The following is a 115,343-nucleotide window of genomic DNA, read 5'->3' as shown; positions in this document are numbered from 1 at the left end:
GAACTTGGGCATTTTAGACAATTCAACCAAAGAGAAAGCTGTTGGTGCTGTAGGTACTACAGCGATTACAACAAAAGAGGCGGGTGAAATCTTTATTGAAAGCATTAAAATTGCAGATGCAGATAGTAAAGATTTGACCCTAAATCAAGATATCCAAGTATTTAATGATGCTTATGTTGGCGGTGGTACTACTCTTGGTAAGGCGGCGCATATTCGCATTGTAAGCAATGACACTGGTGCCAAAGACCAATATATTAAAGGTATTCATTTAGGTAGTCGTACTGCTGCTTCTATTGGTGATATGGAAGTTCAAGGACTTCAAACTTACTACAGTACTTCTCAGGGTAGCTACACTAAGGGTGCTGTTATCACCATTTCAGGTCACTAATTTAAAAACTGAAAAAGCGCGTGAATTCACGCGCTTTTTTTTACAAATAAACTCATGAGTTCGCAAAAAAATATAGAAAGACCTTTTTTTTTTCTTTAAAACGAGTATCTTTCTAAATACAAGGAAGTAGAGTGAAAGCTCTAAAAATAAAAATATTAGGCAGGTATTGCCGAGAACTAAAAAGTAAAAATATATGTTAGAGATCGCTTTAGGCTCGGCATTGATCTATTACGCTGCCACACAAGCCTTTGATTTAAAAGAACAGCATCCTGAAACTGTGCGTTACACAGAAACTTTGGATTCTAGAAATAATTCCTTTACCCGTATGCACAGAGAGCCTGTGCAAATTAAACCTGCTTTAGAAGATCAATTTCGCGGAATTGTGCGCCAAGCCTATGACTACAGTTGTGGTTCTGCAGCTTTAACAACCTTGCTGAATGGTTATGTAGGAACACAATTAAACGAGCAACAAACCATGAGTGGCTTGCTGCGTTATGGAGAATACGACCGAATTATTGAACGTCGTAGTTTTTCGCTATTGGATATGAAGCGCTTTGTCGCAGCTTTGGGCATGGAAAGTGGTGGATATCGCGGGGAGTTTTCGGATTTAGTTAAACAAGGACAGCCTGCAATTGTGCCGATTTCCTATGCAGGTTTTAAACATTTTGTGGTGTATAAAGCCTATAAAAATGGGCGGGTTTATGTGGCTGACCCAGCTTTGGGCAATATTAGTTTTGATGAAGAACGATTTAAGGACGTTTGGGAAAATAACACCCTGTTCTTAATTAATGTAGCACCTCAGCATCGACAAAATATGTTGGCATTACATGAAAAAGATTTACGTCATGTGGAAGATGCAACAGTGAATCGTTATGCCTTTGTTGATATTCAATATCCACAATTTGCGATGGAAAAAATAGCTGATAAAGCATCGACGATACGACTAGAACGTAATGTAAATAAAGATTCTGATAATTATGGACAGTACGAGCATCGTTTTTTAAGACTCTACTATAAAAACAAGTAATTAGTTGTTCACGAAATACAAAAATAAAAATGGAAGGGGTAAATCATGGATCGTAAATGGATGAATAAAACCTTATTGGCACTCAGTATTCAAATGGTATTTGGGGTGGCTTATGCCGCAGAGGAGCCGCAATTAGGGGAATATGAAACCACAACTGAACAGGCAGAAGTATCAGATACAGCAGCATCCACTGCAGATACAAGTGCTGAAACAAATAGTGCGGTTGTCGCTGCAAATGGTGCACAAGCAGCATCATCTGCTTTGCAACAGCAAGAGGGCGACGCAACCAAAGAGGCGAATTTAGAGGAAGTGTTTACCTCGAATGAGCGTCAATATTCCCTTATGAGACAAGGTGAAATTTCATCTTATTATGATATTGATTATACCTATCATCGTGATACGCAGCTCGACCTTGAAATGGCTCAAGGTCAGTTGTATCAGCTTCGTGTGCAAGAAAATGCGTCCCACGCATTAACTAACACCTTCACCGCACAATATGGTTTGCGTGACAATTTAACTTTATCTGCTTCTGTACCATTGGTTGCAAAGTCAGACTTGTTAAAAGATGCCACGGCAGCAGGCTTGGGGGATATTTCTTTAGGTGCACGTTGGGAGCCATTCCCATTAAAAGCGGGGCGTTTACCTTTAATTTTATTCGCAAATTTATCGACCAAAACGGGGGATAGTCCTTACGAGATTAATCCTGTTAAAGATTTATCAACAGGTAAGGGTTACTACTCTGCAGGCATCGGTGCAAGTACGCGTAAGTATATTGACCCAGTTGTATTGTTTGCTTCTGCTTCAGCCAACTATGGTTTTAAAGAAAGCGGTCTCAATCAAATTCGCGGTAGCCGTATTATTGAAGAGTTTGAGCCAGGTATTAGTGGTGGTTTTGCTTTTGGTTTTGCTTATTCGTTTAACTACGATGTGTCGATGACCATGTCCTATCAGCAAAGCTTTAATACAGGTTCGGAGTTTACTTATCATACGGGTGAAAGCTATTCACCTGCAGACCAGACCAGTTCGACTTTGGCTATTTCATTAGGCGTTCGCGTTTCACCTGAAACCATTGTGAATGGTACGGTAGGAATCGGTCTGACCGAAGACGCGCCAGACGTATCACTTGGTTTGTCATTCCCACTGGATATTCTCGGTTTCGGTAAAAAAATTCGCTAAGAGGCTAGTCGCATGAAAATGATACGACTTCGCCCGTTAGTGACTGCAATTATACTGTCGGGCTGTTCAGGGGCTGCTTTTGCGCAGCTTGGACAAAACTTATCTGTCGATATTCGTTCTTTGACTATGGGGAATGCGGTCACTGCAGATCCTCCTGGTATTAGTGCGATTCACTTTAACCCTGCTGCACTGACCAAGATTGAAGGTTTGCAAACAGATGTGCAAGGGGTGTTGGCACATTTTGATGTACAGCGTGAGCTTTCTGTTCCAGCAGGTTATGACGTATTTGGTTATTCTGATGACCCTGTGGTGTGTAACGATGGGCCAGAAATTTTGGCCGATTTTTGTACCGATTTTAAAGGTACAGTACAAGCCGATGTCGAATATCCAACGTTGTATGTCCCGATTCTGAAAAAATTTGTCGATTTAGGTAAGGGTATGCCACTGGCAGCGCCAACCAACGGTATTGCCTATAATCCACCTGGTTCCAAAGTAACCTTTGCCACCGCATTATATGCACCGCTGATTGCAGGCTTTGGTGCCGAAAATGGTAACCCTGGTAACTTTATGGGACAACAGGTTGCCTTAGAACGTATCACCTATCTTTCTCCATCTATCGCCTATCAAGTCAATGATGAATTGTCAGTCGGTGCGTCAATAGGGATGTCTTACCAAGCCATCGCCATGAATACCGATTTACGCTTCCCGAATGAACTGATCGGGATGTTACGTATGGTGGATGAAGTGGTCTGTACGCCATTTAAAGAAAACGCCAATATCATCACCGATATTTTGTTGCTCGGGATTTGTAATGCCGAAGAAGGCATGAATCCATTTTCCCGTTTTGGGCAAATGCAACTGGCGGTTGAGCAAAGTTTAAGCCCGAGTTATAACTTGGGTATTTTGTGGGAACCGACAGAAGATTTTAGCTTTGGTATGGTGTATCAGAGTGCAGCTAAAATGCGCTTAAAGGGCAAATATCATATTGATAACTCGAAAGCACCGCGTGAGTTAATTAATGGTTTGATGTCTTCACCAACAGGTCAGATTTTAGCGGCAATTTTAGGTTTCCCAAGTTATATTCCAGCCAGTGAGTCTGGTTTGGTTTCTATGGATTTTGAATATCCTGCGCACTTTCAAGCGGGGATAAAATATAAAGTCATGCCTGATTTACAAGTCAATTTTGATGTGGGCTGGACTGACTATAAAGCATGGGATAAATTCAAATTCGAGTTTGACCGTCAAATCTCGGCATTAAAAATTGCAAAATTGCTTTCGGAGCATGTGTCTGATGACAGTTTAGCTTTGCCATTAGAGTTTAAGTCACCGTGGAACTGGGGTGTTGGCATCGAATATTCAGCCACAGACCGTTTAAAACTGCGTGCGGGTTATGAACCACGTGGTAGTGCGATTCCTGACAATAAACGTAACACTATGGTACCAATTAATAATGCACGTTTATTCGGTCTGGGTGTGGGATATCGTTTTGATGCAGATACAGACCTTGATTTATCCATCGGCTTTTTACAAAGTAAGGATAAAATTCCAGCCAATACCAGTAGCTTAGCCAATAAGGAAGGTGTGAATAACCTGCTGTTAAACCCTTATGCGGGTTTGAATGTGAAAACGGATACAAAAATTACAATTCTTGGATTGAGTTATAGAACACGATGGTAAGTTCAGTACGGAAAATAAAACGGACTTTATTTTCAAAGTCGATACTCACACTGATTTTCAGTATGGGATCGGTGTGTTACGCGAATCAGTTTTACACCATTATTGGACCAGATGGTCGTCCAATTGTGGTGCAGCGTAATGCTGCAGAAAAAAAGCAAACGATACAGGCGTTGGAAACCGCACAACAGCAAAAGCAAGTCCAACAAAAGCAACTACAAGAAAACCAACAACAAGACCAGTTTAAGCAAGACAAGGTGCATCAAGTACAGCAGATAACTGCTCAAACATCCGTTCAGGTATCTAAAAATATTTCTGTTCAGGCGAGCAAGCAACTGAATTTGTCTAAGCCGAATATCTCAGAACAATCCGCTATGTCACAAAATCAGGCTAGTCAAAGCAAAGAGAACTCATCATTGCGTGCATCACACACTGAGCCAAATGCAGTGCAGCAAGATATTTCCAGTGCGGAATCTGTTCATCAAACAGGATTGGCAAAAGAAGCAGCGATCAACAAAGTCGCGGTAAAACCATCTGTACTAGAGGATTTACAACAGCTTCCTCAGCAATTTGCGATTGATCCATCCACAGTGTCTGTTTCTAAAAAAACACCAGATCAAGCATCGCATGCATCTGCCCAACAAACGGGTTTTATGGAGATGGCGGGAGAACAGTATGTTAAAAGTGAGTATTTGGAAGATCAGGAGTTTAATTTAGAAGGAAAAAAACGCTTTTATAGTATGCCAGAAGGCATAATTGACACAAAAAATGGCGGTGGTGCTCGTATGCAAGTGGTCGAACGTGAACGTGGTGTAAGCCGTTCCGTTCTCAATAAATTATTTAAAAAGCAATCGGTTGCTGAGCCTCACGCTATTGTTTTGGCTGCAGACTATTATCGTGTTAATCAAGCTGAAGCAATTGAGGGTTTGGGGCAGCAATGTTTTGCTGAAAGCAAAAAAAATAAAGCTAAAACCTTAAAAGCACAACAAGATTTAAATTTGTGGCCTAGAGCTCCCTTAACCGAAAAATTTGATTATGAATTGGTGAAGTTAGAAGGCAATATTCAAAATATTCAAATCAACTCTTATGCCATGAAGCAAAATCAACCGACCTTTTATTGGCCGTTTGTGGTTTTTCTGGATCAAAAAGGCTGTGTGATTGAAGGTGCAGGTGGTTTTAGAAATCAGGATACTGCAGGCAATGTCTTACGACACGAGGTAATAGAAGGTATGCTGCAACTTCCAAAAAATAGCCACTATGTATTATTAACGCCATTGGCTTCTGCAGTGGATATGGAACATCGCGCGCTCAGTAACCAAGGGCAATTAAAACTTATTGCGATACGCTAACAACAATAAGAGAATTCAGGATGAAAACAAGACATATTTTACCTTTTGCAACGACAGCATTGATGGCGGCATTGAGTGGCTGTGGTGGAGAAAGTGCCAATATTAATCCAGAGCCGAATGCTGTGCCGTATATCAATGGAAGTTGTGCCAGTACAGCAAAAAACTGTGTGGAATTTGCATTGGATTATCCTGTGGATGGTTTGAATTTTACCTGTAGCAGTGATACCAGTAAAACCTACATCACTATGATTGAGCCGAAAAGTAATGCGGCAACAGGTAAATGTAGTGAAGGAGATAAAGTCCACTTCTTTATTCAGGAAAAGACCAATCAATATATAGACTTAGGAACAGTGTCATTGTCTGATATTGGAATGGTCAGTACTGCAGGTGCGGGTTATCCACGTTTAAGTGTGCTTGATATGGCACGTGGATTAACAGGACGCCAAGCAACGAGTTTGAGTAATAGCGACGAAACAATACAGGTCGCGACTGCAATTGTACGTTTGCTACAAGCACTTTCTGTTGAGGGTGGAGGAACGATTGCTGGTGATATTCAGCCTTTAACAATTACGCCCCTTAAAAAAGAACAATTGGCAAGTATTGCTGAGTCCGTTGACGTTGGGGATTATCGTTCAGGGGCTTATGCCAGTATTTTACGCCCATGGGTAGATGTGTCACAGGTGTCTCAAGATGATGCTTATCAAGCATTAAACACCTTGGTTTATATGAATAACTCGGCATCTTATCAAGCCAACTATCCAATTTTAGCCAAAGAAGATTCACAATTGCCACAAGGTTTATATGGCTGTAATTTGGCAGACTGTAAATCTACGGTCGCAGATTTGAAACACCTCATTGGGCAGTATCAACTGATCACAGACCGTTCTGGATATACCTTCGGTTATGGTATGCAATGGAAAGGTACAGTGTCTGCAAACACCACCAACCCAATTTTAACGGTGAGTGGTGAATTGATTCGTAAAGTTCGTCCTGAGCGAATGGTGGCATCAGCACAAACCACATGGGTTAACCCATTGAATAAACGTATTCAGGGGCCATTCCATTTTAGTGTGAATGAAAATGCGTCTGATGATTTTAAAATAATCCAAGGTAAGGTATTTAATGATTATTTAATTGCGGGTACGGAAGGTTTTTATAAATTATTGACAAAATCTACAACAGCAAATCCTGCAGATTATGGTCAATGGCAACAAACCATAGGCACCGATCAGTTCAAAGGATCTTTTGATGCCTATAAATTCTTTTCTGTGAACTTTTTGGATAATCGTGTTTTTAAAACTCAGAAAAATGTACCTTTAGGCAGTCGCTATATTTTCCCAATTTATGCAACCTTGACCTTTAATTTTGATGGTGGAACGACGACAGATACCATCAAATTAGGTATTGTTTTAGATGAGGATGGCAATATTCGTACAGATATAGCACCAAATGCCACAGCAACCGATATGTCTGGTCAATGTGCTTCAATTAGTCAGTCTGCTGCTGAATATGTTGATACAAATGGTGTGCAGCAATACCGTATTGGTGTGTTAGGTGCAACCGATATTGACAATAAAGCAGTCACTTTGCGTATGATTTTAGCCAATCCAAAATTTAATAAACTTGATGGCGCAGTCATTGGTTTGAATACCAAAATTGAAGCGGTTGAAGGTGGGAATGGCCAAGTGGTGGGTGGTGCACGCGCTAATATAGGCAATTTAGTTGCTGCCAACTCTACACGTATTACTTTGTCTGATTTTAATGGCTCAGCAGTGAAGTGGAGCAATATTTATCATGCGCAACTAGCAACTTATGTGGCTCAGAACCCAACTTTAGCAACCGATGCAGATAAAGCTTTGGTGAAAGCCCAAGGTGGAGCTGTAAGTCTAGATGTTGCTGAGTGTTATAACCCAAATAAAGTGCGTATTTAGCATTAATTTTAGGTGACATAGTGATGAAAATAGCCCACTTTAGAGTGGGCTATTTATTATTCGAATTTTAGCTTGATTCAAATGAACATCATGTGGGGTTTTTAACCCGTATGATCGGTACGAGAACCTAAGGTTTCTAAATGTGTGGTGAAATGATTGTTCTTTCGATCTGCAAAGTAGTGTTGTAAAGTACGTTCTACACTTGGGAAAGCCAATTCAGACCACGGAATTTCATCTTCACTAAACAAGCGTGATTCGATGGTTTCTTCACCTGCACCAAATTGACCATTCAACAATTGAGCTTTGAACAGCACATAAATTTGCCCAATCCGTGGAATGTTATACATGCAATAAAGTTGTTCGATTTCAATTTCCGCTTCGGCTTCTTCGCGGGTTTCACGGGCAGAACCTTGCTCCATGGTTTCAAACATTTCCATATAGCCTGCGGGTAAAGTCCACAAACCATAGCGTGGTTCAATTGCACGACGACACAACAATACTTTATTTTCCCAAACAACCAATGCACCACAAATGACTTTTGGATTGACATAGTGAATATTGCCACATGCGCTACACACTTGACGTAATTGCTGATCGCCAAGCGGAATTTTCGTTGTTGTTTTTTGTCCACAATTTCCACAAAAGTTCATAGTGATCGTCATTGTTGAAGGGAGTTCTCAGAATAACTGAAAATTTCAACTTTGGCATCCTCTCTATCTATTGCCCACCTATTTCAGCTATGATGAAAACTTAGACAAGGAGAATTATAAGGCATGATTGATCATTCGCTCACGCATCTATTACAGCAACGTTTGCGCTTTTCTAAAACGTTCATGGAAGCGCATGCAGCGGTATTGATTGCCATTACCGACGAGTCTGATCCAAAGGTATTGCTAACCCGCCGTTCTACCTTACTCAATAATCACGCGGGTGAGGTGTCTTTCCCTGGTGGCAAACGCGATCCGCAAGATACCAGTAATATTGTGGTGGCATTGCGTGAAGCGCAGGAAGAAACCGCATTAAATCCATTTGAAGTGCAGTTGATTGGTGACTTGCCAATGCAAAAAGCCCGTAATGGAATGTTGGTTAAGCCTGTGGTGGGGCTGATTCCTCCAAAAGTAGAATTAATTCCACAACCTTCAGAAATTGATCGGATCTTTTTTGCCTCTTTGCAGCATTTAATGGAAGCGCCACCAACGCCGTATGAAGTGAGCTTTGCACAACAAAAATTATATTTTCCGAGTATGCAGGTTGAAGATGAAGTGGTTTGGGGCTTAACAGCGCGGATGTTGGTGTCTTTATTTGAATATGGTTTGGATTATCGTAAAGAATGGCCGTTTTTGTTAAATTCACCAACATTTAAGAAATAGAAAAATTTTGATGTGAAGATAGGAAGGAACCATGTTGTATAAATTTAAAGGATATGCCCCGAAAGCAATGCAGCAACCGTGGGATGGTTGGGTGGCGGATAATGCCACGGTCATTGGTCAGGTTGAGTTGGGACAGAAAGTTAGTATTTGGTTTGGGGCTGTGGTACGTGCCGATAACAGTAAAATCAAATTGGGTAATTTTAGTAATGTTCAGGAAAATGCTGTTTTGCACACCGATGCAGGTATTGAAATGCAGATTGGTGATTATGTGACTATTGGACATCTGGCGATGTTACATGGTTGTACCGTGGGCGATAACACCCTGATTGGTATTAATGCAGTGGTGCTGAATCATGCGGTGATTGGTAAAAACTGTATTATTGGTGCCAATGCTTTAATTCCTGAAGGGAAAGTGATTCCCGATAATTCTGTGGTGATGGGTTCTCCCGGTAAAGTGGTTAAGACTTTGGATGAGTCTGCAGAAGCACGTTTAAAAATGAGTGCGCTGCACTATGCTGAACATTTTCAGCATTTTGTAAACCTAGAGCCTGCAACACTCTAAAATAGAATTTGCATCGTTTAGTCAAACGCATTTTTTAGCTGTAATGACTTAGAGTTTTATACGCAGGAATTGCAATCTGGTACGTGTAAAACCTCGCTTGAATTTCAGGAGTGGAGTATCATAACGCCAATTTTTGATATTTAATTCTTGAAGGTTGTGCATGAAATTGCTGGCATTGGAAACTGCCAATGAGCAGTGTTCCGTTTCGATTGTAGATGAAACACAGGAACTCTTTTTTCAATTAGATGCGCGAGCAAAAGCACAAACGCAAACCATCTTACCGATGATTGAGCAAGGCTTTGCTGAAACTCAAATCAGTACGGCCGAGCTAACTGCAATTGCCTTTAGCCGTGGTCCGGGTTCTTTTAGCGGTGTGCGAATTAATGCGGCAGTGACGCAAGCTTTGGCGTGGTCACATGATGTGCCTGTAATTCCTGTATCGACTTTGCAGGCATTGGCGCAAACGGCTTATCGTCTTGAAGGATTAACTGCAGTTACTGCTGTGTTGGATGCACGCATGAATGAAGTGTATATCGCTAGTTACGAGTTAAACGCACAGGGAATTATGCAGGCGGTTGATCAGGAACAATTATTGAATTATAGCGATGCTGCACAGGTGGTACGCTTTCAATTGGTTGGTTCTGGTGCAGGTCTAATTGATCAAGAACAAATACAATACAAAGGCTTAAGTGCAAGCGCACAAGATATTGCTACTATTGCACGCGTCTGTGCACAGCAACAGCAATGGGTCAGCGCAGAACAAGCATTGCCTGTTTATTTACGTGACAATGCTTGGAAAAAAATTCCAGAACAAGGCAAGGCATAATTAGGGTTATTTATGGATCTTTTACTGCTGCTCAAAGCAGCAATTATGGGTATTGTAGAAGGGATTACCGAATTTCTACCCATTTCTAGCACAGGACATTTGATTCTAGCTGCAGAGTTAATGGACTTTTGGACCAAAGAAAAAAGTGATGTATTTGTAATTGCCATTCAAATGGGGGCAATTGCAGCGGTCATATATGAGTATTGGGCACGTCTATGGGGCGCAGCCACAGGTATGTTTACAGGCGAAGAAAAAGGTCGTCGCTTGGGCTTTGGTCTGATCATGGCATCTATTCCAATTATTTTGATTGGATTGATCTTTGGGCAGACTGTAAAAGAATTACTCTTTAATGATGTTGCCGTGGCGATAGGTTTGATTATTGGTGGCTTTATCATTATGTGGATTGAAAAACATCCACCGCAAGTACGTGCCCATGAGGTTGAAGACCTAACTTATCGAGATGCGATTTGGATTGGTCTAATTCAGGTATTGTCGCTGATTCCGGGGACTTCGCGTTCAGGTGCAACCATCATTGGTGCGATGTTCTTGGGTGTATCGCGAAAAGCAGCAACTGAGTTTTCCTTCTTTTTGGGAATTCCTGTCATTATTGGCGCAGGCTTGCTCGACTTATATCAAAGCTATGATGTATTCCAAACTACTGAAGATTGGACCGTACTCAGCTTCGGGATCATCGTCTCTTTTGTTTCCGCACTTTTGCTGATCCGTGCATTGGTGGCTTATGTGGCGAAACGTGATTTTATGATTTTTGCTTGGTATCGTATTGCTTCAGGTTTAATCATTTTATTGTTCGCATTCACAGGCTGGAAACTATGGTAAGCGAACTTCGCTTATACACCGAAGCCGAGTGGCTCACTCAAGCACAGCATTATTCTGCTGTGCTTTTGTCTAGAGGCGTGCAAACGTGCATTGAAACAGTAGAAAAACTCAATGCGCGTTTTTTGCGTTTGAACCCTGAATTGGCATTGTGTGTAGATGCTGAAGGGTTGTGGTTGTGTGCCAATGGCATGAAAATGCAACCCGATTGGAAAGCTGAAGTTGGGCGATTGAAACGTGCCTCTTTAAAATCGGAAATGATTGCTCGTGCCTGTAATTTGTCGGAAAAACCAAGCCTAATTGATGCTACGGCAGGATTAGGACACGACAGCTTACTCATGGCACACTTGGGTGCTCAGGTCACGTTGTTGGAGCGTCATCCTATTCTTTTTACTTTGTTGGAGGATGCTAAACGCCAAGCCGCAGATGATCCTTTTTTAGCAAGTGTTGTTGCCCGTATCCAGTTGGTTTTTACAGATTCAGCAGATTATTTACGCAACTGCGCAGCGCAGGGCAAAGTGGTTGATGTGGTGTATTTAGACCCGATGTTTCCGCAGCGAGATCAACATCAACAGGCGCAGAAAAAGCAGGCACAAGTCAAAAAACAAATGCAGTTATTACATTTGCTGTTACCTGAAGATGGCGAAATGGATTTAGGTGATCATTTACTGGGTTTGGCACAGCAAATTGCCAAACGTGTTGTGGTGAAGCGCCCACGTTTGGCTGTATTTTTGGCGGGGCAGGAAACCACACATCAATGGCAGGGTGATGCTTGCCGATTTGATGCCTATTTCCAAGCAAATTTGAACAATGGGTAGATTTCTACCACTAAAGCAGTGGCAAGGCGTTCAATGCTTCTATAATGCGCAAAGATTTGTTATATAGTTAAAATTGACAATTGATAATTACGACGACAAGCATAAACTTGGAGTGTGGAAACGCGAGCTGCGATTAACAGAATCCTATGATTGACTTCAAACCCTCCATTAATTTTTGGCACGATTTTAAAAGCAACCAAGCCGCAGGCGTTTGGTTATTTTTGGGTTCGCGACGCTCTTTGCAAATTATTCGTCCTTCTATCTTACAACTGATTTTTTGGGGGATTTTAGGTGGTCTTGCCAATACCTTATTCAGTTGGTTGGTCGCGGGAGAAGTGGGTGAATTTAACCCACAAGGTTTGGTCAGTTATGCCTTGTGGCCCTTTATTGCCTTAATTGTCGGAATCATTCTTTCTCAGCGTGTCAATAACCCGCGTTTATTGTTAGTACCTGCTTTGTTGTGGTTGGTATTAGATACTCACGTTGCTTTATTGCAAAGCTTGATTCAATACATGGGCATGATGGATGTCTTGCCGTATGTGTTATATGACTATTTACCTACCATTTTTATGGTGCTGTTTGTTTGGCAAAGTTTGGCAGTAGTGTGGGTGTTTTCACGTGAGCTGCATTGGCCGTGGTGGGAACGTGCGCTGATTGTTTTAGCGACCTTATTCACTTTGGTGGTTTGGCAAATGTCAGTGATAAGTCAGCCCATTTGGAAGGTAGAAGAAGTTCCACCAAGTCTAAGCGAAGAAGCTTTTTATGCACAAAGTCGTGTACTCAATAAAGCTTTAGACAGTATTCAATATGGGGAATTTGCTCAATCGCATTGGTACTTTTTAGGGGTTGCAGGGGCGAGTTATCAAGACGTATTTATGTCTGAAATAGAACGGATTCGTGAACAGTTTGATACTCGTTTTGGTACTTTTGGGCGTTCGATGGTGTTAATTAATAACCCAATGACCCGCAATGTAATTCCAATTGCTTCACAAACTAGTATTGAATTAGCGCTGCGCCGTATTGGACAACGCATGAACCGTGAAAGTGATGTGCTGTTTTTATATATGACCTCACACGGTTTAAAAGATCATTTTGAAATTGAAAATGCACCACTTGACTTAAATCAGGTCGATCCGAAATGGTTACGCGATACTTTGGATAAATCGGGTATTCGTTGGCGTGTGATCGTCATTTCAGCCTGTTATTCAGGTGGCTTTGTATCCGCCTTGCAAGATGATAATACCTTGGTGATTACTGCATCGGCAGCAGATCGTGAGTCGTTTGGTTGTTCAAACGAAGCTGATTATACTTATTTTGGTCGTGCCTTTTTTGATCAGGCTATGCGTGAACAAAACTCTTTTGCTAATGCTTTTAATGAAGCCAAAGTGACTGTGGCGAAATGGGAGCAAGCGCAAGGTTTTAAACCTTCAGAGCCACAATGGGCGATGGGTAAAAATATGGAATTGATGTTGCCACAATTAGAGCAGCGTTTGTTTCCTCAAAAAAGTGTTGCAACATCGGCTGAAATTCAATTGAGTGCACAATCTGTTCAATAAGCCAAAGAGGAGAGGGTGATGGAGTTAATTCAGAACAACCGCTGTTTTGAGGGTGAGCAACGAATTTATCGTTTTCATTCCAATGCTTTACAGACTGAAACTCAGTTTGGCATTTTTTTACCAGAACAAGCTTTGGCGGGGCAGGCTTGTCCTGCGGTATTTTATTTGGCAGGTTTAACCTGTAACGAAGAAACCTTTGCGATTAAAGCACATGCGCAGCACATGGCAGCGCAATTGGGACTGATTTTGATTAGTCCAGATACTTCACCGCGTGGCGAAGCTGTTGCCAAAGGCGACCATTGGGATATTGGACAGGGTGCAGGTTTCTATATCAATGCGACACAAGCACCGTGGGCGGCACATTATCAAATGGAAACTTTTGTCACCGATGAGCTTTATCAATTGGTGCTGCAACAGTTCCCAATTCAGGCACAGCACGTTGGCATCATGGGGCACAGTATGGGCGGTCATGGTGCATTGACCCTCGCGTTTAAATATCCTGAAAAATTTAAATCCGTGTCTGCTTTTGCTCCGATTTGTGCGCCAAGCCAATGCCCGTGGGGTGAAAAAGCATTTTCTAATTATTTAGGTACAGATCAGCAAGTATGGTTACAGCACGATGCGACTGCTTTGGTGCAGGTCAAAGGTGCATTGTTCAGTGAAATTTTGATTGATCAGGGATTGAAAGATCAATTTTATAGTCAGCTCAATCCTGCATTATTTCAGCAAGCTTGCGATGCGGTTGGGCAAAAATTGAGTTTGCGGGAACATGCAGGCTATGATCATGGCTATTATTTCATTCAAAGCTTTATAGATCAGCATTTGCAATTCCATGCGGTACAATTGCAAGCGGACTAAGCCAAGTACTCAATTTTACGCATTGATTTTTAAACTTTTCTAGGCAAGTTGTTCACTTTTTATTAGAATGGTGAACACTTGCTTTTTTACCATTTGGAAACATTGCTCATTTGGGTTTGAGTGTCTGGGTAAAATAACGACCGCACAATAAAATAAATAAGGCATCACATGCACAATTCAGAATGGGATTCACCACAACAAGCAACGCCATCTTCCCCGTTTTTTCCAGTGGAACCGACAACGCCACCCGCACGGAATCCATTACTTGGACGGATTCATCATTTTCAGTTTCATGGTAGCGCCTCAGAGTATTTTGGTATTTGGATTGTCAATATTTTGTTGATGATCGTGACCTTTGGGCTGTATGCACCGTGGGCAAAAGTACGTCGTTTGCGCTACTTTTATGGCAATACCGAATTAATCAAACGTCGTTTTGATTTCACGGGCATCCCACATAAAATTTTATTGGGACGTTTAATTGCTATTGGAATTTATGTTGCGATCTCGGTGATTTCCAATTATTCAGTCAAAGCAATGGTCATTGGCGTGGTGGCTTTATATTTGGCTGTGCCGTGGTTGATTCGAGCAACCATTCGTTTTAAGGCGCGAAATAGTAAATTTGGCAATGCCCGTTTTTATTTTTCAGGCAGTAACAAAGAAGCCTATTGGGTATTTCTAAAATGTATCGTAATTAATTTGTTTACTTTGGGCTTATTTTTTCCTGTGTTGGTGTGGATGTATAAGCGTTATTGCCTAGACCATTTATATGCAGGACAGCTTAAATTTAAACTAAAAGCAGACTGGCCAGCATATATGCGCGCAATGTATATGCCTATTTTTTTGTTCTTTGGCATTTTGCTTGCTGTCGGGATAATGTTGGCTTTGGCAGGACAGTTGAGTCGTAATCCTGCGCAGTTGGTTTGGTTATTTTTAGCGGTTTATCTGTTGGGGATATTTTTAATTTGGCCACTAATGTCGGCGCGAATTTTTATCACCACATGGAACAATACCAGTATCAGTCGTAGTGAATTTCAGACCGATTGCGGACAGTGGCACTATACTTGGATTGTGGTGACCAATTGGATTGTGAAAGTTCTGAGTTTGGGTTTAATGACCCCATGGGCAGCCATTCGTTTATATCGTTATCAGGTTGAGTCTTTGAGTCTACATTTAAAAAATGATCCAGATTTGATGATCAATAAACTGCAGGCTGAATATAGCGCACTTGCAGAAGAAATCAGTGATATTTTTGATATTGATGTATCGCTGTAAACTAGGAGAGGAATATGGCGGCACAGGTCGTGGATGTAGTGTTTTATGATGGTGTAGTGTCTAAACCATGGGCTGCCAAAATCTCTCCTGTAGATGCTCAGTCGGTACTCATCCGCTACGGTGAAAATTTACAGCAACAACGACACTATCATTATCAAGACATGATGTTGGTGGGCGCACTGGGTAAAATTCAACCTGTCATTGAACTTAAAGACGATGCACGTATTGAATTTTCCCAAGCCTTGCCTGAATGGTTTCAACTGCGAAATAAACAGGTGCAGCATTCTATTTGGAAATTGGAACGTACGCCAAGTCTGATTGTATTTAGTCTGGTTTTTGTGTTGTTGCTGGTATTTGCCACAGTGCAATGGGGCATCCCAAGTGCATCCAAATATGTTGCCTTTCAATTGCCTGCGAATACCTTAAAGCAAATTGGTGATGAAGCAGAGCGTTATATCTTAGACATGACAGCGCCAAGCCAATTGCCTGCAGCGCGTCAGCAGAAAATTTTGACAGATTATCGACAGCTCATTGCAGGAGAGACACCTGCCAAAGTGTTGTTTCGACAAGGTCATGGCTTAGGCGCCAATGCTTTGGCAATTCCGAATAACACCATTATTTTGACCGATGAATTGGTGGAATTGGCACAGAATGATCAGGAAATCATTGGCGTGTTGGCACATGAGCAAGGACATTTGGTAGAACGACACAGCTTGCAACAGGCTTTATCGAGCTTAGGGTTTAGTATTATTTTGCTCGCGATTACAGGAGATGGTACAGATTTAGTTTCGACCTTGCCTGTTGCGCTCGTAGGGGCAAATTATTCACGTAATTTTGAATCTGAAGCAGATCATTATGCTTTAAATACGATGCACGCTCAGGGCATTCCAACCATTCATTTTGCACATTTTTTGGAGCGTTTGGCAGAAGATGCAGGTGAAGACACCGCCAAAAGCCCTTTGGATTTTTTACAAAGCCATCCTGCAACACAAAAACGTATTCAAGCGGTTAAGGATTTTGAACAAACGCAGCGTTTAGCGCCTTAACATGAAACAGTTAGTACCGTTGCCAAATCGCGCTCAATTCTGTTTGTCCCATACGACTTAAATGATCAAGCACGACTTGTTCGAGGTAACTTAAATCTGTTTCAGTATTTTTTACCTGAATTTCAACTACAAGCTCATGTGTTTGGGGTATAAGTAGAATTGTGGCACTTGGCATCATAATTTGGTATTGGGTTGCGCTTTCTGCAACGTCAAATTTATGTTTCCAGTGGTTGAGTAGACGCTTGGCAATACGGCTTGCTTGCGTTGTTTGAATATGGGCAGAACTGTTCATCATCTGTTGAAACCAGCATTTTGTTCAAATGAGTAAAGACCTTTACTATAACAAAGCCAGACTGAAAGAACAGTGGAGTGCTGCAACAGAGCGTTGCGGAGATAGAACTATCAAATTGGCTGATCGACCTGAATCATCGAACTGAATGATCCAATCGTAACAGAATCCACCACACCAAGCAGTCTTTGCTATAATGCGCCACAATCCCAATATTTAGCTAGGTTCTCCCATGTCCAAGCCTTATTTAATTGCGCCGTCTATCTTATCTGCAGATTTTGCTCGTCTAGGCGAAGAAGTGGAAAATGTACTTCAGGCGGGTGCCGATGTGGTGCATTTTGATGTGATGGATAATCACTATGTACCGAATTTAACTTTCGGTGCAGGTGTATGTAAGGCATTGAAAAACTATGGTATTACTGCACCAATTGATGTGCACTTAATGGTAAAACCTGTAGACCGCATGATTGGTGATTTTCTAGAAGCGGGCGCAGACATTATCACGTTCCATCCTGAAGCTTCAGAGCATATTGACCGTTCATTGCAACTGATTAAATCGGGTGGGGCAAAAGCGGGTTTGGTCTTTAACCCTGCTACACCGCTGCATTATTTAGATTATGTACTTGATAAAGTTGATCAGATTTTACTCATGAGTGTGAACCCTGGTTTTGGTGGGCAAAAATTCATTCCAATGACTTTAGAGAAATTACGTCAGGCACGTCAAATCATTGATGCTTCAGGTCGTGATATCCGTTTAGAAGTCGATGGGGGTGTGGGACCTGCCAATATTCGTGAAATTGCAGAAGCGGGCGCAGATATGTTTGTTGCAGGCTCAGCAATTTTTGGCAAGCCAGACTATAAAACGGTGATTGATGAAATGCGTGCTGAATTGGCAAAAGTTGGCGCAGTCGAAGTATAAATTTCTACAATCACAAGTGCTTATGCTGTGGATAACTTTGTAGATAACCGTATGGATATCTATGTTGATAACACTATGGATAAGCCGATTAATTTATAAACATTTGTACATCAATTGTTTATGACTTATACAAAATAAGTATAAAAAGGATTCAGTCGAATCCTTTTTGTTTATTTTAAATACACTGAATTTATTGAGTATTTACTCAGTTAATTATAAAAATAAGTTGCTTAATATATAACTTGATTGTTTTAGTTGGCTTTTAAATCGCACGGATTCACTCTGTTTTTCAATGCAGAAGATATTGTGTATAAGTGGGGCATGAATTATATTGAGTGCATTGCAGATTGTGGATTGTACTTGGCAAAAATGTTCAATTCTTGTGCAAGTTCAGGTCTGCATCTTTCATACTCAGGAATTTATTTAGTGCTGACTCAACCCTACAAACAAATGTGGTTTGTTGTCCTGATGGCATTTGTCATAGGGTGGAGTGGTATTGTTAGTGCTGCGGTAAAACCTGCACATGATTGGATGATGTCAAATCAGGCAGCAGGGTCTGAGATTCGACATTCTGCAACCGCAGTGAGTGAAATGACATCTTTACCAGATTGTCATACCACAGCTTTACAAACGCATCCTGAAACCAAGCAGCATATATCTGGGCATGATGCCAAGGCCAACCATCATCTCAGTCAGCACACATCCGCAACGGATACCGATTTAAATGCGGCAGATTGTTATGGCTCGGCTGATTTTTCTACTGCAAAGATGAATTGTCAGGACTGTGCGCAGTTGCATTGTCAAAGCTTAAACAGTGTGTTGAATGTGCAAGTCCCTGAACTGATTCAACCTGTAGCACTTTCATCTGTCAATATTCTGTTGCCTGCTTATCAAGCTCAACATTTACTTGGGCATTGGCAGCAAATTTTACGTCCACCCAAAGCTTAATCCTGAATTCAAAACACTTTTACGTTTTATTTTAAGGATTAAGTCATGTCTAAATTTTATCAGCCTGCGCTGTTTTTAACAGTCTGTGCATTGTGTTCGAGTTCTGCATTTGCTGCGGTCAAGGAATATCACCTGACCATTGCAGAACAAACGGTCAATATCACGGGAAAACCTGTTCAACGTATTACAGTCAATGGACAATTTCCCGCGCCTGCACTCGAATTTGAAGAAGGCGATGAGGCGGTAATTCACGTTAATAATCAATTAAAAAATCAGGACTCATCTATTCACTGGCATGGTTTATTGTTGCCCGGTTTGATGGATGGTGTGCCTGGATTTAATGGTTTTCAAGGGATTAAGCCACAAGGACATTTTGTTTATCAATTTAAAGTACGTCAAAGTGGTACCTATTGGTATCACGCACATTCCAAAGGTCAGGAACAAGATGGTCTATACGGCTCTTTGGTGATTCATCCTAAAGCCAAGCCAGCCGTAAACGCACATGAATACACAGATCGTGATTATGTGGTGATGCTGTCAGATTTTCATGAAAAATCTAGCAATCAAATTCAGAAAGATTTAAAAATTTCAGCCGAGTTTTATCAAAATCAGCGTGAAACCTTAGGTGATGTTTGGCGTCAAGTACAGCGTGATGGGCTAAAAGCCACATGGTCAGACCGCAAAATGTGGAATCAGATGCGCATGCTGAAAACCGACCTTTCCGATGTCACAGGCTATACTTTTTTAATGAATGGCAAGACACCTGAACAGAACTGGACAGGTGTATTTAAGCCAAATGAAAAAGTGCGTTTACGTTTTATCAATGCCTCTGCCATGTCGTTTTATGATGTGCGGATTCCAAACTTAAAAATGACAGTGGTCAGTGCCGATGGTCAGCCAGTCAAACCTGTTACTGTGGATGAATTTCGTATCGGCACTGCAGAAACCTACGATGTGATTGTTGAACCTCAAGCAGCGCATTATCAAATTGAAGCGGAATCAATAGACCGCTCAGGTTTTGCTGTGGGTAGCTTGCAGAGTGAACTTCATTCTGCAACATCAAATCTACAGCTCCCTGCAGCGCGCCCGCGTGCTTTACTCACCATGCAAGATATGGGGCATGCTACAGAGCATTCAGGCGATGATCATTCCAAGATGAACCATGCAACGATGTCTGAAATGGATCACTCAAAAATGAATCATGCAGCGATGTCTGAAATGGATCATTCCAAAATGAACCATGCAGCGATGTCGGATATGGATCATTCCAAGATGAACCATGCAGCGATGTCGGAAATGGATCATTCCAAGATGAACCATGCAGCAATGTCGGAGATGGATCATTCCAAGATGAATCATGCAGCGATGTCGGAAATGGATCATTCCAAGATGAACCATGTAGCGATGTCAGAAATGGATCATTCCAAGATGAATCATGCGGTAATGTCGGAAATGGATCATTCCAAGATGAACCATGCAACAATGTCTGAAAATACGCATACACAACATGGCATGCCTTCAACAGAACACAAAAATGCGGTGGTATATGGATGGGCAAATGCTTCTACACCCGCGGGGCATAAAGCCTTGCACTATGAAGATTTGAAATCGCTGCAGCCACAAGCAGATACACGTGAACCAAGCAGTGAATTGGTCGTGCGTTTAGGCGGTACGATGGAGCGTTATATCTGGACAATCAACGGTAAGAAATTTAGTGATGCCACACCACTCAAGGTGAAATATGGTGAGCGTATTCGGATTAAATTTATCAATGACAGCATGATGGCACATCCAATGCATTTACATGGCATGTTTATGCAGTTGGAAAATGGTCAAACGGCAGCAGAAATGCCGAATAAACACACCTTAATTGTGCCGCCAGGTCAAACTGTAACTGCACTGCTTACTGCAGATGAATTAGGTGAATGGGCAATACATTGTCATTTGCTCTATCACATGAGCGCGGGAATGATGAATAAATTGATTGTAGCGCAGGTGAGTGAAAATGAACCGCTTTCAACCACAGCAATTCAAGCCACTCAAACCCCTTCAGCGACAGCGCAAAAAGGAGCAGCACATGCACAACATTAATCTTTTTGCGAAAACAGTTTTAAGTATTTCTGTCTGCTGCATCAGTACAGTTGGGCTAGCAGCGACAGAGGTGCATAGTGCACATGCCAGTTCAGCAGAGATTGCAACAATTGCAGCTCAGGCTGATACTCAATCGCATCAATCGCATCAATCGCATCAATCGCATCAATCGCATCAATCGCATCAATCGCATCAATCGCATCAATCGCATCAATCGCATCAATCGCATCAATCCGATTCGTCCGTGCAAGAGTCGCAGTCACACGATCATCGTAAAGAACATGGTGCGCAGGTGTACGCGGTGAGCACTTTAGATACGCAATGGCAAGTGAATGATCATGCCGAGGGAGTACTCAAATCTAAATTACAAACTCGTATCGGAACTGATGAAAACAAGTTGTTTGTGAAAATTCATAGCGATAAGCAAGAGTCACAAGCGACTGAATATGATGCCAAGTTGTTATACAGTCGTATGATTTCAGATTTTTGGGATGTGCAAGCAGGTGTGCGTTATCGACACGAAGTGAATCAGCAAGAGCATCAAACAGACCGAGAAGATAAGTTTGACGCTGTGTTTGGCTTACATGGTTTAGCTCCATATTTTTTTGAAACCGATGCTTATTTTTATTTGGGTGAGGATCAATATGCGGCTTTGAGTTTGGAAACCACACGGGATCTGTTATTGACTCAGAAATTGATCGCACAGCCTTATTTAGATGTAGATGTTATTCTGCAGGATGATGCCAAATATGCGAAAAAAACAGGACTCAACCGCGCAGCTGTGGGTGTGGAAATGCGTTATGAAATCAGCAAGAACATCATGCCGTATATCAGTGCAGGTTATGAGTATACGAAAGGTGATCAACACACTGATTGGCAGTCTGCAACCGATTCCGAGCAGAGCGGCTTATATGCGATAGGCTTGCGTTTCAGGTTTTAATGATTAGGGGTATTTATCAATGATTAAGTCAATGGATCGTTGCTGCTTCTAAATAGAATAGATTGTCCCTAAATACATAGGCTTGGTTTATACTGAGCCTATTGTATTTTTGGGTGTGGCGTATGTCTTCATCAACTCAAGATCCTCAATCGAATCAAGATAAAAACTTAGAAAACCAAAATCTAAACAATACTGGCTGTGGTTGTGATACGCAAAAAAATGTAAACCAGCCTTGTGCAACTGCGCCTACACACTCCAAGTCATGTGGCGATACAGGCTGTGGTTCGTCTTGCGATACAGAAAAAAGCTGTGCTGATCAAAATAGCTGTACATCTGCAACGACTGCCAAGGCAGATAAAGCAACAATTTTGGATTCGGAACTTTTGAGTCCGTGGGTGAGTGCATACCATATTCCTAAAATGGATTGTGGCGCAGAAGAACAAATGGTGCGGATTGCTTTGGCAGATCATAATGATATTGCAGCCTTGTCTTTTGATTCACCTGCACGACTTTTAAAGGTTTATCACAGCAACCAATCTGCCACAGAAATTACCCATAAATTAGAAGCATTGGGTTTGGGTGCTGTGTTGCAACAGACTGAAGCCAATACACAAACTGAACTGCCTGTATCTAACAGCGCTGCACAACAAAAAGTGCTATATGCCTTGCTTGGTATTAATGCCGCTATGTTTTTGGTGGAATTAATTGCAGGTTTAATTGCATCTTCGACTGGGTTAATTGCTGACTCCTTAGATATGTTTGCCGATGCCGCCGTGTATGGTTTGGCTTTATTTGTCGTGGGTCAATCCGCCAAGAAACAGCTCAAAGCTGCACATTTGTCTGGTTGGGTACAACTGGGTTTGGCTGCACTGGTTATCTTTGATGTCCTGCGCCGTTTCTTCTTAGGCAGTGAGCCTGAATCCATGTTGATGATGGTCATTGGTGCTGTGGCATTGCTGGCAAACGTCACCTGTTTATGGCTAATTTCAGGGCATAAAGATGGTGGAACCCACATGCAAGCCAGTTATATTTTTTCCGCCAATGATGTGATTGTGAATTTAGGTGTGATTATCGCGGGCGGTTTGGTGATGCTGACAGGGTCGAATTATCCAGACCTGATTATTGGCTTAGTTGTGGCCATGTTTGTATTGAATGGTGCGCGCAAAATTTTAAGTTTAAAATAGACGGATCATCGCTGCGCGGTGGCTTAAATTGCAACAGGAGGAACGACCTCCCTTGTTTGGGTTTTTAGAAATAGTCAAAGTGACTGAACACTCGACAAGAAAAATCTTCAGGACGGCCTGATTTCATGCTATTGAAGGAGGGCGTTATGGCCTGGATGATGTTGATATTGGCGGGTATTTTTGAAGTGGTTTGGGCATACTCCATGAAGTTGTCTGACGGCTTTAGTAAATTAACGCCCAGTATCGTGACTCTCTTTTTTATGATTTTAAGTTTTGCGCTTTTGGCCTATGCCATGCGTACTTTGCCATTAGGCACGGCTTATACGATTTGGACAGGTATAGGCGCAGTCGGTTCATTTTTAGTCGGTATTTTTGTTTTAGGCGAACCTGCCAGTGCTATGCGTATGTTGGCTGCAGTTCTGATTATTTCAGGTTTGGTGCTTATGAAAATTTCATCCAGCTAACTTGGAATGCAGTCTTTTAGTGTGTGCTCAATAACAGATCGGTTTGAGTTAAAAACAGGATGACCTGATACCCAACCTGCTTGAGGAGAAAAATAATGCAATTGGCATTTACTGAAATGGACACTCCTGTAGGCGTGCTTAAATTGGTGGCTCACGATCACGCATTGGTTGCGGTAATGTGGGATAACGAAGATCATAAACGGGTACGTTTAGCCAGTTTAGTTCGACAAGATGATCATCCAATTTTGCTCAAAACTCAGCAGCAACTCCAAGAGTATTTTGCAGGTCAGCGTCAGCAATTTGATGTGCCTCTTGATTTTGAAGGCACTGAATTTCAGAAGAAAGTCTGGCAGGCGTTATTAAGCATTCCTTTTGGGGAAACTCGTAGTTATAAGCAAATTGCCGAACAAGTTGGTAGTGAGAATGCGATGCGTGCCGTAGGGGCGGCAAATGGCAAAAATCCAATTTCGATTATTGCACCGTGTCATCGGGTGGTGGGTGCAAGTGGAAAATTGGTGGGCTTTGCAGGCGGGTTGGATAATAAAGCGATTTTGTTAAAGTTAGAATCTTCAACTTCAAAAGTTTAAATGACTGAGATTCAACAACAATTTTGATCAAAATAAAATAGAGCAGGGGAAATGTTAAAAACATTATTGTTGCAGTTTTGGTGGCTTATTCTGCTTGTTGCAGGTGTAGGGCTGATCAAAATTTTCAAACCTTTTCTAAAGGGAAAGGTGGGGGAACTCGCAGTAAGTACGCATGTGAAGTTGTATTTAGATGAACGTTATATCTTGTTGAATGATGTAACTTTGCCTGATGAGTTCGCAGGAACAACTCAAATAGATCATATTTTATTGAGTCCTTTTGGGGTTTTTGTGATTGAAACAAAAAACTATAAAGGCTGGATTTTTGGTGGAGAACGCCAAAAAGTATGGACACAAAAAATTTATAAAAAGACCTACAAGTTTCAAAATCCTGTCTATCAGAACTATAAGCATATAAAAGTTTTGGAATCAGTATTGAGCGATATTGTCGAGCCTGAATATCTGCATTCTGTGATTGTATTTATGCCAGACTGTGAGTTTAAGACCTCTTTGCCCAACAATGTTTTTAAAGGCAGTGCATGGGTTGAGTATGTCAAAGGTTTTCGGCATGAAGTCATTTCACCGATGAAACTGAAACGTATTCAGCTGAGAATTGAAAAAGAACTACTTGATAAGTCTTGGAAAACCAATCGTCAACATGTCGAAAATTTGAAACAACGGCACGAACGTTAAAAAGTTGCAATGAAAAACCCTGATACAAGGTGATCAGGGTTTGAAGGAGTTGAACGATAAGCACTAAAACCTTTTCGGAATTTTCTGTCCGTTCGGTACAGGCGTTTCCGCATATTTAAGCACACCAAACAACCAAGTTTCAGCATGTTGTACCGCTTGTTTCAGTTGATCTCCCATTGCCAAGCGCCCTGCAATAAAGCTCGCCAATGAACAGCCTGAACCGTGATATTCACCTTCAAGCCGTGGACAGCGGGTTTCTGAAACCATTTCATTGTTAATATACAGTGCATTACGAATATGATCAGGGGTATCTTCATGCCCACCTTTGACCAAAACGGCCTGCGCGCCCATTGCAAATAATTTAGCTGTTGCGCGTTCTAAATCATCTTCACCCGTTAAGGCACGTAATTCCACAGTATTTGGCGTGATTAAAGTCGCCAGTGGAATCAACTCGACAAATGCCTGAACCAAAGTCGCTTGATTACCTAAAGAACCACCACTATTGGCAACCAAAACAGGGTCAAGCACATATAAATAATCAGGATGTGCACGTAAAAAATCTGCCAGCGCTGCAATATTGTCAGTGGTGCCCAACATGCCCGACTTTACAACTTTAATGGGCAAATCATTCACCACCGCATTGGCTTGCGCCAATAACAATTCTTTAGACGTTGCTTTAAAGCCAAATACTTGCTGAGAGTTTTGAATGGTCAGTGCTGTGCAGGCAATCGCTGCATGTGCACCGCTATTGCCAACGGCTTCAATATCAGCCTGTAAACCAGCGCCACCCGAAGGGTCTAAACCAGAAAAACATAGTACTGTTGGTCGCACACACATATCCTTAATTGCTTCTATTTACGTTAGTATAGGCAACTTTGGAGTAACACTCGATAGTCATTTAGGCACATAGGCTGACATTGTGATAAAGAACCTTTTAATTGATTTAGATGGCACGCTGACCGACCCGAAAGAGGGCATTACCGCTTCTGCGCGTTATGGTTTGGCTAAGGTTGGACATCCTATTGCAGATACGGAAAATATTGATTGGATTATCGGGCCGCCCTTAAAAGCCTCTTTGGCAAAATTACTTCATGTAGATGTGCATGACGTATTGGCAGAGCAAGCCTTAGCAGGCTATCGAGAGCGTTTTGCTGCAACAGGCTTATTTGAAAATCATGTCTTTGAAGATGTTGCTGCAACATTGGCAGATTTAAAACAGCAAGGCTATCGACTGTTTTTAGCAACAGCCAAACCTGAAATTTATGCACGCCAAATTTTAGATTACTTCGATTTATTGCAATATTTTGAATATCCCTACGGTAGCGAACTAAATGGTGAGCGTACCAATAAAGCGGATTTAATTGCCTATATTTTGCAGCAAGAACAATTGCAACCTGAACAATGTTTAATGATTGGAGATCGTGAACACGATATTTTAGGTGCACGAGCCAATGGAGTCGATTGTGTTGCAGTCGAATACGGCTATGGTTCGGCTCAGGAGTTAGACTTGGCTGCACCAAAACATAGAATTCAGTGTTTTGTGCAAATTTTGTCGGTGCTTGAACAGTTATCTGGATGAGCGAGATGCTTACATCTGTTTGCATTTCTAGCGCAGTGTTATTGCAAAGATCGTGCTTCAATATTTAATTTGAATATTTAATTTTAATATTGAAAGAGGGTATGTGATGAAGATATTTAGTCAATCTATTGCAGTAGTAGCGGTTTCAATACTGATGACTGCATGTGCCAATCATGCTGCTACATCCACAACACCTACTGCGCAGGTCGAAATGTACACATCATTGCAACATCGACAGTGTGAGCCAGATTCAGGTTTAACCCTTACGGAAATTGTTCAGCGTTTACAGCAAGCACAGATTCAGGTGAAGCGGGCCAGTGTAGGTTCAGATGGGCGGATGTATGCACAGGTCTGTGGTGGTGCAGATGGAAAAATTGCTATTGTCACGATTCCTCAATCTCAGCAGAAACAAGCAGCGGCATTGGGCTTTCAGCCTTACTCACAAATACGTTGAATTAAAGCATAAGTGCTGTTTTTAGTTGTCACCCATAAAAAAACCTCAGTTCTTTGCACTGAGGTTTTTTTACAACCGAATCAGGTTGAGATGTCAGGATACTTGGCGTTTCAAATTTTAGAACTGTGGTTTTACCACGACTAAAATTACAATCGCTAATAGCAGCACAGTCGGCATTTCATTGAAGAATCGCCAGAACTTGTGTGATTTATAATGCGCATTGCCAATCAGTTTTTGGCGGTAATAGCCACAAACCAAATGGTAAATCACCAATAAACCGACCAATGCTACTTTCAGGTAAAACCATAACGCATCGTGGTAATTGCGGGTCGCATCGCCCCAATCTACCAAAAAGTGTGCCGTGATGAGGGTGGCAATCATAGACGGCCACATAATCCCTCGGTACAACTTGCGCTCCATGATTTCAAAACGCTGATGGCTCAGTGTATCTTCACTCATGGCATGGTAAACATATAAACGTGGTAAGTAGAACAATGCAGCGAACCAGCAAACCACGGCAATAATATGTAATGCTTTTACCCATAAAAAAGCATCAGAAGGTGCATCCATCGACTATCCTATAGGAGATTATTCATCCCACTTCTTGAAAATAAGGCAGGCATTTACACCGCCAAAACCAAAACTGTTACTCATCACAGTATTCAATTTTGTGTCGCGTTTTTCAAGTACGATATCAAATGCTTTCGCGCCTTCATCAAGTTCAGTGACGTTGATGTTTGGTGCAATGAAGTCGTTTTGCATCATCAAGACAGAATAAATTGCTTCTTGAACGCCTGCAGCACCCAAGCTGTGACCAGTCATTGACTTCGTTGAGCTAAGAGCAGGCACTTTACCTTCACCAAACGCACGTTCCATGGCTTTCAATTCAGTCACGTCGCCTGCTGGAGTAGAAGTACCATGTGTGTTCACATAGTCAATTGCGTCTACACCGTGTTGTTTCGCTTCGTCTAAAGCCATCAAGATACAACGTGTTGCACCTTCACCGCTTGGTGCAACCATGTCTGCACCGTCAGAGTTTGCAGCATACGCAACCACTTCAGCTAAAATATTTGCACCACGTGCTTGTGCGTGTTCAAGTGATTCAAGAACCACGAAACCACCACCACCTGCAATGACGAAACCATCACGGTCTGCAGAGTACGGACGAGATGCTGTTTCTGGTGTGTCGTTGTATTTAGAACACAAAGCACCCATCGCATCAAACAATAAGCTTTGTGACCAGTGATCTTCTTCACCGCCACCTGCAAGCATTAAATCTTGTTTACCCAATTGAATTAGGTTGTAGGCATAACCAATTGCATCGGCAGAAGTTGCGCATGCACTGGTAATTGAGTGCGCGATACCTTGTAATTTGAACGCAACACCCAAGTTTGCCGTAATGGTGTTCGACATGTTACGTGGTACGAAGAACGGGCCAATTTTACGTGCGCCTTTTTCTTCAAGTAGCTCAATCATTTCTGCAACAGATGCAGTTGAGTTACCGCCTGAACCACCCGCGATACCGTAACGTGGGTTGCCTGCTAAATCTTCTTGCTTTAAGCCCGCATGTTCAATGGCATCTACTGCAGCGTTGTAAGCGTACATCGCACACACGCCCATAAAGCGTTTTAATTTACGGTCAATGTGGTTAAAGTTTTGTTCTGCTGCTGCACTTACGTGGCTTTTGAAATTAAGTTCAGCATAAGTTGGGTTGGAACGTGTCCCAGAAATACCGTTTTGTAAAGAATGAGTCACAGCTTCTAAAGTATTACCAATGCACGAGTTAATGCCCATGCCGGTGATTACAACACGTTTCATCTACAGATCCCTTTTATGGTGATAATGTTGAGCCGAACACCGTGACTGCCAAGCAATCGCTGATACGGTATGACTCATGTCTTACAATTGCGTTCATAATAGCAGAAAGAATTTTGAATTCTTATGGCAAATATGATGCCACTTTGCAGGGAAGATCAAACCGCAGCGAAGCGGTAAATGAGATGCAGGAAGCCAACCAAAAGATACACAATCATATTGAGATAAACTTAGACTACACCTAGTATCTACCCATAAATCATAGAAATTAAAAATGAGGAGTAAGAATGTCAGATTCCAAGAATAAACAATCAAGCGGATTCTTCTCGAATGCGATTGGGGTGGCTAAAAAGCTCAGCAGTACAGGCATCCATGTATTGCAGCAAGTTGCACCGGGTACTGTAGCGAAGGATGAGCACAGTGCAAAATCAGGGCAAATTATTGAAGGTCAGGCACGTAGTTTTAGTGCTTTTCAAGCGCGTCAGTATGACAATCCTCAACACATGCTCAGACAGCATGTGCCACAAGTTTCACGTCAGCTTTTAGGACGTCACTATAATCGCGTCAATCAGGTAGCGAGTTTTGTGTCGCCCGATTTTTCCGACAAAATTTCAGATTATTTATTTGATCAGCTGAATAGTTTTACCTCCAATATTAGCTCTGTTGATGATGTGCTTGATCAAGCAGGTGTGCGCGATTTAGAAGAATTGACTCAAGATGTAGATCGTTCTAAACGAATTAGTCAGGCACTTGCAGAACAAAATAAATGGATTGCATCACTGCAAGGCGCATTGACAGGTGCAACAGGAGTAATCGGTTCAACCATTGATGTGCCTGCATCTATTGTGATGTCTTTACGTACCATTTATCAGGTTGGGCGTGCCTACGGTTTTGAACTGAATAAAGACACTGAGCAAGAAATTGTTCAGTTTATTTTTAAACAAATTGATTTAGGCGTCATTGCAGAAAAGCAAGCAGTGTTGATGGGGCTAAAAACCTTATCTAATATGCTGCAAACTCATGATGTGCATCAATTACAAAATATGCTCGGTTCAAGCAATGATTATGAGGTATTAAAGAAATACTTCTTAAATGAGCAAGGTCAAGTCAAATGGCCGTGGTTGAATCATGTACCTAAGTTTTCCATGTTGAATAAACTCACGCCTGTAGCAACCGCATCGGTGAGTGCGGTATATAGCTGGAAATTAGTGGAAGATGTGCATCACAAGGCACAGCAAGTATTTTCCAATGCCCGTAGCTATTTAATTCAGCATAAAGACAGCAATTTATCTGCCATTCATGCGTATGAAAAATCGTTGGAATTGCTGGCACAGGCTGCGCCTAAACTCTTAGAGCAGTTGAAGGGCAATGAAGCCAAACATGCAGAGCAAGATGCATTAGTAGAGGGGCAAGAGAGAGCAGAATCTGCGCCGTCAGATGCTTTGCTGCAAACCGTATCAGACCATGAAAGTATCAGAACGGTAAAAGTGCAGAAAAAATCGAACAAAGTGGAAACAACTGCAGCACAGCTCGATGAAAATATTCAGCAAGGTTTAGAAGAATTGGCAGATCAAATGCTAGAGCCACATGCTGAAGTTGCACCGCAAAAACCTGCTGTACCTGCAGAAGAAATTGATGAATATAGGCTGGAAGATGCTTTAGAGCCAGTGGAAGATTCAACCCAAGTGGCTGAAACTGTTTCGGAAAATCCAGTAACATCAAGTACAGAAACTGCAAAGCAGGTTACAAAAAAGCCGAGAACTCGTACAAGTACTCGCAAGCCAAAAGCTGAATAAAAACAAGTGATAAGTAGAAATTTGGTTGGTATTTTAACTGCCTATGAAATATTGACCATTTTTCTATCTTCGCTTACAATTGCATGCCCTCAAAAAGTAGTATGTTTTTGGGGCTTTTTATTAACGGGAGAATTGCCACATGGCAACAACAAATCAGTTGATCCGTAAGGGTCGTACGACTTTGGTTGAAAAATCAAAAGTTCCTGCGTTGAAGGCTTGTCCACAACGTCGTGGTGTTTGTACACGTGTTTACACAACTACACCTAAAAAACCTAACTCAGCAATGCGTAAAGTTTGCCGTGTTCGCTTAACTTCAGGTTTTGAAGTTTCTAGCTACATCGGTGGTGAAGGTCACAACCTACAAGAGCACAGTGTTGTTCTTATCCGTGGTGGTCGTGTTAAAGACTTACCAGGTGTACGTTACCATACCGTTCGTGGTTCTTTAGACTGTGCTGGTGTGAAAGATCGTAACCAGTCACGTTCTAAATACGGTGCTAAACGTCCTAAGAAATAATCTTTTAAAGATTAAGCCCTTAGTTCGTAGAACTGCAATCCTTTATCGTCTCGCTTGTCTGATTTCTGCATTTAATTTTGTGAAATTCAAGCGACGTGTAGTAAGGCCAGCGAAATGCACACGACACTTTGTGCTACGGCTGGATCACCCTGAAGTGTCATATTTATAGGTAGTTTAAAATGCCAAGACGTCGCGTAGTCGCTGCTCGTGAAATCCTTCCGGATCCTAAATTCAGCAGCCAAACAATCGCTAAATTCATGAACCACGTAATGCAAGATGGTAAAAAATCTATTGCTGAAAGTATCGTTTACGGTGCTTTAGACCGCGTTCAAGAAAAATCTAAAGTAGACCCAGTTGAATTTTTTGAAGCTACGCTTGAAAAAGTTCGTCCAATGGTCGAAGTAAAAGCACGCCGTGTTGGTGGTGCTACTTATCAAGTTCCTATGGAAGTACGCCCATCCCGTCGTACTGCTTTAGCGATGCGTTGGTTGGTAGATGCTGCTGCTAAGCGTTCTGAAAAAACTATGGCGTTACGTCTTGCTGGCGAGTTGCTTGATGCATCTGAAGGTAAAGGCGCGGCGATCAAAAAACGTGAAGATGTGCACCGTATGGCTGAAGCCAACAAAGCCTTCTCTCACTACCGTTTCTAAGCGGATAAAACAGGCCCTAATCAGGAGGGTGATGAATCGGTTGTCACTGAATTGTCATCAAATCGCTTTAAGTTGCTAGGCAGCTTAAAGCGTCCTGTTTTAAACAACAAAATTTAGGAATGCTAGAAATCATGGCACGTCAAACCCCAATTTCTCGTTACCGTAACATTGGTATCTCTGCGCACATCGATGCGGGTAAAACAACAACTTCAGAACGTATTTTGTTCTATACAGGTGAAAGTCACAAACTTGGTGAAACTCACGAAGGTTCAGCAACAACTGACTGGATGGAACAAGAGCAAGAACGTGGTATTACTATTACCTCAGCAGCTGTAACATGCTTCTGGAAAGGTATGGGTAACCAGTTTGACCAACACCGTATTAACGTAATTGACACCCCAGGACACGTTGACTTCACAATTGAAGTTGAGCGTTCTATGCGTGTTCTTGACGGTGCATGTATGGTTTACTGTGCTGTAGGTGGTGTACAACCTCAGTCTGAAACTGTATGGCGTCAAGCAAACAAATATAAAGTACCTCGTTTAGCGTTCGTGAACAAAATGGATCGTACAGGTGCAAACTTCTTCCGCGTTGTTGAACAAATGAAAACTCGCTTGGGTGCAAACCCAGTGCCTATCGTTGTTCCAGTGGGCGCAGAAGACACATTCACAGGTGTTGTTGACTTAATCGAAATGAAGTCAATCATCTGGGATGAAGCTTCACAAGGTATGAAATTTGAATATGGTGAGATTCCAGCTGACCTTCAAGCAACTGCTGAAGAATGGCGTACGAACATGGTTGAAGCTGCTGCAGAAGCATCAGAAGAACTCATGGACAAGTACCTAGAAAATGGCGAACTTTCTAAAGAAGAAATCGTTGCTGGTTTACGTCAACGTACATTAGCGGGTGAAATTCAACCTGCAATGTGTGGTTCGGCGTTCAAAAACAAAGGTGTTCAACGTATGTTGGACGCAGTAATTGAATTCTTACCTGCACCAACTGACGTTGAAGCGATCAAAGGTATCTTAGACGACAAAGACGAAACTGAAGGTTCTCGTGAAGCGTCTGACGAAGCTCCTTTCGCAGCGTTAGCGTTCAAAATCATGAACGACAAATTCGTTGGTAACTTAACGTTCGTACGTGTTTACTCTGGTGTTCTTAAAGCGGGTAGCCCGGTTTATAACCCAGTGAAAATGAAGCGTGAGCGTATTGGTCGTATCGTACAGATGCACGCAAATGACCGTCACGACATCGAAGAAATTCGTGCAGGTGACATCGCAGCGTGTGTAGGTCTTAAAGATACAACCACTGGTGATACATTATGTGACGAAAACCACGTAATTACACTAGAGCGTATGGAATTCCCAGAGCCAGTAATTGCATTGGCTGTTGAACCTAAAACTAAAGCTGACCAAGAAAAAATGTCAGTTGCTTTAGGTCGCTTGGCGAAAGAAGATCCATCATTCCGCGTTCGTACAGACGAAGAATCTGGTCAAACGATCATTGCGGGTATGGGCGAGCTTCACCTTGACATCATCGTTGACCGTATGAAGCGTGAATTCAACGTAGAAGCGAACATTGGTAAACCAATGGTTGCATACCGCGAAACGATCAAAAAGACGATTGAGCAAGAAGGTAAATTCGTACGTCAAACTGGTGGTAAAGGTAAATTCGGTCACGTATTCGTACGTTTAGAGCCGCTTGATCCTGAAGCTGGTAAAGACTACGAATTCGCTGAAGAAGTTGTAGGTGGTGTAGTACCTAAAGAGTTCTTCGGTGCAGTAGACAAAGGTATCCAAGAACGTATGAAGAATGGTGTCTTGGCTGGTTACCCAGTTGTAGGCATTAAAGCGACATTATTCGACGGTTCTTACCACGATGTCGACTCTGACGAATTATCGTTCAAAATGGCGGGTTCTTACGCATTCCGTGACGGTTTCATGAAAGCAGATCCTGTTCTTCTTGAGCCAATCATGAAAGTTGAAGTAGAAACTCCAGAAGACTACATGGGCGATATCATGGGTGACTTAAACCGTCGTCGTGGTATGGTTCAAGGTATGGACGACTTACCTGGTGGTACTAAAGCAATTCGTGCAGAAGTTCCACTTGCAGAGATGTTTGGTTACGCAACACACATGCGTTCTATGTCTCAAGGTCGTGCGACTTACTCTATGGAATTTGCTAAATATGCTGAAACTCCACGTAACGTGGCAGATGGCATCATTGCTAAATTCCAGTCTGGTGGTAAAAAAGGTGACGACGAGTAATCTTTCGATTACTATAAGCGCAAACTAATTCATAGTTAAAAAACCTAATGCTCATGGAGTGATCCTCCATGAGTTGTTTTAAAAAGGAAGATCTCATGGCTAAGGCTAAGTTCGAACGTAATAAGCCACACGTTAACGTGGGCACAATCGGTCACGTTGACCATGGTAAAACAACTTTAACAGCTGCGATTGCTACAGTATGTGCACGTAAGTTTGGTGGTGAAGCGAAAGATTACGCTGCTATCGACTCTGCACCAGAAGAAAAAGCACGTGGTATTACAATTAATACTTCTCACGTAGAATACGATTCTCCAACTCGTCACTACGCGCACGTAGACTGCCCAGGCCACGCCGACTATGTTAAAAACATGATCACTGGTGCTGCTCAGATGGACGGTGCGATCCTTGTTTGTTCAGCGACTGATGGTCCAATGCCACAAACTCGTGAACACATCCTTCTTTCTCGTCAGGTAGGTGTACCTTACATCATCGTATTCTTAAACAAATGCGATATCGTAGACGACGAAGAGTTAATTGAATTAGTTGAAATGGAAGTTCGTGAACTTCTTTCTACTTACGACTTCCCAGGCGACGACACTCCAGTAATCCGTGGTTCAGCACTTGCTGCACTTAACGGTGAATCAGGTCAATATGGCGAAGATGCTGTAGTTGCTCTTGTTGAAGCGCTTGATACTTACATCCCAGAGCCAGTACGTGCAATCGATCAAGCATTCTTAATGCCAATCGAAGACGTATTCTCTATTTCTGGTCGTGGTACAGTAGTAACTGGCCGTGTAGAAACTGGTATCGTGAAAGTAGGCGAAGAAGTTGAAATCGTTGGTATCAAAGACACAGTTAAAACAACTGTAACTGGCGTAGAAATGTTCCGTAAACTTCTTGACGAAGGTCGTGCGGGCGAGAACTGTGGTGTTCTTTTACGTGGTACTAAGCGTGAAGACGTACAACGTGGTCAAGTACTTGCTAAGCCAGGTACAATCAAGCCACACACTAAATTCGATGCGGAAGTATACGTACTTTCTAAAGAAGAGGGTGGTCGTCACACTCCATTCCTTAACGGTTACCGTCCACAATTCTATTTCCGTACAACTGACGTAACTGGTGCAATCCAGTTGAAAGAAGGCGTTGAAATGGTAATGCCAGGTGACAACGTTGAAATGTCAGTAGAATTAATCCACCCAATCGCAATGGACCCAGGTCTACGTTTTGCGATCCGTGAAGGTGGTCGTACTGTAGGTGCTGGTGTTGTTGCTAAAGTAACAGCATAATCACTTTATAGTGTGAAAAAGCGCTCCATTTGGGGCGCTTTTTTTATGGCTGTATTTTGTGTGCTAGTTTCCAGATGGATGAAAGCTTGTCCTACTGTATTGATGGATGAAATAGCTGTTCTTTAAACCTTGAATCAATCTAAAACCATTTTATGAACATTCTTTTGCTGCGGTTTAGTTGCTTTTTTTCTCTTACATCATAAAAATAATTTTGCTGTCTAATTATTCTTGCTCTTACGTCATAAAAAATCATCGTCTATTTTTTTACTCTTGCGTCGTAAAAATAATTTCATTGTCTATTTTTTACTCTTGCGTCGTAAAAATAATTTCACTTATCATTATTTTTTATTCCTCATGTCCTGAACTGACAACTCACTGTCCTTAACTGCACTTAAATACCGCACAGAAAACCGTAATATGAACTCATACCGAAAAATAAAAAATATAGCGGGTTACAGGAAATGAATGACTTCATTGTTGTAACCTCAGGAGTGAGCAACATGAATGCTAAAGTGAGTATTAGTGAACGTGCAGGGGCGAGTTTTCCTGTCCGTCGAATGAATTTCAACTTTGATGCTGTACCTGAATATTGGATGAATGGTAATGCAGGTCTAACGCATTTTATGACTGCATTATCTGCGTTATTTCCCGCAGGTGAGAAGTTCTTTATAGACAGTGTGCGTGCTGTGCGTTATCACCCAATGCTGAAAGACAATGCAGATTTACAGAAAGAAATCAGTGCATTTATTGGACAAGAAGCCATGCACACGCATGAGCATGTCGGTTTTAATGCCTCTGCACAGAAATTTGGGCATGATGTTGATACTTTGGATTGTTATACAGATACTGTGATTCAAACTACACGCAAATTTATGGCAAAGTTGGCTAAACCGATTGGCATTACACAGAAAATGGTAGATTTAACTGCGACCACTGCGCTAGAACATTTCACAGCTACGATTGCCTCACAATTATTGACCAATTCACATATTCAAGAATTGATGACCGATGACACCATGAAAACTATGTGGTTGTGGCATGCGATTGAAGAAAACGAACATAAAGCTGTTGCGTATGATGTATTTGAAGGTGTGTTTGGCAAAGGTCTGAAAGCCTATGCACTACGTACAAGTTCTTTGGTTATTTCGATGCTGACTTTATTTTTTGTACAAAACTATTTTTTGTGGCGTTTACTAAAACAAGACAAGCAGTTGAATTTGGAAAATTTACGCATGATTTATCGTTATGCCTATAGTCCATCTAAAGGGATTATTACAGGCATGGGCAAAGAAATGTTGTTCTATTTCAAACCGAATTTTCATCCTAACGATTTTGATACCACAACATTATTAAATACTTGGAAAGCTAAATTAGGCTTTTAAACTTTTCCTTTTGGTCAGGCAACGTAAGTTGCCTTTTTTTTTGCTCGATTTTTTTGTCGTGAAATCTATAATGCCTACATCTTAGAACAGCACAAGATCATTTCTTATGATTCGTTTAATGCAAGCCCATGATGTCGCCGATGTGGTTGCGATTGAAAATTTGGTACAAAGTCATCCGTGGAGTGCCAAACAATTTGCCGAAGCGGTAGAGAGTTATCACAGTACCGTGATTGAACATGCAGGGAGAGTGGTGGGTTTTTGTATTTTGCAACCTGTGTTGGATGAAGCAAATTTGTTGTTGATGGCGGTGCATCCAAGTCAGCAAGGCAAAGGTTTAGGTTATCAACTGCTAGAACATTCTATTGCAGGTTTGAAAAACCAACCTGTGCAGATTTTTTTAGAAGTACGCGAAAGTAATTTAGCTGCGATAGCCCTGTATGAAAAGTCAGGTTTTCATCAAATTGATTTACGTAAAAATTATTATCCTAAAACGGATGGCACACGGGAGCATGCCATTATTATGGTGAAATCTTGTAGCGATGATTTTGCCAGTTTGTTTAAGTGAATCTGATCGATGCAAAAATCAGTATTGCATCATTACATTTTTATTTGATGATGGAGTTATTCCAGCCTAAGGGCAGCGTGGTCATTAAGGAGTTTCCCAATTGCTGCACCTCATCGGTATTTAGGCTGCGGTTAATGCGTCGCCATTGACCATCAAGCAGTAGCTCAAGGGGCACATATTGCGATTTATAGTTCATTTTATTGGAATGTGGTACCCAATAACCTAAGTAAACATATTGCAGTCCCAAATGCTGTGCCTGTTCAATTTGTTTTAATACCGCAAATGTTCCGAGTGAGCGACGACTTTCGTCTGGGTCAAAAAAGGTATAGACCGCAGAAATACCATCATCTAAATAATCACAGGTCGATACTGCAATTAAGCGATCATCTTGCCAAACCTCTAAAAAGAAGCTGCTGGTACAACTGTGGATTAGGAATTTTTCAAATTGGTCACGGCTGGCAGGGAACATATCGCCATCGGCATGTCGTTCATTGATATAGCGTTCATACAGCGCATAATGCAAATCACCTGCATCTTGTGGCTTGGTGATTTTGATCTGTAAATCGTGATTGCGTTTCCAAGCTTTCTTTTGCGTGCTGTTCATTTTAAATTCAGCGACAGGAATACGTGAAGAAAGGCATTGGCGGCACAAATGGCATTCAGGACGATAGACAAAATCGCCACTGCGACGAAAACCGACCCGAGAGAGTTCAGACAAAGTCAGCACATCAATTTTATGTGCAGGGTCTAAAAAAACCATCCGCGCAGATTTTTCGGGTAAATAGCTGCAATCATGCGGCGGAGTAATGTAATACTGCAAATCATTTAGCAGGGATTTTGGGTGATATGAATTCATTTTCAAGATCCCTCTCTGTTATTGTCATTCAAATAGGCGCGCATACTGCGCTATTGTTTTACTTGAAAATACACTGTCCTGATATTTTTTCCAATTGATTGCAGGCTGTTTTACAACATCTTGTAACGATTTAAGATAGTCTTGGCGAGAAAGTGTACATGCGCCCAGACTAATTAAATGATCATTGACCAATTGACAGTCAATCCAAGGCAATTGTTGTTCTTGTCCGAGCAGCATCAAACTATAAAATGCCATTTTAGATACATCAGTGCGATGGCTAAACATGGACTCGCCAAAACAGCCCTTGCCAATGCTGCCCCCATACAAACCGCCGACCAAAAGATCTTGCTCCCAAACTTCGACACTGTAGCCATAACCTGCTGCAAAAAGCTGACAATACCCTTGAATGATCTCTTCAGAAATCCAAGTTTCATTGGCGTAGCTACGGGGCAAGGCACAATTGCGAATCACCTGTTCAAAGGCGTGATTGACAGTAATGCGATAATCCATTTTTCTCATGTTACGGATTAAAGATTTACTGGGCTGATAATATTGCGGAATAATCACACAACGCGGTTCAGGACTCCACCAGCAAATAGGATCACCTTCTGAAAACCATGGAAATAAGCCATGTGTATAGGCTTCATAGAGCGTAGAAGGGGAGAGGTCTGCACCTACACAAATCAAGCCTTCACCCTCAGGATCGACTTCAATGGGATCGGGGAAAATGAATTGTGAAGCCGGGAGCGTGTGCATATCAATTGCCGTATGAAGTTTTACGATGAACTTGATTTCATCATACCTAAAAATGCCGTGATAAAAAAACCGCTCAAGGAGAGCGGTCTTTAAACTTGGTCACTAAATTATTCACCAAGTGCATCTAAATATTTTTCTGCATCCAAAGCTGCCATACAACCTGAACCTGCAGAAGTAATCGCTTGGCGATAAATTGAATCGGCCACATCACCTGCAGCAAATACGCCAGCCACAGAAGTTTGAGTCGCATTGCCTGAAGTGCCGCTTTGTACTTGGATATAACCATCACGCAAGTTCAATTGACCTTCGAACATGCCTGTATTCGGTTTGTGACCAATCGCAATGAATAAGCCAGACACATCAACAATTTGAGTAGAGCCATCAGTGGTTGATTTTAAACGTACTGAAGTTACGCCTGTGTTGTCGCCCAAGACTTCATCAACTTGGTTATTCCAAAGAATACTGATTTTGCCTTCTTTTTCTTTGGCAAATAAATGATCTTGCAAGATTTTTTCAGAGCGAAGTGAATCACGACGATGCACCAATGTCACGTGTGATGCAATGTTAGACAGGTATAATGCTTCTTCAACAGCCGTGTTACCACCACCAACGACCATCACTTTTTGGTTTTTGTAGAAGAAACCATCACAGGTAGCACAAGCACTTACGCCTTGACCCATAAATGCTGCTTCAGATTCTAAACCTAAATATTGTGCAGTCGCACCTGTGCAAATGATTAAAGCATCACAGGTAAATTCTTCCATATCACCTTTCAGTACAAATGGGCGCACATTCAGGTTTACTTCATTGATATGGTCATACACGATTTCTGTGCCAAAGCGTTCCGCATGAGCTTGCATACGTTCCATTAACGCTGGGCCTGTTAAACCTTCAGGATCACCTGGCCAGTTATCAACTTCCGTAGTTGTGGTGAGTTGACCACCCAATTGTAAGCCTGCAATTAAAGTCGGTTTTAAGTTGGCACGTGCAGCATATACTGCAGCACTATAACCTGCAGGGCCTGAACCTAAAATAATTAAACGTGAGTGACGAGCGCTCATGCACAGCATCCTTTTTTTATTTAGAAATTTATGGAATTATACGTGAAACAGGATGAGTTTGCTGTGTGATTAAAGTTGATATTACTGATCATGTAAATCGATTTGAGCTATATAGAAAAAGTTAACAACACACTTCAATAATCTTGCATCTTTTTCTAGGCAACACATGCATAATAGAAGGTCTGTTATAATTTATAGCTTGCTGTGTGGTGAAGCTTGCATCGTGAAATGCAACTTAAATGACACAGCTAAATGAAATACAGACGCTCCGAATCAGGTGGCTTTTTAAGACCATCGAACAAACAAAAAACATTGATGAAGAATTGGCGACAGGACAATATATGACTGCGGTGTCGGGTGCTTATGCACATCGCTTAATAGCGACATTATTTTTGGTCTCTTTTGGAATATATCTGTTCCTTGCAACGGTGACCTATACTCCATTTGACCCAGGTTGGATGCACATTTCCAGTGACACCCAACAGGTTTCAAATGCGAGTGGAATCGCAGGTGCGTGGATTGCCGATTTACTGTTTGGCTTTTTAGGTTGGGCGAGTCTGCTTCTTCCTGCTTATTTTTTTATTGAAGCCTTACAAGTCTGGTGGCCACGTAGTTTTTTAAACCGACCATTTCGTTATGCTGCACAATTCTTCATTTTATTGGCAACAGCAAGTTTGCTGTATTTATTTTGGCAAGTACCTGCCGATACGTTAGACAATGCCTCAGGCGGCATCATTGGTTTTGAACTTGGGAAAAGTTTATCGCAAATTTTAACCATTTATGGAGCAACACTTTTTTTAGTCGTCTTTTGGATTTTCTTATTTACCCTCGCATTTGGGGTGAAGTGGAACAGAACGTGGGCAACTTTAAAAGCTACACCTGCTTATCTGCAAGATTTGTTCTATCGCAATGTACCTGAAGCAGAATCTGACTTTGACCGTTCTACACCACAGGTGAAAAAGACCGTTGTCGCTGCTGCACCTGTGGTTGCTGTTGAAGTGGCATCAACTGATTTAGAAGCAGCAAGTGAACCCGTGGTTGCACAGGCGAAAGAAGCTGAAACAACTGCACCACATCCTGCGGCAGAGCGTATGTTTAATCACATGCAGCAACGTGAAGAAGAAGAGCAACAGGCGCAGCAACAGCTATTGGTGCAAGATGAAATTGATGATGTTGAGTTAGAAAAAACCATCGAAAAGGCGCATCGCTTAGAACAAGACAGCCAGCGTATTGTTGCGACAGGCGAAGTGTGGCGTGCTTTACAAGAAAATACCGACAGTCAGCATAACCAAGACATTCATGCATTATTACGTGCTTCTGAAGAACCAGAGCCACATCTACAATCGAATCCTTTTGATGAAGTGCGTCCTGCATCTACGGCATCTCAAGCCACTGCAAAATCTTCGTTAGATTGGGATGATGATCAAATTTTTGATGAATTGCTCGCAGCAGTTCCGCAAGGCAAAGCTGCAAGTGATTTACACAGCCCATTCCAAAACAGCGAGGCAATGGATACTTTAGATGAGTCTGTGACCCAGCAAGAAACAGTGCATCCGCACTCGAATCCTACGGCTCACAATTTTAACGATGATCTCAGCAGATTTGAGTCAGATTTTAACCCGCCATCGTCAAGTGCTTCGAATACGCAAAATCATGCTGTACGCCAAGAGCGCCATTTGCAGCATGATTTAGACAGTTTAGATGACTTGTTGGTGGATGATCTTTTGGGTGATGAGTTACAGCAAGATGCATTTCAAGATCAAGCGCCTGTAGCGCGTAGTACCAGTAGCTATGCACAAAGTTCTGCTTTTGTTCAGGCACCTATTCAGACGGCAGCCACTGCCGCAGTGATGGCAAACGCAGCGACTGCTACACAGGCTGAACAAGCAGAAAAAGTGGCGTTATCCAAAGAAGCATTTATCGAAGCTTGGCAGGAAACCGCAGGCAAACCACTAGACGAAGATGACTTTGATTTTGATGCGCCGCTGACCGATGCACATGGTCGTCCGATGTCACGCGCCATGCAGGTTGCAGAAAAACGTCGTGATTTATCGCCATTACCGGGTTTGGACTTGCTCGATAAAGTCGATCCAAACAAAAAAGTGAACTTCACCGCAGAACAATTATCGCGCTTGTCGGAATTGCTGGAAATTAAATTACAGGAATTTAATGTCAAAGCCAAAGTGGTTGAAGCACAGCCTGGTCCTGTCGTGACCCGTTTTGAGCTGGATTTGGCACCTGGGGTCAAAGCTTCAAAAGTAACCAATATTTCTCGTGACTTGGCGCGTTCAATGTCGATGGCATCGGTACGTGTGGTCGAAGTGATTCCAGGCAAACCGTATATTGGCATTGAAGTACCGAATAGTTCACGTGAAATGGTACGTTTGATTGAGTTATTACAAACGCCTGCTTTTGAAGATCCAAACGGCATTTTATCTATGGCGATGGGGAAAGACATTTCAGGCAATCCTGTGATTACTGAATTGGGCAAAGCACCACACATGCTCGTAGCAGGGACAACGGGTTCAGGTAAATCAGTGGCAGTGAACTCGATGATTTTGTCGATGTTGCTGAAATACAAGCCTGATCAATTACGCTTAATTTTGATTGACCCGAAACAATTGGAACTCGCCAACTATAACGATATTCCACACTTATTGACGCCTGTAGTGACTGATATGAAAGATGCCGTCAGCGCTTTAAATTGGTGTGTCAATGAAATGGAACGTCGTTATAAGCTAATGTCTTTCCTGAAAATTCGTAAATTAAGCGACTATAACCGTAAGGTTGAAGAATCTATTGCCAATGGTGAAGATTTAATTGATCCAACTTGGAAGCCGGGAGATTCAGCAACGCAAGAACGTGCACCGCGTTTAACACCATTGCCATCTATTGTGATTGTGGCAGATGAGTTTGCCGACATGATCATGCAAGTGGGCAAGAAAGCGGAAGAAATGATTACCCGTTTGGCACAAAAATCACGTGCAGCAGGGATTCACTTACTCTTAGCAACTCAGCGTCCATCGGTGGATGTGATCACAGGTCTAATTAAAGCCAACATTCCAACCCGTGTAGCTTTGCGTGTGAACTCGAAAATTGACTCACGTACTATCTTGGATGCGGGCGGTGCAGAAGACCTGCTTGGTCATGGTGATATGCTATTTTTAGGGCCGGGTAAAATTGAGCCAGAACGTGTGCATGGCGCATTTATTTCGGATGATGAAGTCAACCGTATTTGTGATGCGTGGCGTGAGCGTGGCGATCCTGACTATGTCGATGAAATCTTGACGCCATTTGATGAAGAACCATCTTCACGTGGTTTTGAAGATGGTGAAGGCAGTCCAGACCGTGATGTGTTGTATGATCAGTGTGTAGCATTTGTTTTGGAAACACGTAAAGTGTCGACCTCATCTTTACAGCGCAAATTTAGCTTGGGCTATAACCGTGCGGCACGTATTGTCGATCAGATGCAAGAGCAAGGCATTGTGAGCGAGCAAGGAGCAAATGGGAAACGTGAAATTTTAGTGTAAAGCTTTCACTTTCTGTTTGATTTTGAATCAAGTAGTGCTATAAAAAAATCCCGCAATTCAATTGCGGGATTTTTTCTTTTTACACTCAATCTTTTTGGCTGAATTTAGCCAGAGATTGTGTTTAAACAGTTTAAGCAAACTTGGCTAAAACTGCTAAAAAACCATCTTTTTGACGTGGAAATTCAGCAATCACATCGTGAATACGCTGACCTTCAGGATTAGTGGCATTGACATCGCGACCATCGGCAACAAATTGTGTCAATAGACGTTCATAGTCACTTGGACGCATGTGTTTAAATGCGTGATAGAGTACGTGAAAATCTGCATTCACACCTGCAGGTGGAAGTTGATTCAAATAGGCAAATACACGTTCATCCGACCATGCTTCGTTAAAGGTCGCAGGTTGAGATAATGCCATGGCAATCTCCTTTATATTCTTTTGAAAAAAATAGGGCAAAATAACTAGTGTTATTTTGCCCTGATTCAATTTGCTTGACTAATCAGTATTCAGATTATCGCTCTTCAGGCAAATTGATATTCATTTCCAACATTTCAATATTGGCTTCTGAACGCACAGACATTTGAATATGTTGTTCATCGACACCACGCACGTAGCGATTTACCACTTGCATGATTTCTTTTTTCATCTGATCAATTTTGTCTTGGCTTAAGCGTTTACCTAGACCTTGTTCAGAAGCAACAATCACTTTTAAGCGATCTTTTGCTGTTTGTGCGCTAGATGGCTTGTCTTCACCGCTAAATAATTTGCTCCAAAATCCTGCCATGTCTACGCTCCAAATAATCGTGCTAACCAACCTTTCGGTTTTGTTTCAATATGACGAAACGGACGTTCTTCACCCAAGAAACGTGCAACTAAGTCATCATACGCCTGACCTGCAGCAGCATCGCTATACAGAATGACAGGTTTACCTTCGTTAGATGCTTGAAGTACGCTCTTACATTCAGGAATCACGCCTAAAGTTGGTACACGTAAAATATCTTTAGAAATGTCGTCAATGGTCAGCATTTCTTGTTTATCGGCACGTTCTGGGTTGTAACGTGTAATACACAAGTGCTTACGCACACGACCTTCATTTTGTTCTACTTTTTTGGTTTTGCTGTCAAGCATACCAATAATACGGTCAGAGTCACGTACTGAAGAAATTTCAGGGTTAGTCACAATAATCGCTTCATCGGCATGGTACATTGCAAGAATGGCACCGCGCTCAATCCCTGCAGGTGAGTCGCAAATAATGTAATCAAACTCTTGTGCCAACTCATCCATAATACGTGCCACACCTTCATCGGTGAGGGCATCTTTATCACGGGTTTGTGAAGCTGGAAGAATATAAAGGTTTTCGATATCTTTATCGCGAATTAATGCTTGTTGTAAACGCGCTTCATTATTTAATACATTCACAAAATCATAAACAACGCGACGTTCACAACCCATAATTAAGTCAAGGTTACGTAAACCCACGTCAAAATCGATAACAACAGTTTTGTGACCACGTAGGGCTAAACCTGTTGCAAAAGATGCACTTGTAGTGGTTTTACCTACGCCACCTTTGCCTGATGTTACGACAACAATTTTCGCCACCGAATCCACTCCTGTTATGGTTTAAATTCCCCTATATTTTTTCGGGGATTTTTGGTGATTATTTATACATTAAAATTGTAGAGCTTCAAATACAAGCTCTTGGTTATCATTTAAGTAAATATGCACAGGTTTTTTAGTCACATGCTGAGGAATATCGTCCGCCACGCAATACGTGCCTGCAATAGATACCAATTCTGCTTCTAGGGAATGACAGAAAATTCGTGCCGCAATATTCCCGCCCGCGCCGGCAATGACTCTACCACGTACACTACCATAAATATGTATATTTCCTGAAGCAATCACTTCAGAACCGCTGTTGATGCCTGCGGTTAAAATAATGTCGCCCTGATGTTGTACCAAGCATTGACCTGTACGCAAAATTTCATCGTGATAAGACGTAATATGCGCTACAGCAGGTGTAGTTTCAGCAACTTGATTTTCCGTCTGTTGCTGTTCTGCCGCAGGTTCAGGTTTTACTTCAACCACTTGTTCTTTGGTGGCTTTCACTTCCTGCAATGGACGGTCTTGCGGGATGACAGGGAACTGAATAGCACGTGCCTGATCTGCCATAATGCCTTCAGTCACAGCAATTGGCTGTGCTTCTAGGCTAATTAGCAATTGAATTAGCGCAATCAATTCTTGTTCGACTGAACTTTCAATGACCACCAAAACCCCTGGTGGAAATGATTTTTGCAACATTGGGCTTAGTTGCTGGCGGATCGCATCATGATCATTGGTGTCTAAGCTAATGCGAATCGCATTGACCAATCTGCCTTTTATCCGTATGTCAGCCATAATAATTCCTTAACACTTCTAACTTTGCTGGTTGTTGAAGTCATCTTATAAATAGAGCAAATCCTAGAACAAATTGGGTGAATTCTCTAGTTCAGTTACTAAAAATATTTCACATTGTTTTAGCTAAAATTATCGAAAGACCTTTATGAAATATCGTGTTGTTGTCCTTCATTTAAAATTTGTTGCCATTGTTTAACTTTTACTTGTTTGCGAATTGCTTCTAAACTTTCAAATATCGCTGATTCCACTAATTTATCAATATGCTGATTATGTTCAATCTCAATCTGACTAATTTTTTCAGCAATCATTTGATAAGTTGGATTTTGTACTTGTTGATGCTGCTGTGCAAAAGGTTCAATTAAACCTTGGGTGATATTTTCGCCCAATCGTTGTCCGATACTTTGAATTTGCTGTTCAATACGTCCACCGACCAATGGAATCAGGCGCAGCAATTGCGTCAGTTCAGGCGTATCTTCAATGGCTTGATTCACCACCAACCCGACATTTTTCGCAATCATGTGACGCTGCATTTGTAATTCTTTGCCTAAGGATTCCTGCAAAATATCGGCTAGGGCAATCGCGAGTAATTGACGATGATGCTCGACCAAATCATCAATAAATTGTTTGTGAGTGGTACTGGTGGTCAATTCACGTTGCACACCATTAAGTACTGTGAGCACCACACGGCTACTCAGTTCTTCCATTAGCAAGTTGTAGTAAAAGTTGCCGCGTTTATACCAACTGTCTGGAATGACTTTATAGCCATGGCTATGCAGGTTGTAACCAATCGCGATGGCACGTAATAAACGTAAAAAACGCAATTGCGGAATAATTGCAAGAATTTCATACCAGTGAATAAACGGGAAAAACCACCAACGCTGATGATGTTTGAAAATAATTGCAATACCCCAACGCACGCCCAACTCTACAATTAAAAACGTGGTAAACCAGCCTTCGGTAATCACCACCCAAGGGCGCAATTCTATTCGATAAAACTGTAAAATTTCAGGTAGACAAATAAAATCGAACAACCATTCGCCAAAATCACTCATTAAAATGGCATTGGCACTTAAACAGAACAAGTTAAAGATGATTAAACCCATCAAAAACAAGTCATAAGCCAAGGCAATTTTCCATCCCCATGAATCTTTACGCAGGGGATGAAAAGAGGATTTGATGACAGGTTCTTCAGACTTTTTCATGGCGTACCTGAATGGTTATGCAGTCGGAGCTGCAAGTTTTTGTTGCATGCTTTCAATCAATTGATCTTTTTCCAGCCACAGTTCATGCACCCATTGCTGAAAACGCTCACGATATTCAGCATCATCTTCGTAATTGCCGCCCAACACCCAATCTGGAATATTAATTTTGCGTAAATTCACCGCAATGCGCGGCACCTCACCTAACCAAAACTCGCTATAGCCCGGCACGCCATCTGGGTACACAATGGTCATATCTACCAAGGCATCAATTTGATCACCCAAAATATTCAATGCCAAAGCTAAACCACCAGCTTTTGGCTTTAATAAATGTTGATAAGGCGATTGTTGTTGATCATGTTTTTCTTGGGTAAAGCGTGTGCCTTCTAAATAATTCAGCAGGGTAAAGGGCTGACTTAATAACTGTTGGCAGGCTTTACGCGCTTCTTCCATATCGTGGTCTTTCAGCTCAGGTTTTTTGGCAATTTGTGCTTTGCTGTGACGCTTCATCATTGGGAAGCCTAAAATTTTAAAGGCTTGTCCTACAAAGGGAATAAAGATCAGTTCCCACTTGGTAAAAAAGCGGGTCAATGGCATACGGGTTAAGCCAAAATACTGATTTACTGTGGTATCGACCCAACTTTGATGGTTACAGGTCATGAGATAACGACCTTGCATGCTCAGTTGCAAATCTTCATCAATGCTGATATCCCATTGGGTATTGGGTAATACATGATCAATCAGCCAGTTGTTTACACTGAGCCAACTGTTGGTAATTTGAATATTGGTTTCATCGACCTTACGTGACTGCTTTAACAGTTTGGTCAAGCCCAGCGCCAACACAGGTGGACCGTGAAAAAATGTACTGCCAGTAATGACTGTACCCACGGTGAGTCCTTTTGTGATTTTTTTTAATAAAGGGTGTTTTTTAGCTTGCGATGACATAAAAATCGGTCCTGAAGAAAAATCGTCCAATGCGTCACATATTGATTTATAGACTCAATATAAATGTTGTTTTTAAAATAAAAAAGTGTTGAAGTGAAAGTGTGTAGAAATTGTGATGAAGTTATACCAAGATTTGTACACGATCATGAAGATTTGTAAGCAAAAGTTTTTTTATTAACAAAAAATCAATGGTCTAAGTCTATTTTTTCATTCAATATTTGCATCATACAACAAAACACAAAGTAAGGAGGCATGCCATGCGTGCATTAGCAATTTCGGCAGCAGTCGTAGGGGCAATGGTTTTAACTGGTTGTCAAACGACTGGTAACAACCTTGGTGGTATGGAATATGACAAAACTGCGTTAGGCACAGTAATTGGTGCTGCTGCAGGTTATGGGGTCTCTAAAAGTAACGCAAATACAAGTGCACAAAACAACCGTGCTGCAGCAATTGGTGCTGTAGTTGGTGCTGCTGCGGGTGTTTATCTTGACAATAAAGAAAAACAACTTCGTCAACAAATGGCTGGTACAGGCGTAGAAGTAAACCGTAATGCCGATGGTTCTGTTGGCTTGATCATGCCGGGTAACATCACGTTTGATACTAACAAATCAAACATCAAACCAAACTTCTATTCTACCTTGGACAAAGTAGCGCAAACGCTAACCCAAGATAACAAGAGCGGTATTTTGGTAACAGGTTTTACTGACAGCACTGGTAACGACGCAATCAACATTCCATTGTCACAAGCACGTGCACAATCGGTTGCAAACTACTTGGCTAGCCGTGGTGTATCAACTTCACGTATTAATGCACAAGGTCACGGTGCTGCAAACCCAATCGCATCGAATGCTACTGCAGAAGGTCGTGAGCAAAACCGTCGTGTAGAAATCAGCATTTATGCAATCCAATAATCTGGCATTGTATAGATTGTAAAGAACCGCCTTCGGGCGGTTTTTTTATGCAAGCAATTTCTAGGGTCTACTCAGCAAATAGACAATGACGTCTAAAGTAGCATTTTAGATTAGTCATCTTTGGCGGAGATGACTATAATCGAGCTCGAACCGAAATAGAGGAAATACTATGACACTGGCAAGTCAGTTAAACGACAAGCAACTTGAAGCGATGAAATACACTCAAGGACCCTTGTTAGTGCTTGCAGGTGCAGGTTCAGGCAAAACTTCGGTGATTACCCGAAAAATTGCCTATTTGGTTAAGCATTGCGGGATTCCTGCGCATCGTATTACAGCGATGACTTTTACCAACAAAGCAGCACGAGAAATGAAAGAGCGTGTGACCAAATTGTTGTCACGTGAAGAAGCTAAAGGATTATCGGTTTCGACTTTCCACACCTTTGGTCTGAATTTATTACGTCATGAATTAAAACACACGCCGTTAAAAGCCAACTTCTCTATTTTAGATGCCGATGACTGCAAACGTATTCTGATGGATTTAATGCACCGCGATAATTTGTCGGGTGCAGAAAGCAAAGAATTGATTGCCAAAGCCATGAAGATGATTTCAGACTGGAAAAATGATCTGATTGCACCAGAGCAGGCGCATACCACCTGCGAAACGCCAGAAGACATCCAGTTTGCACATTTATATCAACTTTATGAACGTAATTTACGTGCCTATAACGCGGTAGATTTTGATGATTTAATTGTAATGCCGACACGACTTTTGCAAGAAAATGCCGAAGTGCGTGACAAGTGGCAAAACCGTGTTCGTTATTTATTGGTCGATGAGTATCAGGACACCAACACCGCACAATATATCTTGGTGAAATTACTTGTGGGCGTAATGGGGCAGTTCACTGCGGTAGGTGACGACGACCAATCGATTTACGCTTGGCGCGGTGCGAAGCCTGAAAATATGGCCTTGCTGAAAGATGATTTCCCGAATTTAAAAGTGATTAAACTTGAGCAAAACTATCGCTCGACCAGTCGCATTTTAAAAGCGGCCAACACCGTCATTGGCAATAATCCACATATTTTTGACAAAAAACTGTGGTCAGATAAAGGTCATGGTGAAGTGATTCGGGTAATTACATGCCGCAATGATGATGATGAATCAGAACGCGTGGTTAAAGACTTACTCACGCATAAACTGATGAATGGTAAAAGCTGGAAAGATTATGCAATTTTGTACCGAGGGAACTTTCAGGCACGTATTCTGGAAACCCAATTACGTCAAATGCAAATTCCTTACAAGCTTTCGGGGGGGCAGTCATTCTTCGCACGTGCTGAAATCAAAGACATCATGAGTTATTTGCGTCTGATTATTAACCCTGAAGATGACAGCGCATTCTTACGCATTATTAACACGCCTAAACGCGCGATTGGTCCTGTGACTTTGGAAAAACTAGGGCTGTTTGCACAGGAAAACCATTTGTCATTATTGGCTGCTGCAGGTGATCAGCGCCTAACCATGGCAATTCCGAAAAAAGCCACGACGCAGTTGGCAGAGTTTTCAGATTTTATTAGCAATTTTACGCGTAACTTATTGGAAGATGATGAACCTGTGCCAATCATCCGTCAAATGATGCTCGAAGCAGGTTATATCGACTACATTAAAGAGCAAGCAGCTACCCCTGCGCAGGAAAAAACCAAGCTAGATAATATCGAAGTTCTATATAGCAGCATCCAAAGTTTGATTAACCGTGCTGAAGATGTCGATGAAAAGAATATTGAAAGCGTGATTCGTAAAATGGTGCTGCTCGATATGCTCGAACAGCAACAGGAAGAAGAAGACACTGATAAAGTCAATTTACTCACCCTGCATGCGTCCAAAGGCTTGGAATTTCCGTACGTGTATTTGATTGGTTTGGAAGAAGAGCTTTTACCGCATAAAAACTCAATTGTGGCAGATACTGTCGAGGAAGAACGCCGTTTGATGTACGTGGGGATTACTCGTGCACGTCAGGGCTTAACCATTACTTTGGCAGAGCAGCGCAAAGCGGGCGGGCAAATGAAACAAATGACCCCAAGTCGTTTTTTGGATGAATTACCACAAGATGAATTGGAATGGCTCGGACGTAAGAAAAAGTTAGCCGGTGATGTCGATCCGAAATTACAGGCACAGCATTATTTAGAAAATTTACGTGCCTTAATCAAGCGCTAATTTTTTGAAAATACTTAGGGCATTGATGCAAGTACAGCATCAAATGGCACATCGAAAATCGAAAGAAAATTGAAAATTTAAAAACAGGATAAACTTCATGAAAGTTCAAGTTAAAGTCTTAGATTCACGTTTAGGCACAGAATGGCCAATGCCAACTTATGCAACCGCAGGTTCGGCAGGGTTGGACTTACGTGCTTGTGTAGACAGCAGCACCGTGATTGAGCCGGGTCAAACAGTATTGGTCAAAACAGGTTTAGCGATTTATATTCAAGATACAGGTTTTGCAGGCATGATTTTGCCGCGTTCAGGCTTGGGTCACAAACATGGCATCGTGTTGGGGAACTTGGTGGGTTTGATTGATTCAGATTATCAGGGTGAATTGATGGTTTCGGTGTGGAACCGTAGCCAAACAGCATTTAGCTTAGAACCTGGTGAGCGTTTAGCGCAATACGTTTTGGTTCCTGTGGTACAGGCCAAGTTTGAACAAGTAGATGAATTTGTTGCCACCGAACGTGGTGCAGGTGGTTTTGGGCATACGGGCAAAAACTAAGTTACTTAGGTTTCAGCCTATATCGTTTGGTAAAGTTTTATCTGAAACTTTACCAACAATTCTTGAAAAGTAACGAAAGATGTACTAATAATGACAAGTAAATCACTAGCTCTGATGAGACCATTGCACATCTATTAAAAAATCTAATTAGAATTTTCAAAATATCTCGAGCCAAGATTTATTCACTTTATGTTGGCTCATCTTTGTAGTTGTAAGCCTATGAACAATCCACAAACACTTTTTCCTCAGCATATTTTTCGCGCTTATGACATTCGTGGCAAAGAAACTGTGCTGACCGCGAAATTGGTACACGCCATTGCACAAGGATTGGTGCAACAATATCAACAAGAAAAGCAAACTCAAATTAGTATTGGTTATGATGCGCGTTTAAATAGCCCCGCTTATGCTGAAATTATGCGCCAAGTCTTTCTTGCCCATCAATTTCAAGTGACGATGGTGGGTTGTTGTTCTAGCCCGATGTTGTATTTTATGGCACGACACACGGCAGGCAATGGCATTATGCTTACGGCCAGTCATAATCCAAAATCAGACAACGGCATTAAATGGATTGTGCAGGGCGAACCGCCAACCCCTGAAATGATTCAACACGTGGCACACGATGCAGCGCCATATTATTTAAATACCGATGCAGCACCATCCATCGCCTCACAACACGCCACCAACATTTCACATGAATTTATTGAAGATGCGTGTCAGCAATATCAGCAGGCAATGTTGAACGATATTCAACTGGCGGGCACTTTTAAAGTGGTTTTAGATGGGATGTATGGTTCGGCAGGTCATTGCGCTGCTTTGGTTTTGCAAAAAATGGGCTGTGAGGTGATTGCTTTACGCTGCGAAGCCAATGGTCACTTTCCAGAACATGCACCCGATCCATCACAAGAAAAACACTTACAACATTTAAAAGCTGCGGTGCGTGAACATCAGGCGGACATTGGCATTGCTTTAGATGGCGATGGTGATCGTGTCGTCCTCTTGGATGAACATGCCAATGTGCTTTCAGCAGATCGTTTGCTGTCTTTATTTGCAGAAATGTGTTTAAAAACTCATCCTCAGCATCAAGTGGTGTTTGATGTAAAATGCTCCACTATGGTGCGCAATACCGTGCGTGATTTGGGTGGCGAAGCGGTGATGATTCGCACGGGCAGTACCTTCTTGCGGCGTTATTTGGCGCAGTCGCAAGGCAAGGCTGTGTTCGGTGGCGAATACGCAGGACATTATGTATTCAATGATGGACGTGGTTTTGGCTATGACGATGGTATTTACGCAGCGCTGCGCGTGTTGGAATATTTAAGCCACAGTAATTACAGCAGCCTTTCGGCATTGATGCAGAAATACCCTGAGCGTTGCTGCACTGAAGACACGTATATCAGCACACGGAATATTGAACCGAGTGCGGTTTTAAATGATGTTGAAAGTTCTAGCCATCGCAGTGGTGCAGAATTAAGTAAAATAGATGGTGTAAGACTTGATTTTGAAGATGGATTTGGCATTATTCGAGCATCCAATACAGGCGAATATTTTACGGTGCGTTTTGATGCCGATAATCCATCACGACTGAATGATATTCGCGATACATTTGTTTCCATGTTAAGTGAGCGATACCCTGAAATCGCCCAAGACATTTTAGATGCTCAATAAGGAGAGGCGAATGCCACATCAACAGACTGGTATCGACAAAGCGCAAATTTTGACTGAAGCTTTGCCGTATATTCAACGTTTTGCGGGCAAGACCCTTGTTGTGAAATATGGCGGCAATGCCATGACCGATCCTGAGCTGGAAAGTTCTTTTGCTCGTGATATCGTGTTGTTAAAGACTGTAGGCTTAAACCCGATTGTGGTGCATGGCGGTGGCCCACAAGTGGATTCTATGCTCAAGCAATTGGGACGTGAGTCTGACCGTATTGATGGCATGCGTGTCACCGATCCTACGACTATGGAAGTCGTAGAAATGGTCTTGGGTGGTAGCGTCAACAAATCTATCGTCAATCTGATTAACCAACATGGCGGTCGTGCCATTGGTTTGACGGGTAAAGATGGTAACTTGATTCGCGCACAAAAATTATTGATGCAAAAAACTACTGAAACAGGCGAAGTACAACAAATTGACCTTGGTTTGGTGGGTGAAGTGGTGGGTGTCAAAACCGACGTGTTGGAAATGTTTACCAGCAGCGACTTTATTCCAGTGATTGCACCTTTAGGTGTCGATGATGCAGGCAATACCTATAACATTAATGCCGATTTAGTCGCAGGTAAAGTTGCCGAAGCATTGGGTGCGGAAAAGTTAATTTTGCTGACCAATATTACGGGTGTATTAGACGAAAATAAAAACCTGTTAACTGGTTTGACTACGCAGGAAGTAGATCGTTTAATTGATACAGGCGTGATTTACGGTGGCATGATTCCAAAAGTGGGTTGTGCATTGGATGCAGTTAAAGGCGGTGTAATCAGTGCACATATTGTAGATGGTCGTGTGCCACATGCTACTTTATTGGAAATCTTTACTGATCATGGTGTGGGAACATTAATTACCAACCGTGTCCAAACGCGTAAATAAAACTCTATAAGATGATCCCTAAAAGAGCTTCACAATTGAAGCTCTTTTTTATGTCAAATTTACGGCAAGAAACTGAAATTTTGTTGATTCAGCATCCTTGAAATTGCTTTGCACCTATCCTGCAATCTTAAAATTGTAGTCGCTAAAATCGCGGTCATCATAGTGTCATGCTGCTGTCCTAGTGTAGGAGAAAACATGAGGTATCTATGATGCTACAAAAATTAAATCAGTATCGTCAGCAGTTTAGCTTTCCTATGGTTAAAGTGGGTAAAGCACAGAAAAAAAACAGCAAAGCTACGCAATATGCGTTTGAATGGGTTGAAAATTTAAAGCAACTACAAGAAGTACAGCGCTTTCGTGCACAGCAATTTTCCAAGCAATTTGGCATTGAATTTGAATCGGCTTTAGATCAGGACTTGTACGATTTTGGCTGTGAACACGCCGTACTCAGAGATAAATCTACGGGTGAAATTGTTGCTTATACTCGTTTAAAACTTTGGCAAGGGCATGAGCTAGCCAACAGTTATAGTGCGCACGAGTTTAAAATTATAGATGAGTTAGGGCATCTCTCGAATATTGTCGAAATGGGGCGTACTTGTGTGCATCCACGTTATCGTTCAGGCAAAACACTCTCTATTTTATGGCTGAATTTAGTGCCTAAAGTGTTATGGGAAATGCGTGCCAAACACATGATTGGCTGTGTCAGTATTCGTTTGGAAGGTAATGAAGCACGCGCGTATCATACCCATCAAGCGATTCAACAATTGGCAGAAAATCAACGCTGCGATATTCAGTCACAGCAGCCGTTTGAGCCAAGTTGTCCAAGTCATAGCTTTAGCCAAGATGAACGAATACCTAAACTGTTTGATGTTTATCTGAAAATGAATGCTAAGCTGTCTGAGCAAGCATTTTATGACCGTGAGTTTAACTGTCTAGATTATTTTGTTTTGTTAGATGTGAAACAAATGGCGAAACATTTTATTCGCCAAAAGAAAGTGAAAGCATCTTAACTAGAATAATTAAGCAGAGATTTCTACAGCACTGCATATCTATGAAGTGGTACTGTAGAAATCTATTTATATTTTTCAGATTTGAATTATCCACATGGCTGATGCACAATAATCAGATAATTTCATTATTTGTATAAAGATAAGGCCTTATGTGTCAGTTGCTTGGAATGAATTGTGCGACACCTACCGATATTACCTTTTCATTTCGGGGATTTTCGCAGCGCGCAGGAATCACCTCAGATCATTCTGATGGCTTTGGCATTGCTTTTTTTGAAGATAAAGCTTGCCGTTTATTTGTCGATAACCAGTCTGCAGTGGAGTCACCCATTGCAGAATTGATCCGTAACTATCCCATCAAATCGCGTAATGTGATTGCCCATATTCGTAAAGCGACACAAGGCAAAATTAATTTAGAAAATTCACATCCGTTTAGTCGTGAGTTGTGGGGACGCCAGTGGATTTTTGCCCATAATGGTGATTTACATGACTTTCATCCACGTTTATCAGGTCGTTTTACCCCTGTGGGCAATACCGACAGTGAACGTGCATTTTGTTATTTGTTAGATCAATTGGTAAATCATTTTGGTTATGATGAACCGAGCCTGACGCAAATTTTTGACTTGTTAGCCGAAATTTCTCCTAAAATTGCAGAACATGGCACTTTTAATTTTTGTTTGTCCAATGGTCAGGCATTATTTAGTTATGCGGTGACCAAATTACATTGGTTGGTGCGTGCTTATCCATTTCAGCCTGCACAATTAATTGATTTAGATGTTGAGGTTGATTTTAGCCAAGTCACCACAGCAGAGGATTGTGTGGCAGTGATTACCACTGAACCCTTGACTCAAAATGAAACATGGACAGCATTTCAGCCAGGTGAAATGATTTTATTTCAACATGGACGCCCAATTAAAACCCAAATGACACATATTGCGCGTTTGGAACGTGAGCGTTTAAATCCTGAATTAAGACGGATCACCAAAGCGGATCAATACTAATTTATACGGGTATGTGTGGTTGAAAAATATTCATTTTATTATTGTATAATTCAATTAAATCAAGAATGAAAATGTATAAATTGGTTAATTAACCCCAGTTACGGATAAGCCAAAGATTTAATCACATGAATTTTAGGCTTATTCTTTTGGCAAAGTTGATACGCACATAGTGAAGAAAATACGCTTGCTAAAAAACCAGCAATCGAACGATGTTTACTCGTAACTAAGTGATATTTTTCTTTCAATAATCCTATCAATGTTTCAATTCTTTTACGTTGTCGTAGATGAAATTCATCAGAAAATGGCAATAAGGTCACTCTCATATTTTTTCTTGGATAAGTAATTAAATCAATGCCTTGCTCTTTAAGTGTTTCTTTCAATGGTTGGCTAATGTAGCCTCTATCACCATAGACCGTTGCTGATAAGCCATTCACTAAATCCTCAACTTTTTTAAGATCAGCAATATGTCCGTTTGATAAATCTGAATTTACAATTTCACCCTCTTGATTCATCAGCAAGTGTAATTTGCAACCATAAAACCAGCCCATCGTACTTTTACCACGAGAAGCAATCTCATCTAAAGCATGATGACCTTTAGGGATTCTTTTATTTTTACAAACAGGTAAAGGTGTTGAATCAATCCATAAATATGAACTTTCATCTTTTTGGCTCAACGCATAAAGCAAAGCATGAATAGCAAGTTGGTGCTGATTGATGAGGGTAATCAGGTTTTTATAACAAGGCAAGTCTTTAAAGAGTTTGCTTTCAAACTGACAAAGCAAGTTAAAAAACATCTTAAAATTATGTACTTGAGATGTTTTATAGTAGATGGAGATAGCCACAATTTCTGATAAAGATAGCGTTGCTTGTCTGATACGTTGACGTTTGTTTTCTTGCTTGAGAAATTGCCAATAGATGGGTTCAAATTTTTTGAAAAAATCATCAACAATACAAAAAATTTCTGTAAAATCGTACATGGTAGTTAGAGCCTTTGGGTTGTGTCGTAACTTTCTAAATGGCTCTAACTACCTTTTTTTCAAGGGCTTTTCTTATCCGTAATTCGGGTTAATTAATAATTGATTCTTTTAGTCGGGTATTTTTGTTAAAATTTATTTAAATCAATGTCTTGTGTTGTTTTTGTGCGATTTAAACCAATCCCTACCAATTCGCTTCATTTTTATTTATGGGAAATACGGCTACCATTCCGCAATGTGATTAATCATTTATTTCTGTAAGGTGGTCGTATGAAGATGAAATGGGTTCCAGAATACAACACTGGTATCGATGTGATTGACGATCAGCATAAACGTATCCTCGATTATATTAATGAAATTGTTGAAATTAGCGATGGTACAGATCGAGCACGTGTAAAGCAGATTTTAGATAATATTATTGATTACACCCAGTCGCATTTTACGTTTGAAGAATCATTACAAGAAGAAGCGGGTTATAAATACCGCGTACCACATAAACGTGTACATGATTTATTCATTAAAAAAATTGAGTTTTATCGTGATCGTTTTGAAATGGGACAATCCATTGAAGGCGAATTGCATGAAGTTTTATCAAAATGGTTAATTAATCATATTCAACACGATGACGCCGATTATGTCGGTGCAGTGAAAGAGAATATGATGGGTATTATTAAGGAAAATGAGAAGAAGAAAGGTAAAGGCTGGTTCGCTCGTTTCTTCTCATAAGTCTGAAGCCATAAAAATGAAAGAATAAAAATTATAAATTTGCGCAGCAAGCTATCTAACGATAGTTTGCTTTTTCTTTTTTGAGGTTTTGCTTTTCCTTGATGACAAAGGCAAAATAGCCGTAGATTTTTATTAGGACAGCGTCATGCAGGACAATGCTATGTCACGATGGTTATCGCCGCTGATGGCATTTGGTTTATCATTCATTATTATTGCCACACTCGCACCAATGACAGGTATTCAGGTTGAGCGTCAGCTCGACTTTTGGTTGTTGTGGCTAGCAACTATGCTGATTTTGGCATTACCGATTACTTATTTGGAAATTGCCTTAGCCAAACGCTCAAAAACGACAGCATTACAAGCACTTTTAAGTTTAACCCGTGATGCCGATGCTTCTCAAAAATGGCGTTTGGTGGGCTGGCTTGCAGTGGTGTTCATTCCATTTTTAGCAGGCGGTTTGTTGTCTAATGCTGCGCAAATTTTAAATCAATATGCCGCTGCAGACTTGGCTAGTCATGTCTTGTTTGTGATTGTGGCTATTTTCGCACTGGCATTGTCATTAGTGCCGCGTCAAATTTTATTGCTATGTACCGCTGTTGCTGTTGTGGCGGCTTTGGTTTTATCGATGGTGATGGGTTCAGAACTCCCTGCATGGCAAGTCACCTCAATTGAGTTTAGCGAATGGGGCAGTGCAACCGTTTTGGCTTTGGTGGCCAGTGGTTTAGGCATGGGCTTGTACTGGCAAACCAGTTTGCCGCAAGTACAGCAACAATCTGCAGCAACCTCAACGGTATTGCCAATTTGGATTGCACAGCTATTGGCAGTCGTTGCTTTTGCATTCTTTGCCGTGCAAGCACAAATTCCAGCGTTGGCTTTGGTGGTGGCAACTGTTGCAGCAGCAGCGGTTCTATTGCAATTGGCACGTGAACAATTGGCACAACGTCAAATGGCGGTTGCGATTCAGTGGATTGTATTGATTGCAGCAACTTTGGTTTGGGCAATTCCTGCCATTGGTCCTGTATTTAATTTTGCCTTATTGCTTTGGGGCTTAGTTATTTGTTTGATTTACGCAATTTTTGCAGGCTGGATTATGAAAATCAGCCATTTGCGTAAAGCCATGAACTTTAGCAGTGAAGCCTTTTATAACATTTGGCGTATTGCGGTACGTGTGGTGTTACCTGTATCTATCGTAGTGGCGATGGTGGCGTTAATTGGACAGTGGATCGCATGAGTCAAATGGCGCAGGTTTGGGTGGCGTATGCCACACCCGAACAACAATGGCATGTGGCTGTCGCATTTCAGCAGGGCATGACTGTACTGGATGCAATTCAGCAGAGTGGACTTGTGACAGCAACGACTTTACCTGAACCGTTGATGCTGGGTATTTTTGGTGTACGGGTTGAGCCGCAGCATGTATTACAAGCAGGTGATAGGGTTGAGATTTATCGTGCTTTGACCATTAACCCGAAAGATATTCGTCGTAAACGTGCCGCAAAGAACCCTGTAGGGCGTTATGCCAAAAGCAATCGCTTGAGACAATTGCAATGATTTAAAAAACCCCTCAGATGAATTTCAGTGAGGGGTTTCTTTTTATTCTAAAGCGGCTATAGTGGTGGCGCGTTGAGAATCGCTTCTTTCGATCCTGGTAGGCCTGGTTGAGATTCTGGAATCGTTTCCAATCCTTCAACTTTTTCTACAATACCATTTTGATTGAAAAAGATTTTCAAATGCTGACCATGCGCGGCAGGGATCTTGGCTTTTTTAGCATAAGTTCCTGGGATATAGTTGTAAATGTAGTCCCAACGTAATGGATTCATCGGGTCGGCGATGGTAGGACTGCCCAGCAAAAAGCGGACTTGTTGATGACTCATACCGACTTGGACTTTAGACGCTTGAGCTTGGGTTAAAGGTGTACCCTGTGGAATATCGACTTTATAAACGCCCAAGGTCGAACAGCCTGCGAGCAGTGAAGTGACCAATAACGTCAACATGATTTTTTGCATTTTGCTACACTATCCCAAATTAATTATGATGCATTTGATCTTGATCCAGTGTTAGATCATACTGCATCTTAACTTTGTTGCATATTCCAACTTTAATTTTGTTGAGAGACCTTTTTTCATGCCTATTTCAAATCAAGAATTACGCAAAGCTGGACTTAAAGTTACCCTTCCACGAATTAAAATCTTAGAATTATTAGAAAATTCAAAACAACATCATTTAAGTGCAGAAGATATCTACAAAACTTTACTCGATCAGGGTGAAGATGTGGGTTTAGCAACTGTGTATCGTGTGTTAACACAGTTTGAAGCTGCAGGCATTATTGAGCGTCATAATTTTGAGAACAATCATTCTGTGTTTGAAATTATGCAGGAAGATCACCACGACCACTTGGTTTGCTTGAACTGTAGCAAAGTGGTTGAATTTATTAACGATACCATTGAAAAAGAACAGCATGATGTGGCAGAGAAATTTGGTTTTGAGCTCACAGGGCACTCGCTGAATTTATATGGTTATTGTGATGCGCCAGAATGTCGTGAAGCCTTACGCAAGAAATAATTTGCTGTAAGCATAAAAAATAGGCTTCCGTATGGAAGCCTATTTTGTTTGTGTTTAAGCGTTGTTGTGATGTTATTGCCCATCGAAGGTAATATTCGAAGTTGCATGTAACAAGCGCTCGCCACCTTCTTCTGCAAGTTTGATTTGTAGACGCAAATCGTTTGGCGAGTCGGCGTGTTTAAGTGCATCTTTGTAGCTAATTTGTTTGGCTTTATAAAGATCGTATAACGCTTGGTCAAAGGTTTGCATACCCAACTCACGTGAACGCTTCATCAGGTCTTTAATTTCGTGCACATCACCTTTACGGATTAAATCTGCAATCAGTGGTGAGTTAATTAAAATTTCAATCGCAGCACGACGTGAGTTGCCATCAATGGTTGGAATTAACTGCTGTGCCACAATTGCTTTCAGGTTTAGCGACAAATCCATGAACAACTGGTTATGACGGTCTGCTTCAAAGAAGTGAATAATACGGTCAATTGCTTGGTTAGCGTTGTTGGCGTGTAGGGTGGCAAATACCAAGTGACCTGTTTCGGCAAAGGCAATTGCATAATCCATGGTTTCGCGGGAACGAATCTCACCAATCAGAATTACATCAGGCGCTTGACGCAAGGTATTTTTTAATGCGATTTCAAAGGAGTCGGTATCAATCCCGACTTCACGCTGGGTAATAATACAGCCTGCATGTTCATGCACAAATTCAATCGGGTCTTCAATGGTAATGATATGACCTTTGGAATTTTGGTTGCGGTAACCAATAATAGACGCTAAAGAGGTCGATTTACCTGTACCTGTCGCACCTACAAAAATGATGATGCCACGTTTGGTCATCGCCAAATCTTTGAGAATAGGTGGCAGTTTCAAGTCATCCATGGTCGGGATTTTGGTTTCAATCCGACGGAGTACCATGCCCGGCTCATCACGTTGTTGGAATGCGCTGACACGGAAACGTGCTGTTTTTTCACGGTTGGTAATCGCAAAGTTACATTCACGGGTTTCGGCAAATTCCTTGCGCTGTTTTTCACTCATAATTGAGTTAAGCAGCTGACCGACAATTTCACCTGTAAGTTTACTTTTGGCTACAGGCACAATTTGTCCATGAATTTTCATGGAAGGTTCAACATCGGCTGTAATAAACAAGTCAGACGCTTTTTGCTGAATCATTAAATTCAGTAAATCATTAAAGTCCATCGCGTATCTCGAATTTTAAACTTATAAGAATGATTCAGGCTGTTTTGCAACCGTACGAGCCGTTTGTGGGCTAATCACACCGCGCGATACCAAGTTTTTCAAACTCTGGTCAAGGGTGGTCATACCGTAGTTGGCACCAGTCTGAATTGCCGAGTACATTTGAGCTACTTTGTTTTCACGAATCAGGTTACGCACTGCAGGAATACCAATCATGATTTCATGCGCAGCTACACGACCACCACCATTTTTCTTGAGCAGGGATTGTGAAATGACGGCTTGTAAAGATTCAGACAACATGGCACGTACCATGTCTTTTTCTTCGGCAGGGAATACGTCAATCACACGGTCAATGGTTTTTGCTGCAGAGGTGGTGTGTAGCGTACCAAATACCAAGTGACCCGTTTCAGCAGCAGTCAGTGCCAAACGAATGGTTTCTAAGTCACGCATCTCACCAACTAGAATAATGTCAGGGTCTTCACGCAGTGCCGAACGTAATGCTTCGTTAAAGCCATGCGTATCACGGTGTACTTCTCGTTGGTTAACCAAACATTTTTTAGATTGGTGTACAAATTCGATTGGGTCTTCGACGGTCAGAATATGGTCGTAGCGATTGTCATTAATAAAGTCAATCATCGCGGCAAGTGTGGTTGATTTACCTGAACCTGTTGGGCCTGTCACCAATACCAAACCACGTGGATATTCACAAATATCTTTAAAGATTTGTCCCATGCCTAAATCTTCAAGGGTCAAAACTTTAGAAGGAATGGTACGGAATACTGCACCTGCACCACGGTTTTGGTTAAATGCGTTCACACGGAAACGAGCCACGCCTGGGACTTCAAAAGAAAAGTCCGTTTCTAGATTTTCTTCATAATCACGACGTTGTTTATCATTCATAATGTCGTACACTAATTTGTGTACTTCTTTATGTTCTAATGCTGGTAAGTTAATTCGACGAATTTCACCATCCACACGAATCAGTGGTGGCATGCCCGCAGATAAGTGTAAATCCGAAGCGCCGTTTTTAGCGGAGAACGCCAATAATTCTGTAATATCCATGAAAGTCCCCGAGATCAATTAAATCTTAATTATTTTGATAGAATAATACGGCTTTCCATCAGCTTAACCAACTGTTAGTTGCTGGACAAGGTAAAAAAAGATGAATGAAATGAGAAATGCATCAATGAATAATCTGCAGCTTATGCGCACTCAGGTTTTGCAACAAATTCAACAGGCATGCCAGTTGGCACAGCGCGAGCCAAATACGGTGCAATTGTTGGCAGTATCTAAGACTCATCCGAGTGAAGCCTTGCGTGAAATGTATGTGACAGGGCAGCGCGCTTTTGGCGAAAATTATTTGCAAGAAGCTTTGGATAAAATGCAGGCCCTGAGTGATTTAGAAATTGAATGGCACTTTATTGGGCATGTGCAGCGCAATAAAACCAAACATTTGGCAGAAAAATTTGCATGGGTGCATGGGGTAGATCGTTTGATTATTGCCGAGCGTTTATCGAATCAGCGCGATGCTCAACAAGTGTCCCTGAATATTTGTTTACAAGTAAATATTGATGCGCAAGACACGAAGGATGGTTGTCAGCCGAGCGAAGTTGCAGAATTAGTCCGACAGATCAGCCAATTACCGCATTTAAAACTACGCGGTTTGATGGTGATTCCTGCACCTGATCATCCTCAAGCTTTTCAAGATGCCAAACAATTGTTTGATGCAGTGAAAGCACAACATGCACAACCTGAAGATTGGGATACTTTGAGTATGGGGATGTCGGGCGATTTAAATGCCGCAATTGCAGCAGGTTCAACTATGGTACGGATTGGTACAGCATTGTTTGGCGCACGTGACTATTCCAAGGCTTAATTGCTAGATGAACAAAGAATCTGCCAAGATTTTGCAAACATTATCTTGTACGTTTTGGCTGACATGAAATGCGGAATTTTGCGGCTAGTGCTGAAGGTTGGATTTTCTTAATATGAACTTATCGGGAATCAGGGAGTTTCCTAAATAAGAAGAATAAGAAATAGAACAACACGGAAGTGCTTGGTACGACAGGAGTTATACCAAAAACTGAATCTAGAAAGCCTCGACAGGATGTCGAGGCTTTTTTAGTTATGTATGCTGTAAAGCTGTCAAAGTTTTGGCTTGTGTAGATTATTTTTAATAACCTTCACTATTTTTAGAAAGCGCCACTCCCGTCCAGTAAATAGGTGAAGTAGACATTCAAGATTTATTTTCTATCCAGATTCGAATACGGGCAATCAGTAAAAATAGCAAAAAACAGAACTGAAAGAAGCCTGTGAAAATGATGGTCCAACCGCTATTTCCAGGTGTTTTTCTTGCATCCAACTCAATGACTAAAGTGCAGACGGTGAGAATGATTTCAAAAATTAAAACCGCTTTAAAAACCCAAGGTTTAGGGAAACGTATTAACCATGTGAGAAAAATAATACTTAAACTGGGCAATACAGCAAAGAGAATAATCGTTTTTATATCCATAAAATTAAGTACTTAAAGTGTGTGTGATTTTAAAATAAATTCAATACAACTTCATGGAAGCCTAAAATCTGAAATCTCACAGTCATCTCAATAATTCTTCAATCGACAAATAATCTTCAGATTTTAGGCAGTATTGGCTTTAACCCACCACATTGATTTCACTTGCCCCTGCACCCACTGGTTTGACTTGAATTTGCACAGGAATTCGTTCGTGCATTTCCTGAATATGCGAAATCAGCACCACTTTACGTCCCTGACTTTGCAGATGGTCTAAGGCATTCATCACCATGTGCAAGGAAGTCGGGTCGAGAGTGCCAAAGCCTTCATCAATAAATAGCGATTCCAGTTTCATTGAGCCAGATGCCATATTGGCAATTGCCAGTGCCAAAGCTAAAGAAACCAAAAAGGTTTCGCCACCCGATAAAGACAGAACAGGGCGAATTTCACTGTTCATGTCTAAATCAATAATCGCTAACCCCAAACTGTCTGGAATACGATGCAATTGATAACGCGAACTCAGTGGTAGCAATTGCTGATTGGCGTATTCCACCAAAATATCCAAGTGATGTTCTTGGGCAATTTTCTTAAATTTTGTCCCTTCTTTATGCCCAATTAAATCGTAAATACGTCCCCAACGATATTCTTCAGCTTTGATATTTTCAATTTGAGTTTGATAGGTAGCAAAAATCCCTTGATTGGTGCTATTCAGGCGTAGCTGTGCCTCAATCTCATTATAGTTTTGCTGTTGTTTGGCTTTGTCTGTTTGCAGCGCTGCCAGTTGCGTGGTGACCTCGTCAAAACTCAGTTGTGGCTGTTGCTTTAAGTGTTTTTGATATTGCTCTTCCAATGTTTGCCAAGCCGTTTTAGCACTCTCCAAACTGTTTTGTTGTTGCTGCAGCATGTTGCGTATTTGCTGATGTTCGGCATAAGAAATCTGTAAACATTTATCAATGATGCTGGCTTGAAAATGCGTGTGTGTCGCTTGCCACGTTGCAATGTGTTGCTGACATTCAGTGTGTTGCTGCATGCGCTGTTGAATTCTACTATCCAAACCATGTTTTTGCAGTTGTAAGTCTTTTAACACCTGTTCTGCTTGATTAAGTACAGTTCGTTGTGTGCTAAGTGCAAGATTGAGTTGCTGTTGTTGCTGATCTAAAGCCTGCTGCCATTCTTGATAGGTCTGATATTCACATCCCGCATGAGTTCTTGTAAGCTGCTTAATTTGATCACGCAGCTCACTTCCTGCAGTTTTAATCTGCTGCAGTTGTAGGGTTTTCTCTGCATGTTGCTGTTGTAAAAATAGCAACTTTTCTTGCACTTGCTGCTGTTGTTGAGTCAGTTGTTCAATCGTTTTGCTCAGTTGAACTTGCTGCTGCTGCAAGTGATGACGTTGCTCTAACTGTTGTAAGGCATTTTGATAGTATTCAATCGGTTGATTGAGCCAAGCGTGTCTTTGTTCTGCATCTAAAAGCGACAAAATAGGCTGTAAACGCTGAGCGAGGTCTTGGCGTTGTTGAATAGCATATTTGAGTTGTTCTGCCTGCTGTGCAGCATTGCGCCATTGTTTCAGGGTATCGTTTGTTTGTTGAATACTCTGCTGCAAGTGTTGAGTGGATTGATGTGTTGTTGCCCAATGTTGCTGTACGTGTTCAATTTGCTTTGCAACAGGCAGCGCTGCATCCAAATCTAAAGATAAGGATGTTGCAAGCTGTTGCACCAATGTCTGTTGTTGTTCAAGTTGCTGTTGCAGTTCAAGACTGCGTTGTTGTTGTTGATGATAAGTTGCATCGTATTGACTGCGAGCACGCTCCAATTGTTGTAGCTGTTTTTGCGCATGCTCAAATTCAGTTTTGGCCTGCTGCAATTGCTGATCCTGCAATTGGTTTAAAGCGTCACTGAGTAAATTTTCATGCTGAATAAACGGATGTTCATGGCTGCCGCAGACCATACAGGCTTCATTCGGTTTTAATTGGGCACGTAAATCCTGCACACTTTGATGCTGCAATAAACGCTGCTGTTCAAAGATCTGCTGTAATTGTTGCAAGGCTTGTTCAGTAATTTGCACTTGCTGCTGTTGGGTTTGAATTTGAGTCTGTGTCTGCTGTTGCAGACTTAAAGTTTCTTGCTGACGCTGTTGTAACTGCTCAAATAGGGTGGTCTGTTGTTGCCATTGTTCAAGTGCCTGTTGCAAGCGCTCTAAAACATGCACACTCTTTAAAGCATGTTGTAATTGCTGTTGCTCTGCCGTGAGTTGCTGCTCAAGTTGTTCAGGATGTTGATATTGTTTTTCCCAAACCAACAGTTGTTGCTGTGTATGTTGTTGTTGCTCAATTAAAGTATCTAATGCAGATTGGAACAGCGTAGGGTTTTGCTGACGTAGTTGCTGTTCAAGCTGCAAATAATCTTGCAGACGTTGCAACGTAAGGGCTAAATTATCATCAAAATTTGCCCATGCCGCAGTCTGTTTGAATTGCTGTTGTAAATGTTGCTGTTGTTGTTGCTCGGTTGCAAGTTGAGTCGTCAGTTGCTTCAAATTATTTTGCACAGGCTGAATTTGCTGCTCTGCAAATAATTTTTGTGCAGCATCCAAAGCGGTATATTGTTGAAGTTTGCTAGAAATTTCATGTTGTAACTGTGCCGCAATTTCAAGTTGTGGTTTCAATTGTTCAACATGCTGCTGCCATGCCTGAAGGTCTTTTTCCGCTTGCTGTTGCTGACTAATCGCTTGCTGTTGTGCGTATTCCGCTTGTTGCAAGTTTGGTTCAAATTTCAAAAGCTGCTGATTCAGATTTTTTAGCTCGGTATCTGCTTGCTGACGCAAGACAAATTGCTCGCGGATGGTTTGAAATTCATCTAAATGTTTGAGCAATTGTTTTTGAGAGGCGAGTTTAAGATCGGCATCGACTTGAACATCATATATTTCTTTTTTAGCTTGGGTGCTGGCATAGAGTTCATGGCAATCTTTGTGCCATTTCACATCATTTTCATACAGTTTTTCGGTTTGGGTCAGCAAAGCTAATTGTTGACTTAGGTCATGTTGTTGGGTTTCTAAGTCTTTTAGTGCTTCATCGCTGAGGAGCACCACATGCCCCATGACATTTTCAAGATCTGTTCGCTTTTGTTTAATTTCACTAAATTTAACGGCTGCACGTTTGCTGACTTCGGTAAAAATTTGCGAATTGGTTAAATATTCAAGTAAATCTGCCCGTTCATGGTCTTTGGCTTTTAAAAATGCCCCAACTTCCGATTGTGCCAATAATACTGCGCGTGTGAATTGCTCAAAACTAAGGCCAATCAACTGCTCTACAATTGGCGTAGCTTCAGAAATTCTTTGATTTAAAACCCGTTGCTCATCTAGGCAGGTGATGGCACGTTCAACTTTTAAGTTCCCATCCACTTTATTGTGCGCACGGCGAATTTGCCAACGTGCCGAATAGCGTTTTTGATCAAGCGCGATAAATTCAAGTTCTGCAAAGCCAGAAGTCGTACCACGACGTAAAATATGTTTAGAATCTTTTAAGGAAATTTCTTTGCCTGCGGTATCGGTCAGGCTGCCTGTTGCACCTCTCAAACGTGGAATTTCGTCATAAAGTGCCAAACACATGGCATCCAGCAAAGTCGATTTGCCTGCACCAGTTTTGCCCGTAATTGCAATTAAACCTGCCTGTGCCAGTGGCTCATCTTCAAAATTGATGACATGCGTGCCTGCCAAAGATGCCAAATTATTTAAACTTAAACGTAAAATTTTCATGGCAAATCCTTAAGCTTTATTCTGATCAAGTTCTTGTTGGGCTTCGGCCAAAAGCTGTAAAAAATCTTGGCTCACTTCTGGGTCAGGTTGATAGCCCATTTTTTCCCATAAATCTAAAAATAATTTTTCAGGCGTAGGCGGCTCTAAATCAATTTTTGATTGTTGCACGTTCGAGTTTTCACAGTTTTGAAAGCGTCGTGCAATGCGCAGTAAACGATAGCGGTTGGCAGGCAGTGCTTGTTCAATTTGTTGGCGTAAATCAATGGGTGGCGGGGCATCGCTGATATATTCAATTTCTAAAAAATGCCGTGCGCAAACTTCTGCAATTTCATCTTTTGGCAATTTATTCAGTTCGGTGATTAATTCAGAAAGTTCACAGCGAATCCGAAGCAGCTCTACCGTACGTGGAATAAGCAAGCTTTCATATTGGAAACGCTGTGCATCTGCCTGTAATGGATCAATCCTAACTTCAAGGACTTGGTGTTTATAATTCAGCTCGCTAAATGATAAAGGGATGGGTGAGCCGCTATAGCGAATGTGTGGCTGTCCGACCTGTTGCGGTTTGTGTAAGTGTCCGAGTGCGACATAGTCAATCACCTCATCAAACAGCGCAGTCGATAAGGCTTCTTCATTCCCCACTACAATTGGGCGTTCTGAGTCGGAAGTTTCGCCACCTTGCATGTGTGCATGTGACATTAAAATCAGGGCTTGATCGGGTTGTTTACGGGCTTTGGCTTCTGCAATCAGTTGTTGATGTAAGTAAGCAACCGCAGATTGATTGTCACTGCTATGTTCATTTAAACCTGTAATTTCTGCACTGCGTAAATAGGGCAGGGTCAGACACCATGCCACAATATTTTGCGCAGAGTCATAAATAGGCACTAGGAGTTTATCTAAATCTAATTTTTGCTCGGCTGTTTTACCAATCACGCCCACAGCTTTGGCGTTGAAGCGGTCTAAAAAGGGTTCAACTTGCTCAATGCGATACCCAGAGTCATGATTGCCTGCAATCATTAAGGTTTGCATGTGTGGAGCAAGCACATGCGCATCGGTAAGGAATTGATAGAGTTGTTTCTGAGCGCTCGAAGCAGGATTGACCACATCAAAAATATCGCCTGCTATGAGCAGGGCATTCGGCTGTTTGCTTTTAATTTGAGTTAAGAGCCAATTTAAAAATTCAGTATGTTCATATTCACGTTCATGGTGATGGAAAAATTGCCCCAAATGCCAATCAGACGTATGTAAAAAATGAACAGCCATGCGTGTTCCAATCTTGATGTTGAATTATGGGATAACTTAACATAACTGAGCGCAACACTGCGGCAAAAAACCAGTTTTCTGCTTTTAAAGCGACAATTTAGGTCGCAGAGATTTTAAAGAGAAGGGAAAGTAAAATCTGTCGTGATCTGTATAGAAAAATATAGAGAGTTAAAATACTGATGTTAGAAAGGCTAAAAAAAGACCTTAAAAAATAAAGACCGACGATTCGAGTGATGATGAAATCGTCGGTCAAAGAAAAACTTGCGATACAGTAAAGCTTTGGCTGCTGTTCAAAGCATGACTGTATGCGATTTATTGCTTTAGTCAGGTCACCGAAAATATTGTGGATGCCATACACATTAACGGTTGTTGTGACCTTGTAGCCTATATAACGTCAGGCTTTTGTATTCGGTTGACAATTTCATGAAAAAAAAATCAATTTTTTTTATACTAGGCTGAATCTTTTGTCTGAGTCATCTTTATGGTATCGCTAAGCCGTTATTTTATCTGGTTTTTCTTGTATTGCTTTGTGATGACCTGTATTTGTGGCGTATTGGCTGCATTATTACCTGCGGGTGTAGGCGGGATTTTAACTGCGGTGCCTTATTTGGTTGCCATGATTTTAGTGCTGTATAAGTTTTTAAAACAACAACGCCGTGCGCCGAATGACAAGGAACGCAAGACATTTACTTTAGGATTTAGCCTGATTTTTTGGGGCTATAACTTGGCGTTTTTATTATTAGGTTTGGCGATATTTTCTCGCCAAAACCCAAGCATTTGGCAAGATTTTTTACAGTATTTGCAACAGCCAGAATTTATGAGTGTGGTGGTGATCATGTTCTTGTTGATCGCAATTCCATTGTATCTGCTGACCTATTGGTTTTATGGTAAACAGGCACAGCGTATGGCAGTTAAAATGTTTGGCTGATAAAAGAAGTTGTTAATATCTGATTTTCTTCAAATATACATGATCAGTTATGTGATGATGATTTGCTTAGACTTGAACATTCAGTCTAAATCACGTATAGCTAAAACTATATTTTTCATCATGCTGAGATTGAAAGATGCATAAACCTTTGGTACTGGTAACAGGGGCAAGTGGTTTTATTGGTTCACAATTGTTGCCGTTTTTATTGCAACAGGATTATCGGGTGGTGGGGCTAACCCGACAGCCCAATCGAGTATCCAAACATCCACAATTACGCTGGATTCAGCAGTTAGATGAACTCGACACCGACCAAATTGATTATGTGATTAATTTGGCGGGAGAAAGTATTGGACAGGGCAGATGGACAGCAGCACGCAAACAAAAATTGCTTGATAGTCGAGTTCAGACCACACTGCACTTATATCAATATCTTGAAAAGCGCCGTATTTTCCCCAAGTGTATTATTTCAGGCTCGGCAGTGGGGTATTACGGAATTGACCCGCAGGAACAATGGTCAGCAGTATGTACCGAACACAGTGCAGCACAAGATATTTTTATGTCGCAGTTGTGCCAGCAATGGGAACAGGCTGCGTTAAGCTTCAGCCAGCAAAATACTAAAATTATGCGCTTGGGCGTGGTGTTTGGGCGCGGTGGTGGCATTTTACCGCAAATGTTATTACCAATTCGTTTAAATGCCGTCGGGCGGATTGGGCATGGACGGCAGCCTGTTGCATGGGTGCATATACAAGATGTTTTACAGGCCACTCACTGGTTAATGACGCAACCTGTAGACGCCAAAATTTTGAATGTGGTTGCACCTGAAAAAACCAGTCAGCAAGACTTTGCCGAAACCGCAGCTCGGCTTTTAAAACGTCGTCCATTTTTGGTGTTACCTGCTTTTGTCTTGCGTTGGTTATTGGGCGAGCAATCGCAATTGGTGCTGAATGGGCAATATGTTAAACCACAAGCGTTAGAACAAGCAGGCTATTGCTTTCAATATCCAAAACTTGAACAGGCGCTAGCGGCTTGTCTGGGTGCATGATCCTCTACTTAAACAGAGGATGCTGCTGAGTGTTATGCACAGATTGAGGTGGGCTGTAACTGCTTTGGATCATAAGCGGCAGGATCAACAATCGTTTCTTGCCCAAGCATGAGCTGTCTTAATAACTGCGCTGAAGCAGTGCCCATACATAAGCCATTACGGAAGTGTCCGAAATTCATCCATACATTATTCAGGTTTGGTACTTTGCCGATATACGGCACACCTGTAGGCGAGCCTGGACGTAAACCCGCCCATTGTTTCACAATGGGGAACTGTGCCAATTCAGGCACCATTTCAAAACAAGCCGTTAAAATATCTTGTTGGGTTTGCGGGTTTGGTGTGGTGTCAAAACCAACGTGACGCATACTGGAACCGCATAGCACATGCCCATCTTGACGTGGAATCAAGTACATCACCTTGTTCATGCACATGCTTGGCAACCATTGTGCAGGGGTTTTAAATAACACAATTTGCCCTTGTACAGGCTGTACAGGAATCTCTAAACCCAGTTGTGCCGCCCAGTGCTGTGACCATGCACCTGTCGCAAGCACGATATGATCTGCATGGTGCAACTGACCATCTGCACTTTGAATGGCTTGTGCATGATCGCCCTGCAACTGAAATTGCTGGATAGGGCAATGCTCCAAAAACTGTACTTTGGGATGCTGCTTTAAGTATTGGGTCAAAGATTGCAATAAGCGTGGATTACGCACATTGGCCAATTGCGAAAAATACAAGGCGTGTTTAAATTTTGCAGCAATGTGCGGGTTAACTTGTTCAAGTTGTTCCTGATTTAAATAGTCACACTGCTGCATTGGCTCATTATGCTGCGTAGCATAATTTAGGCCAATCTCAAAATCATCTTCATCAAAAATTAGCATGCCTGTTTCATGGATTTCAAAATCAATGCCAGTAATTGGTTTGAGTTTTTCATTCCATGCGAGGTATTGTGGTTTGGCAAATTTGGCTAAGTCATTAACCGCTTGAGGATAGCGCCACGGATACATGGGAGAAAGAATCCCACCGCCCGCCCATGACGCGGCTTGAGCTGCCTGTTGTTGATCAAAAATACTGATAGAGCAGCCCTGCTCTACCAGTTCGAGTGCAGACAACAAACCGCTGATGCCTGCACCAATGATTGCGATGTGCATGAAAGTCGCCTGTTTATGCCATATCTTTAAGTTTGAGTGCTGCTTCTTCGGCAAAATATGTCCAAATACCATCTGCACCTGCACGGCGGCAACTCATTAGCGATTCAATAATCACACTGTCCGACAACCAGCCATTTTGAATCGCGGCAGCAAGCATGGCGTATTCACCACTCACTTGATAGACAAAGGTTGGCACACCAAAGTTATCTTTCACTTCACGTACGATGTCTAAATAAGGCATACCTGGTTTTACAATCACCATGTCTGCACCTTCTTGAATATCCAGTGCAATTTCATGCAAGGCTTCGGCGCGGTTGCCAATATCCATTTGATAATTGTATTTGTTGCCGCCTTTGAGGTTGCTGGCAGAACCGACTGCATCACGGAATGGGCCGTAAAAGCTAGAGGCGTATTTGGCTGAATAAGCCATGATAGAGGTATAGATGTGCCCGTTGCTTTCCAACGCCTGACGAATCGCACCAATACGGCCATCCATCATGTCACTTGGCGCAACCACATCTGCACCCGCTTCGGCATGGCTTAAAGCCTGTTTAATTAGACATTCAACGGTTTCATCATTCAGTACATAGCCTGTGTCATCAATAATGCCATCTTGACCATGAGTAGTGTACGGGTCGAGTGCGCCATCGGTAATAAGTACCATCTCTGGTAATTCTTTTTTCAGCAGGCGTAGCGTGTTTTGCACCAAGCCATCTTCACGCCATGCTGCTTCTGCGGTCAGGCTTTTATCTTCTTGTGGCGTGACTGGAAACAATGCCAGTTTAGACACACCCAGCTGCATTAAACGCTCGGCTTTTTTGAGTAATAAGTCTGCCGATAAACGCTGAATATTGGGCATGCTTGGAATATCTTGGGTTTGATTTTGTCCCGGTAAAACAAATACAGGATAAATCAAGTGATCTGTGGTTAAGTGAGTTTCGCGAACCATGGCGCGTAATTGATCATTTTTACGGATACGACGCATACGAGTGGCAGGAAATGCAGGACGATTGAACGTATAGGTCATAAAAATCTCACTGATCAGTATTAAACTAGACGACTATTGTAGCCCCTTAAATTTCATTTGGGCATACATTGGCTGTTTTTATTGTTGGTAAATTGAGTTGTTTGGACTTTTGGGCACGTTATGAGTAATGCAGAGAAAAATTGGACTGGGAATATACATTTAGGCGCGAAAGTCGATATTGATGTCGTGCTAAGACAATTGGTCAATGCATTTAATGGATCGCCATTTTTTCAACACAATGGCATGAGCATGCGTGTGGTCGATGGTCAAATTGAAGCCTATATTGAGATGCAACCGTATATGGTGGGCAACGTGGCTTTCCAAATTTTACATGGTGGTGTTGCTGCAACCATTTTGGACAGTGTGGGCGGTATTGTGGCGATGGGTGAGTTATATAAAAGAACTGAACCTGACGACTTGCCCGATACCATAAAAAAAGTCACCCGTTTGGCTACCGTAGATATGCGGGTGGATTACTTAGCACCGGGACGCGGTAAGTATTTTATTGCCCGTGCGGAAACTTTACGTTTAGGGCGTAAAGGCTGCACCATGCGCATGACGATGGTCAATGATGAAGATAAACCAATTGCAACGGCAATTGCGTCTTATGCCTATTAAAATCTAAGGTAGGGCGCGAACAATTGTGTTTTGCCTAATTGGATGACTGTTTATTTTGATTAGTTTATTGTTTTAGACATATAAGGAGTTGAGTGATCAGCTCCTTTTTTGTGTGCATAAACAACTTTATGAATTGTGACAGTTTGTAGCGACTTAAGTTTTCTTTAAGTTTAGATTTCTATCTTGAGCATTGAGTTATTTTCTATCCAATGTGATGCACATGATCAAATTTAATTTTGATGCTCAATCATCCAGTCAAACGCATTTTCTGGATGCGAATTTTCATCAGCAAAAAAATAAAAAACAATTCAGCGGGTATGCATCTGTAGCGCAGCCGTATAAACCACAAACGAACCCAAAACAGTTGAACCTAGAACAGCCACATTTAGATGTATTACACAGCTATGCCTCGGTGATTCAAGCACACACAACAGCACAACATTTAAATGTGACAACTGTGACCCGAGATGCTAGCGAACAACGCTTGGCATTAGAGCATTTTATTCGAGATAAATACCAAAAAGTCCATCAGGCATCCATAAATACTTTTTCAGATACCTTGTTTGCAGGCTATGTAAACCACGACATGCAAGTGGTGATTGGCATGCAACCATTGGGCGCGAACCAAGCCTTTTTGGAACAGTATTTAGATGCACCCATTGAAACCATTTTAACCCAATTGAGCCAAGTGCCTGTAACGCGCGCGCAGATTGTTGAAATTGGCAACTTGGCAGCGCAAGACATGAGCAAAGCCAAATTGATGGTGGCTTTTTTGGTCTTTCACTTATCGCAGAACAATGTGTCGTGGGCAGTTTGCACAGGAACAGCAGCAGTGCGCTATGTGTTACAGCAAATGGGTTTGCATTTTCAGGTACTAGAAAAAGCCAACCCCGAAGCCTTGGGCGATGCACAGCATCAATGGGGCAGTTATTACCAACAGAAGCCTTATGTACTGGCGATTGACGTTGCAGCAGCGTTGGCGGTCACGCAACAGCAATATTGTTTTTATGCCTAAGGTCATGCAGAAAGGCGGAAATTGAAAGATGAATGAGTTATTTGAAAACCTGAATCACTATGCCCAAACAGACCCTGAGCGTGAAGCAATTGTGACGGCACAAACCACACTGAGTTATGCCACATTACAGCAACGGGTTGAGTTGCTCAGTGCAGAATTGGCAACTTATCAAGTACAGCGTTTGGCGTTGTGGGGTGTGAATCAGGCCGATTGGATTGTGGTCGATTTAGCCGCACGTAAAGCTGCAATGACAGTCATTCCTGTGCCTTTATTTTTTACTGCTGCACAAGTGCAACATTTACTGCAAGACAGCCAAGCGGAGTTGCTGTGTATTTTGACGGATACTGCACAAAGCGATACTCCGTCCAATGTTAACTCGGCTATTGGAAATACTGCTATTCCAGAAGCTTTGTTGGAGATGATTGATGCAGTTCAGGCACAGGTTTTGCCACCATCAGATTTATATCAAGGGCAGTTGTTTCGTCTAAGCGTTGAAACAGCACAACCGCATTTATCCCCAAATTCTGCTGAGCAGCCTACAAAAATTACTTATACCTCGGGCAGTACGGGTACTCCCAAAGGTGTGTGTTTGGCAGAAGCCACCATTAATTCAATTACGTACTCTTTAAGTCAGGCATTGCAAAGCAGCCAGCTTGGGCGGCATTTGTGTCTAATTCCATTTGCAACATTGCTTGAAAATATCGCAGGCGTGTATGTGCCTTTTCACATGGGGCGTGCAGTGGTGGTGGCTGAAGTCAGTCAGTTTGGTTTGCTGTCCAACCATGAGTTTGATGTTTCACGCTTTGTCGATGCCGTGCAGCAATATCATATTGAAAGCGTGATTTTATTGCCACAAATGCTCAAAGCGATTGTGGAATATATCCATCAACACGGCGATTTGGGCTTGCGCACTTTGAAGTTTATTGCCGTGGGTGGTGGCAAGGTGTCTGCAGATTTACTCAAGCAGTGTCAGCAATTCAATTTACCTGTTTATGAAGGTTATGGTCTGTCTGAATGTGCATCGGTCGTGAGTTTAAACCTGCCTGAAGCTCGCAGAATTGGCAGTGTTGGCCGCGTATTACCGCATGTTCAAGTCGAAATTGCTGCCAATCAAGAAGTGGTGGTCAAGGGCAATGCCATGTTGGGATATATGCATGAACTTGGGCGTGAGCAGGATGCGGTATCAGCCGATATTCACACAGGCGATGCAGGTTATTTTGATGAAGATGGCTATTTATATATCACGGGGCGTATCAAGCAAATTATTGTCAGCAGTTTTGGGCGCAATATTTCACCAGAATGGGTTGAATCGAACAGTTTGAGTGAGCCTGAAATTCAACAGATTGCCGTGTTTGGTGAAGCGCAGCCGTCATTATCTGCAGTGATTTATGCCGAGGAACATCGTTCAGATGCGCAATTGGCAGCCGCGATTTATCGTGCCAATACCCGTATGCCTGATTATGCCCAAATTAAACACTGGTGCCGTGCTGAACAACCTTTTTCTTTAAATAATCAGATGTTAACCGATAACGGAAAATTGCGTAGAGCAGTCATTCAGCAACAGTATCAGACAGCTTTGGCACATCCTACAACGTATTTAATGGCTGATCTTGGAGATGTTTCACAGATAGACATCAACCTGTCAGTCATCAATAGAGATAGAGAGAAATCACATGAATATTGCACAAAAACAGTTGAGCAGTTCCCATCAGCAGATCAAAGCACAATTGGTCGAACAGGGTTGGGTGCTGCTTAGAAATGAAGAGATGGATGTAAACACATTTAGTGGCTTAATGACGAATATTTGCCAAACGCTGACCTATGACCCTGCGCGGGAAAATGTGACTCGTCAATCTCAAAAGGTAGATGCAGGAACTCAAGCTATGGGGCTACATATTGAAAATGGTTCAACACCTATGCCACCCGACATCATTGCATTTTTTAGTGAAAAAAGTGCTTCACGTGGTTCTCAAACCACCTTATGTGATGGGCATGCAGTCTGGAAAAAACTGCCTGAAACGCTCAAACAGAAATTTTCAGAGCCGATGATTATTCGCCGTTATTTACCTAAACATACATGGCAAAAGTATGTAGCAACTGCATTTAATATTGCAGAGGTCGAGCAGGTTGGATTACAGGAATTGGCACGTTTTATTGAGATGATTCCTGGGCAACGAATTCAGCCTGCACATGATCAGGGCGTACTTTATGATTTAAGCATGCCCATGATTCGCCATGACAATTTAAAAGCTGTTCCAGCCTTTGCCAACACCTTGCTGGGGCCATCTTATAACTATGAAACACCGCATTTTTACTTTGCTGATGGTACTGAAATCCAAACGGAATTATTGGAAGAGCTGGCCGAGCGTTGTGAGCGTGAAACCTCTGAAATTGACTGGCAAGATGGTGATGTGGTCCTGATTGATAACAAACGCTTTATGCATGGCAGACGTGAAATATTGGTGCCATTAGAAGATCGTAAACTCTATATTTGTATGGGCTTGGGACTGAATCCTGCATTTTTATAATTGAGTTGTATCGAATATCTTAAAATTGAGAGTATCTTTTATGTCAAATTTAACTGCGGTGATTTTCGGGGCAACAGGCGGGATTGGTCATGCGATTGCGCATCATTTTGCTGAAAAAGGCTTAAACTTAATTTTGGTTGGGCGTAAGCAAGACACCTTGCAACAACTAGAGCAAAGTCTGGCGCAGCAGTATCCTCAGTTGCAATTACACAGTCTGCGTTGTGATTTAATTGATGCCAGCAGTCGTCATGATTTTATTCAGGCACTTGCCGCATTAAAACAGCCGATTCATTACTATATTAACAATGCAGGCATGAATGATTTTCGTCTGTTTGCGCAGCAATCACAGGATACCATTGAGCAAATGATGTTGGTCAATGTGGCTTATCCGCTGCAACTGATTCAGGATGTGATTCCATATATGTCGGACAGTCAGCCGAGTCAGATCATCAATATTGGCTCGACTTTTGGCAGCATCGGCTATCCTGGCTATGTGAGTTATTGCGCCAGTAAGTTTGCCTTGCGTGGTGCAACTGAAGCGTTGGCGCGAGAGTATTGTCAGACTGCCATTCGTTTTAGATATTTCTCCCCACGCGCGACCAATACCAGTATGAACAATCCCGATGTGATTGAAATGAATATCAAAATGGGTACAAAAGTGGATTCACCTGAATTTGTGGCACAAGAACTGTATCAATTTTTACAAACAGACCGTCAATCCTATCAGGTCGGTTATCCTGAAAAAGTCTTTGTCAAACTGAATCAGTTGATGCCTAGCCGAGTCGCAGCTGCCATTCAAAAAGATTTAGACACCATTTATGAATATGCAGATCAAAGCAAAGCGTCCTTTATTCAGCAAACTTCCGCCTCATAAATGATATTTTTTTCGATAACGCCATAAGGTGGTTCGGCTAATGCCCAAGGCTTGTGCCACCAATTCAGTTTGCCCCTGATATTTTTCCAGTAAATCCTGCAGTGTGTCTTTATCTACTTTATTGTTGGTTTTGATGGGCAGCTCAATAGGTTGTGGCGTTGGGGTAGCTGTGGCGAGTTTCAAACTAGCATGCACAATTTCATCGGGTAAATCGTGTTGATCAATTTCCGTTTTACCTGCTGACATGGTCAATGCATACAGCAAGGTATTCTTTAATTCACGCACGTTGCCCGGCCAGTCGTAATTGATTAATACCTTCAGTGCTTGCTCGGTCAAATGTGGCGTGACCTGAAACTGGGCTTGTTGTTGCAAAATAAATGCTGCAATTTTAGGGATATCTTGTTTACGTTCACGTAGTGGTGGCACAAAAATTGGAATCACCCGTAAACGATAAAGTAAATCTTGGCGAAATCTGCCTAAACGCGCTTCTTCACGTAAAGCGCGATGGGTTGCGGTAATAATTCTGACATTCGATTTAATCGCTTTTTCACCGCCCAAAGGGGTGAATTCGCCCGTTTCTAATACTCGCAATAATTTGGCTTGCAGTTCCAGTGGAATTTCTGCAATTTCATCTAAAAATAAAGTACCACCTGCAGCACGTTCAAACACACCTTTATGCTCACGAATTGCCCCTGTAAATGCACCTTTCACATGCCCAAACAATTCACTTTCTAAAATATTGGCATTTAAAGCCGCGCAGTTAATCGCAATAAAGACTTGTGCATGCCGTTGGCTGCGTGCATGTACTGCTTGCGCCACCAACTCTTTACCACTACCAGATTCACCACGCACCAAAACAGGAAACTCAGTAATCGCTACCCGTTCAATAATGGAATACATATGCTGCATTTGTGGCGAATCACTATGGAAAAACTCCGCCAAACTATTTTGTGCTTGGGCAGATGGGGTGAGTGTTTGTGATGACACTGTTGCAACGCTAGGCTGCAGAAAGAATAAACATCCTGTGAAATCGGCTGTATGGACACGAATATTTAAGCTGTGGTAGTGCCATGCCTTAGCACTATTCGGGAGTTGCAGCAGACCTGTCTGTGGTTGTGATGCTGATTGTGATTGTAGTTTTAATTTCAATAATTGGTTTTTTAATGTTTTACCCGTAGCTGCAGAAACAGAAGCATCTTGTGCATATTCATAAATCCATGTTTGAGCAATGTCGTCATAAACATAGAGCAAACTGTCTGGACAAAGTTGTTGTAAATGAAACAAAAAGCTTTCAAGACTGGCTTGTTGTTCAAAGTCATGTATCGCATTCATGATGTTTCATCTTTTGTTTCATTATTGATTCAATTGAAACACAAAATGCAACAGATGTGAAACATGGAGGATGATCTAAATTAAACAATATCTCTTAATATATTGTATTTTATTAATATATTTAAAAGAGATTAAGTTGGCACTATATTTGCAAAATTAAGAATAACAAAATATAAAACTCAGTATCTATCTCATGATCTTTCATCAATTTTTTGAAGCTGACAGCTCGACCTATACTTACTTATTGGCATCTGAACAAACCCGTGAAGCGGTGCTGATTGACCCTGTAATTTCAGAGGTTGAGCAATATGCTGCTTTTCTAGAACAGCATGATTTGCAATTGGTGTATAGCTTAGATACGCACGTACACGCTGACCATATTACTGCTGCCAACGAACTCAGAACACGTTTTGGTTGTAAAACTGTATTACATCGTAATTCAGGTGTGGTGTGTGGCGATATTTTCATTACCGATGGCAGCGCCATTCGTGTGGGTGAATTGTTGATTGAAGCACGTTATACCCCGGGTCATACCAACGCCTGTACCAGCTATGTGGTCAATGGCATGGTATTCACTGGCGATGCGTTGTTAATTGATGGTTGTGGTCGTACTGACTTTCAGGAAGGCAACCCAGCGACTTTATATGACAGCATTCATCTACAAATTTTTAGCTTACCTGATGACACTTTGGTGTACCCAGGGCATGACTACAAAGGGCGTGTGTCTTCTACCGTTGGGCAGGAAAAACGCAATAACTCGCGTTTAGGACAAGGGCGCACCAAAGCGGAATTTATTACCCTCATGCAGAATTTAAAACTGCCTTATCCAAAACATATTGATGTGGCTTTGCCTGCCAATAAAGTTTGCGGCAAGTAATGCTTGCACAGCACAACACAGTGATGGAATAGGGGAAAATACGCATGTGGATGTTAATCCTAGAAGGCTTGGCGATTGGTACTTTGCTGGGTTTGACAGGGGCAGGGGGCGGTATTCTTGCCGTTCCTGCTCTTATGGCAAGCCAAGGCTGGACTGTGGCGCAGGCTGCACCCGTGGGTTTATTGGCAGTCACTTTGGCAGCTTTGGTTGGCACAGTTGAAGGCTTGTTCAAACGTATTGTGCGTTATCGTGCTGCATTGTGGATTGCCTTAATCAGTATTCCATCTGCACGTTACGGGGTGCATTTGGCAGGTATTGTCCCGCCCATTTGGTTAACACTGGCGTTCAGTCTGGTCATGTTTATTGTGGCGTATCGTATTTTCTTTAATAAAGTCAACGACCAAATTAATCCACCGTGTAAGGTAAACCAAAACACAGGACGCTTAATTTGGAATGTTAAAACGGCGTCTTTGCTTGGTGGTGTTGGTGTAATTGCAGGCTTGCTGACGGGTTTGTTGGGTGTGGGCGGTGGTTTTATTATTGTGCCGTTATTGCGTAAATTTACCGATTTGGATATGCGCAGTATCGTCGCAACCTCTTTGATGATTATTTTCCTGATTGGTGGCGTGAGTATTTCAGCACACGTTTTAGATGGCTTTCAGTACCCAATGGCAGTCACCATCACCTTTGTTCTGGCGTGTATTGTCGGGATGTTACTTGGACGTACTTTGGTACATCGCATGAATAGCAATACTGTACAAAAGGTATTTGCTACAACAGTCATTGGTGTTGCGTTCTACCTCATTTATACAGCGATTATGGCTTAAGTCTAATATTTGGATACTATGTTTTTACTTTGAACTGCAGTATTGTGAATAGGTAACGTATTGTTAAGTGTAAGAAAAAGCACTAGACCTAGACCAAATTAAAGATTAGTTTAGCTGTATAAGATGACAAGGAGCCAAGAATGAAAAAACATTTATTTTGTGTGGGTGTAGAGTTCCGTAAAGCATCCGATGAAACAGGCTCTTATGCGTATTTGACCGCATATTTAGGCGCAGATGACTTACATGAAGCGATTGATCGCGTTCAGAAACAACTGGAGCAAGAAGGCAATAAAGTATTATTTGTGCGTGGTTGCTGGGTTGTCGATGCCGATTGTGATGATGGTTTCTGCCCAACCGAAGAAAGTAATGCTGCCTCTAAAGCAGACCTGCTGTTCAGTGATGAAATCTATTATGGCAAATTGCAGCAATGGTCTATCAACAATGGCTATGAATACTGAGTAAAATGTTGGCTGAATAAGATGCCGATGGGTTCAGTTTACTGACCTGTGAATATTTAAAAAACCGCGTTTGAATGATTTAAGCGCGGTTTTTATATTGAGCTAAAACATCAGTTTCCAGCGCTGAAAACTTTAGAGCCTACTTAAAAGGACGTCCTTCTCCTTGTTCTTCATAAGTCACACCATCTCGAATGTGGTACAAGCGTTTAAAGGTAGGGATGATTTTATCGTCATGTGTGACTACAATAATTGCAGTTTGAAATTTTTCTGCCATTTCGTGTAATAAGCGAATCACGGTCATCGCACGTACACTATCCAATGGTGCAGTGGGTTCATCGGCTAAAATCACAGGCGGTTGATTAATCAAGCCACGTGCAATGGCGACACGCTGTTGTTCACCACCAGACAATTGCCCAGGCATGGCATGTACCCGATGCTGCACATCGAGCGCCGTTAAAATTTCCAATGCGCGGGCGCGGGCAATGTCATTGGCTACGCCTGCTAACATCGGCAGCAGCGCTACATTATCCAAAACATTTAAAAAAGGAATTAAGTACGGGGTTTGGAACATAAAACCAATTTTATCGCGGCGTAAGGCACTTAAGTCTTTGACTAACCAACGTTGATCAAAAACCACCTCATCGCCCAAAGTCATGCGTCCTTCGGTAGGATCAATCACGGCACCTAAACATTTGAGCAAGGTGCTTTTACCCGAACCTGAGGGGCCAATCAGCCCAACCACTTCACCGGGTGCAACCTGCATTTTGACATCTTTTAAGGCATAAAAGGCATTGTCACCTTGTCCAAAACGCTTTTTTAAACCTTCAATTAAAATGCCGTGTGTCATGTTATCCCCCAATTGCTTCGGCAGGGTCAATGCGCAGTGCCATCCGAATTGCAACCAAACTGGCTAACATGCAAATCAGCATCGCCGCAATAAATCCAAAAATAGAATCTTGCGGAACCAATAAGACATATTTCGGGAAATATGGTGCGGCAAAGGTTGAACTGATTTTACCAACAGCAAACCCAATTAATCCAAGCGCGAGTGCTTGTTGCAAGATCATCCAAGCGATTGTGCGATTGCGTGTGCCAATTAATTTTAAGACCGCAATTTCACGAATTTTGTCCATAGTCAGGGTATAAATAATAAATGCCACAATCGCGGCGCTGACCAAGGCCAAAATCACCAAAAACATGGCAATTTGTTTGGCGGATGTGGCAATCATTTTGCTGATTAAAATGTGTTCCATCTGCGGGCGGGTATAGACTGTTAGTTGTTGCCAACGCTGAATATGTGCTGCTGTTTCTTCAGCTGAAGCACCTGCATTTAAACGGACTAAAATAGCATTCACATAACGGTTGCTGCTTTGTGCATTGAGTACGCTTTCAAGCAAGTCAGGATAAGCAGGGCGATTATAAATCGGGTTTTCTGCAGTTCGTCTACGGTCTTGTAAAATGGCAGCATTGTCCTTTTGGAATTGCGCTTGTTGTGCATCTTTCAGCGGAATAAAAATCATCGGATCACCACCCGAAGACACCATACGTCGGGTTAAACCCACCACGGTAAAGGTGTTACGACGGATTTTAATACGATCACCCAACTTTAATCCCGTACTAATGTCGGCTACAGCTTCATAGTGTCCACGAGTCAATTGACGTCCTGCCAACAAGTGTGGTGGCCAACCCAAGTTATTCCAAGCATGTTCACCTGTTTGAATCCCGACCACCATCGAGCGAATATCTTTGTCTTGATGATGCACTTGCATGGTCAAATAAGTAATATTTGAAGCATGCGCCACCCCAGGCATATTCATCACACTACGATATAAATCATCACGTACACTTGAAGGTTCTGCATAAGGACCAAGCGTATCTTGCTGTACAACCCATAGGTCAGCACCACTGTTATTCAGCAGGGCTTTGGCATCATCTACCATGCCGCGATACACACCAGCCATAATTAAGGTCACACCAATCAGCAAGCCGAGTCCAAAGCCAGTAAATACAAATTTACCCCATGAATGGAAAATATCACGACCTGCTAGACTAATCATTTAGCTGCTCCTGCAAGTTGCTTCACAACCCGTAAACGGTTTTTGGCATGCAGTGGTTTTTCGCTATACAGTACCACTTGATCATTTTCAGATAAGCCTGCGAGCACTTGCACATCGCCCGCTAAATTTGAACGTCCCAATTGAACTTCAACAAATTGTGGTTTTTCTGCTGCAACTTTCCACACCCCCACTTGGTTATCGATACGGTGAACTGCCGCATTGGGAATGGTTAAACTGCGTGCCAATGGTGCGAGGCTGATGGTGACTTCTGCTAACTCACCCAAAGGCGGAAGAGGCGTTGGAGGTTGATTAAAAACCACTTTAGCTAAAATTTCTTCGGTAATGGCATCGGCACGGGGTTCTACCCATAACACATGACCTGCCAAAGCATTATTTTGCCGTGAACGTAAATGAATTTGAGCTGGTAAGTCAGCAGCTAAACCAATCGCACTGGATTGATCGAAACGGGCATTCATCCAAATGGAGTTAGGATCGACAATTTCTAGTACGGTTTGACCTGCTACCACCGTTGAACCCGGTTCTGCATAACGTGCAGTGACGACACCTGCAGCTGTGGCCACTAAATTTAAATTATCACGCTGTGCTTGTAAGGTATTCAGGTCTGCACGTGCTTTATTGAGTTCTTGTTGCATCGCGCTGAGTGCCGCCGTTGCCAAATCGAGCTCTTGTTGTTTAATGGCTAAAGATTCTTGGCTGGTGGCATTGATTTTAGCTAGTTGTTGATAACGATTGACTTGTTGCTGCGCAAAATTTTGACGGATTTGAGTGTCTTGTTGCTGAGCGGTAATTTTTTGGATTATCGCACGTTGAGCCAATAAACGATCTTCTAGATCGACAGGATCCATTTCGCCTAACAGTTGTTCTGCTTGTACGTTATCGCCAATATCTACTTTTAAGTTTTTTAAGCGACCTGCTGCAGTTGGGCCAATTTTATAATTATAACGCGCTTCAACGGTTGCTACGCCAAACAGGCTAGGTTGAATGGATTGATATTTGACTTGCGTGAGGGTGACGTTGACAGGGGCAAATGGGCCTGTGCGTAAGACCACGTAAATTAACAATAAAACCAGAGCTACAATGACCACAATCACGGAAATCGTTCGCTTTCCTAAGGGAAATACCTGCATGTGTACTCCGCATAATTTTTTATCAATTAAGGATAATATAATCTATTTTGTTGTTGTGCGGGGGAGTTATTCGGTTTGGGGAGTGAAAGCGAAAAATGTTTGGAGATGAATAAACCACCCAATAAAAAGGCTTAAATCCTAAAAGTGAATTTGAACCTAGATCGCTTAATAGAAAGCAATCCTGATCATTTTTCGTGAAGTTTTACCTCAATTTGATAGTCGTCTTGGGTCACTTTAATTTTATGGTCTTTATATTTGCGTTTGCTTGGCGAGAGTGCAGAGCTAGTCACTGCCTTATGGAACTCACTATCTGACATGAAAAAATAATAAGCCTTATAGCCCAATAAAATCTTATCAATTTTTTTATCTTTTTTTCTCAGCAGTACGGATGAGTCCATTTAAATAATCTAAGCTGATGTTCTCTGACATTCCCAAACCCTCAAAAATAAAGTTGAATTATCACATGAGGAAGAAGCAAGTCATATTACAGATTGATGACAGTTGCATTTAGAGTGTGTTTACTCGTGGTAAACGATGCTCAAAAGTTGTGGGTCAAATTGACCCAATTTTGACCCAATTTATTCAAATTTGGGTCAATTTGTTCTGGATAGCATTGGACGCAAAACCCATAGAAAAAGCCTTAAACACTGATGTTTAAGGCTTTTTTAGTCATATTTAGTTATGTAACTTCATATGAATTTAAGAATTTGGTGGAGATGGCGGGAGTTGAACCCGCGTCCGCCAACACTACACTCGAGAATACTACATGCTTAGATATCGTCTATTGTTTTAACACTCTAAGACCCGACGAACAGGGTTTAAAGTGCGATCCTCTAAGTTTGGTATAAAGTCCCGAGGCTCAACTCTATACGGACTTGTGTGCGTGCGCTTCAGTCGGGTTCACTGACCACAAGTATTCAGTGAAGCGGACAAGCGGCCCTTAGGCAGCTAGAGCGTAAGATTCGTCGTTTGCGACTATTTTAATGCAAATTTGATTTACGAGAGAAAATGCGCTCTCGGCATGCATCTATGAGCTTCATCATCAGCGTCGAAGCCAATAACATCCCCATATCACAGCGCAATCATAGCATAGCTGGCAAAAATTACGATGTATTTTCTGCACAATTACACATTTCGATGCGCTTATTTACATAATTGCGCTAATATTTTATTTTTCAAGTCAAACACAATAAAAAATATGAGTTATTTACTAGCACTCGATCAAGGCACAACCTCTAGTCGCGCTATCATCTTCAATGAACACGGACAAGTTCAGGCAACGGCACAACGAGAAACCCATATTCAGACCCCACATTCAGGTTGGGTGGAGCAAGATGCTCAAGAAATCTGGTCAAATCAAATTGCTGTGGTGCAACAGGCTCTGGCGACTGCAGGTATTTTGGCTAAAGACATTCGCGCAATTGGTGTGACCAATCAACGTGAAACCACAGTGGTGTGGGATAAATGCACAGGCAAACCATTAGCGCCTGCAATAATTTGGCAAGATCGTCGTGCGGCTGATTGGTGTCATCACTTGATTCAAAATAATCAGATGCAATTGATTCAGGAAAAAACAGGTCTGCGTATAGATCCGTATTTTAGTGCAGGCAAACTGGTGTGGCTGCTTGAGCATGTCGATGGATTAAAAGCATTGGCACAGCAGGGGCATGTGGCCTTTGGCACCATCGACAGTTGGTTAATCTGGAATTTGACCCAAGGCGCAGAGCATGTCATTGAAGCGAGTAATGCTTCAAGAACGATGTTGATGAATTTACATCGCCAAACTTGGGATGAAGAATTACTGGAATTATTTCAAATTCCCGCATCGGTCTTACCCAAAATTATTGCATCCGACAGCTATATTGCAGATACCGCAACGGGTTTATTGGGCGCGAATATCCCAATTACAGGTATTTTAGGCGATCAGCAGGCGGCGTTGTTTGGGCAATCGTGCTTTGAAGTTGGAACAGCAAAAAACACCTATGGTACAGGCTGTTTTATGTTGTTTAATACAGGCAATCAGGTGCAATTTAGCCAAAATAAGTTACTTACCACTTTGGCGTGGCAATGTCAAAATCAAACCCATTTTGCCCTTGAAGGCAGTGTTTTTATGGCAGGCGCGGTGGTGCAATGGCTGCGCGATGGTTTGGGTATTATCCAAAAAAGCAGCGATGTGGAACAACTTGCCAATAGTGTAACTTCTAGCGATGGTGTAGTGCTAGTTCCTGCATTTACAGGGCTTGGTGCGCCACATTGGGACAGTGAAGCGCGAGCGCTTTTATGTGGAATGTCACGTGGCACCAACAAGGCACATATTGCCCGTGCTGCCTTGGAATCCATTGCATTTCAGGTGTCGGATGTACTCACTGCGATGCAATCCGATTTAGATCATCCACTGAAAGAGCTTCGAGTCGATGGTGGTGCTAGTCAAAATGATATGTTGATGCAATTCCAAGCCGATATTTTAAATGTGCCTGTGTTACGTCCTAAAATGTTGGAATCAACCGCTTGGGGAGCAGCAGCTATGGCAGGTTTAAAGGCGGGTGTATTTTCTGACTTATCTGAAATTTCAGCATCTTGGCAGTTAGATCGGGTATTTGAACCCCAAATGAATGAAGCAGAGCGTGCAGAACATTTAGCGCGTTGGCAACAAGCCTTAAAACGTGCTAAGTCAGACTTATAATCAGCGCTATTTCTAAAATAACGCTAAGTTGAAATAAATCTTTAAACCACAAGCCTCATCAGCAAAACTTTTGAGGCTTGTAGCTGTTTTTTCGTTACTTTGATCTTTTAGATTACGCCTTACATTGCCTCACGTTGAGCTTCATCTTCTAGATAACTTTCCAAAGAATCATCTAGTGCATAAAGCCATGGTGTGTGATGCGGTTTAGCCATTTTTCCTGTCATCACTGAGCGATAAACTTTATCTCTAAAGCCCATAATATTTTCTTTTTTATGCTTTTTCCATTGCATGAAAATATCGTGTACTGCATCAATATTGAAAGATGGATAGTCGGTCTGCGCAATCAGGCGTTTGATGTAATCCCCTTGAAAACGTGCAGATTGTTCATCGCTCATTAAGCGTTGTTCTTTTTCATGCAAGGTTTGGGTATGGCTTTGCATTTCGTCTATGCTTGGCAACGCAATTTTGCCCAAAATCACATCGCGGACAAACCATGCCTGCGCATCGAACATATTGAAGGTGTACCATTGATCTTGCATACCCAAATAGAACAAACGTGGATTCTTTTCCCAAACCACACCTTGATATAAACCTAGTGGATAAAGGCAGTTATGCGTTCTGAGGCGCAAGCCATCTTCAATAAACGGGAAGTGGTGTAAATAGCCCGTACATAAAATAATGGCATCAATTTTGGCCGATGTTCCATCACCAAAATAAGCAGTATTTTCATCTACACGCAGTAATTGTGGTTTTTCAGACCAGTTTTTGGGCCACTTAAAGCCCATGGCTTTACTGCGATAGCAACTGTAAATTTGTTTGGCGCCGTATTTATAACATTGCGAACCAATGTCTTCGGCAGAGTAGCTGCTGCCCACCAACAGCACTGATTTACCTTTAAATTCCAGTGCATCACGGAAATCATGCGCGTGTAAAATACGACCATGGAATTGATCAAAGCCTTCATAAACAGGGACACGCGGGGTAGAAAAGTGCCCAGAGGCCACCACAACATAATCAAACTGTTCTGAATAATGACGTTGCTGTGCGTAATCTTCGACATCAACCGTAAATTTTTGCGTCGCATCATCATAATGAATATGCTGAACGGCGGTATTAAAGCGGACTAAGTCTTTCACCTGTGCTTTTTCTGCACGACCTTGAATATAATCCCACAACACTGCGCGTGGCGGATAAGACGCGATTGGTTTTTTGAAGTGTTCATCAAAAGTATAATCGGCAAATTCTAGCGCTTCTTTAGGGCCATTTGACCATAAATAACGGTACATACTGCCGTGGACAGGTTCGCCATGTTCATCTATACCTGTGCGCCAAGTATAGTTCCAGAGTCCACCCCAATCATTTTGTTTTTCGAAACATACAATTTCAGGAACTTGTAGACCTTTGGCCTTTGCTGACTGAAACGCTCTTAATTGGGCCATGCCGCTTGGGCCAGCGCCAATAATTGCAATTCGATCCATTGCTATCTCCATTAGTTTTTGAGTTCTTAATTACTTCTCCAATTTTGAGTGACACAATTCAGGATTTTAAATATCCGCATTATAAAAATAAGCAAATACAATCCTAAATTTAGAGATCAAGTAGATCTTGTCAAAATAGGATGTGAATTAAAAAAATAGAAAAAATAAAACACACTAAAGACAGTAAAAATTGCTTAAGCAACTCATCTTTATAAAAAAATGTGTTTTACAAGAAGCATGATCTTATCATAATTTTTGATTAATTTTGGTTTTGCTTAGTTGTAAAAGTGAATTTAAAGTCATTGCTGTTGTTGTTTTGGTTTGATCAATTGGTATATTTTATTGATTTTTATAGAGAAAATAAGATGAAAATTTAAAGCTAATTTTTATCTCATTTTGCCCAATATAAAGGTGATTTTGATGAGATTGTTGCAAAATCTACAATGATATACAGAGGATTGAAAACTGAATCTTAGGCAACATTTTCAGAGAGCCATACCCGAAGTGGACTTCTGAAAAATTAAAAGGATGCTGTGATTGATAGGTGTAATGAAAGTTTAGTTTTTATAAGCCATGAAAGCAGTAGCGTATTTATCAAGCTTTATCTAATGATTGAATGTGCTTTGCGTACATTCAATCATTAAAGTTTGTGGCGACTCAGTAATTAAAGTTTACGCCACACCTTATTTTCATCTTCTAAAGAGACAGTAAAGTTAAATTCGTCGTCTACGGTAACCAAGTAGGAGTTAGGATTAACCAATAAAACTTTTAAAATTGTACCTTGCTCGAATTCAATTGGTGCGCAGTTTTCTTTACGTAGAACAATAGGTTCAAGTAGCTCAATAGCAATGTTTTCTGTTGGAGATTCCATACCGCACCCTAAATGAGTTATTTTTAATCAACTGTATTATATAGTAAATTGATGAATAATCTACACAAAATCGTAAATTTGTGTCGGGTTTAAATATTTTGTACTTGAATTGTTGGTCAAAAAATCGCAATAAATTTGCCCAATACTTCATAATTTGACATTTTAAAAATATAAGAAATTGAAATTTGATGTAATTTCTTAGATGAATGGCAAATGAACAGCGCAGTAAAATATAGCCGATTGATGAAATTTACAGTTTTCAGTATAAAAATAAAATTATTGCTGAAAAAACAGCGTATAAAGTATAAAAGTTAAAGTATCCATTCACGCTTTTTTAAGTGGTGAAGGCACTGGGTTTTACATTCCAATTTAAAAAATAAAGGCTTTTTGTCTGCATGTTTAAGTCATTTTTTCCAAATCCAAAGTGGTTTTTTATTTCATTGCTTGTTTGGTTCGCGATCAATCTGGCTTTATGGTACTCGGGCGGTAGCGCATGGGGTAGTTGGATTGGCTTCCCGCAAGGCTATGCCGAAGCAACATTACCCATCGATGTCAGCCGTTTTTGGTCACCTGCATTTTTATGGTTTTATCTGTGGTTTTTTGTGGCAACGACGCTGTTTGCCATTTTCTGGAAACTTAAAGCAAATCACCCATGGCAGCGCTGGTCGGTATGGGGATCGGCATTCATCCTGTTTAATATTTGGTTTGGGGTACAAGTCAATGTTGTGGTGAATGCCTGGTACAACCCATTTTATGACCTGATTCAAAAAATGCTCAGTAGTGGCGGTGGAGATGTCAATGAACTCTATGCAGGTGTGCTGACCTTTTTATACATCGCCATGGTGGCAGTGACCTTAATGGTTTTGAATTTATTTTTTGTTAGTCACTATGTTTTTCGTTGGCGTACGGCAATGAATAATTATTACACCGCACATTGGGAAAAACTCAGACATATTGAAGGGGCTTCACAGCGTATTCAAGAAGATACCATGCGCTTTGCCAGAACCATGGAAACTTTAGGGGTAAATTTAGTCGAAGCCCTAATGACTTTGTTGGCATTTTTACCTGTGCTGTTTAGTTTGTCTGTGCATGTCAAAGCCCTGCCTATAGTGGGGGAAATTTCGTATGCCTTAGTTTGGGCTGCAGTGGGTTGGGCAGTATTTGGTACAGTGGTGTTAATTGTGGTGGGTGCGAAGTTACCAGGTCTGGAATTTAATAACCAAAAAGTTGAGGCGGCTTATCGTAAAGAATTGGTTTATGGTGAAGATCACGCTGAACGTGCTGATCCGCTGAGTTTAAAAGAACTGTTTAGCAAAGTGCGTTTGAACTATTTCCGTTTATATTTCCACTATGCCTATTTTAACTTGGTACGCATTTGGTACATGCAATTGGACAATATTTATGGTTTATTTGTGTTGTTCCCAAGTATTGCCGCAGGGGCTATTACATTGGGTTTGATGATGCAAATTGCCAACGTATTTGGCAAAGTCCGTGAATCTTTTCAGTATCTGATTGCATCTTGGCCAACCATTATTGAGCTCTTGTCTATTCATAAGCGTTTAAAAGCATTTGAATCGACCTTGGATCAATAGTTTTGATGGCGACATTCATAAGTGTTGTGGATGTCGCGTTCGCATGTTTAGAGTGGTGACTGCCAAATATAAATTGATCTGAACAGTTGTATAAAAATAATACTGGTGCTAGTGTTCAAAATCATAAAAAACTGTGATGAATTGGATTGTTTTATAAAAATATCAAACTTGATTCAAATAAAATTATGATTAATTAACTATAAAATCAAGGTGTTGTATTTGTTATTTTGCCCCAATTCATATATTTTCATTGATATAAAAACAATTGAGAATTGAGACGTGACCTGCAAAAAATTACTCTTGATTGGGGGAATTGGCAGCCTATTATTTGGTTGTGCAACAGTTGATCAATTTAGCCCAAATTCGGTGAAGCATTTTGCATCTGCACAAGAACTGATTGTTCAAAAAAACTTAAATCAGCCCAGTGGTGCTGCTAAAGAATATGTCTATTATTGGGGGCCACAGCGCAAAGATCAGCCTGCTGAATCTATGATTCCACGTAAATATATGGGCAGCTATTGTCAGTCACAAAATGGACGCTTAACGCTGGCCTATAAAAGCTCAATGAGTTTAGTCAAAAATGCGTGGTCTAAAAAATTACTCAATACGTATCGAGATGTAAAGCAAGGGATTGGGGCATACCGTTGTGTAGGTAATCAGGGCGAAAGTTGGATTGTATCGATTGAGCCAGTGGCGGAGCGACAGTTGGAACAGCGTGGTGAAGCGCGAGTGGTGAGTTTGGTTACTAAAATAATGTCTGAAGATGAAGCACGACGTTTTTACCGCGCGGTTTCTACACCTGCAAAGGCTGCACCTAAAGCAGCTCCAAGTAATCCAAAAACAACAAATGCAACCAAAGTTGCTGAAATGAAAGAAAAACCTGAAGAGAAAAAAGAGCCTGTAGTTGCGCCAGTAAAAACAGCTCCACCACGCGTGGTTGAGACACCACAACAGCAACAGACACGTTTATATGTTGCAGCACGTCGTGATTTAAACAGTGGGCGTAATCAAATTAATGCCTGTAATAATGCGCAACGTGCTTATAACTATGGCAAGTTACAGGGCGCAGAGGGTACGCGTATTTATACAGAATCTGGCATGTTGGTGGCACGTTGTTTAACCAGTGTGTCGAGTTATCGCAGTCGTTTTCCAAACGCAGAAGTGCAAGCCAAGCGCATTTTGCAGAATTTAGCCAAAAATTATAATCATGCAGGGGCTAAGAATATGTTGAGAGGCATGAAGTGAGGAGCGCATAATTTCTGATCTGCTCTTCATTTTAAAATTTAAATATTTATCTCTCCCTTGCACCACAGTGCAGTTTATCACTAGTGCTTGTTTTAAAGACATTTTCAATATCCAATATTAAATTTTCGATGGCATTTAATTGGTAATGGAAGCTCCTTCTCCCACTTGGATGAGCAGTACTGCTGCGCAAGGGGGAGGGTAATTTAAAAGAGAAAACTAAATAAGATCAGGATAAAACTGCTCAAATTCTTTATTCATCGCCTTACCACGTAATAAATAGCCTTTAGGCTGAATATAGCTATAAATTTCTCGTGCAGGTTGTTCATGCCAGCCAATATTAAATGCACAAAGTTTTGGGAAAAATTGTAGATGGTTGTAATTCAAATTATTATGAATCCAATAGGCGAGTTGTTGCCAATTGACTTGATCTTTTTCATACAGTGCTAAAAATGATGGAATGACAATACACGCCGTTGCCCCATAACCTTTTGCATCGGGATAGTCCCAAATGTGACTGGCAAAGTTTTTCTCATTACTTGCGCAGTTATGTCCTTTTTTATTTCCGAGTTGGTTCACGCTTGGTGAGCGATACGCCGAGCGAATCGCAATTCGTCCAAATTTTTCTTGGAGTGGTTCGAGCAGTTGCTCGCACAGTAGTGTACCTGTGTAGATGGCTTTTTTAGGATGATCGGGGAAGTTGGGTACACCGTACCAATTGGCGATTTCGCTATACATAAAGTCACGCATAAAAAAGGACTTGGAGAGTTTGATGCGTCCTAAGTCTTCGAGTTTGGCTATAGAGGATACTTTTTTGATGGTCATGTTGTTTTTGGTGTGATCTATTGATGAGTGATACTATATAATTAAAATATAAAAAGTTTTAAGTTGAATTATATGGAAAAAATTCCTAAAGTTTTTATAAGTTATGCTCATGAAAGTGAAAAACTTAGTGATCAGGTTCTGCAATTTTCTAACGAGTTACGTGCTAAAGGAATTGATTCTGAAATCGATCAATATGAAGAAGCTCCACCACAAGGATGGGCTAAATGGATGCTCAAACAAATTGATGAAGCAGATTTTGTATTAGTAGTAGCTTCTCCTATCTATTATGCGTGAAGTAAAGATTCTAGTAACGATGCTAAAGGGTTAGGTGCTAAATGGGAAACCACGCAGATTATTCAAAATATTTATGAGAACGTAAACAACAATACAAAATATATACCAATTTTCTTTGATACAGATCAAGTGCAATATATTTTAGATCCATTAAAGCCATATACTTATTACAATATTTCTAATGAGAAGCAAAAAAATAAGCTAATTAATAGATTAGCTGGTAAGTCAGAAAGCTTAAGACCTAAATTGGGACAAGATAGCCCTGTATCTTCTGATTTGAAGCCACTTGAAGAAAAATCTCGTAAGACATTATTCGTTTCGGGGTTAATAGATGAGGATTTATGGAATAAAGCTAAGTGGAAAGGTACAGCTTTTGCATATAACCCAATAGATGAAAATGATATTCCTATTTTAGGTGTTGGGTTTGAATATCCTGAAAATGGTAAATTGATCTTTGATGCTATTCGTAATCGAATAGGTGAGAACGATATTGACGAAAAACTACGAGTATCAATCGTAACTGAGGTAGATAAAGAAAATATTGCTCATTACAAAGTGATGATTGGACCTAATTTTAGTTATTTGGAAGATTTATCTGAAGGTATGGATTTAAAAAATGATGAAAAGCTTTTCATGGCTATTTCACGTGTAAATTTAATGACCCCAAAAAGTAGTATTAACTTAGATAATTTTTTAGAAAGATACCGAAAAGTTGGTAAATTCTATCTTACGAATATTCTCGAAATGCCTGAGGGTTTTAGCTTTGATCCTAGCTCAATAGATCATGATAATATGATTTTAAAATCAGAGTTAGTTGTAAAAACATTAAAGGACGTTCTTAAAGAAAAGAATCGATCACCTGAATGGGCTGCAATAGTGCCAAAAAAAATTAAACTTAATAAAGATGTTTTTAAGGCAATACAGCAAAAGCATGAAAAAGAAAAACGAAGAAAAAAGAAAAAATTGAAGAAAAAAACTAAAAAATGATAAAAAACCCGCTTTCAAAGCGGGTTTTTTATTAAAGAAAGATCAGTTTAACCAATCAATTTCTTCATCAACTCATTCACTTGCGCAGGGTTGGCTTTACCTTTCGCTGCTTTCATCACTTGACCAACAAGACCGTTGAAAGCTTTCTCTTTACCAGATTTATACTCTTCAACCATCTTCTCGTTCGCAGCAAGAACTTCTTTAATAATCGCTTCAATTGCGCCCGTATCAGTTTCCTGTTTCAAGCCTTTTTCAGCAATAATTTCATCCGCAGATTTGCGTTCGTCCCACATAAAGCCGAATACTTGCTTCGCGATCTTACCGTTAATCGTGTTGTCCACAATACGCGCGATCATACCGCCAAGTTTTTCCGCAGATACAGGAGAGTCAGCAAGGTCTAAGCCTGCTTTATTTAAAGCACCTGAGAATTCGCCCATTACCCAGTTTGCTGCAATTTTACCGTGTGCCGCGCCACCAGCCGCAGCAACCACAGCTTCGTAAAATTCTGACATTTCACGAGTCAATGTGAGCACGTGAGCATCGTACTCAGTTACACCAAAGTCCGCCACGAAACGTGCACGACGTGCAGCAGGAAGCTCAGGCATAGTCGCTTTAATGGCTTCAATTTGCGCATCAGGAATAATCACAGGCAACAAGTCTGGATCAGGGAAGTAACGGTAATCGTTGGCTTCTTCCTTCGAACGCATTGAACGCGTTTCCATCTTCACAGGGTCAAACAAACGTGTTTCTTGGTCAATCGTACCATCCCATTCCAAGATTTCCATTTGACGTTCAATTTCAACATTGATCGCTTGTTCAATAAAGCGGAATGAGTTCAGGTTTTTAAGTTCACAACGTGTACCGAAGGGTTGACCCGGACGACGTAACGACACGTTACAGTCCGCACGGAACGAACCTTCAGCCATGTTGCCGTCAGAAATACCTAACCAACGAACCAGTGTATGAATCGCTTTAATATAAGCTACGGCTTCTTCAACCGAACGCATATCGGGTTCAGATACAATTTCAAGCAAAGGCGTACCTGCACGGTTGAGGTCAATACCTGACATGCCTTCAAATTGATCATGAATCGACTTACCCGCATCTTCTTCAAGGTGTGCACGGGTTACGCCAATGCGTTTGGTCGTGCCATCTTCAAGTTGGATGTCGATATGACCCAAACCGACAATGGGGTTGTCCATCTGGCTAATTTGGTAGCCTTTAGGCGAGTCAGGGTAGAAGTAGTTTTTACGCGCAAACACAGACGCTTGGTCGATGTAGGCATCAATACCCAAACCAAAACGGATTGCCAAATCCACCACTTCTTTATTCAGCACAGGCAAGACGCCCGGCATAGCTAAATCAACAAGGCTGGCTTGCGTATTTGGGTCTTGACCAAATTCGGTTGATGAACCTGAGAAAATTTTAGAATTGGTTGCAAGCTGAGTATGAATCTCAATACCAATCACGACTTCCCAACCATCAATCAGGTTTGATTTTGGTTTAGCAGTATTCTTCGCCATTATGCGTTCTCCTCAGCAATTGCAGCGCGTTGAGTATGCCAATCGGTCGCTTGTTGATACTGATGTACCACAGATAACAGTTGTGATTCAGACCAGTAATTGCCAATCAATTGTAAACCTACAGGCAAGTGATCTTGGTCAAAACCAACAGGCGCACTAATTGCAGGTAAGCCCGCTAAGTTCACCGCGATGGTGTAAATATCACCCAAATACATTTCAACAGGGTCTAAAGACGCGCCAATTTTGTAGGCAGTTGTTGGTGCAGTTGGTGCTGCAATCACATCGACCTGTTCAAAGGCTTTTAAGAAGTCTTGCTGAATTAAACGACGGACTTTTTGTGCTTTCACGTAGTAAGCATCGTAATAACCTGCAGAAAGAGCATACGTACCAATCAAGATACGACGTTGCACTTCTGCACCAAAACCTTCAGAACGCGAGCGTTTGTAGAGGTCTAAAATATCTTGAGGATTTTCTGCACGGTAGCCATAACGCACACCATCGTAACGAGAAAGGTTAGATGATGCTTCTGCAGGGGCAATCAGATAGTAAGTTGGCACGTAGCTTTCAGTCATGTTGAGATCAATCTCAACCAATACTGCGCCCAATTCTTCTAATTTTTTTAGTGATTCTTCAACACGTGCTTTCACCGCAGCATCTAAACCAGCCACATTGAAGTATTGTTTCGGAATACCAATGCGTAAGCCTTTGAGCGTTGTTGCATTCAGGTTCGCCACATAATCTTCAACCGCTTTATCCATAGAGGTTGAGTCTTTGGCGTCATGACCTGCCATTACATTCATTAAATATGCGCAGTCTTCTGCAGAGCGTGCCATTGGACCTGCCTGATCTAAAGATGATGCATAAGCGATGATGCCGTAACGTGAAACACGTCCGTAAGTTGGTTTGAGACCAGTCAAACCACAGAAAGACGCAGGCTGACGGATTGAACCACCTGTATCTGTACCTGTAGCAAATGGTGCAAGGTCAGCCGCCACGACAGCAGCAGAACCACCTGACGAACCACCCGGTACATGGTCAAGTGCCCATGGGTTTTTGGTCGCGCCATAGAACGAACTTTCAGAGGTTGAACCCATTGCGAATTCGTCCATGTTCACTTTACCTAAAGTGACCAAACCTGCGTTTTTACCTTGTGCCACCACAGTTGCATCATAAGGTGAGATAAAATTGTCCAGCATTTTTGAACCCGCAGAGGTTTTAATGCCTTGGGTACAAAAAATATCTTTATGTGCAACAGGAATACCTGTCAGTGCTGTCGCTTGATCTGCCTGACGTAATGCATCGGCTGCATCTGCCTGTGCCAATGCTACGTCATTGGTCACGGTGACATAAGAGCGCACTTGCGGATCAATTTTGGCAATACGTTTTAAATAATGTTCTGTTAGTTCGCGAGAGGAGAATTTGGCTGCCGCTAAACCCTCAGAGATTTCACGAATCGATAAGCGATGTAAATCTGTCATGAGAAAAATTCTTTTACCTTTTTATGAAGTCAAAATGTAACAGCCGAATAAATTATTCAATCACACGTGGAACAAGGTACAAGCCATCCTGAACTGCAGGGGCAACAGCTTGATATTGCTCACGATGATTCTGTTCGGTTACGACGTCTTCACGTAATGGTTGAGGGTGGTCAAATGGGCTTTTTAAAGGCTCAACGTCATCGGTATTTATGCCTTTTAAGCTTTCCATCATGCCTAAAATTTTATTTAGACTTTGAGCATACTCAGCAGATTGCGTATCATTGAGTTTAAGACGAGCAAGATGGGCAATTGCTGAAACTGTTTGTGCATTTAAATCTGCAGAATGCTGAGCATCCGAGGTAGACATAACATCACCTAAAATCAGTATTAATAAAAAATTTCAAAATATCGTGCGTTATAATAAGCGATTGACTTGTTCAACGCACCACATTTAGTTAAAGTTGCCAACTTGCGTCCACATAAAGTTTAATCGAGAACGACTCCGTGATTCTAAAACGACTAATTGGCTTGTTTTCGCCAGACCTAGCCATTGATTTAGGTACAGCAAATACACTTATTTATGCGCCAGGACGAGGCATTATATTAAATGAACCGACAGTTGTGGCAATTCGTCACAGCGGTTCACAGAAAATTGTTGCCGCAGTCGGTCTTGATGCCAAACAAATGTTGGGTCGTACCCCTGCAAACATTTCTGCAATTCGCCCAATGAAAGATGGTGTTATCGCTGATTTTGAAGTGACTGAAACCATGCTGAACCAATTTATTGGCAAAGTGCATGAAAAACGTTTATTCCCACCTGCACCGCGTGTAGTGGTGTGTGTACCATGCAAATCTACTTTGGTAGAGCGCCGTGCCATTCGTGAAGCCGTGTTTAATGCGGGCGCACGTGATGTACGTTTAATTGAAGAGCCAATGGCAGCAGCAATTGGTGCAGGTATGCCTGTCGAGCAAGCTTGTGGCTCAATGGTGGTAGATGTTGGTGGTGGCACGACAGAAATCGCGATTATTTCATTACAAGGTTGTGTTTATTCAGATTCATTGCGTATTGGTGGCGATGTGTTTGATGAGCAAATCATTAACTACGTGCGCAAGGCACATGGTTGTGTGATTGGTGAAACCACAGCAGAAACCATTAAGAAAGAAGTTGGCATGGCATTGCCAGATGAAGGTGCTAAACCACTGGAAATTGAAGTGCGTGGTCGTAACTTGGCAGAAGGTGTGCCACGTGCCATTACTGTAACTTCTGATGAAATTACCCAAGCCATTTCTGATCCGTTACAAAGCATTGTATCGGCAGTAAAATCTGCACTGGAACAAACTCCACCAGAACTTTCTTCCGATATTGCAGAGCGTGGAATTGTGCTCACCGGTGGCGGTGCGTTATTGCGTAACCTAGACAAGCTTTTGGCACAAGAAACTGGCTTGCCTGTGGTAGTCGCAGAAGAACCATTAACTTGCGTTACCCGTGGTGGTGGCAAGGTCTTGGAATTCTTTGATAATCCAAACCACGATATGTTATTTGTTGGCTAATACATAGGATTCGGCGGTGCAAACAAATCTGTTTTCCAGACAACCGCCATCTTTTCGCTCTTTTATAATTGCGGTCATTACTTGTTTGGTCATCCTGTTTTTTAACTGGCGTGTACCGCATGTAATTCAACCCGCACGTGATGTTTTGTATGCGGCATATAACCCAATTTATGCCCTTGCAAGCTATCCTGTATTGTCGCGAGAATGGCTAAGTCAACAAAGTAAGTCTGAGGCTCAATTGCGTCGTGAAAATACCGCGATGCAGGCAGAGCTATTACAGGCTCAAGTCCGTTTGCAAAAGTTATCTGAACTCTCTGCAGAAAATACCCGCCTGCGTGGTCTACTCGATACCCCTCTAATCATTGATGGACGCATGGAAATTGCTGAAGTAATTGGTACCGATGCCGATCCTTTGCGCCATATTATTGTGATTAACCGTGGTTCACAAAATCAGCTCAAAGTCGGGCAAACCGTTTTGGATGATAAAGGCATTATGGGGCAGATCATTGCTGTGTATCCACACAGTAGCCGTGTCATGTTGCTTTCTGACAAAGAACACTCACTTTCAGTGCGTTTGGAACATACAGGCATGCGAGCCATTGTGTCGGGTACGGGCGATTTAGGGCGTTTGAAAATGGAATATGTACCGACCAGTGCCAATATTCAGGTTGGAGAGAATGTCTATAGCTCAGGCTTGGGCGAGCATTTCCCTGCAGGATATTTGGTTGGAAGCATTGCCAAAATCAGCCGACATAATTCTGGTGAGTTTGCACAAATTGATGTGATGCCTGCAGCACAATTGGCGGGTGGTCATCATGTGGTGGTGCTGTTCTCAGAATCTTTAGCGAAGGAGCAGCCAAATGCCAATCGCTAAAATTGGACAAACCCGACTCGGACAAAACAAGAATAAAGATCCACTATTTCCGATTATTTTTTCTGTAATTGCTGCATCTGTACTCATGGTGTATCCGCTGTCTTATACAGGCTCGGGTTGGCGACCATTGTTTATGTTGATGGTGACCTTGTTTTGGGTGCTTGGGCAACCAACTTGGTGTGGTATTTGGTTTGCCTTTGGTACAGGCTTGTTTGCAGACTTGCTCCTCGATGCACCTTTGGGCATGAATGCCTTGAGTTTTGTGGTGATTACTTTTGTGGCGCGTTTCCTGACTCGTGAGCGCCGTATTATGACGTTTGCGAATTTATGGGTCATTAGTGTAATAGCAATTTTGGCTCACCTCGCCCTGATTTGGGTGATGCAAGTCATGGGTGGGATTCAGTTCCCATTTGCCCGTCATTGGCAACCTTTGCTGAGTAGTATTTTGCTCTGGCCTGTGCTGTATTATTTCTTGCGAAAATGGCGCATTTAATTCTTGCCTCAAGTTCACCGCGCCGTCGGGAACTCCTGCAACAGCTTGGGCTGGAATTTGAAATTTACAGTCCAGACATCGATGAATCTATTTTAGCGGGCGAAGATGTTGCCGCGTATGTTGAGCGGTTGGCATGTGCCAAAGCCGATGCGGTTTTACGGCTATTTCCTGATGCTATTGTGATTGCTGCCGATACCAGTCTAGGCGTAGATGGGCAGATTTTGGGCAAGCCAGAATCCAAAGCACATGCCTTTGCCATTTGGTCACAACTTTCTGGTCGAAAACATGATGTTTTTTCAGGGGTTTGTGTGCGTACAAAACAGAAAAAATCCAGTATAGTGGTACGTACACAGGTTGAATTTCAATCGCTTAGCCTAGATGATATGGAAAGCTACTGGGCAACAGGTGAGCCGATTGGAAAAGCGGGTGCTTATGCGATTCAGGGCATCGCAGCACGTTATATTCCGCGTATTGAGGGCAGTTATAGCAATGTTGTCGGCCTGCCACTCTATGAAACCGTACAGTTATTACAGACAGTTAAGGCACTAAATTAACTGCTGCACAAAAATTTTTATAATGTTTTGAGTTTTATTATGTCTGACGAGTTGTTGATTAACGTCACACCGATGGAGTGTCGGGTGGCGTTAATTCAAAACGGCACGGTCAATGAACTATTCGTTGAGCGTACAGCCAAGCGTGGTTTGGTGGGCAATATTTATAAAGGCAAAGTGGTGCGCGTGCTGCCAGGTATGCAAGCCGCTTTTGTCGATATTGGTTTATCGCGTACTGCTTTTTTGCATATCAATGACATGATTTGGCCGCGCAGCCAACCTACACCGAATGTCTTTGAATTATTGCAGCCTGGGCAAATTCTAACCGTGCAAGTGATGAAAGATATGCTCGGTACTAAAGGCGCACGACTGAGCACTGATCTTTCCATTCCTTCGCGTTATTTGGTTCTAATGCCGTATGGCAGTCATATTGGCGTATCACAACGCATTGAATCGAGTGAAGAACGTGAGCGTCTACGCGGGATCATTGAAACCATTCAGGCTGAGCATAAATTACCAGGCTCAGTGATTGTACGCACAGCAGCCGAAGGCGTCGATGAAGCGGCCTTAGTGCAAGATATGTGTTACTTGGCAAAATTGTGGGAATACATTCAGCGTAAACAAAAAAGCATTGCTGTGCCTTCTTTGATTTTTGAAGAGTTGCCGTTACCGCAACGCGTAATTCGTGATTTGGCGAATGATAACACCGCCAAAATTTATGTCGATTCACGTGAAATTCACGCCAAATTAAAAGAATTTGTGGATGAGTTTGTGCCCAATATGCACAATCGCCTGATTCATTACCCAGGCGAGCGCCCACTATTCGATTTATACAATGTCGAAGAAGATATTCAAAAAGCATTGCAAACCCGTGTGGCATTAAAGTCAGGCGGTTATCTGATGATTGATCAGACCGAAGCCATGACCACCATTGATGTGAATACGGGTTCTTATGTCGGTGGTCGGACTTTAGAAGACACTGTTTTTAAAACCAATATGGAAGCCACACAGGTCATTGCCCGCCAGTTACGTTTGCGTAATTTGGGTGGCATCATCATTATCGACTTCATTGATATGCAAGAAGTACAGCATCGTGATGAAGTCTTGAGTCAGTTTGAGCGTATGCTTGAGCGAGATCATGCCAAGACCAAAATTACCCAAGTGTCTGAACTGGGCTTGGTCGAGATGACCCGTAAACGCACCCGTGAATCATTAGAACATTTACTTTGTGAAGCCTGTCCAACTTGTCAGGGGCGGGGATATGTCAAAACAGCAGAGTCAGTGTGTTACGAAATTTTTCGAGAAATTTTAAGATATGCACGCGCATTTGAATCACAACGTGGCTTTACTGTCGTTGCACACCCATCGGTGATTGACCGATTGTTAACTGCCGAAGCGCCAGCAGTGGCGGATTTAGAGCACTTTGTCAGCCGTGTGATTAAATTTCAGGTGGAAAATTTATATACGCAAGAGCAATACGATATCATTCTGAGCTGAAATTGTAACAGGATATCGCTAAACAGTTGTTACATCTGAAATTTTACTTTTTTGAGTGAATTCTCAATACTAAGCATACAGAGTAGCCAAAGCCGAACATCTCCCTCGGTTTAGCAAATGAGGTATGTCATGGGTATGAGTAAAGTTGTGATTCAAAAGAGTTTAAAAGTATTAGATCGTAAAGTGACACATAACGGTTATATTGTGGATGAGCAAGGTAAAGAAACTCAAATTACCACCGCAATGGTTAGCGCGGTTTGTCAGCAATTATTAAAACAGTGTCGTACTATTCAAAAATAAGGGGCAGCAATTGCCCCTTAATTGATTCTATTGAATTATTTTTCTGATGGATTGACGTATCAATCCACGATTTTATTGACCCCTTCAGGCGCATCAATAATCTGTTCAAAACGCTGAATTTCATCTTCCAAGTGTTGCAATAAGTTTTGCATTTTCGGTAAGGCATGACGACAAGCAGTTAAACCAACTTCTAATTTGTCTAAATAGCTGGTCATGGTAATGTTTAAAGCTTGTCCATCTAACACGATTGAAGCAGGGTATAGTGCATCTAGCTTTGCACCATTCCAATACAAAGGTTCACGTGGGCCAGGTACATTGGAAATAACCAAGTTAAAGGCCTGACGTTTTGGCATAATGCCTGACAAAATATTTAAACCAGCAGCGCCGTAAACAAAAGCACTATAGTTCATAATTTGATTGGCATTCATGCGCTTAAAACGCTGCTTGGCATTTTGTACACTGCGGCGCACAATTTTTAAACGCTCAAGCGGATCTTCTTTGTGCGTACCTAAGTTGGCTAAAATCATGGTGATTCGATTGGATACTTCAGAATCGTCATCACGAATAGAGGCAGGCACCATTGCAATAAGAGGTTTTTTAGGTAATGCATATTGGCTGAGTAAGTACTCACGCAATGCGCCTGAGCAAATTGCCAGCACCACATCATTAATAGTTACACCCAAAGCTTTAGCAATACGGTGCAAACGTGCAAACTCAAAAGATTGAGCGGCAAAACGACGTGAGGCGCTCACACGTTGGTTTAAGATGGTGCTTGGTGCTTGGAAGCTAGAAACATAATCGGGGTTACGTCCCATATCTTTGGCAACAGTTTGTGATACTTCATAAACTGCGCGAGGGGTTGCTTCAAACTGACCTTTAACTCCACCAAAAATTTTCTTTAAACGGCTGACTTTCGGTTCTTTCAGGCGTTTAGCACGTGGGCCTTCTACACACCAAGGTGGTACAATTCTTTTTGCATTTTCGTCGTGCGAAAGGGATTTTTCCACCAAACGCATGCCAGCAATACCATCTACCATGGCATGATGAATTTTAAAGAACATCGCAAAACGATTATCTTCAATACCTTCAATAATATGGCAAGTCCAGAGTGGTTTGGCGCGATCAATCAACGAGCTGTGTTCTTGTGAAATATAAGTTAATAATTCACGAATACGGCCTGGCTTTGGCAAGGCAATATGACGGAAGTGATGATCGAGATCGAACTCTTCATCTTCATCCCAAAACAGACCATTGAGCTTATTGTTAAATGGTGCAATAGGCATCGACTTTGAATTGCGAATATCGGCAACCAAGTCTTGAATAAAAGTGGCTGGTGCATGTTCTGGAATTTGGAATAAGAATAATCCACCCACATGCATGGGCTGTTGACGTTTTTCGAGTGATAGGAAAATAAAATCAATAGGGTGTAATGGACGCATATTGTGGATTGCCTCACTGCAATTTCTACGCTTGTTCTTATCTGAACAAGGTTTTTAGAGTTATATAAGATTTAATTCAGTATATCTTTTTTATCAAACAAATATAGTGATTTTTGCGCCATCGCAAGTCAATAAAAATCACAGTAAAACTGTGATTTTTATTGTAGTAATAGATGTGTTATTTTAAATTTCCAGCATGTAGACCGCATTCTTTGTGTGTTGCTTCTTCCCACCACCAACGCCCTTCGCGTTCATGTTGGTTCGGAAGAACAGGGCGGGTGCAAGGTTCACAGCCAATTGAAATAAAACCTTTTTCATGCAAACGATTGTATGGAATTTCCATCATGCGAATGTAATTCCACACGTCACTACTTGACCAGTTTGCCAGTGGATTGTATTTGATTAATTGCTTGTTAGGGCCTGAAAATCCTGCATCTGCTTGTACGACAGGAATATCTTGGCGTGTACCTGGACTTTGGTCTTTACGTTGACCTGTAATCCAGCCATCTAGTGTTGCCAGTTTTTTACGTAAAGGTTGAACTTTACGAATCCCACAACATTCTTGATGCCCATCTTCAAAAAAGCTAAATAAGCCTTTTTCTTGAACCAATTGTTGCACTGCTTCAGTTTCAGGAAAGCAAATTTCGATCTCAATATTATAATATTTGCGTACAGTTTCTAAAAATTGATAGGTTTCAGGATGCAAACGTCCTGTATCTAAACTAAATACACGAAATGGCACACCTAAATTGGATGCCATATCAATCAGCACTACATCCTCCGCACCTGAAAATGAAATCGCGACTTCGCCTTGCTGACTTAAGGCAAGTTTTAAAATGTCACTCGGTGATTTATCGGCATATTCAGTCGCGAGTGCATCAACAATGTCTATGGTGGGAATGGTGCGCATAAATCTTCCTACAGTCGGCTTGAGGGCTAATCTTTGTTCTTGAGCGAATTATTTTAATGGAATTCCTAAAAAGGTCTTATCACTAAAAAATAAATGCTTATGAATGAAATAGATTTAAAAAAGAACAAGGCAAATACCAAATCTTCGGCTATGATAGGGAAAAACTTTTACAGGTATTTTGGGAGAACCCATGGAAATCGTATGTCTTGATCTTGAAGGTGTGTTAGTTCCAGAAATTTGGATTAACTTTGCTAAAAAAACTGGAATTAAAGAACTAGAAGCAACTACACGTGATATTCCAGACTACGATGTGTTGATGACTCAGCGTTTAAATATTTTAAAGCAGCATGGCTTGGGCTTAAATGATATTCAGGCCGTGATTGCAGACATGGGGCCATTCCCCGGCGCGAAAGAGTTTGTAGAGTGGGTGAGCACACACTTCCAATTGATTATTCTTTCAGATACGTTCTATGAATTTGCACATCCGTTGATGAAGCAATTGGGTTGGCCAACAATTTTCTGCCACAAGTTAGAATCAGATGAAAATGGCATGATTACCGCTTATAAATTGCGTCAACCTGATCAAAAACGTCAGGCTGTTAAAGCCTTACACGGTTTAAATTTCCGTGTAATTGCTGCAGGTGATTCATATAACGACACCACGATGCTAGGTGAAGCGGATCATGGTTTCTTATTTGATGCACCTGAAAATGTGATTGCAGAATTCCCACAATTCCCTGCAATTAATGGTTATGAAGCATTAAAAGAAGCAATTCGTGGTGCTTCGGTACGTGATATTCCAGCTTAATCTGAAGCTGAGTACAACAAAGGGCATCATTTGATGCCCTTTGTTATTTATGCGGTTTTAACAGTGCATTGATTTAGAAGCGGTAGCCGAATTTTAGACCATAACCCAAAGCATAGTTGTCTTCAAATTCACCAACGTCTGTTGTACCCGTACGTGCAGTGGCATCACCCAACCAAAAATATTTTACGCCAGCTTGAATAAAATAGTTTTCTGCTGGGCTATATTGACCACCTAAGCCAACACTCCAATAACCTTCTGTTGGACCTAAAGTGGTGACAGGGTTACCCGCACCAGAGTCATAACCTACAGAAGCAGAACCAGACCAATGACTATTAAACTTGCGACCCACGCCTACGGTTGCAGACCATTGATCATCTGAATAGTCGATGAGGTTTTGGCGCTGTGCTGTAGGTTTTTGGATAATGGATAAATCCCCTAATAGTGAGGGTTTAACAGCAAATTGATCCCAATGTACCCAGCGAATATTGGCAAAAACTAAAGTATTAGCTGCAATACCTGTTTGAAAATCTATATTTACAGATTGTGGTGTTGTTGCATTTAGTTTTTCTAAGCGTGTTTCTTCAATTCCATTTGGTAAGTGGGGGAGGTAACCCGCAGGAATTTTTATATCCGATGTTTCTACTGAGTTAGCATTGTGCTTAATTTCAGAACGATAGGTAACAGCAGTCTTTAATGCAATTTCTGGAATTTGATAAGCAAAACCAGCAAGCCAACCCCAAGCTTCTTCCTTTTTAACCTCAATGTTGTAACCAGTATTACCATACGCTTGACCACGTAAATTAATATCTGCTTCTACTGTCTGCCAAACTGGTCCAGCGTAGAAATTCCAGTTTTCTGTAGGTTGGTAACCAATTAAAGCGGTAAGATTGTGTGTTTCAACTTCAACTTTTGTGCCTTCAATTCCATTAGTAAACATGCTCTGTTCTAGGCTATACATCGCATCTGCACCAAATGGCTGGTCATATAAAAGACCTAAAGAAATTTGTTCAGTCGCTTGTACTTTAATTGCAGCGGAAGGGAAGTAATAGTCTTCAGCCATATCGCTGACGTTATTTTTTATAAGATCTTTTCCTTTAACTGTTGGATCTAAAATTGAAATACCTGCTTCTGCATAATTACCCGGTTGTAAAAATGCAGCAATAGATTGACCAGAACGGTCTAAACCAGCAGCAAGCGCAGGTGTAAGTGGGAGAGTGCTAAGTAAAATACTTGAATAGATTTTATTGAGCTTCATGGTCGTTCCCTGATGCTTTATGTAACAAAAAGTGCAGGAAAAGTAACATATTTAAAAAAAGAGTAAATGCTCAACTTCGTAGAATAAATGAACTGAATAAGTTATAAATTGTACTTGATTAGAGTAAATGTACTATTAATTAATTTTAAATAATTGAATTTTATTGAATAATATTTTGGATGGATGTTCCGGTAAGTATAAGTTTGATTGTTTTAAATTTGAACATTTGGTTAACACTCGTATAAAAACTGGGAGTTTTAGTTAAAAAAAAAGCCACCCCGAAGGGTGGCTTCTTTGAAAAATATTGGAATTAGAAACGATAACCGATTTTTAAACCGTATGCCCATGCATCGTTGTCTTCAAATTCTGCGACAAAAGAGCTTGAGCCAAAATCAGATGCTACTTGTGCTTTAGCATCGCCGAGCATGAAGTATTTTACACCACCTGCGATAAAGTAGTTGTCCGCAGGTGAATATTGAACACCAAGACCTACGTTCCAATAACCTTCAGTTGGACCAAGGGTGGATACAGGGTTACCAGCACCAGAGTCCCAACCCACAGAGACATTACCTGCCCATTTGTCATTCAGTTTGCGACCAACACCGACAGTTGCAGAAATTTGGTCATCTGTGTAACCAACGATATCAAATCCATTAGGATTGTTTGGTGCAGCTCCAGCACTACCTAGCGTTTCAGAAACTTTACCAAATTGTTCAGGACGGATAGAAAACTCTTTCCAGTTTACCCAGCGTAAATTTGCAAATGCAACTGTATTTGCCATAACGCCTGTTTGGAAATCTAAGTTTACAGATTGTGGTGTTGAAAGTTTAGTAGTGCTATCAACATCATAAATAGGCATTTGTCCAGCAAGAGCTAAAATATTACTTTGACCACGCTCATTGGTTGCTAATTCATGATCGATTTCAGAGCGATAAGTTACAGATGCTTTTAATGCAATTTCTGGAATTTGATATGCTAAACCAGCTAACCAACCTACAGCAGAATCTTCCTTCATATCTGCATTGTAAGCACCCAAAGCGGTTGTGCTTCCGTATGCTAAACCACGTAATTGAACATCACCTTTCGCAGTTTGGTAAACCGGGCCACCATAAATATTAAAATTTTCAGTTGGTTGGAAACCAAATAACATTGTTAAGTTTTGGGTTTTAACTTCTACTTTGGTACTTTCAGTACCATTGTGAAATACACCGCCACCTAATGGATGAGCAAAGTCAGCAGTTGAGTAAGTAGCCTCTGCACCAAATGGTTGGTCATAAATCAAACCGAAAGATACGTTATCTGTTAGTTGTAATTTAAGAGCTGCGCTAGGGAAATAATAGTCGTCACCCATGTCGCTTAAACTAGTATTTTGGTATGCAGGAGCTAATGCGGCTGCAGCACCACCAGGAACCCATGAGTTACTTACTTTTCCAGAAACACTAGGATCTAAAACAGAAATACCTGCTTCAAAGTAGTTACCCGGTTGTAAAAACGCAGCGATGGATTGACCAGAACGATCCATACCTGCAGCAAAAGCACCTGTCATTGGTACAGTTGCTAAAATCATTGCTGTGCTAAGTGCTTTTAGTTTCATTATACATTTCCCTTGGGCTATAAAGTCTTTTATGACAGTTTTTGTTGATGCTTTAAGCTTTCATTTAGGATGATTTCGACTTGTGCAAACCGAGACCATTTGTTACTCCATGTGACAAAAATATCACAATTAAAATAAGAGTAAATGCTCTAGAAAAAACTAATCAGTATAAAAAACACGCTGAATAGAGTATTTGTTCTAATTGGTGTGGGTTTTTGGCTTGTTAGTGATTGAAATTAAATAATAAAATTTAAAAATCAATCTCTTGTTTAAATGTTTTTAATTGGTTAAAAAAAATACTTTTTATCGAATTTCATTTTGTTGTAAGGCATATCTTGCAACAAAATGGGGTGCATTAACGTGTGGTTTTTCCAAGCTTTGCCAAAAGAATGACAGGAATCAGCCCAACCAATACAATTAATAAAGCTGCTACGGCACCATCTTCATAAGTGCCCCTAGAGGCTTCTGCATATAGCTGAGTAGCGAGTGTTTCCATATTTAAGGGACGGAGCAACAAAGTGGCAGGTAGCTCTTTCATGCAATCTACAAAAATTAATAAAGCTGCAGAAATAATAGCAGGGCGTAATAATGGCAGGTGTACACGCCACAACAGTGCAAAGTTGTTTTGCCCTAAATTGCGTGCAGCATCATCAAAAACACCATGAATACGGTTATAGCCTGACTCAATGCCGCCCACCGAAATAGCTAAAAAACGCACAGCATAAGCATAAATAAGGGTAAAACTAGTACCGAGAAATAATAAACCTGTGTGTATCCCTAACTTAAATTCTAAAAAATCTGCAATGGCACGATCAATTTTGCCCAAAGCTAGCATGAGACCAATGGCTAAAACAGTTCCTGGAATGGCATAACCTAAACTGGCAATACGGCTAAACCAGTTGTGTTTGCTAAAACGTGCCGCACTGACAATAAAGAAACCAATCAAAATGGTGACGATGGTGGCAAGACTGGCAAGGATTAGTGTGTTGATTGAGGCTTGTAATAGGAAATCTGAAAAGCCTGCATATTGAATGCGTTTATAGGATTCGACCAATAAATGACTGGTTGGAATTAAAAAGCCAATACAAACAGGAATTAAGCCCACGCCTAGTAACACAAGCGCTTTAAGCCCTTTGACCGATTGTGCAGGCATTAAACGGCTGCGTTGAGCCGAGTTCATATAGCGCTGTTTACGTCGTCCTAAACGCTCTACTAACACCAATAAGGTAATAATCATCAACATGAAAATGGCAATTTGTGCAGCACTGGCTAAATCGGACTGATTGGTCCAGGTTGAATAAATCGACAAAGTTAAGGTTTTAATGCCCAAAAATTCTGTTGCACCAATATCATTAATGGTTTCCATTAAAACCAGACTAGTACCCACAGCAATTGCAGGACGTGCCAGTGGAATTGCAACACGTAAAAACACTTGATCGGGTTTTAATCCTAATGTACGTGCAACCTCAATTAAACTGGCCGATTGCATCAGAAACATTGCACGGGTGCTTAAATACACATACGGATACAGCACAAAGCTAAGCAAGAAGATGCCGCCCCAAACGGTACGAATATTAGGAAACCAAAACTGTTGTAATTCTAAATTAAACCCATCCCGCAGGATACTTTGCACAGGGCCAATGGGGTGCAAAATGTCGATATAACTATACGCAATAATATAAGTTGGTACGGCTAAAGGCAGCAGTAAGGCCCAATCTAAAAATGCACGACCTCGGAATTGATATGCTGTTACAATCCATGCGCTGCCTGTACCAATCAGGATGGTGAGAATACCCACACCCAACAATAAAATCCCTGTTTCTGCCAACGTGTGTGGAATTACATAACGCAGCAGATGCCCCCAAATTTCGCTATCACCTTGTAATGCTGTCCAAATTAAAGCGAGCACAGGTAAACAGGCGAGTAGCGTCAATAACCCACTGAGCGAAAATAAAAAATTAAATTTATTTTTAAGCATTGCGATAGAGGTACTAAATAAGGGGGAGGGAGCAGCAGAGCATCTTACAGTGCAAAGCGCTGCACTGTAAGACAAAAGCAGGAAATTTTAGCGGTTAAACTGGACTTTATCGACCAATAAGTTGGCGGCTTTACGGTGACGTGCAATATCGCTTAAGCGAATCGAGTCGATATTGAGTTTACCGAAGCTGGCAATAATAGGGTCAATTTTTACCCCAGGTTTGACTGGGTATTCAAAGCCGTTTTGTGCGTAAATGGCTTGCGCGTGATCAGAAGCTAGAAACTCGAGCAACTGTACGGCTTCTTTACGGTTTGGTGCATGTTTAGAAACCACTGCACCCGATACGTTGACATGCGTTCCACCATTTTTAAAGCGTGGTAACACAACATTAATCGCATTGCCCCAGCGTTTTTGTTCCGCGTCACCTGTACGCATCGTGCCGACATAATAGGTGTTGGCAACGCCAATATCACAAATTTTACCTAAAATATCACGCGCCACATCTCGGTCACCACCACTTGCTGGGCGTGCTAAATTGGCTTTCACGCCACGCAACCAAGTTTCGGCTTGTTTTTCACCATGATGGGCAATATACGCTGCAATTAAAGCAGTGTTATATGGATGGTTGCCTGAACGAATACAGATTTTATTTTTCCATTTTGGATTGGCTAAATCTTCATAAGTAATCGCATTAAGCGGTGTACGGTCTTTAGAGGCGTAGACTGCACGTGCACGCATCGACAAAGCATACCAATGACCATTGGCAGCTCGTAAATTGGCAGGAATTGCGCTATTTAAGGTTTTAGAACTTACGCGCTGGGTTAAACCACTTTCTACTAAATCAACCAAATTGCCAAAATCTACAGTCAGCATCACATCGGCAGGAGAAAGACGACCTTCTGCTTTTACACGTTCCAATAAACCATCTTTAATAAAAACCGTATTGACTTTTACCCCAGTTTTTTGGGTAAATTCGGTTAATAAGGTTTGAATCAGCACAGGTTCGCGCGTGGTGTATAAATTGACTTCCGCTGCTTGTGCGACACTTGCACCAAATGCAAGTAAACCTGTAACAAGCAATGATAAATTAGACAGTGGTTTCATGCAGTATTCCTAATTAAAAATTTAAACCTGAACAGCAGCTTGAGTAGAAGATGAAGCAGTGGGTGATTGTTCATCAGACGCCAAGAAATAACAGCTGTTTAAATTGACAGAAACATAGACTTGTTCAGCGGGCTGAATATCTTGAAGATGACTGACTTGCGCCAAAAGAGTGAGATCGTGATCGCGTAGTTTTAGACGCAGTTGTTGCGCATGTCCCATAAAACTTGATGACACAACGCTTGCGGGCAACGCATTTTCACTTGGTGTTTGGCTGACACGCAATTGATGCGGGCGGAAGCAGCAGACCAGTGAATCTTGAGTGTTTGCATGTTCTGGTAAATCAATCTTGCCAAATACGGTATGAATTTCTTGCTGCTTGATGCGCGTTGGAATTTCATTCAACGAAGAAAAATATCGTGCAGCAAACAACGTTTTCGGCTGTAAATAAAGTTGTTTCGGTGAACCAATTTGAATAATTTGCCCTTGGTGCATCAAAATAATTTGATCGGCAATTTGCAGTGCTTCTTCTGGGTCATGTGTCACGATAACCGTAGTCGTTTCAGTTTGCTTGAGCAGTTGAATGGTGTTTTGACGAATTTGATCACGCAGGCGATGATCCAAATTTGAAAAAGGTTCATCCATTAACAAGACTTGTGGTTCTGGTGCTAAGGCACGTGCTAAGGCAACGCGTTGTTGTTCGCCGCCTGAAAGTGTATATGGATAGCTGTCTTGATGATGCAACATGGAAACATGCGCTAAAGCTTGTTTGGCAATAGTTTCCCGCTGCGCTTTGGGAAATTTCTTTAAGCCAAAGATAACATTGTCTAACACACTTAAATGCGGAAAAAGTGCGTAATCTTGAAAGACTAAACCAATATGGCGAGCTTCTGCAGGAATCTGTGCATGTTCACTCCACAAGGTATTTTGTTCCAGTTGGATTGTGCCGCTGCTTGGTGTTTCCAAGCCTGCAATCAGACGTAGCATTGTGGTTTTGCCGCAGCCTGAATGACCTAATAAACACACAATTTGTCCACTCATCGCTGACCATGTTGCTTGTTGCACTGCAAAACGCGAACCAAACTTTTTACTGAGCTGTTGGATCGTCAAGACATTGGCAGGTTGAGCAGCGTACGCATTCATAGTTTATTCACACGACAAATTTTGTGCTCAAATGATAACTAAGAACTCTTCTCATGTAGAGTCTTTTTATCATTTAGAATGTAAATGATGTAGTTTTTGCTACAAAAAGTTGAAATATCAACTGAAAAGAATGGGTTGGAATTTAAATTATTTTAAGTGCAGCACTTTATTTATGGGTTATTAAAAGGGGGGGCTTAAAAGCAAAAAGTTACTGCCGAAGCAATAACTTTTCAATTTTTAGAAATCTGTACTATGCGTACTATGCAAATTAAGGTTTTTTCGCATTAAGCACTCTAAATAAAATGTACATCAAGACCACCCATACAGGAATCATAATGACTGATTCTTTAAAGCCTTGAGTCCACATAATATAAAGTACCACTGCAATAAACGCTAAAACCAAATAGTTGCTAAATGGTGACCATAGCGCAGGGAACTTAGTTGGAATCGCTAATTTTTTCAGTGTGCTGGTAAATTTAAGGTGAGTCAAACTGATCATCGCCCAGTTTAAAACCAATGCACCCACAACAATATACATGAGGTGGCTTAAAGCTTCTTCAGGTACAAAGTAGTTCAACAATACACAGCCGAAAATTAATACCGCAGAGAATAATACTGCTGGAATTGGCACACCTTGTTTATTCACTTTTAGGAAAATTTTTGGTGCGTTACCTTGTTTGGCTAAACCAAACAGCATACGGCTGTTGGCATACATCCCACTGTTATACACAGAAAGTGCCGCAGTCAAAATCACGAAATTCAGTAAGTGCGCTGCCCATTCAATGCCCATTTGACTAAAAATCATCACGAATGGACTTTTATCTAAACCACCTAAATCTAACTGATTCCAAGGCACTAAAGACAATAGAATGGTGAGTGAACCGATATAGAAAATTAGAATACGGAACACCACTTGGTTAATGGCTTTAGGAATGGTTTTTTCAGGATCTTGCGCTTCTGCGGCTGCCATACCAATCAACTCAATGCCGCCAAAGGCAAACATGAGGAATGCCAGCATAAAGAACAAACCTTCAAAGCCATTCGGGAAGAACCCCCCATGCGCCCAAAGGTTGCTGAATGATGCGGTTGAATTGGCATCTGCAGAAAGTAAGAGATATAAACCAAACACAATCATCGAAACCACAGCAGCGACTTTAATGATTGCTAGCCAGAACTCTGATTCACCGTAGAACTTTACATTGCCCAAGTTAATAATGGTAATCACAATGAAAAAGAACAGTGCCGATGTCCAAGCAGGAATATGCGGCCACCAATAGTTAATGTATTTGGCAACTGCGGTGAGTTCTGCCATTGCCACCAAAATATACAAAATCCAATAGTTCCAACCTGCTAAAAAGCCGGGGAATTTACCTGCATATTTATAGGCAAAGTGACTGAATGATCCTGCAACGGGCTCATGAACAATCATTTCCCCCAATTGGCGCATAATTAAAAATGCAATAAGACCACCAATGGCGTAACCCAAAATAATAGAAGGGCCAGCAGATTGGATGACCTGCGCGGAACCTAAGAATAAGCCTGTACCAATTGCGCCACCCATGGCAATCAATTGAATATGGCGGTTCTTTAAGCCACGCTGAAGTTGTGAAGACTCGTTGTTCAAAGTATTCAGCCCGACAAGGAAAAAGTGACAAGATTGTAATAGATCAAATTTCATTAGCCTAGTAGCTAGGCAATAATGAAATAAATTTATAATAAATATTAAAATATTTTATGGTTTTTATTTGTATAAAAGATAAGTGAATCAATATATTAATTTTATTTTTGCCTTATAAATCAAGATGACTGGTTAGGGTGAAATTTACCAAATGTTGTTTTTTTATACTTAAGTCAAGACCGCGATACCTTTTGAATAAAAACCGTTATGATGCAAAAGGGTCTTTTTATATGGCCATAAC

General features: G+C 41.5%; 109 protein-coding genes and 1 other RNA gene (1 of these 110 running past the window's edge). 67 read left to right on the top strand and 43 right to left on the bottom strand.

Going from position 1 to position 115,343, the window contains the following annotated elements:
* The 6 genes from filA to filF all read left to right on the top strand — a co-directional run.
* Positions 1-388: the 3' end of a putative pilus system protein FilA gene (filA, locus tag J4G44_RS12255; RefSeq protein ID WP_004975211.1), read on the top strand. Its footprint begins 653 nt before the window's first position; 388 of the gene's 1,041 nt are visible here — the last part of the coding sequence; its start codon lies beyond the left edge, outside the window; the stop codon is at positions 386-388.
* Between the two features lie 193 nt (positions 389-581).
* Positions 582-1,415 (top strand): putative pilus system C39 family peptidase FilB, encoded by an 834-nt coding sequence (gene filB, locus J4G44_RS12250; protein ID WP_004975213.1) that lies wholly within the window; start codon positions 582-584, stop codon positions 1,413-1,415.
* 45 nt (positions 1,416-1,460) lie between these two features.
* On the top strand, positions 1,461-2,591 hold the full coding sequence (filC, locus tag J4G44_RS12245; RefSeq protein ID WP_004975214.1) for a putative pilus system protein FilC: 1,131 nt from the start codon (positions 1,461-1,463) through the stop codon (positions 2,589-2,591).
* A 12-nt stretch (positions 2,592-2,603) separates the two neighbouring features.
* Entirely contained in the window at positions 2,604-4,268 is a 1,665-nt protein-coding gene (filD, locus tag J4G44_RS12240; protein ID WP_070154334.1) for a putative pilus system OmpP1/FadL family transporter FilD, read from the top strand.
* A 62-nt stretch (positions 4,269-4,330) separates the two neighbouring features.
* On the top strand, positions 4,331-5,614 hold the full coding sequence (gene filE / locus J4G44_RS12235) for a putative pilus assembly protein FilE (RefSeq protein WP_242769749.1): 1,284 nt from the start codon (positions 4,331-4,333) through the stop codon (positions 5,612-5,614).
* A gap of 20 nt (positions 5,615-5,634) precedes the next feature.
* Positions 5,635-7,545 carry a putative pilus system protein FilF gene (gene filF / locus J4G44_RS12230; protein WP_207973708.1) on the top strand — a complete coding sequence of 637 codons (1,911 nt, stop codon included), beginning with the start codon at positions 5,635-5,637 and terminating at the stop codon, positions 7,543-7,545.
* A 101-nt stretch (positions 7,546-7,646) separates the two neighbouring features.
* Here filF and J4G44_RS12225 read toward each other — a convergent pair whose 3' ends face one another.
* Positions 7,647-8,195: an NUDIX hydrolase gene (locus J4G44_RS12225; protein ID WP_026438436.1), complete on the bottom strand. Its 549-nt coding sequence runs from the start codon at positions 8,193-8,195 to the stop codon at positions 7,647-7,649.
* A gap of 123 nt (positions 8,196-8,318) precedes the next feature.
* Here J4G44_RS12225 and J4G44_RS12220 point away from each other — a divergent pair, with 123 nt between their 5' ends.
* From J4G44_RS12220 to J4G44_RS12180, 9 genes are all read left to right on the top strand, one after another.
* Positions 8,319-8,915 carry a CoA pyrophosphatase gene (locus J4G44_RS12220; protein WP_004975226.1) on the top strand — a complete coding sequence of 199 codons (597 nt, stop codon included), beginning with the start codon at positions 8,319-8,321 and terminating at the stop codon, positions 8,913-8,915.
* 31 nt (positions 8,916-8,946) lie between these two features.
* Entirely contained in the window at positions 8,947-9,477 is a 531-nt protein-coding gene (locus tag J4G44_RS12215) for a gamma carbonic anhydrase family protein (RefSeq protein WP_131261917.1), read from the top strand.
* 160 nt (positions 9,478-9,637) lie between these two features.
* Positions 9,638-10,303 (top strand): tRNA (adenosine(37)-N6)-threonylcarbamoyltransferase complex dimerization subunit type 1 TsaB, encoded by a 666-nt coding sequence (gene tsaB / locus J4G44_RS12210; protein ID WP_180044424.1) that lies wholly within the window; start codon positions 9,638-9,640, stop codon positions 10,301-10,303.
* Positions 10,304-10,315: 12 nt separating this feature from the next.
* On the top strand, positions 10,316-11,140 hold the full coding sequence (locus J4G44_RS12205; RefSeq protein ID WP_207973707.1) for an undecaprenyl-diphosphate phosphatase: 825 nt from the start codon (positions 10,316-10,318) through the stop codon (positions 11,138-11,140).
* Complete coding sequence (locus J4G44_RS12200) at positions 11,134-11,955, top strand: class I SAM-dependent methyltransferase (RefSeq protein ID WP_179989105.1); 822 nt, start codon at positions 11,134-11,136, stop codon at positions 11,953-11,955. Before J4G44_RS12205 ends, J4G44_RS12200 begins: the two co-directional genes overlap by 7 nt.
* Positions 11,956-12,101: 146 nt before the next feature.
* Positions 12,102-13,511, top strand: a complete 1,410-nt coding sequence (locus J4G44_RS12195) for a C13 family peptidase (RefSeq protein WP_207973706.1) — start codon at positions 12,102-12,104, stop codon at positions 13,509-13,511.
* 18 nt (positions 13,512-13,529) lie between these two features.
* Positions 13,530-14,369, top strand: a complete 840-nt coding sequence (fghA, locus tag J4G44_RS12190) for an S-formylglutathione hydrolase (protein WP_154320404.1) — start codon at positions 13,530-13,532, stop codon at positions 14,367-14,369.
* A 168-nt stretch (positions 14,370-14,537) separates the two neighbouring features.
* Positions 14,538-15,641: a YjgN family protein gene (locus J4G44_RS12185; protein WP_154320405.1), complete on the top strand. Its 1,104-nt coding sequence runs from the start codon at positions 14,538-14,540 to the stop codon at positions 15,639-15,641.
* Positions 15,642-15,655: 14 nt separating this feature from the next.
* Positions 15,656-16,687 (top strand): M48 family metallopeptidase, encoded by a 1,032-nt coding sequence (locus J4G44_RS12180; RefSeq protein ID WP_207973705.1) that lies wholly within the window; start codon positions 15,656-15,658, stop codon positions 16,685-16,687.
* Positions 16,688-16,697: 10 nt separating this feature from the next.
* On the opposite strand, the gene J4G44_RS12175 is transcribed toward J4G44_RS12180, so the two are convergent.
* Positions 16,698-16,979: a DUF2218 domain-containing protein gene (locus J4G44_RS12175; RefSeq protein ID WP_207973968.1), complete on the bottom strand. Its 282-nt coding sequence runs from the start codon at positions 16,977-16,979 to the stop codon at positions 16,698-16,700.
* Between the two features lie 229 nt (positions 16,980-17,208).
* Here J4G44_RS12175 and rpe point away from each other — a divergent pair, with 229 nt between their 5' ends.
* The 8 genes from rpe to J4G44_RS12135 all read left to right on the top strand — a co-directional run bounded on the left by rpe (position 17,209) and on the right by J4G44_RS12135 (position 24,799).
* Positions 17,209-17,895 carry a ribulose-phosphate 3-epimerase gene (gene rpe, locus J4G44_RS12170; protein ID WP_004975246.1) on the top strand — a complete coding sequence of 229 codons (687 nt, stop codon included), beginning with the start codon at positions 17,209-17,211 and terminating at the stop codon, positions 17,893-17,895.
* Between the two features lie 321 nt (positions 17,896-18,216).
* Entirely contained in the window at positions 18,217-18,843 is a 627-nt protein-coding gene (locus J4G44_RS12165; protein WP_228291698.1) for a hypothetical protein, read from the top strand.
* Between the two features lie 45 nt (positions 18,844-18,888).
* Entirely contained in the window at positions 18,889-20,934 is a 2,046-nt protein-coding gene (locus J4G44_RS12160) for a multicopper oxidase domain-containing protein (RefSeq protein ID WP_004975248.1), read from the top strand.
* Positions 20,921-21,874, top strand: a complete 954-nt coding sequence (locus J4G44_RS12155) for a copper resistance protein B (RefSeq protein ID WP_207973704.1) — start codon at positions 20,921-20,923, stop codon at positions 21,872-21,874. Before J4G44_RS12160 ends, J4G44_RS12155 begins: the two co-directional genes overlap by 14 nt.
* Before the next feature lie 122 nt (positions 21,875-21,996).
* Positions 21,997-23,058, top strand: coding sequence for a cation efflux transmembrane domain-containing protein (locus J4G44_RS12150; RefSeq protein WP_004975253.1), 1,062 nt, complete (start codon positions 21,997-21,999; stop codon positions 23,056-23,058).
* Between the two features lie 146 nt (positions 23,059-23,204).
* Positions 23,205-23,522 (top strand): quaternary ammonium compound efflux SMR transporter SugE, encoded by a 318-nt coding sequence (gene sugE, locus J4G44_RS12145; protein ID WP_207973703.1) that lies wholly within the window; start codon positions 23,205-23,207, stop codon positions 23,520-23,522.
* A 95-nt stretch (positions 23,523-23,617) separates the two neighbouring features.
* Positions 23,618-24,109: a methylated-DNA--[protein]-cysteine S-methyltransferase gene (locus J4G44_RS12140; RefSeq protein ID WP_004975257.1), complete on the top strand. Its 492-nt coding sequence runs from the start codon at positions 23,618-23,620 to the stop codon at positions 24,107-24,109.
* Between the two features lie 51 nt (positions 24,110-24,160).
* Positions 24,161-24,799 carry a nuclease-related domain-containing protein gene (locus tag J4G44_RS12135; RefSeq protein ID WP_004975258.1) on the top strand — a complete coding sequence of 213 codons (639 nt, stop codon included), beginning with the start codon at positions 24,161-24,163 and terminating at the stop codon, positions 24,797-24,799.
* A gap of 63 nt (positions 24,800-24,862) precedes the next feature.
* Here J4G44_RS12135 and J4G44_RS12130 read toward each other — a convergent pair whose 3' ends face one another.
* Positions 24,863-25,630, bottom strand: a complete 768-nt coding sequence (locus J4G44_RS12130; protein ID WP_167846215.1) for a hydroxymethylpyrimidine/phosphomethylpyrimidine kinase — start codon at positions 25,628-25,630, stop codon at positions 24,863-24,865.
* Positions 25,631-25,718: 88 nt separating this feature from the next.
* On the opposite strand from J4G44_RS12130, the gene J4G44_RS12125 reads away from it, so the two are divergent.
* On the top strand, positions 25,719-26,378 hold the full coding sequence (locus J4G44_RS12125; protein ID WP_004975262.1) for an HAD-IA family hydrolase: 660 nt from the start codon (positions 25,719-25,721) through the stop codon (positions 26,376-26,378).
* Between the two features lie 106 nt (positions 26,379-26,484).
* Entirely contained in the window at positions 26,485-26,832 is a 348-nt protein-coding gene (locus J4G44_RS12120; RefSeq protein WP_004975264.1) for a hypothetical protein, read from the top strand.
* 117 nt (positions 26,833-26,949) lie between these two features.
* On the opposite strand, the gene hemJ is transcribed toward J4G44_RS12120, so the two are convergent.
* Together hemJ and J4G44_RS12110 are read right to left on the bottom strand one after the other, a co-directional pair.
* Positions 26,950-27,402: a protoporphyrinogen oxidase HemJ gene (gene hemJ / locus J4G44_RS12115; protein WP_004975266.1), complete on the bottom strand. Its 453-nt coding sequence runs from the start codon at positions 27,400-27,402 to the stop codon at positions 26,950-26,952.
* A gap of 18 nt (positions 27,403-27,420) precedes the next feature.
* Positions 27,421-28,650, bottom strand: coding sequence for a beta-ketoacyl synthase N-terminal-like domain-containing protein (locus tag J4G44_RS12110; protein WP_004975268.1), 1,230 nt, complete (start codon positions 28,648-28,650; stop codon positions 27,421-27,423).
* Between the two features lie 284 nt (positions 28,651-28,934).
* Between J4G44_RS12110 and J4G44_RS12105 the strand changes: the two genes are divergently transcribed.
* From J4G44_RS12105 to rimI, 7 genes are all read left to right on the top strand, one after another.
* Complete coding sequence (locus tag J4G44_RS12105) at positions 28,935-30,443, top strand: EcsC family protein (protein ID WP_207973702.1); 1,509 nt, start codon at positions 28,935-28,937, stop codon at positions 30,441-30,443.
* Between the two features lie 139 nt (positions 30,444-30,582).
* Positions 30,583-30,957, top strand: a complete 375-nt coding sequence (gene rpsL, locus J4G44_RS12100) for a 30S ribosomal protein S12 (RefSeq protein ID WP_000246374.1) — start codon at positions 30,583-30,585, stop codon at positions 30,955-30,957.
* Positions 30,958-31,136: 179 nt separating this feature from the next.
* Positions 31,137-31,607: a 30S ribosomal protein S7 gene (rpsG, locus tag J4G44_RS12095; protein ID WP_004975277.1), complete on the top strand. Its 471-nt coding sequence runs from the start codon at positions 31,137-31,139 to the stop codon at positions 31,605-31,607.
* A 131-nt stretch (positions 31,608-31,738) separates the two neighbouring features.
* Positions 31,739-33,874, top strand: coding sequence for an elongation factor G (gene fusA, locus J4G44_RS12090; protein ID WP_004975278.1), 2,136 nt, complete (start codon positions 31,739-31,741; stop codon positions 33,872-33,874).
* 95 nt (positions 33,875-33,969) lie between these two features.
* Positions 33,970-35,160 carry an elongation factor Tu gene (gene tuf / locus J4G44_RS12085; RefSeq protein ID WP_004975768.1) on the top strand — a complete coding sequence of 397 codons (1,191 nt, stop codon included), beginning with the start codon at positions 33,970-33,972 and terminating at the stop codon, positions 35,158-35,160.
* 500 nt (positions 35,161-35,660) lie between these two features.
* Complete coding sequence (locus tag J4G44_RS12080; RefSeq protein ID WP_004975282.1) at positions 35,661-36,542, top strand: metal-dependent hydrolase; 882 nt, start codon at positions 35,661-35,663, stop codon at positions 36,540-36,542.
* 106 nt (positions 36,543-36,648) lie between these two features.
* Positions 36,649-37,107 (top strand): ribosomal protein S18-alanine N-acetyltransferase, encoded by a 459-nt coding sequence (rimI, locus tag J4G44_RS12075; protein ID WP_004975283.1) that lies wholly within the window; start codon positions 36,649-36,651, stop codon positions 37,105-37,107.
* Positions 37,108-37,147: 40 nt separating this feature from the next.
* Here rimI and J4G44_RS12070 read toward each other — a convergent pair whose 3' ends face one another.
* The 3 genes from J4G44_RS12070 to trxB form a co-directional block, all read right to left on the bottom strand.
* Complete coding sequence (locus J4G44_RS12070; protein WP_131261724.1) at positions 37,148-37,963, bottom strand: arginyltransferase; 816 nt, start codon at positions 37,961-37,963, stop codon at positions 37,148-37,150.
* 24 nt (positions 37,964-37,987) lie between these two features.
* Positions 37,988-38,719, bottom strand: coding sequence for a leucyl/phenylalanyl-tRNA--protein transferase (gene aat, locus J4G44_RS12065; protein WP_207973701.1), 732 nt, complete (start codon positions 38,717-38,719; stop codon positions 37,988-37,990).
* A 107-nt stretch (positions 38,720-38,826) separates the two neighbouring features.
* Complete coding sequence (trxB, locus tag J4G44_RS12060; RefSeq protein WP_004975288.1) at positions 38,827-39,780, bottom strand: thioredoxin-disulfide reductase; 954 nt, start codon at positions 39,778-39,780, stop codon at positions 38,827-38,829.
* A gap of 341 nt (positions 39,781-40,121) precedes the next feature.
* Here trxB and J4G44_RS12055 point away from each other — a divergent pair, with 341 nt between their 5' ends.
* Complete coding sequence (locus J4G44_RS12055; RefSeq protein WP_207973966.1) at positions 40,122-43,310, top strand: DNA translocase FtsK; 3,189 nt, start codon at positions 40,122-40,124, stop codon at positions 43,308-43,310.
* A gap of 130 nt (positions 43,311-43,440) precedes the next feature.
* Here the strand turns inward: J4G44_RS12055 and J4G44_RS12050 are convergent, their stop codons facing one another.
* From J4G44_RS12050 to J4G44_RS12025, 6 genes are all read right to left on the bottom strand, one after another.
* Complete coding sequence (locus tag J4G44_RS12050; RefSeq protein ID WP_004975291.1) at positions 43,441-43,728, bottom strand: PA4642 family protein; 288 nt, start codon at positions 43,726-43,728, stop codon at positions 43,441-43,443.
* 94 nt (positions 43,729-43,822) lie between these two features.
* Positions 43,823-44,095: a cell division topological specificity factor MinE gene (gene minE, locus J4G44_RS12045; protein WP_096902698.1), complete on the bottom strand. Its 273-nt coding sequence runs from the start codon at positions 44,093-44,095 to the stop codon at positions 43,823-43,825.
* A 2-nt stretch (positions 44,096-44,097) separates the two neighbouring features.
* Positions 44,098-44,910 carry a septum site-determining protein MinD gene (gene minD, locus J4G44_RS12040; protein WP_096902697.1) on the bottom strand — a complete coding sequence of 271 codons (813 nt, stop codon included), beginning with the start codon at positions 44,908-44,910 and terminating at the stop codon, positions 44,098-44,100.
* Positions 44,911-44,979: 69 nt separating this feature from the next.
* Positions 44,980-45,705 (bottom strand): septum site-determining protein MinC, encoded by a 726-nt coding sequence (gene minC / locus J4G44_RS12035; protein ID WP_004975296.1) that lies wholly within the window; start codon positions 45,703-45,705, stop codon positions 44,980-44,982.
* Positions 45,706-45,848: 143 nt separating this feature from the next.
* Positions 45,849-46,907, bottom strand: coding sequence for a preprotein translocase subunit SecA (locus J4G44_RS12030; RefSeq protein WP_207973700.1), 1,059 nt, complete (start codon positions 46,905-46,907; stop codon positions 45,849-45,851).
* Between the two features lie 15 nt (positions 46,908-46,922).
* On the bottom strand, positions 46,923-47,849 hold the full coding sequence (locus tag J4G44_RS12025; protein WP_154320414.1) for an acyltransferase: 927 nt from the start codon (positions 47,847-47,849) through the stop codon (positions 46,923-46,925).
* 257 nt (positions 47,850-48,106) lie between these two features.
* Between J4G44_RS12025 and J4G44_RS12020 the strand changes: the two genes are divergently transcribed.
* From J4G44_RS12020 to J4G44_RS11990, 7 genes are all read left to right on the top strand, one after another.
* The gene (locus J4G44_RS12020) at positions 48,107-48,760 is read left to right on the top strand and encodes a YiaD family glycine zipper/OmpA-like lipoprotein (protein WP_004975301.1); all 654 of its coding nucleotides are present in this window, start codon (positions 48,107-48,109) and stop codon (positions 48,758-48,760) included.
* Between the two features lie 169 nt (positions 48,761-48,929).
* A complete protein-coding gene (locus J4G44_RS12015; protein ID WP_179991299.1) occupies positions 48,930-50,969 on the top strand; it encodes a UvrD-helicase domain-containing protein in 2,040 nt (679 codons plus the stop codon).
* Between the two features lie 97 nt (positions 50,970-51,066).
* Positions 51,067-51,519 carry a dUTP diphosphatase gene (gene dut / locus J4G44_RS12010; protein WP_004975307.1) on the top strand — a complete coding sequence of 151 codons (453 nt, stop codon included), beginning with the start codon at positions 51,067-51,069 and terminating at the stop codon, positions 51,517-51,519.
* Positions 51,520-51,738: 219 nt separating this feature from the next.
* Complete coding sequence (locus tag J4G44_RS12005; RefSeq protein WP_004975308.1) at positions 51,739-53,181, top strand: phosphomannomutase/phosphoglucomutase; 1,443 nt, start codon at positions 51,739-51,741, stop codon at positions 53,179-53,181.
* 10 nt (positions 53,182-53,191) lie between these two features.
* The gene (gene argB / locus J4G44_RS12000; RefSeq protein WP_004975310.1) at positions 53,192-54,097 is read left to right on the top strand and encodes an acetylglutamate kinase; all 906 of its coding nucleotides are present in this window, start codon (positions 53,192-53,194) and stop codon (positions 54,095-54,097) included.
* A gap of 209 nt (positions 54,098-54,306) precedes the next feature.
* Positions 54,307-55,107 (top strand): GNAT family N-acetyltransferase, encoded by an 801-nt coding sequence (locus J4G44_RS11995; RefSeq protein ID WP_168710353.1) that lies wholly within the window; start codon positions 54,307-54,309, stop codon positions 55,105-55,107.
* A 149-nt stretch (positions 55,108-55,256) separates the two neighbouring features.
* Entirely contained in the window at positions 55,257-56,105 is an 849-nt protein-coding gene (locus J4G44_RS11990) for a class II glutamine amidotransferase (RefSeq protein ID WP_004975313.1), read from the top strand.
* Positions 56,106-56,203: 98 nt separating this feature from the next.
* On the opposite strand, the gene J4G44_RS11985 is transcribed toward J4G44_RS11990, so the two are convergent.
* Positions 56,204-57,082 (bottom strand): IS982-like element ISAba4 family transposase, encoded by an 879-nt coding sequence (locus J4G44_RS11985; RefSeq protein WP_167845722.1) that lies wholly within the window; start codon positions 57,080-57,082, stop codon positions 56,204-56,206.
* Between the two features lie 267 nt (positions 57,083-57,349).
* Here J4G44_RS11985 and J4G44_RS11980 point away from each other — a divergent pair, with 267 nt between their 5' ends.
* From J4G44_RS11980 to J4G44_RS11970, 3 genes are all read left to right on the top strand, one after another.
* On the top strand, positions 57,350-57,805 hold the full coding sequence (locus J4G44_RS11980) for a bacteriohemerythrin (protein WP_154320417.1): 456 nt from the start codon (positions 57,350-57,352) through the stop codon (positions 57,803-57,805).
* Between the two features lie 145 nt (positions 57,806-57,950).
* On the top strand, positions 57,951-59,036 hold the full coding sequence (locus J4G44_RS11975) for an SLC5/6 family protein (protein WP_179996017.1): 1,086 nt from the start codon (positions 57,951-57,953) through the stop codon (positions 59,034-59,036).
* Positions 59,033-59,353, top strand: a complete 321-nt coding sequence (locus tag J4G44_RS11970; RefSeq protein ID WP_004975319.1) for an RnfH family protein — start codon at positions 59,033-59,035, stop codon at positions 59,351-59,353. Before J4G44_RS11975 ends, J4G44_RS11970 begins: the two co-directional genes overlap by 4 nt.
* A 56-nt stretch (positions 59,354-59,409) precedes the next feature.
* Here the strand turns inward: J4G44_RS11970 and J4G44_RS11965 are convergent, their stop codons facing one another.
* Positions 59,410-59,808: an outer membrane protein assembly factor BamE gene (locus tag J4G44_RS11965; RefSeq protein ID WP_004975323.1), complete on the bottom strand. Its 399-nt coding sequence runs from the start codon at positions 59,806-59,808 to the stop codon at positions 59,410-59,412.
* Positions 59,809-59,926: 118 nt separating this feature from the next.
* Here J4G44_RS11965 and fur point away from each other — a divergent pair, with 118 nt between their 5' ends.
* The gene (fur, locus tag J4G44_RS11960; RefSeq protein ID WP_004975325.1) at positions 59,927-60,364 is read left to right on the top strand and encodes a ferric iron uptake transcriptional regulator; all 438 of its coding nucleotides are present in this window, start codon (positions 59,927-59,929) and stop codon (positions 60,362-60,364) included.
* Positions 60,365-60,436: 72 nt separating this feature from the next.
* On the opposite strand, the gene J4G44_RS11955 is transcribed toward fur, so the two are convergent.
* Positions 60,437-61,555 (bottom strand): PilT/PilU family type 4a pilus ATPase, encoded by a 1,119-nt coding sequence (locus tag J4G44_RS11955; protein WP_104852406.1) that lies wholly within the window; start codon positions 61,553-61,555, stop codon positions 60,437-60,439.
* A 21-nt stretch (positions 61,556-61,576) separates the two neighbouring features.
* Complete coding sequence (locus tag J4G44_RS11950) at positions 61,577-62,614, bottom strand: type IV pilus twitching motility protein PilT (protein ID WP_004975327.1); 1,038 nt, start codon at positions 62,612-62,614, stop codon at positions 61,577-61,579.
* Between the two features lie 124 nt (positions 62,615-62,738).
* Between J4G44_RS11950 and J4G44_RS11945 the strand changes: the two genes are divergently transcribed.
* Positions 62,739-63,428: a YggS family pyridoxal phosphate-dependent enzyme gene (locus J4G44_RS11945; protein WP_180044258.1), complete on the top strand. Its 690-nt coding sequence runs from the start codon at positions 62,739-62,741 to the stop codon at positions 63,426-63,428.
* A 360-nt stretch (positions 63,429-63,788) separates the two neighbouring features.
* Here J4G44_RS11945 and J4G44_RS11940 read toward each other — a convergent pair whose 3' ends face one another.
* The 3 genes from J4G44_RS11940 to J4G44_RS11930 all read right to left on the bottom strand — a co-directional run bounded on the left by J4G44_RS11940 (position 63,789) and on the right by J4G44_RS11930 (position 69,075).
* Entirely contained in the window at positions 63,789-64,064 is a 276-nt protein-coding gene (locus tag J4G44_RS11940) for a hypothetical protein (protein WP_004975329.1), read from the bottom strand.
* Between the two features lie 139 nt (positions 64,065-64,203).
* Positions 64,204-67,815 (bottom strand): SbcC/MukB-like Walker B domain-containing protein, encoded by a 3,612-nt coding sequence (locus J4G44_RS11935; RefSeq protein WP_180061202.1) that lies wholly within the window; start codon positions 67,813-67,815, stop codon positions 64,204-64,206.
* A gap of 9 nt (positions 67,816-67,824) precedes the next feature.
* Complete coding sequence (locus J4G44_RS11930; RefSeq protein ID WP_207973699.1) at positions 67,825-69,075, bottom strand: exonuclease SbcCD subunit D; 1,251 nt, start codon at positions 69,073-69,075, stop codon at positions 67,825-67,827.
* Positions 69,076-69,556: 481 nt separating this feature from the next.
* Between J4G44_RS11930 and J4G44_RS11925 the strand changes: the two genes are divergently transcribed.
* Positions 69,557-70,003, top strand: coding sequence for an ABZJ_00895 family protein (locus J4G44_RS11925; RefSeq protein WP_207973698.1), 447 nt, complete (start codon positions 69,557-69,559; stop codon positions 70,001-70,003).
* 136 nt (positions 70,004-70,139) lie between these two features.
* Complete coding sequence (locus tag J4G44_RS11920; protein WP_207973697.1) at positions 70,140-71,045, top strand: TIGR01777 family oxidoreductase; 906 nt, start codon at positions 70,140-70,142, stop codon at positions 71,043-71,045.
* Between the two features lie 32 nt (positions 71,046-71,077).
* On the opposite strand, the gene thiO is transcribed toward J4G44_RS11920, so the two are convergent.
* Together thiO and hemB are read right to left on the bottom strand one after the other, a co-directional pair.
* On the bottom strand, positions 71,078-72,196 hold the full coding sequence (gene thiO / locus J4G44_RS11915) for a glycine oxidase ThiO (protein WP_207973696.1): 1,119 nt from the start codon (positions 72,194-72,196) through the stop codon (positions 71,078-71,080).
* Between the two features lie 13 nt (positions 72,197-72,209).
* Positions 72,210-73,223 carry a porphobilinogen synthase gene (hemB, locus tag J4G44_RS11910; protein ID WP_004975342.1) on the bottom strand — a complete coding sequence of 338 codons (1,014 nt, stop codon included), beginning with the start codon at positions 73,221-73,223 and terminating at the stop codon, positions 72,210-72,212.
* A 120-nt stretch (positions 73,224-73,343) separates the two neighbouring features.
* Between hemB and J4G44_RS11905 the strand changes: the two genes are divergently transcribed.
* From J4G44_RS11905 to J4G44_RS11885, 5 genes are all read left to right on the top strand, one after another.
* On the top strand, positions 73,344-73,841 hold the full coding sequence (locus tag J4G44_RS11905) for a thioesterase family protein (protein WP_096902274.1): 498 nt from the start codon (positions 73,344-73,346) through the stop codon (positions 73,839-73,841).
* Positions 73,842-74,061: 220 nt separating this feature from the next.
* On the top strand, positions 74,062-74,856 hold the full coding sequence (locus J4G44_RS11900; RefSeq protein WP_207973695.1) for a thermostable hemolysin: 795 nt from the start codon (positions 74,062-74,064) through the stop codon (positions 74,854-74,856).
* Positions 74,857-74,884: 28 nt separating this feature from the next.
* Entirely contained in the window at positions 74,885-76,612 is a 1,728-nt protein-coding gene (locus J4G44_RS11895) for an AMP-binding protein (RefSeq protein WP_207973694.1), read from the top strand.
* Positions 76,530-77,384, top strand: coding sequence for a TauD/TfdA family dioxygenase (locus J4G44_RS11890; RefSeq protein WP_207973693.1), 855 nt, complete (start codon positions 76,530-76,532; stop codon positions 77,382-77,384). Before J4G44_RS11895 ends, J4G44_RS11890 begins: the two co-directional genes overlap by 83 nt.
* Before the next feature lie 40 nt (positions 77,385-77,424).
* Positions 77,425-78,258 (top strand): SDR family oxidoreductase, encoded by an 834-nt coding sequence (locus J4G44_RS11885; protein ID WP_096902277.1) that lies wholly within the window; start codon positions 77,425-77,427, stop codon positions 78,256-78,258.
* On the opposite strand, the gene J4G44_RS11880 is transcribed toward J4G44_RS11885, so the two are convergent.
* Entirely contained in the window at positions 78,253-79,590 is a 1,338-nt protein-coding gene (locus tag J4G44_RS11880) for a sigma-54 interaction domain-containing protein (protein WP_096902278.1), read from the bottom strand. The genes J4G44_RS11885 and J4G44_RS11880 overlap by 6 nt on opposite strands.
* 193 nt (positions 79,591-79,783) lie before the next feature.
* On the opposite strand from J4G44_RS11880, the gene J4G44_RS11875 reads away from it, so the two are divergent.
* The 3 genes from J4G44_RS11875 to J4G44_RS11865 all read left to right on the top strand — a co-directional run bounded on the left by J4G44_RS11875 (position 79,784) and on the right by J4G44_RS11865 (position 81,752).
* On the top strand, positions 79,784-80,467 hold the full coding sequence (locus tag J4G44_RS11875; RefSeq protein WP_096902279.1) for an MBL fold metallo-hydrolase: 684 nt from the start codon (positions 79,784-79,786) through the stop codon (positions 80,465-80,467).
* Positions 80,468-80,511: 44 nt separating this feature from the next.
* Positions 80,512-81,294, top strand: coding sequence for a sulfite exporter TauE/SafE family protein (locus J4G44_RS11870; RefSeq protein WP_154320426.1), 783 nt, complete (start codon positions 80,512-80,514; stop codon positions 81,292-81,294).
* 140 nt (positions 81,295-81,434) lie between these two features.
* Complete coding sequence (locus J4G44_RS11865; RefSeq protein WP_104852389.1) at positions 81,435-81,752, top strand: hypothetical protein; 318 nt, start codon at positions 81,435-81,437, stop codon at positions 81,750-81,752.
* A 139-nt stretch (positions 81,753-81,891) separates the two neighbouring features.
* Here the strand turns inward: J4G44_RS11865 and J4G44_RS11860 are convergent, their stop codons facing one another.
* The 5 genes from J4G44_RS11860 to ssrA all read right to left on the bottom strand — a co-directional run bounded on the left by J4G44_RS11860 (position 81,892) and on the right by ssrA (position 86,025).
* Positions 81,892-82,599: an ABC transporter ATP-binding protein gene (locus J4G44_RS11860; protein ID WP_207973692.1), complete on the bottom strand. Its 708-nt coding sequence runs from the start codon at positions 82,597-82,599 to the stop codon at positions 81,892-81,894.
* A gap of 1 nt (position 82,600) precedes the next feature.
* Complete coding sequence (locus J4G44_RS11855; RefSeq protein WP_207973691.1) at positions 82,601-83,809, bottom strand: ABC transporter permease; 1,209 nt, start codon at positions 83,807-83,809, stop codon at positions 82,601-82,603.
* Positions 83,806-84,957, bottom strand: coding sequence for an efflux RND transporter periplasmic adaptor subunit (locus tag J4G44_RS11850; protein WP_207973690.1), 1,152 nt, complete (start codon positions 84,955-84,957; stop codon positions 83,806-83,808). Before J4G44_RS11850 ends, J4G44_RS11855 begins: the two co-directional genes overlap by 4 nt.
* A 185-nt stretch (positions 84,958-85,142) precedes the next feature.
* Positions 85,143-85,355, bottom strand: coding sequence for a hypothetical protein (locus tag J4G44_RS11845; RefSeq protein ID WP_136144447.1), 213 nt, complete (start codon positions 85,353-85,355; stop codon positions 85,143-85,145).
* 310 nt (positions 85,356-85,665) lie between these two features.
* Positions 85,666-86,025, bottom strand: a transfer-messenger RNA (tmRNA) gene (ssrA, locus tag J4G44_RS11840).
* 130 nt (positions 86,026-86,155) lie between these two features.
* Between ssrA and glpK the strand changes: the two genes are divergently transcribed.
* Positions 86,156-87,640: a glycerol kinase GlpK gene (gene glpK, locus J4G44_RS11835; RefSeq protein WP_207973689.1), complete on the top strand. Its 1,485-nt coding sequence runs from the start codon at positions 86,156-86,158 to the stop codon at positions 87,638-87,640.
* Between the two features lie 119 nt (positions 87,641-87,759).
* Here the strand turns inward: glpK and J4G44_RS11830 are convergent, their stop codons facing one another.
* Both J4G44_RS11830 and J4G44_RS11825 read right to left on the bottom strand, forming a co-directional pair.
* Positions 87,760-89,118, bottom strand: a complete 1,359-nt coding sequence (locus tag J4G44_RS11830) for an NAD(P)-binding domain-containing protein (protein WP_104852384.1) — start codon at positions 89,116-89,118, stop codon at positions 87,760-87,762.
* Positions 89,119-89,782: 664 nt separating this feature from the next.
* Entirely contained in the window at positions 89,783-89,989 is a 207-nt protein-coding gene (locus J4G44_RS11825) for a hypothetical protein (protein ID WP_004975391.1), read from the bottom strand.
* A 395-nt stretch (positions 89,990-90,384) separates the two neighbouring features.
* Between J4G44_RS11825 and sbmA the strand changes: the two genes are divergently transcribed.
* Together sbmA and J4G44_RS11815 are read left to right on the top strand one after the other, a co-directional pair.
* Positions 90,385-91,581, top strand: a complete 1,197-nt coding sequence (gene sbmA, locus J4G44_RS11820) for a peptide antibiotic transporter SbmA (RefSeq protein ID WP_179996029.1) — start codon at positions 90,385-90,387, stop codon at positions 91,579-91,581.
* A 279-nt stretch (positions 91,582-91,860) separates the two neighbouring features.
* Positions 91,861-92,826 (top strand): hypothetical protein, encoded by a 966-nt coding sequence (locus J4G44_RS11815; RefSeq protein WP_207973688.1) that lies wholly within the window; start codon positions 91,861-91,863, stop codon positions 92,824-92,826.
* Positions 92,827-93,042: 216 nt separating this feature from the next.
* Here J4G44_RS11815 and J4G44_RS11810 read toward each other — a convergent pair whose 3' ends face one another.
* The gene (locus J4G44_RS11810; RefSeq protein ID WP_207973687.1) at positions 93,043-93,648 is read right to left on the bottom strand and encodes a hypothetical protein; all 606 of its coding nucleotides are present in this window, start codon (positions 93,646-93,648) and stop codon (positions 93,043-93,045) included.
* 72 nt (positions 93,649-93,720) lie between these two features.
* Here J4G44_RS11810 and J4G44_RS13585 point away from each other — a divergent pair, with 72 nt between their 5' ends.
* Entirely contained in the window at positions 93,721-93,942 is a 222-nt protein-coding gene (locus J4G44_RS13585; RefSeq protein WP_228291697.1) for a toll/interleukin-1 receptor domain-containing protein, read from the top strand.
* 129 nt (positions 93,943-94,071) lie between these two features.
* Complete coding sequence (locus J4G44_RS11805) at positions 94,072-94,929, top strand: hypothetical protein (RefSeq protein WP_228291696.1); 858 nt, start codon at positions 94,072-94,074, stop codon at positions 94,927-94,929.
* Between the two features lie 47 nt (positions 94,930-94,976).
* On the opposite strand, the gene gatB is transcribed toward J4G44_RS11805, so the two are convergent.
* The 3 genes from gatB to gatC are packed head-to-tail and all read right to left on the bottom strand — an operon-like array spanning position 94,977 to position 98,297.
* Entirely contained in the window at positions 94,977-96,452 is a 1,476-nt protein-coding gene (gatB, locus tag J4G44_RS11800; protein ID WP_207973686.1) for an Asp-tRNA(Asn)/Glu-tRNA(Gln) amidotransferase subunit GatB, read from the bottom strand.
* The gene (gene gatA, locus J4G44_RS11795; RefSeq protein ID WP_207973685.1) at positions 96,452-97,930 is read right to left on the bottom strand and encodes an Asp-tRNA(Asn)/Glu-tRNA(Gln) amidotransferase subunit GatA; all 1,479 of its coding nucleotides are present in this window, start codon (positions 97,928-97,930) and stop codon (positions 96,452-96,454) included. Before gatA ends, gatB begins: the two co-directional genes overlap by 1 nt.
* Positions 97,931-97,982: 52 nt before the next feature.
* Positions 97,983-98,297 carry an Asp-tRNA(Asn)/Glu-tRNA(Gln) amidotransferase subunit GatC gene (gatC, locus tag J4G44_RS11790; RefSeq protein WP_004975405.1) on the bottom strand — a complete coding sequence of 105 codons (315 nt, stop codon included), beginning with the start codon at positions 98,295-98,297 and terminating at the stop codon, positions 97,983-97,985.
* Positions 98,298-98,434: 137 nt separating this feature from the next.
* On the opposite strand from gatC, the gene J4G44_RS11785 reads away from it, so the two are divergent.
* The 6 genes from J4G44_RS11785 to J4G44_RS11760 all read left to right on the top strand — a co-directional run bounded on the left by J4G44_RS11785 (position 98,435) and on the right by J4G44_RS11760 (position 103,196).
* A complete protein-coding gene (locus J4G44_RS11785) occupies positions 98,435-99,481 on the top strand; it encodes a rod shape-determining protein (RefSeq protein ID WP_004975408.1) in 1,047 nt (348 codons plus the stop codon).
* A gap of 16 nt (positions 99,482-99,497) precedes the next feature.
* Entirely contained in the window at positions 99,498-100,355 is an 858-nt protein-coding gene (gene mreC / locus J4G44_RS11780; RefSeq protein WP_207973684.1) for a rod shape-determining protein MreC, read from the top strand.
* Positions 100,342-100,848, top strand: a complete 507-nt coding sequence (mreD, locus tag J4G44_RS11775) for a rod shape-determining protein MreD (protein ID WP_154320436.1) — start codon at positions 100,342-100,344, stop codon at positions 100,846-100,848. The genes mreC and mreD overlap by 14 nt, the downstream gene beginning before the upstream one ends.
* Positions 100,836-101,402 (top strand): Maf-like protein, encoded by a 567-nt coding sequence (locus J4G44_RS11770; RefSeq protein ID WP_004975413.1) that lies wholly within the window; start codon positions 100,836-100,838, stop codon positions 101,400-101,402. The genes mreD and J4G44_RS11770 overlap by 13 nt, the downstream gene beginning before the upstream one ends.
* 39 nt (positions 101,403-101,441) lie before the next feature.
* A complete protein-coding gene (rng, locus tag J4G44_RS11765; protein WP_104852376.1) occupies positions 101,442-102,896 on the top strand; it encodes a ribonuclease G in 1,455 nt (484 codons plus the stop codon).
* 129 nt (positions 102,897-103,025) lie between these two features.
* Positions 103,026-103,196, top strand: coding sequence for a PA1571 family protein (locus J4G44_RS11760; protein WP_004975418.1), 171 nt, complete (start codon positions 103,026-103,028; stop codon positions 103,194-103,196).
* Positions 103,197-103,255: 59 nt separating this feature from the next.
* Here the strand turns inward: J4G44_RS11760 and J4G44_RS11755 are convergent, their stop codons facing one another.
* Together J4G44_RS11755 and J4G44_RS11750 are read right to left on the bottom strand one after the other, a co-directional pair.
* Positions 103,256-104,635, bottom strand: coding sequence for a WS/DGAT/MGAT family O-acyltransferase (locus tag J4G44_RS11755; RefSeq protein WP_096901778.1), 1,380 nt, complete (start codon positions 104,633-104,635; stop codon positions 103,256-103,258).
* Positions 104,636-104,813: 178 nt separating this feature from the next.
* Entirely contained in the window at positions 104,814-105,545 is a 732-nt protein-coding gene (locus J4G44_RS11750; protein WP_131261538.1) for a phosphoadenylyl-sulfate reductase, read from the bottom strand.
* 190 nt (positions 105,546-105,735) lie between these two features.
* Here J4G44_RS11750 and thrH point away from each other — a divergent pair, with 190 nt between their 5' ends.
* Entirely contained in the window at positions 105,736-106,353 is a 618-nt protein-coding gene (gene thrH, locus J4G44_RS11745; protein WP_131261537.1) for a bifunctional phosphoserine phosphatase/homoserine phosphotransferase ThrH, read from the top strand.
* A 73-nt stretch (positions 106,354-106,426) separates the two neighbouring features.
* Here the strand turns inward: thrH and J4G44_RS11740 are convergent, their stop codons facing one another.
* The 6 genes from J4G44_RS11740 to J4G44_RS11715 all read right to left on the bottom strand — a co-directional run bounded on the left by J4G44_RS11740 (position 106,427) and on the right by J4G44_RS11715 (position 115,048).
* Positions 106,427-107,608 (bottom strand): OmpP1/FadL family transporter, encoded by a 1,182-nt coding sequence (locus tag J4G44_RS11740; RefSeq protein ID WP_207973683.1) that lies wholly within the window; start codon positions 107,606-107,608, stop codon positions 106,427-106,429.
* Positions 107,609-107,918: 310 nt separating this feature from the next.
* Positions 107,919-109,202, bottom strand: coding sequence for an OmpP1/FadL family transporter (locus tag J4G44_RS11735; RefSeq protein WP_207973682.1), 1,284 nt, complete (start codon positions 109,200-109,202; stop codon positions 107,919-107,921).
* Between the two features lie 355 nt (positions 109,203-109,557).
* A complete protein-coding gene (locus J4G44_RS11730) occupies positions 109,558-111,180 on the bottom strand; it encodes an ABC transporter permease (protein WP_207973681.1) in 1,623 nt (540 codons plus the stop codon).
* Between the two features lie 87 nt (positions 111,181-111,267).
* Positions 111,268-112,284 (bottom strand): extracellular solute-binding protein, encoded by a 1,017-nt coding sequence (locus J4G44_RS11725; protein ID WP_207973680.1) that lies wholly within the window; start codon positions 112,282-112,284, stop codon positions 111,268-111,270.
* A 21-nt stretch (positions 112,285-112,305) separates the two neighbouring features.
* Positions 112,306-113,424, bottom strand: coding sequence for an ABC transporter ATP-binding protein (locus J4G44_RS11720; RefSeq protein WP_207973679.1), 1,119 nt, complete (start codon positions 113,422-113,424; stop codon positions 112,306-112,308).
* Between the two features lie 268 nt (positions 113,425-113,692).
* A complete protein-coding gene (locus J4G44_RS11715; protein ID WP_171287414.1) occupies positions 113,693-115,048 on the bottom strand; it encodes an amino acid permease in 1,356 nt (451 codons plus the stop codon).
* Positions 115,049-115,343 lie beyond the last annotated feature (295 nt).

Origin of the sequence: Acinetobacter towneri (genome assembly GCF_017498585.1) — a bacterium.
Lineage (GTDB): Bacteria > Pseudomonadota > Gammaproteobacteria > Pseudomonadales > Moraxellaceae > Acinetobacter > Acinetobacter towneri.
The sequence above is the reverse complement of the archived record's forward strand: the minus strand, read 5'-3'. Positions and strand labels throughout refer to the sequence as shown.

What these genes read in the sequence shown, in the direction of transcription:
- filB (WP_004975213.1), top strand. Translation starts at nt 582, where the DNA reads ATGTTAGAGATCGCTTTAGGCTCGGCATTGATCTATTACGCTGCCACA.
- filC (WP_004975214.1), top strand. Translation starts at nt 1,461, where the DNA reads ATGGATCGTAAATGGATGAATAAAACCTTATTGGCACTCAGTATTCAA.
- filD (WP_070154334.1), top strand. Translation starts at nt 2,604, where the DNA reads ATGAAAATGATACGACTTCGCCCGTTAGTGACTGCAATTATACTGTCG.
- filE (WP_242769749.1), top strand. Translation starts at nt 4,331, where the DNA reads ATGGGATCGGTGTGTTACGCGAATCAGTTTTACACCATTATTGGACCA.
- filF (WP_207973708.1), top strand. Translation starts at nt 5,635, where the DNA reads ATGAAAACAAGACATATTTTACCTTTTGCAACGACAGCATTGATGGCG.
- J4G44_RS12225 (WP_026438436.1), bottom strand. Translation starts at nt 8,195, where the DNA reads ATGAACTTTTGTGGAAATTGTGGACAAAAAACAACAACGAAAATTCCG.
- J4G44_RS12220 (WP_004975226.1), top strand. Translation starts at nt 8,319, where the DNA reads ATGATTGATCATTCGCTCACGCATCTATTACAGCAACGTTTGCGCTTT.
- J4G44_RS12215 (WP_131261917.1), top strand. Translation starts at nt 8,947, where the DNA reads ATGTTGTATAAATTTAAAGGATATGCCCCGAAAGCAATGCAGCAACCG.
- tsaB (WP_180044424.1), top strand. Translation starts at nt 9,638, where the DNA reads ATGAAATTGCTGGCATTGGAAACTGCCAATGAGCAGTGTTCCGTTTCG.
- J4G44_RS12205 (WP_207973707.1), top strand. Translation starts at nt 10,316, where the DNA reads ATGGATCTTTTACTGCTGCTCAAAGCAGCAATTATGGGTATTGTAGAA.
- J4G44_RS12200 (WP_179989105.1), top strand. Translation starts at nt 11,134, where the DNA reads ATGGTAAGCGAACTTCGCTTATACACCGAAGCCGAGTGGCTCACTCAA.
- J4G44_RS12195 (WP_207973706.1), top strand. Translation starts at nt 12,102, where the DNA reads ATGATTGACTTCAAACCCTCCATTAATTTTTGGCACGATTTTAAAAGC.
- fghA (WP_154320404.1), top strand. Translation starts at nt 13,530, where the DNA reads ATGGAGTTAATTCAGAACAACCGCTGTTTTGAGGGTGAGCAACGAATT.
- J4G44_RS12185 (WP_154320405.1), top strand. Translation starts at nt 14,538, where the DNA reads ATGCACAATTCAGAATGGGATTCACCACAACAAGCAACGCCATCTTCC.
- J4G44_RS12180 (WP_207973705.1), top strand. Translation starts at nt 15,656, where the DNA reads ATGGCGGCACAGGTCGTGGATGTAGTGTTTTATGATGGTGTAGTGTCT.
- J4G44_RS12175 (WP_207973968.1), bottom strand. Translation starts at nt 16,979, where the DNA reads ATGAACAGTTCTGCCCATATTCAAACAACGCAAGCAAGCCGTATTGCC.
- rpe (WP_004975246.1), top strand. Translation starts at nt 17,209, where the DNA reads ATGTCCAAGCCTTATTTAATTGCGCCGTCTATCTTATCTGCAGATTTT.
- J4G44_RS12165 (WP_228291698.1), top strand. Translation starts at nt 18,217, where the DNA reads ATGAATTATATTGAGTGCATTGCAGATTGTGGATTGTACTTGGCAAAA.
- J4G44_RS12160 (WP_004975248.1), top strand. Translation starts at nt 18,889, where the DNA reads ATGTCTAAATTTTATCAGCCTGCGCTGTTTTTAACAGTCTGTGCATTG.
- J4G44_RS12155 (WP_207973704.1), top strand. Translation starts at nt 20,921, where the DNA reads ATGCACAACATTAATCTTTTTGCGAAAACAGTTTTAAGTATTTCTGTC.
- J4G44_RS12150 (WP_004975253.1), top strand. Translation starts at nt 21,997, where the DNA reads ATGTCTTCATCAACTCAAGATCCTCAATCGAATCAAGATAAAAACTTA.
- sugE (WP_207973703.1), top strand. Translation starts at nt 23,205, where the DNA reads ATGGCCTGGATGATGTTGATATTGGCGGGTATTTTTGAAGTGGTTTGG.
- J4G44_RS12140 (WP_004975257.1), top strand. Translation starts at nt 23,618, where the DNA reads ATGCAATTGGCATTTACTGAAATGGACACTCCTGTAGGCGTGCTTAAA.
- J4G44_RS12135 (WP_004975258.1), top strand. Translation starts at nt 24,161, where the DNA reads ATGTTAAAAACATTATTGTTGCAGTTTTGGTGGCTTATTCTGCTTGTT.
- J4G44_RS12120 (WP_004975264.1), top strand. Translation starts at nt 26,485, where the DNA reads ATGAAGATATTTAGTCAATCTATTGCAGTAGTAGCGGTTTCAATACTG.
- hemJ (WP_004975266.1), bottom strand. Translation starts at nt 27,402, where the DNA reads ATGGATGCACCTTCTGATGCTTTTTTATGGGTAAAAGCATTACATATT.
- J4G44_RS12110 (WP_004975268.1), bottom strand. Translation starts at nt 28,650, where the DNA reads ATGAAACGTGTTGTAATCACCGGCATGGGCATTAACTCGTGCATTGGT.
- J4G44_RS12105 (WP_207973702.1), top strand. Translation starts at nt 28,935, where the DNA reads ATGTCAGATTCCAAGAATAAACAATCAAGCGGATTCTTCTCGAATGCG.
- rpsL (WP_000246374.1), top strand. Translation starts at nt 30,583, where the DNA reads ATGGCAACAACAAATCAGTTGATCCGTAAGGGTCGTACGACTTTGGTT.
- rpsG (WP_004975277.1), top strand. Translation starts at nt 31,137, where the DNA reads ATGCCAAGACGTCGCGTAGTCGCTGCTCGTGAAATCCTTCCGGATCCT.
- fusA (WP_004975278.1), top strand. Translation starts at nt 31,739, where the DNA reads ATGGCACGTCAAACCCCAATTTCTCGTTACCGTAACATTGGTATCTCT.
- tuf (WP_004975768.1), top strand. Translation starts at nt 33,970, where the DNA reads ATGGCTAAGGCTAAGTTCGAACGTAATAAGCCACACGTTAACGTGGGC.
- J4G44_RS12080 (WP_004975282.1), top strand. Translation starts at nt 35,661, where the DNA reads ATGAATGCTAAAGTGAGTATTAGTGAACGTGCAGGGGCGAGTTTTCCT.
- rimI (WP_004975283.1), top strand. Translation starts at nt 36,649, where the DNA reads ATGATTCGTTTAATGCAAGCCCATGATGTCGCCGATGTGGTTGCGATT.
- J4G44_RS12070 (WP_131261724.1), bottom strand. Translation starts at nt 37,963, where the DNA reads ATGAATTCATATCACCCAAAATCCCTGCTAAATGATTTGCAGTATTAC.
- aat (WP_207973701.1), bottom strand. Translation starts at nt 38,719, where the DNA reads ATGCACACGCTCCCGGCTTCACAATTCATTTTCCCCGATCCCATTGAA.
- trxB (WP_004975288.1), bottom strand. Translation starts at nt 39,780, where the DNA reads ATGAGCGCTCGTCACTCACGTTTAATTATTTTAGGTTCAGGCCCTGCA.
- J4G44_RS12055 (WP_207973966.1), top strand. Translation starts at nt 40,122, where the DNA reads ATGACTGCGGTGTCGGGTGCTTATGCACATCGCTTAATAGCGACATTA.
- J4G44_RS12050 (WP_004975291.1), bottom strand. Translation starts at nt 43,728, where the DNA reads ATGGCATTATCTCAACCTGCGACCTTTAACGAAGCATGGTCGGATGAA.
- minE (WP_096902698.1), bottom strand. Translation starts at nt 44,095, where the DNA reads ATGGCAGGATTTTGGAGCAAATTATTTAGCGGTGAAGACAAGCCATCT.
- minC (WP_004975296.1), bottom strand. Translation starts at nt 45,705, where the DNA reads ATGGCTGACATACGGATAAAAGGCAGATTGGTCAATGCGATTCGCATT.
- J4G44_RS12030 (WP_207973700.1), bottom strand. Translation starts at nt 46,907, where the DNA reads ATGAAAAAGTCTGAAGAACCTGTCATCAAATCCTCTTTTCATCCCCTG.
- J4G44_RS12025 (WP_154320414.1), bottom strand. Translation starts at nt 47,849, where the DNA reads ATGTCATCGCAAGCTAAAAAACACCCTTTATTAAAAAAAATCACAAAA.
- J4G44_RS12020 (WP_004975301.1), top strand. Translation starts at nt 48,107, where the DNA reads ATGCGTGCATTAGCAATTTCGGCAGCAGTCGTAGGGGCAATGGTTTTA.
- J4G44_RS12015 (WP_179991299.1), top strand. Translation starts at nt 48,930, where the DNA reads ATGACACTGGCAAGTCAGTTAAACGACAAGCAACTTGAAGCGATGAAA.
- dut (WP_004975307.1), top strand. Translation starts at nt 51,067, where the DNA reads ATGAAAGTTCAAGTTAAAGTCTTAGATTCACGTTTAGGCACAGAATGG.
- J4G44_RS12005 (WP_004975308.1), top strand. Translation starts at nt 51,739, where the DNA reads ATGAACAATCCACAAACACTTTTTCCTCAGCATATTTTTCGCGCTTAT.
- argB (WP_004975310.1), top strand. Translation starts at nt 53,192, where the DNA reads ATGCCACATCAACAGACTGGTATCGACAAAGCGCAAATTTTGACTGAA.
- J4G44_RS11995 (WP_168710353.1), top strand. Translation starts at nt 54,307, where the DNA reads ATGCTACAAAAATTAAATCAGTATCGTCAGCAGTTTAGCTTTCCTATG.
- J4G44_RS11990 (WP_004975313.1), top strand. Translation starts at nt 55,257, where the DNA reads ATGTGTCAGTTGCTTGGAATGAATTGTGCGACACCTACCGATATTACC.
- J4G44_RS11985 (WP_167845722.1), bottom strand. Translation starts at nt 57,082, where the DNA reads ATGTACGATTTTACAGAAATTTTTTGTATTGTTGATGATTTTTTCAAA.
- J4G44_RS11980 (WP_154320417.1), top strand. Translation starts at nt 57,350, where the DNA reads ATGAAGATGAAATGGGTTCCAGAATACAACACTGGTATCGATGTGATT.
- J4G44_RS11975 (WP_179996017.1), top strand. Translation starts at nt 57,951, where the DNA reads ATGCAGGACAATGCTATGTCACGATGGTTATCGCCGCTGATGGCATTT.
- J4G44_RS11970 (WP_004975319.1), top strand. Translation starts at nt 59,033, where the DNA reads ATGAGTCAAATGGCGCAGGTTTGGGTGGCGTATGCCACACCCGAACAA.
- J4G44_RS11965 (WP_004975323.1), bottom strand. Translation starts at nt 59,808, where the DNA reads ATGCAAAAAATCATGTTGACGTTATTGGTCACTTCACTGCTCGCAGGC.
- fur (WP_004975325.1), top strand. Translation starts at nt 59,927, where the DNA reads ATGCCTATTTCAAATCAAGAATTACGCAAAGCTGGACTTAAAGTTACC.
- J4G44_RS11955 (WP_104852406.1), bottom strand. Translation starts at nt 61,555, where the DNA reads ATGGACTTTAATGATTTACTGAATTTAATGATTCAGCAAAAAGCGTCT.
- J4G44_RS11950 (WP_004975327.1), bottom strand. Translation starts at nt 62,614, where the DNA reads ATGGATATTACAGAATTATTGGCGTTCTCCGCTAAAAACGGCGCTTCG.
- J4G44_RS11945 (WP_180044258.1), top strand. Translation starts at nt 62,739, where the DNA reads ATGAATAATCTGCAGCTTATGCGCACTCAGGTTTTGCAACAAATTCAA.
- J4G44_RS11940 (WP_004975329.1), bottom strand. Translation starts at nt 64,064, where the DNA reads ATGGATATAAAAACGATTATTCTCTTTGCTGTATTGCCCAGTTTAAGT.
- J4G44_RS11935 (WP_180061202.1), bottom strand. Translation starts at nt 67,815, where the DNA reads ATGAAAATTTTACGTTTAAGTTTAAATAATTTGGCATCTTTGGCAGGC.
- J4G44_RS11930 (WP_207973699.1), bottom strand. Translation starts at nt 69,075, where the DNA reads ATGGCTGTTCATTTTTTACATACGTCTGATTGGCATTTGGGGCAATTT.
- J4G44_RS11925 (WP_207973698.1), top strand. Translation starts at nt 69,557, where the DNA reads ATGGTATCGCTAAGCCGTTATTTTATCTGGTTTTTCTTGTATTGCTTT.
- J4G44_RS11920 (WP_207973697.1), top strand. Translation starts at nt 70,140, where the DNA reads ATGCATAAACCTTTGGTACTGGTAACAGGGGCAAGTGGTTTTATTGGT.
- thiO (WP_207973696.1), bottom strand. Translation starts at nt 72,196, where the DNA reads ATGCACATCGCAATCATTGGTGCAGGCATCAGCGGTTTGTTGTCTGCA.
- hemB (WP_004975342.1), bottom strand. Translation starts at nt 73,223, where the DNA reads ATGACCTATACGTTCAATCGTCCTGCATTTCCTGCCACTCGTATGCGT.
- J4G44_RS11905 (WP_096902274.1), top strand. Translation starts at nt 73,344, where the DNA reads ATGAGTAATGCAGAGAAAAATTGGACTGGGAATATACATTTAGGCGCG.
- J4G44_RS11900 (WP_207973695.1), top strand. Translation starts at nt 74,062, where the DNA reads ATGATCAAATTTAATTTTGATGCTCAATCATCCAGTCAAACGCATTTT.
- J4G44_RS11895 (WP_207973694.1), top strand. Translation starts at nt 74,885, where the DNA reads ATGAATGAGTTATTTGAAAACCTGAATCACTATGCCCAAACAGACCCT.
- J4G44_RS11890 (WP_207973693.1), top strand. Translation starts at nt 76,530, where the DNA reads ATGAATATTGCACAAAAACAGTTGAGCAGTTCCCATCAGCAGATCAAA.
- J4G44_RS11885 (WP_096902277.1), top strand. Translation starts at nt 77,425, where the DNA reads ATGTCAAATTTAACTGCGGTGATTTTCGGGGCAACAGGCGGGATTGGT.
- J4G44_RS11880 (WP_096902278.1), bottom strand. Translation starts at nt 79,590, where the DNA reads ATGAATGCGATACATGACTTTGAACAACAAGCCAGTCTTGAAAGCTTT.
- J4G44_RS11875 (WP_096902279.1), top strand. Translation starts at nt 79,784, where the DNA reads ATGATCTTTCATCAATTTTTTGAAGCTGACAGCTCGACCTATACTTAC.
- J4G44_RS11870 (WP_154320426.1), top strand. Translation starts at nt 80,512, where the DNA reads ATGTGGATGTTAATCCTAGAAGGCTTGGCGATTGGTACTTTGCTGGGT.
- J4G44_RS11865 (WP_104852389.1), top strand. Translation starts at nt 81,435, where the DNA reads ATGAAAAAACATTTATTTTGTGTGGGTGTAGAGTTCCGTAAAGCATCC.
- J4G44_RS11860 (WP_207973692.1), bottom strand. Translation starts at nt 82,599, where the DNA reads ATGACACACGGCATTTTAATTGAAGGTTTAAAAAAGCGTTTTGGACAA.
- J4G44_RS11855 (WP_207973691.1), bottom strand. Translation starts at nt 83,809, where the DNA reads ATGATTAGTCTAGCAGGTCGTGATATTTTCCATTCATGGGGTAAATTT.
- J4G44_RS11850 (WP_207973690.1), bottom strand. Translation starts at nt 84,957, where the DNA reads ATGCAGGTATTTCCCTTAGGAAAGCGAACGATTTCCGTGATTGTGGTC.
- J4G44_RS11845 (WP_136144447.1), bottom strand. Translation starts at nt 85,355, where the DNA reads ATGGACTCATCCGTACTGCTGAGAAAAAAAGATAAAAAAATTGATAAG.
- glpK (WP_207973689.1), top strand. Translation starts at nt 86,156, where the DNA reads ATGAGTTATTTACTAGCACTCGATCAAGGCACAACCTCTAGTCGCGCT.
- J4G44_RS11830 (WP_104852384.1), bottom strand. Translation starts at nt 89,118, where the DNA reads ATGGATCGAATTGCAATTATTGGCGCTGGCCCAAGCGGCATGGCCCAA.
- J4G44_RS11825 (WP_004975391.1), bottom strand. Translation starts at nt 89,989, where the DNA reads ATGGAATCTCCAACAGAAAACATTGCTATTGAGCTACTTGAACCTATT.
- sbmA (WP_179996029.1), top strand. Translation starts at nt 90,385, where the DNA reads ATGTTTAAGTCATTTTTTCCAAATCCAAAGTGGTTTTTTATTTCATTG.
- J4G44_RS11810 (WP_207973687.1), bottom strand. Translation starts at nt 93,648, where the DNA reads ATGACCATCAAAAAAGTATCCTCTATAGCCAAACTCGAAGACTTAGGA.
- J4G44_RS13585 (WP_228291697.1), top strand. Translation starts at nt 93,721, where the DNA reads ATGGAAAAAATTCCTAAAGTTTTTATAAGTTATGCTCATGAAAGTGAA.
- gatB (WP_207973686.1), bottom strand. Translation starts at nt 96,452, where the DNA reads ATGGCGAAGAATACTGCTAAACCAAAATCAAACCTGATTGATGGTTGG.
- gatA (WP_207973685.1), bottom strand. Translation starts at nt 97,930, where the DNA reads ATGACAGATTTACATCGCTTATCGATTCGTGAAATCTCTGAGGGTTTA.
- gatC (WP_004975405.1), bottom strand. Translation starts at nt 98,297, where the DNA reads ATGTCTACCTCGGATGCTCAGCATTCTGCAGATTTAAATGCACAAACA.
- mreD (WP_154320436.1), top strand. Translation starts at nt 100,342, where the DNA reads ATGCCAATCGCTAAAATTGGACAAACCCGACTCGGACAAAACAAGAAT.
- J4G44_RS11770 (WP_004975413.1), top strand. Translation starts at nt 100,836, where the DNA reads ATGGCGCATTTAATTCTTGCCTCAAGTTCACCGCGCCGTCGGGAACTC.
- rng (WP_104852376.1), top strand. Translation starts at nt 101,442, where the DNA reads ATGTCTGACGAGTTGTTGATTAACGTCACACCGATGGAGTGTCGGGTG.
- J4G44_RS11760 (WP_004975418.1), top strand. Translation starts at nt 103,026, where the DNA reads ATGGGTATGAGTAAAGTTGTGATTCAAAAGAGTTTAAAAGTATTAGAT.
- J4G44_RS11755 (WP_096901778.1), bottom strand. Translation starts at nt 104,635, where the DNA reads ATGCGTCCATTACACCCTATTGATTTTATTTTCCTATCACTCGAAAAA.
- J4G44_RS11750 (WP_131261538.1), bottom strand. Translation starts at nt 105,545, where the DNA reads ATGCGCACCATTCCCACCATAGACATTGTTGATGCACTCGCGACTGAA.
- thrH (WP_131261537.1), top strand. Translation starts at nt 105,736, where the DNA reads ATGGAAATCGTATGTCTTGATCTTGAAGGTGTGTTAGTTCCAGAAATT.
- J4G44_RS11740 (WP_207973683.1), bottom strand. Translation starts at nt 107,608, where the DNA reads ATGAAGCTCAATAAAATCTATTCAAGTATTTTACTTAGCACTCTCCCA.
- J4G44_RS11735 (WP_207973682.1), bottom strand. Translation starts at nt 109,202, where the DNA reads ATGAAACTAAAAGCACTTAGCACAGCAATGATTTTAGCAACTGTACCA.
- J4G44_RS11730 (WP_207973681.1), bottom strand. Translation starts at nt 111,180, where the DNA reads ATGCTTAAAAATAAATTTAATTTTTTATTTTCGCTCAGTGGGTTATTG.
- J4G44_RS11725 (WP_207973680.1), bottom strand. Translation starts at nt 112,284, where the DNA reads ATGAAACCACTGTCTAATTTATCATTGCTTGTTACAGGTTTACTTGCA.
- J4G44_RS11720 (WP_207973679.1), bottom strand. Translation starts at nt 113,424, where the DNA reads ATGAATGCGTACGCTGCTCAACCTGCCAATGTCTTGACGATCCAACAG.